This window comes from Pararobbsia alpina (assembly GCF_902859895.1).
Classification (GTDB): domain Bacteria; phylum Pseudomonadota; class Gammaproteobacteria; order Burkholderiales; family Burkholderiaceae; genus Pararobbsia; species Pararobbsia alpina.
On the sequence record NZ_CADIKM010000004.1, the window covers coordinates 168,763 to 284,105 of the forward strand.

General features: G+C 62.7%; 95 protein-coding genes, 1 tRNA gene and 7 pseudogenes (1 of these 103 running past the window's edge). 64 read left to right on the plus strand and 39 right to left on the minus strand.

The features are described 5' to 3' along the window. Positions 1-180 carry the 3' portion of a hypothetical protein gene (locus HV670_RS06555; RefSeq protein WP_175103911.1) on the plus strand. The gene continues 168 nt to the left of window position 1, outside the view, so 180 of the gene's 348 nt are visible here — the last part of the coding sequence; the start codon falls outside the window, past its left edge; its stop codon occupies positions 178-180. A gap of 3 nt (positions 181-183) precedes the next feature. Next, on the plus strand, positions 184-705 hold the full coding sequence (locus HV670_RS06560; protein WP_175103913.1) for a hypothetical protein: 522 nt from the start codon (positions 184-186) through the stop codon (positions 703-705). Positions 706-1,626: 921 nt separating this feature from the next. Here the strand turns inward: HV670_RS06560 and HV670_RS30530 are convergent. From HV670_RS30530 to HV670_RS06580, 4 genes are all read right to left on the minus strand, one after another. Beyond that, positions 1,627-1,833: a hypothetical protein gene (locus HV670_RS30530; RefSeq protein WP_217478373.1), complete on the minus strand. Its 207-nt coding sequence runs from the start codon at positions 1,831-1,833 to the stop codon at positions 1,627-1,629. Between the two features lie 132 nt (positions 1,834-1,965). Further along, complete coding sequence (locus HV670_RS31840; protein WP_281362368.1) at positions 1,966-2,133, minus strand: SDR family oxidoreductase; 168 nt, start codon at positions 2,131-2,133, stop codon at positions 1,966-1,968. After that, positions 2,120-2,464: an SDR family oxidoreductase gene (locus HV670_RS31845; RefSeq protein WP_281362369.1), complete on the minus strand. Its 345-nt coding sequence runs from the start codon at positions 2,462-2,464 to the stop codon at positions 2,120-2,122. Before HV670_RS31845 ends, HV670_RS31840 begins: the two co-directional genes overlap by 14 nt. Positions 2,465-2,596: 132 nt before the next feature. Further along, a complete protein-coding gene (locus HV670_RS06580; RefSeq protein WP_175103919.1) occupies positions 2,597-3,928 on the minus strand; it encodes an epoxide hydrolase family protein in 1,332 nt (443 codons plus the stop codon). A 1,205-nt stretch (positions 3,929-5,133) separates the two neighbouring features. Here HV670_RS06580 and ribBA point away from each other — a divergent pair. From ribBA to HV670_RS06600, 4 genes are all read left to right on the plus strand, one after another. Further along, a complete protein-coding gene (ribBA, locus tag HV670_RS06585; protein WP_175103921.1) occupies positions 5,134-6,294 on the plus strand; it encodes a bifunctional 3,4-dihydroxy-2-butanone-4-phosphate synthase/GTP cyclohydrolase II in 1,161 nt (386 codons plus the stop codon). Between the two features lie 72 nt (positions 6,295-6,366). Further along, positions 6,367-6,870, plus strand: a complete 504-nt coding sequence (gene ribH / locus HV670_RS06590) for a 6,7-dimethyl-8-ribityllumazine synthase (protein WP_175103923.1) — start codon at positions 6,367-6,369, stop codon at positions 6,868-6,870. Continuing rightward, on the plus strand, positions 6,867-7,301 hold the full coding sequence (gene nusB, locus HV670_RS06595) for a transcription antitermination factor NusB (protein WP_175103925.1): 435 nt from the start codon (positions 6,867-6,869) through the stop codon (positions 7,299-7,301). The genes ribH and nusB overlap by 4 nt, the downstream gene beginning before the upstream one ends. A gap of 4 nt (positions 7,302-7,305) precedes the next feature. Further along, the gene (locus HV670_RS06600) at positions 7,306-8,487 is read left to right on the plus strand and encodes a pyridoxal phosphate-dependent aminotransferase (RefSeq protein ID WP_175103927.1); all 1,182 of its coding nucleotides are present in this window, start codon (positions 7,306-7,308) and stop codon (positions 8,485-8,487) included. Positions 8,488-8,706: 219 nt separating this feature from the next. Here the strand turns inward: HV670_RS06600 and HV670_RS06605 are convergent, their stop codons facing one another. Continuing rightward, positions 8,707-9,837: a transglycosylase SLT domain-containing protein gene (locus HV670_RS06605; protein ID WP_175103929.1), complete on the minus strand. Its 1,131-nt coding sequence runs from the start codon at positions 9,835-9,837 to the stop codon at positions 8,707-8,709. A gap of 726 nt (positions 9,838-10,563) precedes the next feature. On the opposite strand from HV670_RS06605, the gene HV670_RS06610 reads away from it, so the two are divergent. Beyond that, a complete protein-coding gene (locus tag HV670_RS06610) occupies positions 10,564-12,123 on the plus strand; it encodes a UbiD family decarboxylase (RefSeq protein ID WP_175104088.1) in 1,560 nt (519 codons plus the stop codon). Positions 12,124-12,237: 114 nt separating this feature from the next. Here the strand turns inward: HV670_RS06610 and HV670_RS06615 are convergent, their stop codons facing one another. Beyond that, positions 12,238-12,555, minus strand: a complete 318-nt coding sequence (locus HV670_RS06615) for a hypothetical protein (protein WP_175103931.1) — start codon at positions 12,553-12,555, stop codon at positions 12,238-12,240. A gap of 454 nt (positions 12,556-13,009) precedes the next feature. Between HV670_RS06615 and HV670_RS06620 the strand changes: the two genes are divergently transcribed. After that, the gene (locus HV670_RS06620; RefSeq protein ID WP_175103932.1) at positions 13,010-13,924 is read left to right on the plus strand and encodes a flagellar brake protein; all 915 of its coding nucleotides are present in this window, start codon (positions 13,010-13,012) and stop codon (positions 13,922-13,924) included. Between the two features lie 283 nt (positions 13,925-14,207). On the opposite strand, the gene infA is transcribed toward HV670_RS06620, so the two are convergent. Continuing rightward, on the minus strand, positions 14,208-14,480 hold the full coding sequence (infA, locus tag HV670_RS06625) for a translation initiation factor IF-1 (RefSeq protein WP_175103934.1): 273 nt from the start codon (positions 14,478-14,480) through the stop codon (positions 14,208-14,210). 589 nt (positions 14,481-15,069) lie between these two features. Then, complete coding sequence (locus tag HV670_RS06630) at positions 15,070-16,443, minus strand: undecaprenyl-phosphate glucose phosphotransferase (protein ID WP_175103941.1); 1,374 nt, start codon at positions 16,441-16,443, stop codon at positions 15,070-15,072. 770 nt (positions 16,444-17,213) lie between these two features. Here HV670_RS06630 and HV670_RS06635 point away from each other — a divergent pair. The 14 genes from HV670_RS06635 to HV670_RS06700 all read left to right on the plus strand — a co-directional run bounded on the left by HV670_RS06635 (position 17,214) and on the right by HV670_RS06700 (position 34,947). Next, positions 17,214-18,233 carry a helix-turn-helix domain-containing protein gene (locus HV670_RS06635; protein ID WP_175103943.1) on the plus strand — a complete coding sequence of 340 codons (1,020 nt, stop codon included), beginning with the start codon at positions 17,214-17,216 and terminating at the stop codon, positions 18,231-18,233. A 162-nt stretch (positions 18,234-18,395) separates the two neighbouring features. Continuing rightward, positions 18,396-19,586, plus strand: coding sequence for a polysaccharide biosynthesis/export family protein (locus HV670_RS06640; protein WP_246257070.1), 1,191 nt, complete (start codon positions 18,396-18,398; stop codon positions 19,584-19,586). Then, entirely contained in the window at positions 19,586-20,047 is a 462-nt protein-coding gene (locus tag HV670_RS06645; protein ID WP_175103944.1) for a low molecular weight protein-tyrosine-phosphatase, read from the plus strand. Before HV670_RS06640 ends, HV670_RS06645 begins: the two co-directional genes overlap by 1 nt. A 2-nt stretch (positions 20,048-20,049) precedes the next feature. Next, on the plus strand, positions 20,050-22,281 hold the full coding sequence (locus tag HV670_RS06650) for a polysaccharide biosynthesis tyrosine autokinase (RefSeq protein WP_217478374.1): 2,232 nt from the start codon (positions 20,050-20,052) through the stop codon (positions 22,279-22,281). Between the two features lie 2 nt (positions 22,282-22,283). Further along, positions 22,284-24,356 (plus strand): right-handed parallel beta-helix repeat-containing protein, encoded by a 2,073-nt coding sequence (locus HV670_RS06655; RefSeq protein WP_175103948.1) that lies wholly within the window; start codon positions 22,284-22,286, stop codon positions 24,354-24,356. Positions 24,357-24,440: 84 nt separating this feature from the next. Continuing rightward, the gene (locus tag HV670_RS06660; RefSeq protein WP_175103950.1) at positions 24,441-26,411 is read left to right on the plus strand and encodes an acyltransferase family protein; all 1,971 of its coding nucleotides are present in this window, start codon (positions 24,441-24,443) and stop codon (positions 26,409-26,411) included. Positions 26,412-26,418: 7 nt separating this feature from the next. Next, complete coding sequence (locus HV670_RS06665; protein ID WP_175103952.1) at positions 26,419-27,861, plus strand: lipopolysaccharide biosynthesis protein; 1,443 nt, start codon at positions 26,419-26,421, stop codon at positions 27,859-27,861. Positions 27,862-27,878: 17 nt separating this feature from the next. Continuing rightward, entirely contained in the window at positions 27,879-28,835 is a 957-nt protein-coding gene (locus HV670_RS06670; RefSeq protein ID WP_175103954.1) for a glycosyltransferase family 2 protein, read from the plus strand. Positions 28,836-28,869: 34 nt separating this feature from the next. Further along, complete coding sequence (locus HV670_RS06675) at positions 28,870-30,093, plus strand: hypothetical protein (RefSeq protein WP_217478375.1); 1,224 nt, start codon at positions 28,870-28,872, stop codon at positions 30,091-30,093. Positions 30,094-30,143: 50 nt separating this feature from the next. Beyond that, positions 30,144-31,340 (plus strand): glycosyltransferase family protein, encoded by a 1,197-nt coding sequence (locus tag HV670_RS06680; protein ID WP_175103957.1) that lies wholly within the window; start codon positions 30,144-30,146, stop codon positions 31,338-31,340. Then, on the plus strand, positions 31,337-31,849 hold the full coding sequence (locus HV670_RS06685; protein WP_175103959.1) for an acyltransferase: 513 nt from the start codon (positions 31,337-31,339) through the stop codon (positions 31,847-31,849). The genes HV670_RS06680 and HV670_RS06685 overlap by 4 nt, the downstream gene beginning before the upstream one ends. Continuing rightward, complete coding sequence (locus HV670_RS06690; protein ID WP_175103961.1) at positions 31,849-32,982, plus strand: glycosyltransferase; 1,134 nt, start codon at positions 31,849-31,851, stop codon at positions 32,980-32,982. Before HV670_RS06685 ends, HV670_RS06690 begins: the two co-directional genes overlap by 1 nt. Further along, a complete protein-coding gene (locus HV670_RS06695; protein ID WP_175103963.1) occupies positions 32,979-34,373 on the plus strand; it encodes a glycosyltransferase in 1,395 nt (464 codons plus the stop codon). Before HV670_RS06690 ends, HV670_RS06695 begins: the two co-directional genes overlap by 4 nt. Before the next feature lie 4 nt (positions 34,374-34,377). Next, positions 34,378-34,947, plus strand: coding sequence for a hypothetical protein (locus tag HV670_RS06700; protein ID WP_175103965.1), 570 nt, complete (start codon positions 34,378-34,380; stop codon positions 34,945-34,947). Between the two features lie 126 nt (positions 34,948-35,073). Here HV670_RS06700 and HV670_RS06705 read toward each other — a convergent pair whose 3' ends face one another. From HV670_RS06705 to gmd, 3 genes are read right to left on the minus strand one after another with little or no spacing between them, the layout of a single operon-like run. Next, positions 35,074-35,724: a putative colanic acid biosynthesis acetyltransferase gene (locus HV670_RS06705; protein ID WP_343054344.1), complete on the minus strand. Its 651-nt coding sequence runs from the start codon at positions 35,722-35,724 to the stop codon at positions 35,074-35,076. A 35-nt stretch (positions 35,725-35,759) separates the two neighbouring features. Beyond that, on the minus strand, positions 35,760-36,737 hold the full coding sequence (locus HV670_RS06710; RefSeq protein ID WP_175103967.1) for a GDP-L-fucose synthase family protein: 978 nt from the start codon (positions 36,735-36,737) through the stop codon (positions 35,760-35,762). 3 nt (positions 36,738-36,740) lie between these two features. Continuing rightward, entirely contained in the window at positions 36,741-37,853 is a 1,113-nt protein-coding gene (gene gmd / locus HV670_RS06715; RefSeq protein ID WP_175103969.1) for a GDP-mannose 4,6-dehydratase, read from the minus strand. Between the two features lie 244 nt (positions 37,854-38,097). Between gmd and HV670_RS06720 the strand changes: the two genes are divergently transcribed. The 5 genes from HV670_RS06720 (at position 38,098) to HV670_RS06740 (ending at position 43,084) form a co-directional block, all read left to right on the plus strand. Next, positions 38,098-39,378, plus strand: a complete 1,281-nt coding sequence (locus HV670_RS06720; protein ID WP_175103971.1) for a glycosyltransferase WbuB — start codon at positions 38,098-38,100, stop codon at positions 39,376-39,378. Between the two features lie 34 nt (positions 39,379-39,412). Next, entirely contained in the window at positions 39,413-40,816 is a 1,404-nt protein-coding gene (locus HV670_RS06725) for a UDP-glucose dehydrogenase family protein (protein WP_175103973.1), read from the plus strand. Between the two features lie 62 nt (positions 40,817-40,878). Continuing rightward, positions 40,879-41,061: a hypothetical protein gene (locus tag HV670_RS06730; RefSeq protein WP_175103975.1), complete on the plus strand. Its 183-nt coding sequence runs from the start codon at positions 40,879-40,881 to the stop codon at positions 41,059-41,061. 1 nt (position 41,062) lies between these two features. After that, positions 41,063-42,559 (plus strand): mannose-1-phosphate guanylyltransferase/mannose-6-phosphate isomerase, encoded by a 1,497-nt coding sequence (locus tag HV670_RS06735; protein WP_175103977.1) that lies wholly within the window; start codon positions 41,063-41,065, stop codon positions 42,557-42,559. A gap of 48 nt (positions 42,560-42,607) precedes the next feature. After that, a complete protein-coding gene (locus HV670_RS06740) occupies positions 42,608-43,084 on the plus strand; it encodes a GDP-mannose mannosyl hydrolase (protein ID WP_175103978.1) in 477 nt (158 codons plus the stop codon). A gap of 38 nt (positions 43,085-43,122) precedes the next feature. Here HV670_RS06740 and HV670_RS06745 read toward each other — a convergent pair whose 3' ends face one another. The 5 genes from HV670_RS06745 to HV670_RS06765 form a co-directional block, all read right to left on the minus strand. After that, positions 43,123-44,484, minus strand: coding sequence for an NAD-dependent succinate-semialdehyde dehydrogenase (locus HV670_RS06745; protein WP_175103979.1), 1,362 nt, complete (start codon positions 44,482-44,484; stop codon positions 43,123-43,125). Positions 44,485-44,509: 25 nt separating this feature from the next. After that, positions 44,510-45,334, minus strand: coding sequence for a sugar phosphate isomerase/epimerase family protein (locus HV670_RS06750; protein WP_175103980.1), 825 nt, complete (start codon positions 45,332-45,334; stop codon positions 44,510-44,512). 27 nt (positions 45,335-45,361) lie between these two features. Further along, on the minus strand, positions 45,362-46,591 hold the full coding sequence (locus HV670_RS06755; protein WP_175103981.1) for a dihydrodipicolinate synthase family protein: 1,230 nt from the start codon (positions 46,589-46,591) through the stop codon (positions 45,362-45,364). Next, on the minus strand, positions 46,588-47,763 hold the full coding sequence (locus HV670_RS06760) for a Gfo/Idh/MocA family protein (RefSeq protein ID WP_175103982.1): 1,176 nt from the start codon (positions 47,761-47,763) through the stop codon (positions 46,588-46,590). The genes HV670_RS06755 and HV670_RS06760 overlap by 4 nt, the downstream gene beginning before the upstream one ends. Before the next feature lie 217 nt (positions 47,764-47,980). Further along, positions 47,981-48,829 carry a TetR/AcrR family transcriptional regulator gene (locus HV670_RS06765; protein WP_175103983.1) on the minus strand — a complete coding sequence of 283 codons (849 nt, stop codon included), beginning with the start codon at positions 48,827-48,829 and terminating at the stop codon, positions 47,981-47,983. Between the two features lie 209 nt (positions 48,830-49,038). Here HV670_RS06765 and HV670_RS06770 point away from each other — a divergent pair, with 209 nt between their 5' ends. The 6 genes from HV670_RS06770 to HV670_RS06795 all read left to right on the plus strand — a co-directional run bounded on the left by HV670_RS06770 (position 49,039) and on the right by HV670_RS06795 (position 57,529). Further along, entirely contained in the window at positions 49,039-50,595 is a 1,557-nt protein-coding gene (locus HV670_RS06770; RefSeq protein WP_217478376.1) for a sugar ABC transporter ATP-binding protein, read from the plus strand. Between the two features lie 168 nt (positions 50,596-50,763). Further along, positions 50,764-51,765, plus strand: coding sequence for an ABC transporter permease (locus HV670_RS06775; RefSeq protein ID WP_217478377.1), 1,002 nt, complete (start codon positions 50,764-50,766; stop codon positions 51,763-51,765). Further along, positions 51,762-52,751 (plus strand): ABC transporter permease, encoded by a 990-nt coding sequence (locus HV670_RS06780; RefSeq protein WP_175103984.1) that lies wholly within the window; start codon positions 51,762-51,764, stop codon positions 52,749-52,751. Before HV670_RS06775 ends, HV670_RS06780 begins: the two co-directional genes overlap by 4 nt. A gap of 59 nt (positions 52,752-52,810) precedes the next feature. After that, entirely contained in the window at positions 52,811-53,962 is a 1,152-nt protein-coding gene (locus HV670_RS06785) for an ABC transporter substrate-binding protein (protein ID WP_175103985.1), read from the plus strand. A gap of 64 nt (positions 53,963-54,026) precedes the next feature. Further along, positions 54,027-55,784 carry a GMC family oxidoreductase gene (locus HV670_RS06790; RefSeq protein WP_175104093.1) on the plus strand — a complete coding sequence of 586 codons (1,758 nt, stop codon included), beginning with the start codon at positions 54,027-54,029 and terminating at the stop codon, positions 55,782-55,784. Between the two features lie 311 nt (positions 55,785-56,095). Then, on the plus strand, positions 56,096-57,529 hold the full coding sequence (locus tag HV670_RS06795; protein ID WP_175103986.1) for an FAD-binding oxidoreductase: 1,434 nt from the start codon (positions 56,096-56,098) through the stop codon (positions 57,527-57,529). 75 nt (positions 57,530-57,604) lie between these two features. On the opposite strand, the gene HV670_RS06800 is transcribed toward HV670_RS06795, so the two are convergent. Beyond that, positions 57,605-57,958: a DMT family transporter gene (locus HV670_RS06800; protein ID WP_175103987.1), complete on the minus strand. Its 354-nt coding sequence runs from the start codon at positions 57,956-57,958 to the stop codon at positions 57,605-57,607. Positions 57,959-57,970: 12 nt separating this feature from the next. Then, a complete protein-coding gene (locus tag HV670_RS06805) occupies positions 57,971-59,395 on the minus strand; it encodes a UbiA family prenyltransferase (RefSeq protein ID WP_175104094.1) in 1,425 nt (474 codons plus the stop codon). Between the two features lie 629 nt (positions 59,396-60,024). Between HV670_RS06805 and HV670_RS06810 the strand changes: the two genes are divergently transcribed. Continuing rightward, complete coding sequence (locus HV670_RS06810) at positions 60,025-61,575, plus strand: carboxylesterase/lipase family protein (RefSeq protein WP_246257087.1); 1,551 nt, start codon at positions 60,025-60,027, stop codon at positions 61,573-61,575. A 52-nt stretch (positions 61,576-61,627) separates the two neighbouring features. Here the strand turns inward: HV670_RS06810 and HV670_RS06815 are convergent, their stop codons facing one another. Then, positions 61,628-62,545, minus strand: coding sequence for a hypothetical protein (locus HV670_RS06815; protein WP_175103989.1), 918 nt, complete (start codon positions 62,543-62,545; stop codon positions 61,628-61,630). A gap of 710 nt (positions 62,546-63,255) precedes the next feature. Between HV670_RS06815 and HV670_RS06820 the strand changes: the two genes are divergently transcribed. Genes HV670_RS06820 through HV670_RS32015 form a run of 3 tightly spaced genes read left to right on the plus strand, consistent with a single transcriptional unit; the run spans position 63,256 to position 66,132 of the window. Further along, the gene (locus tag HV670_RS06820) at positions 63,256-63,801 is read left to right on the plus strand and encodes a hypothetical protein (protein ID WP_175103990.1); all 546 of its coding nucleotides are present in this window, start codon (positions 63,256-63,258) and stop codon (positions 63,799-63,801) included. Next, on the plus strand, positions 63,791-64,711 hold the full coding sequence (locus tag HV670_RS32010) for a TOTE conflict system archaeo-eukaryotic primase domain-containing protein (RefSeq protein WP_343054345.1): 921 nt from the start codon (positions 63,791-63,793) through the stop codon (positions 64,709-64,711). Before HV670_RS06820 ends, HV670_RS32010 begins: the two co-directional genes overlap by 11 nt. After that, on the plus strand, positions 64,693-66,132 hold the full coding sequence (locus HV670_RS32015; RefSeq protein WP_343054346.1) for a DEAD/DEAH box helicase: 1,440 nt from the start codon (positions 64,693-64,695) through the stop codon (positions 66,130-66,132). Before HV670_RS32010 ends, HV670_RS32015 begins: the two co-directional genes overlap by 19 nt. Before the next feature lie 115 nt (positions 66,133-66,247). Here HV670_RS32015 and HV670_RS06830 read toward each other — a convergent pair whose 3' ends face one another. Further along, a complete protein-coding gene (locus tag HV670_RS06830; protein ID WP_175103991.1) occupies positions 66,248-66,541 on the minus strand; it encodes a hypothetical protein in 294 nt (97 codons plus the stop codon). Positions 66,542-66,675: 134 nt separating this feature from the next. Here HV670_RS06830 and HV670_RS06835 point away from each other — a divergent pair. The 3 genes from HV670_RS06835 to trmB all read left to right on the plus strand — a co-directional run bounded on the left by HV670_RS06835 (position 66,676) and on the right by trmB (position 70,022). Then, a tRNA-Gly gene (locus tag HV670_RS06835) sits at positions 66,676-66,749 on the plus strand. Between the two features lie 1,256 nt (positions 66,750-68,005). After that, complete coding sequence (locus tag HV670_RS06840) at positions 68,006-69,001, plus strand: glycosyltransferase (RefSeq protein WP_175103992.1); 996 nt, start codon at positions 68,006-68,008, stop codon at positions 68,999-69,001. Positions 69,002-69,209: 208 nt separating this feature from the next. Beyond that, positions 69,210-70,022 (plus strand): tRNA (guanosine(46)-N7)-methyltransferase TrmB, encoded by an 813-nt coding sequence (gene trmB / locus HV670_RS06845; protein ID WP_425511391.1) that lies wholly within the window; start codon positions 69,210-69,212, stop codon positions 70,020-70,022. A 185-nt stretch (positions 70,023-70,207) separates the two neighbouring features. Here trmB and HV670_RS06850 read toward each other — a convergent pair whose 3' ends face one another. Both HV670_RS06850 and HV670_RS06855 read right to left on the minus strand, forming a co-directional pair. Continuing rightward, positions 70,208-71,065, minus strand: coding sequence for an undecaprenyl-diphosphate phosphatase (locus HV670_RS06850; RefSeq protein ID WP_175103994.1), 858 nt, complete (start codon positions 71,063-71,065; stop codon positions 70,208-70,210). A gap of 32 nt (positions 71,066-71,097) precedes the next feature. Then, a complete protein-coding gene (locus tag HV670_RS06855) occupies positions 71,098-71,733 on the minus strand; it encodes a DUF1439 domain-containing protein (RefSeq protein WP_175103995.1) in 636 nt (211 codons plus the stop codon). 153 nt (positions 71,734-71,886) lie between these two features. Here HV670_RS06855 and HV670_RS06860 point away from each other — a divergent pair, with 153 nt between their 5' ends. Both HV670_RS06860 and HV670_RS06865 read left to right on the plus strand, forming a co-directional pair. After that, positions 71,887-72,540 (plus strand): protein-L-isoaspartate O-methyltransferase family protein, encoded by a 654-nt coding sequence (locus HV670_RS06860; protein WP_175103996.1) that lies wholly within the window; start codon positions 71,887-71,889, stop codon positions 72,538-72,540. A 2-nt stretch (positions 72,541-72,542) separates the two neighbouring features. Continuing rightward, entirely contained in the window at positions 72,543-72,878 is a 336-nt protein-coding gene (locus HV670_RS06865) for a rhodanese-like domain-containing protein (RefSeq protein ID WP_175103997.1), read from the plus strand. Between the two features lie 56 nt (positions 72,879-72,934). On the opposite strand, the pseudogene HV670_RS06870 reads toward HV670_RS06865, so the two are convergent. Next, positions 72,935-73,728, minus strand: a pseudogene (locus HV670_RS06870) (tetratricopeptide repeat protein); the annotation flags it as partial. A 159-nt stretch (positions 73,729-73,887) separates the two neighbouring features. Between HV670_RS06870 and HV670_RS06875 the strand changes: the two are divergent. Next, positions 73,888-75,084: a helix-turn-helix transcriptional regulator gene (locus HV670_RS06875; RefSeq protein ID WP_246257092.1), complete on the plus strand. Its 1,197-nt coding sequence runs from the start codon at positions 73,888-73,890 to the stop codon at positions 75,082-75,084. Between the two features lie 191 nt (positions 75,085-75,275). On the opposite strand, the gene HV670_RS06880 is transcribed toward HV670_RS06875, so the two are convergent. Continuing rightward, positions 75,276-75,566, minus strand: coding sequence for a nucleotidyltransferase family protein (locus HV670_RS06880; protein ID WP_175103999.1), 291 nt, complete (start codon positions 75,564-75,566; stop codon positions 75,276-75,278). 9 nt (positions 75,567-75,575) lie between these two features. Continuing rightward, on the minus strand, positions 75,576-76,907 hold the full coding sequence (gene aptA, locus HV670_RS06885; protein ID WP_425511392.1) for an omega-aminotransferase AptA: 1,332 nt from the start codon (positions 76,905-76,907) through the stop codon (positions 75,576-75,578). A 462-nt stretch (positions 76,908-77,369) separates the two neighbouring features. Here aptA and urtA point away from each other — a divergent pair. From urtA to HV670_RS06945, 12 genes and pseudogenes are all read left to right on the plus strand, one after another. Beyond that, positions 77,370-78,540, plus strand: a pseudogene (urtA, locus tag HV670_RS06890) (urea ABC transporter substrate-binding protein); the annotation flags it as partial. Between the two features lie 183 nt (positions 78,541-78,723). After that, positions 78,724-79,391, plus strand: a pseudogene (locus HV670_RS06895) (ABC transporter permease subunit); the annotation flags it as partial. Positions 79,392-79,441: 50 nt separating this feature from the next. Then, positions 79,442-80,270, plus strand: a pseudogene (urtD, locus tag HV670_RS06900) (urea ABC transporter ATP-binding protein UrtD). Positions 80,271-80,315: 45 nt separating this feature from the next. Beyond that, positions 80,316-80,951, plus strand: a pseudogene (locus tag HV670_RS06905) (ATP-binding cassette domain-containing protein). Between the two features lie 226 nt (positions 80,952-81,177). After that, entirely contained in the window at positions 81,178-82,011 is an 834-nt protein-coding gene (locus HV670_RS06910) for an urease accessory protein UreD (RefSeq protein WP_175104097.1), read from the plus strand. Between the two features lie 155 nt (positions 82,012-82,166). Next, entirely contained in the window at positions 82,167-82,469 is a 303-nt protein-coding gene (locus HV670_RS06915) for an urease subunit gamma (RefSeq protein WP_175104000.1), read from the plus strand. 75 nt (positions 82,470-82,544) lie between these two features. Next, positions 82,545-82,850, plus strand: coding sequence for an urease subunit beta (locus HV670_RS06920; protein WP_175104001.1), 306 nt, complete (start codon positions 82,545-82,547; stop codon positions 82,848-82,850). Positions 82,851-82,863: 13 nt separating this feature from the next. Then, positions 82,864-84,570: an urease subunit alpha gene (gene ureC / locus HV670_RS06925; RefSeq protein WP_175104002.1), complete on the plus strand. Its 1,707-nt coding sequence runs from the start codon at positions 82,864-82,866 to the stop codon at positions 84,568-84,570. A 129-nt stretch (positions 84,571-84,699) separates the two neighbouring features. Then, positions 84,700-85,353: pseudogene (gene ureE / locus HV670_RS06930) on the plus strand (urease accessory protein UreE); the annotation flags it as partial. A 150-nt stretch (positions 85,354-85,503) separates the two neighbouring features. Then, positions 85,504-86,193, plus strand: coding sequence for an urease accessory protein UreF (locus HV670_RS06935; protein WP_175104004.1), 690 nt, complete (start codon positions 85,504-85,506; stop codon positions 86,191-86,193). Positions 86,194-86,354: 161 nt separating this feature from the next. Beyond that, a complete protein-coding gene (ureG, locus tag HV670_RS06940; RefSeq protein ID WP_175104005.1) occupies positions 86,355-86,990 on the plus strand; it encodes an urease accessory protein UreG in 636 nt (211 codons plus the stop codon). Positions 86,991-87,100: 110 nt separating this feature from the next. Beyond that, positions 87,101-87,913 (plus strand): glycosyltransferase family 25 protein, encoded by an 813-nt coding sequence (locus tag HV670_RS06945; RefSeq protein WP_281362371.1) that lies wholly within the window; start codon positions 87,101-87,103, stop codon positions 87,911-87,913. 156 nt (positions 87,914-88,069) lie between these two features. On the opposite strand, the gene HV670_RS06950 is transcribed toward HV670_RS06945, so the two are convergent. The 5 genes from HV670_RS06950 to HV670_RS06970 all read right to left on the minus strand — a co-directional run bounded on the left by HV670_RS06950 (position 88,070) and on the right by HV670_RS06970 (position 94,856). After that, a complete protein-coding gene (locus HV670_RS06950) occupies positions 88,070-89,917 on the minus strand; it encodes a glycoside hydrolase family 2 protein (protein WP_175104007.1) in 1,848 nt (615 codons plus the stop codon). 83 nt (positions 89,918-90,000) lie between these two features. Further along, complete coding sequence (gene waaA / locus HV670_RS06955; RefSeq protein ID WP_175104008.1) at positions 90,001-91,287, minus strand: lipid IV(A) 3-deoxy-D-manno-octulosonic acid transferase; 1,287 nt, start codon at positions 91,285-91,287, stop codon at positions 90,001-90,003. Between the two features lie 118 nt (positions 91,288-91,405). Further along, positions 91,406-92,299, minus strand: a complete 894-nt coding sequence (kdoO, locus tag HV670_RS06960; protein ID WP_175104009.1) for a Kdo hydroxylase KdoO — start codon at positions 92,297-92,299, stop codon at positions 91,406-91,408. A gap of 38 nt (positions 92,300-92,337) precedes the next feature. Beyond that, on the minus strand, positions 92,338-93,369 hold the full coding sequence (gene waaC, locus HV670_RS06965) for a lipopolysaccharide heptosyltransferase I (RefSeq protein ID WP_175104010.1): 1,032 nt from the start codon (positions 93,367-93,369) through the stop codon (positions 92,338-92,340). A gap of 95 nt (positions 93,370-93,464) precedes the next feature. Beyond that, positions 93,465-94,856 carry a phosphomannomutase/phosphoglucomutase gene (locus tag HV670_RS06970; RefSeq protein ID WP_175104011.1) on the minus strand — a complete coding sequence of 464 codons (1,392 nt, stop codon included), beginning with the start codon at positions 94,854-94,856 and terminating at the stop codon, positions 93,465-93,467. A gap of 142 nt (positions 94,857-94,998) precedes the next feature. Here HV670_RS06970 and HV670_RS30915 point away from each other — a divergent pair, with 142 nt between their 5' ends. The 6 genes from HV670_RS30915 to HV670_RS07000 all read left to right on the plus strand — a co-directional run bounded on the left by HV670_RS30915 (position 94,999) and on the right by HV670_RS07000 (position 101,496). Next, the gene (locus tag HV670_RS30915; RefSeq protein ID WP_343054350.1) at positions 94,999-96,429 is read left to right on the plus strand and encodes a lipopolysaccharide biosynthesis protein; all 1,431 of its coding nucleotides are present in this window, start codon (positions 94,999-95,001) and stop codon (positions 96,427-96,429) included. A 134-nt stretch (positions 96,430-96,563) separates the two neighbouring features. Beyond that, on the plus strand, positions 96,564-97,424 hold the full coding sequence (locus tag HV670_RS06980; RefSeq protein WP_175104098.1) for a glycosyltransferase: 861 nt from the start codon (positions 96,564-96,566) through the stop codon (positions 97,422-97,424). 26 nt (positions 97,425-97,450) lie between these two features. Next, complete coding sequence (locus tag HV670_RS06985) at positions 97,451-98,614, plus strand: glycosyltransferase family 4 protein (protein WP_175104012.1); 1,164 nt, start codon at positions 97,451-97,453, stop codon at positions 98,612-98,614. A gap of 140 nt (positions 98,615-98,754) precedes the next feature. Beyond that, the gene (galE, locus tag HV670_RS06990; protein WP_175104099.1) at positions 98,755-99,792 is read left to right on the plus strand and encodes a UDP-glucose 4-epimerase GalE; all 1,038 of its coding nucleotides are present in this window, start codon (positions 98,755-98,757) and stop codon (positions 99,790-99,792) included. Between the two features lie 49 nt (positions 99,793-99,841). After that, complete coding sequence (locus HV670_RS06995) at positions 99,842-100,948, plus strand: MraY family glycosyltransferase (RefSeq protein ID WP_175104013.1); 1,107 nt, start codon at positions 99,842-99,844, stop codon at positions 100,946-100,948. Positions 100,949-101,088: 140 nt separating this feature from the next. Then, positions 101,089-101,496 carry a DUF3175 domain-containing protein gene (locus HV670_RS07000; RefSeq protein ID WP_175104014.1) on the plus strand — a complete coding sequence of 136 codons (408 nt, stop codon included), beginning with the start codon at positions 101,089-101,091 and terminating at the stop codon, positions 101,494-101,496. 174 nt (positions 101,497-101,670) lie between these two features. On the opposite strand, the gene HV670_RS30540 is transcribed toward HV670_RS07000, so the two are convergent. Beyond that, entirely contained in the window at positions 101,671-101,880 is a 210-nt protein-coding gene (locus HV670_RS30540; protein ID WP_217478379.1) for a hypothetical protein, read from the minus strand. 303 nt (positions 101,881-102,183) lie between these two features. Between HV670_RS30540 and HV670_RS07005 the strand changes: the two genes are divergently transcribed. Then, complete coding sequence (locus HV670_RS07005) at positions 102,184-102,516, plus strand: hypothetical protein (protein ID WP_175104015.1); 333 nt, start codon at positions 102,184-102,186, stop codon at positions 102,514-102,516. 87 nt (positions 102,517-102,603) lie between these two features. On the opposite strand, the gene HV670_RS07010 is transcribed toward HV670_RS07005, so the two are convergent. Continuing rightward, a complete protein-coding gene (locus tag HV670_RS07010; RefSeq protein WP_175104016.1) occupies positions 102,604-104,781 on the minus strand; it encodes a hybrid sensor histidine kinase/response regulator in 2,178 nt (725 codons plus the stop codon). Positions 104,782-105,299: 518 nt separating this feature from the next. On the opposite strand from HV670_RS07010, the gene HV670_RS07015 reads away from it, so the two are divergent. Next, positions 105,300-107,822, plus strand: a complete 2,523-nt coding sequence (locus HV670_RS07015) for an adenosylcobalamin-dependent ribonucleoside-diphosphate reductase (protein ID WP_246257096.1) — start codon at positions 105,300-105,302, stop codon at positions 107,820-107,822. A gap of 123 nt (positions 107,823-107,945) precedes the next feature. On the opposite strand, the gene ggt is transcribed toward HV670_RS07015, so the two are convergent. From ggt to HV670_RS07030, 3 genes are all read right to left on the minus strand, one after another. Beyond that, positions 107,946-109,676 (minus strand): gamma-glutamyltransferase, encoded by a 1,731-nt coding sequence (gene ggt / locus HV670_RS07020; RefSeq protein ID WP_175104018.1) that lies wholly within the window; start codon positions 109,674-109,676, stop codon positions 107,946-107,948. Between the two features lie 151 nt (positions 109,677-109,827). After that, positions 109,828-110,019, minus strand: a complete 192-nt coding sequence (locus tag HV670_RS07025; RefSeq protein WP_175104019.1) for a hypothetical protein — start codon at positions 110,017-110,019, stop codon at positions 109,828-109,830. A 178-nt stretch (positions 110,020-110,197) separates the two neighbouring features. Continuing rightward, positions 110,198-110,488: a hypothetical protein gene (locus HV670_RS07030; RefSeq protein WP_175104020.1), complete on the minus strand. Its 291-nt coding sequence runs from the start codon at positions 110,486-110,488 to the stop codon at positions 110,198-110,200. 433 nt (positions 110,489-110,921) lie between these two features. Here HV670_RS07030 and HV670_RS07035 point away from each other — a divergent pair, with 433 nt between their 5' ends. Then, positions 110,922-111,821 (plus strand): LysR family transcriptional regulator, encoded by a 900-nt coding sequence (locus HV670_RS07035; RefSeq protein WP_175104021.1) that lies wholly within the window; start codon positions 110,922-110,924, stop codon positions 111,819-111,821. 40 nt (positions 111,822-111,861) lie between these two features. Here the strand turns inward: HV670_RS07035 and HV670_RS07040 are convergent. The 4 genes and pseudogenes from HV670_RS07040 to HV670_RS07055 all read right to left on the minus strand — a co-directional run. Continuing rightward, positions 111,862-112,764 (minus strand): annotated as a pseudogene (locus tag HV670_RS07040) (LysR substrate-binding domain-containing protein); the annotation flags it as partial. An 85-nt stretch (positions 112,765-112,849) separates the two neighbouring features. Beyond that, the gene (locus HV670_RS07045) at positions 112,850-113,827 is read right to left on the minus strand and encodes a substrate-binding domain-containing protein (protein ID WP_425511396.1); all 978 of its coding nucleotides are present in this window, start codon (positions 113,825-113,827) and stop codon (positions 112,850-112,852) included. A gap of 119 nt (positions 113,828-113,946) precedes the next feature. Next, positions 113,947-114,507 (minus strand): DsrE family protein, encoded by a 561-nt coding sequence (locus HV670_RS07050; protein WP_175104023.1) that lies wholly within the window; start codon positions 114,505-114,507, stop codon positions 113,947-113,949. A 59-nt stretch (positions 114,508-114,566) separates the two neighbouring features. Beyond that, entirely contained in the window at positions 114,567-115,337 is a 771-nt protein-coding gene (locus HV670_RS07055; protein ID WP_175104024.1) for a ferredoxin--NADP reductase, read from the minus strand. Between the last annotated feature and the right edge of the window lie 6 nt (positions 115,338-115,343).

A 115,343-nucleotide genomic window follows, 5' to 3' on the forward strand; every position in this document is an offset into this window, starting at 1 on the left:
CGCACCCTGCTTGACTTCTCGCTCGGCCGAGTTGACGACAGCCAGGCGATGATGGCACTCGGTATCGACAGCGACGAGGATCTGTTCCTGCTGATGGCTCAGGCCCACTTGCCGATGCCGCGCTTGCCGGAGTCGAGCACGCGTCGCATGGTTGACGACCTCAACGCACTGCGCGGCTAACTCATGACGGCCAACGCGACCGTTACTCTGCTTCCCGATGCTGGTCCCCTCATTACGCTCGCCTACGCTGATGCACTCGATTTGCTCTTGAAATCTGGCTGGACAGTGGCGCTGGTCGACATGGTGCTGCACGAGGTCACCCGCAATGAAACACCGACTAGCGCACGTATTGGCGAATGGGTACGCGACAACCGTATCCCTGTTCTCGAAACGAACGTCTACCATCGATACACGCAGGTGCGGGCCGTCTCACCCTCGCGAAAGGCCAATCTTGGCGAACTCGCAATACAAGAAGAAATGAGCGGGTTCGGCCTTGCTGCCGAACAAACCGGCATCTTTCTGTTCGAGGACCACAAAATCGCTCGCGCGAGCTTTCTGTTACCGGATAACTGTCGCAAGGTCTCGACCCGCGCGTTCCTACTGTTTCTCGAACAGCAGGGCCTGATTGAATCGGCCACCGACGTCGAGCGCCGGGCGATTCTGGCCGGGAGGCAGTTCTCGCAGATTCGTTTTCCGCCGGAATAGCCCACAGTCGAAGAGGAGATCGAAGAACGACGACAAAAACTCCGTCGATGGCTTTGAAAGATGCAAGGACTGCACGTTTCGGGGCGCCCAGAGAAGCTCAAGGTTCATCTGTCAGCGTGAAAGTTTTGGGGCTGCTTCGGGTTTCCGGAATCGGGCCACGAACGGCCCTTCGCACTCGGTTTGCGAACGGCTGCTAATGAGCGAGGAATCGTCATTTGGCGAAGCGACGGCGACCGGGACGATTCGTCGGGCCCGCGGCATGAATGTTCACGCTGATGCCGTGGCCGAACCCCAGTTCGCAGGCGTTTCATACGGCTGGAAACTCGAGCCCGGCATTGAGGAATGAAAGTTTGGCGCGTAACGGATTCAGCTCGTCGCAACACCCAATGTGTAAGAAGCGATTTCATTCGCGTTATCGTGTTGAGGTTGCGCCATTCTTCAAATATGCGTTTGGGACGGAAGCTGATCTTTCACTTTCAGCCGACGGCGGAAGGGCTAGCACCTGCTGGATAATATTTAATTAAAGAACCCCGGGTATTCGGCTGTATCTTGTGGCTCCCGGTAAGAGGGCTCGCAAGTGCACCGATGGACGTAAGGGTGTTGCGGGTCGAGCTCCGGTTCGACACGAACGTCCACTGAGTGAGGGGACCGTCACTGCAACTATCCCATTCAAGAAAGGTTGGGGGACGCGCTTCTGCTCGAGTACACGGTTGTTCCTACCATCCTGCTTCGCGAGCAACACACGCTTCGCATGAACGACGGCGAGATGCTGGTGGCGATGAACCTGCTGTTGGCCTGGTGGGAAAAGAATCGCTTGCCTTACACCAAGCCGGCAACGATCGTGAGACGAATGGGCGTGACGGCCCGCACCGTTCAGCGACACATGAAAGGGCTTGAAGAGAAGAATTTATTGCTTAGAGATCATCGATCTAGAAGACAGCGAGAAGACCTGCGGTCATCGCGCGTCGTCAGGAGGTCAACCACGCCGATCATGCGGTCGCACCACGCCAGGAGCTGCTGCTGGAAGGGCAGCGCGCAAACGTCGAAATGCTGATGCTCGATTTCCAGGCGCTGGGCCGCGTCGAAAGTGAGGGGCAGATCATGAAAGTGCGTCTCGACAGCAGGCATGAGGAGGATTCGGTGGGTCAACCAGAAGGCGTTGTTGCGAAATACCTAGTTGGATAACGGCACATGACCCGTTTCGCTGAATACCACTCGCGCGGATAACGATGGGTTGCCGAGGACGAGCTAACAGCGCATTCAGATCGACTTGACCTCGCCCCCGTCCATCCTCAGCGTCGAGCCCGTCATCCAGTGCGCGGCGGGCGACACGAGGAAGGCCATCAGTTCGGCGATCTCCTCGGGCCGGCCGTAGCGTGCGATGCCGGCTTCGGCGGGAAACTTCGCCGTCGCCTCATCGACGCTCATGTCGTGCAGAGGCGCCCAATGTTCCAGATAGGATTGCCGATGCCCCGTCATCACCGGCCCGGGCAACACTGTTGACCTGCACGCCGTCGGCGATGCCGCGATCCGAAAACGCTTTCGCCAGCGCGACGATCGCCGCGTTGATCGTGCCGACCGCCGCATAGGGCGCCTTCGGGAACAAGGCCGAATTGCCCGACATCAGCACGACCGAACCCGACGCTTCCTTCAGCGACGGCCTGGCCGCGACGGTCAGACGTCGGGCGCCATGCAGCTTCAATGCGAGGCCGCCATCCCTTTGCTCATCTGTCATCTCGAACACGTCGATCTGCGGCACCGCCCCCGCGATGTTCAGCAGCGCGTCGAGATGCGGCCGAACGCAGCGAGCGTGCGGTCGACGAGCTGCTCACAAGCCATGCGTATCCGCCGTTGCAACACATACCGGACCCCTTGCCTGACAAATGCCGATTCAGGTTCCGCGCAGCGACCGGAAGCTCACCCGAACCTCTTCCGAGAAAGTTTGCGGCTGCTCCCAGGCTGCAAAGTGCCCCCCTTTGGGGAGACGGTTGTAATGAATCAGATTGGGATACGCTTTCTCTGCCCAACTCCGCGGGGCGGCGTAGAGCTCATCTGGAAAGACGCTGACGGCAACCGGGATGGTGACGTGCTTCGGCGCAAAAAAGTTGAGCTTGTTTTCCCAATACAGACGAGCCGACGAGACCCCCGTATTCGTCAGCCAATAGAGCGTGATGTTGTCGAGGATGTCGTCCCGCGTAAGGCCCTCGGACTGACCGGCAATCACGCGTGCCATGAGCGCCTCACTGCTGGCGTCGTGGTCGAGCATCCAGGCGGCGAGGCCGACAGGTGAATCTTCAATCGCGTACAGCGTTTGCGGGCGGTTCGCCATCTCCTGGGCGTAGCCAAGGCCGTGCTTGTAGAAAAATTCGAGTTGATCGTACGCGTGCCTCTCGTCGGCTGAGAGGCCCGCCGGCGCCGGCTCGCCGAGCTTGAGTGCCTCCGCAATGTTCTCCGGTACGGTGGCCGGCATGTTGGTGTGAATCCCGAGCAGTTCCGGCGGCGCCAGCAGGGCCATCTGCTCAGTGACAGCATTCCCCCAATCGCCGCCTTGCGCCACATATCGCGTGTATCTGAGGCGCTGCATCAGGACGACCCAAGCGCGTGCGATACGAGGAGGATCCCAGCCGGTCGTGGTCGGCTTGCCTGAAAACCCGTAGCCTGGGAGCGACGGAATCACGACGTCGAAAGCGTCCGACGCATTCCCGCCATGGGCCGTCGGATTGGTCAACGGATCGATGATCTTCAACTGCTCGATGATCGAGCCGGGCCACCCGTGCGTGACGATGATCGGCAACGCATTCTTCTGCTTCGAACGAACGTGGATGAAATGAATGTCGAGCCCATCGATCTCGATCACGAACTGCGGTAGTGCGATCAGTTTCGCCTCGCACTTGCGCCAGTCGTAATCTGTGCCCCAATATCGCGCGAGTCTCTGCATCGTCGCGAGCTGCACGCCTTGCGACGCATCCGCTACCGTTTCCCGCTCAGGCCACCTTGTCGCTTTGATGCGCCTTCGCAATTCGATAAGTTGCGATTCCGGCACATGCACACGAAGTGGACGAATAGCGGTCTTGTCACTGCCCATCGGTTGGGCAACGTCAGTGGCAGCTTGATTCGCTTCCGCAAAAGCGAGCCGACTCAATGCACCCGCTGCAACGCTCGCCGCTGCGACGCCAAAAAGACGACGGCGCGACGAGGTCTGGGGAAGGACATCATTTGTCATACAAGCTCCTATTGGCAATAAGCGTACATAGGGGAGCGATGAGTGCCGCAGCAATGCAAATTCCTGTGCAAACACTTGCATGATTGCCCACCTGAACCGTTCGTACATGCAGCAAGTAGGCGAAGCCATTGTGTGTAGGTAAGCACCTAGCGTAAACACAGTGCAACACTTTGTGTCAGTCACGAACAACTCCGCATCCGACGACGTGCACAGCTAGCCGCTCCTTGACCATGCGCATGCTGAGCGTTAAAACGGTACTACTACTAAAGCACATAGCCGATCACGTTGGGCGGGTATACGACGCTCGAGCAGCTTTAGATTTTTAATCTGGACTTCGCTAAAACCCCTTTGGCACTAATCGAGAGCGCGCGTCAGTCGGAACTTGCTAGAGCTGCCGCGCCTTTTCTGGCATTTCTTTCAAACTGATCTATAACAAATTCCGCAACGCCATCCAAATGTCATTGCGGACTCAACAGGTCGCTACGTGCAGACTTCTGTGCTGACTCTTGAGCACTTACCGGCCTGGGCTACGCGCCTGTCTATGTAGTTAGCGCCAAAGCACTCTCATTACTAAGGTCGGACACGGTCGCGGCAATCTCGAGTCGAATCGCCGACGGCATCTTCTCATTCTTAAAAAGACCACCGATTCCTGGGGCCCGTTCCCTTCCACCGACGTCGGAGGGGTCCTATGTTCGGCTAGCGAGAAGAGAATCCGCGAATCCCAAAATGGTCGTTCGGGTATTCGCTCACCAATGTGGGAGTCGAGATGAAAGTCCTATTGATGGCTATAGCTAGTGCACTCGTGATGTTGACGGCAGCCGGTACTGCGTATGCCGAGGATGCACAACAACTTCAGCCTTCCAAATTAGTCCAACACCAGGGATTGGTGCCGCCGACGGAGTCCATACTGGACACATCGGAGGGGGGCGTGCCGGGGCCTGGAACAAAAACGGGCGAGAGTGCGCAAAATGCGATCTCTTGTGCGGGGTCGCGCTGCGACACTAAATCCGGAAATTAAGCGGCGGTGTACCCGTGGCTTGTCGGCACGGCTGCATGCGGGACAATGCTGTTCCGACTGAATCAATATCATTGCCCGCTACGTCGGGCGGATGCTGGGCGGCGGCACTTGTCACGCTGCCGGGCTCCGCATTGGCGTAAAATGCCGGGTCCGACGTCGTTCTGGCGTCACCCTCCGAGCTTGCCCCATGACGACCATCGCCCCGACACAAGACATCATCGCCGAGCTCAAGGCGGGCCGCATGGTCGTGCTCGTCGATGAGGAAGACCGCGAGAACGAGGGTGACCTCGTTCTCGCCGCCGAATTCGTCACGCCCGAAGCCATCAACTTCATGGCGCGCTTCGGCCGCGGACTCATCTGCCTGACCCTCACCCAGGAACGCTGCCGCACCCTGAACCTGCCGCTCATGACGTACAAGAATGGTACGCAGTACGGCACGGCGTTCACAGTCAGCATCGAAGCGGCCGAGGGCGTCACGACCGGCATCTCGGCCGCGGACCGCGCCCGCACCGTGCAGATCGCCGTTGCGCCGCATGCGCGCGCCGAGGATATCGTCCAGCCCGGCCACGTGTTTCCGATCATGGCCCAGCCCGGCGGCGTGCTCGTGCGCGCCGGCCATACCGAGGCAGGCTGCGACCTGACCACGCTCGCGGGCCTCACGCCGGCCGCGGTGATCTGCGAGATCATCAACGACGACGGCACGATGGCCCGACTGCCCGATCTCACTGTCTTCGCCAAGGAACACGGCCTCAAGATCGGCACGATCGCCGACCTGATTCACTACCGGAGCCGGACCGAATCGATCATCGAACGCGTGGCCGAACGGACCATGCAGACGATCTACGGCCCGTTCCGCTCGATCATGTACCGCGACAAGCCGAGCGGCTCGCCGCATCTGGCGCTCGTGCGGGGCACGCCGTCGCCCGAAACGGATACGACGGTCCGCGTGCACGAGCCGCTGTCGCTGCTCGACCTGCTCGATACTTCATGCTCGACGCACTCGTGGTCGCTGCACGCGGCGCTGCGCGAGATCGCCGAACGCGACAAGGGCGTGGTCGTGCTGCTCAATTGCGGCGACTCGCATGAGCACCTGCTCGAAGTCTTCGAGGCACTCGACCGAACCGACAAGGCGCAGCAGATGAAACGCCGCCCCATCGACTTCAAGACTTTCGGGATCGGCGCCCAGATCCTGCGCGACCTCGGCGTCGGCCGCATGCAGGTCCTCTCGAACCCGCGCAAGATCAGCAGTATGTCGGGCTACGGCCTCGAAATCAGTGGCTTCGTGCCGATGCCCGGTGTCACACAGCCCACGCCTGTACCGACGGAGCTGCGCAGCACGGGCGCCTGAGAACCGCCCGACTGTCGCGACTCGACGCGTCACCCGCTACCCGAACGACACACCCGAACACGGAAACTGCAAATGGAAATCGGACAATACCAACCTAACCTCGACGGTGACGGCCTGCGCGTCGGCATCGTCCAGTCGCGCTTTAACGAACCGGTTTGCAACGGCTTGGTCGACGCCTGCGTCGAAGAACTCGAACGCCTCGGCGTGGTGGGTGAAGACGTCCTGCTCGTGACCGTGCCCGGCGCACTTGAAATTCCGCTCGCGCTGCAAAAACTCGCCGAGAGCGGCCAGTTCGACGGACTCATCGCGCTCGGCGCCGTGATCCGTGGTGAGACGTATCACTTCGAACTCGTATCGAACGAAAGCGGCGCGGGCATTTCGCGCGTCGCACTCGACTTCGGCCTGCCGGTCGCGAATGCCGTGCTGACGACGGAAACCGACGAGCAAGCTGTCGCACGTATGAACGAGAAAGGCCGCGACGCTGCCCGTGTCGTCGTCGAGATGGCGAACCTCGCCGCCGCACTCGACCAGCTCGCGCAGGACAGTGCCGAAGACGACGAAGGAGCCGCTGAATGAAGAGTGCTCGCCGCCGCTCGCGCGAATTCGCCACGCAGGGCTTGTATCAATGGTTGTTATCGGGCGCGAGCCACAGCGAAATCGAAGCGCAGCTGAGCAGCGCGGAGGGGTTCGACAAGGCCGACAAGCCGCTTTTCGACACCCTCGTTAAGGGTGTGATCCGCGACGCCGAGGCGCTCGGCACGCAGCTTCAGCCGCTGCTCGACCGGCCGATCGGCGAGCTGTCGCCCGTCGAGCGCTCGGTGCTGATGGTTGGCGCGTTCGAGCTGATCAATCAGGTGGACGTGCCCTATCGCGTCGTAATCAACGAAGCGGTCGAACTGACCAAGACCTTCGGCGGCTCGGACGGCTACAAGTACGTGAACGGCGTGCTCGACAAGCTCGCCGCACAGGTTCGCCCGAACGAAGCCAAGCCGCGCTCAAGGTCGTAATCCGATGGTGATGCCCGCACTCGCGGCACGGGTCGATGCGATCGAGCCGTTCTATGTGATGGAGTTGATGAAAGAGGCGCACGCGCTCGAACGTGCGGGCCGCGACATCATCCATATGTCGGTCGGACAGCCGGACTTCACCGCGCCGCCCTCGGTCGTCGAGGCGGCGGTCGCCGCGATGCAGTCGGGCCGCACGCAATACACCGCGGCACTCGGCATCGAACCGCTGCGCGCCGCAATCGCGCGTTTTTATCGGGACACCCAGCAGCTCGAGATCGACCCGTCGCGCGTGATCGTCACCGCCGGCGCCTCGGCTGCCCTGCTACTCGCGTGTACGGCGCTGGTCGACCGTGACGACGAAGTGCTGATGCCGGACCCCTGCTATCCCTGCAACCGGCACTTTGTCACGGCGGCCGACGGCCATCCCGTGATGATTCCGAGCGGCCCGGCCGAACGCTTCCAGCTGACCGCCGCACAAGTCGAGCAACATTGGGGACCGCATACGCGTGGCGTCCTGCTCGCTTCGCCGTCGAATCCGACCGGCACTTCAATCGAACCGGCCGAGCTTGCGCGGCTCGTCGACGTCGTGCGCCGACATGGTGGTTTCACCGTGGTCGACGAGATCTACCAGGGCCTCAGCTACGAGGCTCATCCGGTGTCGGCGCTGACGCTCGGCGAAGACATCGTCACGGTCAACAGCTTCTCGAAGTACTTCAACATGACCGGCTGGCGTCTCGGCTGGCTCGTCGTGCCACCGCAGTTCGTGCCGGTGTTCGAGAAGCTCGCGCAGAACTTGTTCATCTGCGCATCGGCGCTCGCGCAGTACGCGGCACTCGCCTGCTTCGAGCCCGCCACGCTCGCGATCTTCGAGACGCGCCGCCGCGAATTCCAGCGGCGTCGCGACTACATCGTGCCGGCCTTGCGTGAACTCGGATTTGGCGTGCCGGTGGTGCCGGACGGGGCCTTCTATGTCTACGCGGATTGCCGCGAGGTCCCGCACACGGCGCATGGCGACAGTGCCGCGCTGACGCGGGCGATCCTCCATGACGCGGGTGTCGGCCTGGTACCCGGGATGGACTTCGGCACGGCATCCCCGCAGTCTTACCTCCGGCTGTCGTACGCCACTGCCTACGAAAAAATCGAGGAAGCCGTTGCCCGGATCGGCAAACTCTTTGGCACTGCCTAGAGACGGGCGGAGATGCCGTAGAAACAAAAAAAGCTGAGTCCCGTGCAAGACAGGACCCAGCTGACTACAGCCTACTTGCCACCCCCTGACCTACTTTAGGGGGCAGTCACATCTGTTCTTTTTCTTATCCGGTGCGGCCAGCCGCCGTGCGGCGGGATCCCGCTTGACTCCGCGAAGTATTCCTCGGACGACCGGCCACACGAAGCTGAGCGGCTTGCGTCACCAGGTCGCGACGGCCAGATGCTCTGCCGCGGGGACGCTTGCACGCGGCGCCGATGTATCGTCTTTGCCTTCAGGCGATTCGAGCGCCTCATCGTCCGCCGACGCCTTAGCCACCGGGTGGGCCGGGACTTTCGCTGTCGTGATCGGCACGGCCTGCACCGGTGCCTGCGGAGCATTGAGCGGCACGTAGCGGCCGTGCGAGACGTCGCGCAGACGCATCCGTTCGGCAAGGACCTTCGCGCCATAGCCGCCGTCGCTGTTCGGCGTGGTCGAACCGACATAGAGCCGCAGCCCTGCGCTCAGCGAACCACCGCGCGCAATACAGTCCTTGAGCACGAGCGCGCCCACCTTGATGTTCGCGAGCGGCTGCAATGCCGCCGTGGGGCCGCCGAAGTAGTCGAACTTGTCCGAATGCACCTTCGACATGACCTGCATGAGCCCCTGGGCACCCACTCCGCTCTCCGCGTAGGGATTGAAGCCCGATTCGATCGCCATCACCGACAGCAGCAGCAGCGGATCGAGGCCGACCTCGCGGCCGGTGTCGAACGAGGCATGCACCAGGCGGGACATTGGCGTCTCCGCCACGCGGTAGCGGCGCGACAGGAAGGTCGCGACGCGGCTCTGCTCGTCGAGCGTGAGCACCACGCGGTCGTCGCGCGCATCGGCCACCACGCGCGAGTCGGGAATCATGTTTGCAAACGGCTCGATCGATGGCAGGCCGCGAGGATCGAGCGCATTGTCGCTCGTCAGCTGAAGCGGCATCGAATCCGTGTTCACAGCGGCCGGCTGCGCATAGGCGTAGGGAGCTGGCTGCGAATAGGCATAGGGTATCCGCGGCAGGCTCGAGGCTCGCGCATCGGTGCTCGGCACGAGCACCTGAATGGCCCCGCTGGACAGCAGCCGACCGACCGCCGGGCCGGTCTGTTCAGCCGCGGCGAGCAAAGGCATCAGCCGGGCTGCGGCGATCGCGCGCCACTGCGGCTGAAGCCAGAGCGTGACGGCGCCGACAAAGGCGACCACGCCCAGCGCGTTGAAAAAATAGTGGCTGAACCTCGTGCCACGCCGCACAGCGGCGCGGACAACCTGCAAACTTCGCGAATCGGCCAGCCAAGGTAAACGAGCAAACATGCTGCGAATCTCCCTGGTGCGCGGTGCGCTCCAGGAACCGGGGACAGGTTCCTCGAGCTACCAAGGCGCCGCCTGCAACCCCGGAGGGATCGAGGCGAGTCGCCGGGAATGAACGGCTTCGTTGCCGCTGTGGACCGCGCCCGGTTCAGAATCGGAACCGGTGGACGAGCCCACACAAAAAACCGACAACGTGCGGTAGGCCCGCGATGTCGGCTAGCCAAATCTTCGAGCCGGGCGGGGAGGCGGCCGACGCCGAAGCGTCTTGGACATTCAGTCCGAAATGGGAAACAGTTGATTAGAAAGCCCCGCGACTAGTGGGAGCGGATTCTAGCAGGCTTTAATGTGACGTCAACGCTATGCGAACCGTTTTTAATAACCAAAAGGCATATAGAAGCGAGTCGGTAGGTTTGGCTGCACGAAGGTCCTGCGGGGTCACGGTCTCCAAGTTAATGGGCACTTCGAACGGAATTGTTACTATCAGTAAATTTACGTGGGGTGCCGCACTCTTTACATATCGCCTTACGCGCGAGGCGGTTTTCTCTTACAAGCCTCCCTTGCACGCACGCTGTCCCTCCCAATCGGCAACGCCGCTAGTCAAAGCTTCGTCGAGCACGGACAATGCGGAAGACCTCCGCCGCGGGCTCCGGTGCGCGGCCGGTGGGCACGCTCCTGCCCGAGCTCCGCTTGCCCGCGCGCGCCTCGCGCGCGCTTCCCCAGACTCTCGAAATGAAATACAAAGACCTGCGCGACTTCACCAGCCAGCTCGAAACGATTGGCGAACTGCGGCGCGTGAGCGCACCGGTATCCCCCGTGCTCGAAATGACCGAAATCTGCGATCGCGTGCTACGCGCGGGCGGCCCCGCGCTGCTGTTCGAACAGCCCGCGGGCGCGAACATGCCGGTGCTCGGCAATCTGTTCGGCACACCGCGGCGCGTCGCGCTCGGCATGGGTGTCGATGCGAATGGTAACGACGGTGCGCTCACTTCACTGCGTGACATCGGGCGACTCCTCTCAGCCCTCAAGGAGCCTGAGCCACCCAAGGGGCTCAAGGACGCCGGCAAACTGCTCTCGCTTGCCAAAGCCGTCTGGGACATGTCGCCAAAAACCGTCTCGTCACCCCCTTGCCAGGAAATTGTCAGGGAAGGCAACGATGTCGATCTGCACCAGTTGCCGATACAGACGTGCTGGCCCGGCGATGCCGCGCCACTCCTTACCTGGGGCCTCACCATCACGCGCGGTCCGCACAAGCCGAGGCAAAACCTCGGCATCTATCGGCAACAACTGATCGGACGCAACAAACTGATCATGCGATGGCTTGCACACCGCGGCGGTGCACTCGATTTCCGCGAATTCGCCGCCCAACATCCGGGCCAGCCGTATCCCGTCGCCGTGGCGCTCGGCGCGGACCCCGCGACGATTCTCGGTGCGGTCACGCCGGTGCCCGATACCTTGTCCGAATACCAGTTCGCCGGGCTGTTGCGCGGCGGCAAGACCGAACTCGCCAAATGCCTGACGCCCGGGCTTGAAGCGCTGCGTGTCCCGGCCCGCGCCGAGATCGTGCTAGAGGGCTTCATTTATCCTCAGCAAGGTGTGCCACAGCCGGCGCCCCCGGGGGCTCCGCCGCGTCCGTCGAGCGGCCCCGCCCAAGACTATGAACATGCGCTCGAAGGTCCCTATGGCGACCACACGGGCTATTACAACGAGCAGGAATGGTTTCCTGTCTTCACCGTCGAGCGCATGACCCTGCGCCGCGACGCGATCTATCATTCGACCTATACCGGGAAACCGCCCGACGAACCCGCGGTGCTGGGCGTTGCGTTAAACGAAGTGTTCGTTCCGCTGTTACAAAAACAGTTTCCCGAGATCACCGATTTCTATCTGCCGCCCGAAGGATGCAGCTATCGGATGGCGATCGTGCAAATTCGCAAGAGCTATCCAGGGCATGCCAAGCGGGTGATGTTCGGTGTCTGGAGCTTCCTGCGGCAATTCATGTACACGAAGTTCATCGTGGTCGTCGACGAGGATGTCGACATCCGCGACTGGAAGGAAGTGATCTGGGCGATCACGACGCGAATCGATCCGGTCCGCGACACGCTGCTCGTCGAGCACACGCCGATCGACTATCTCGACTTCGCCTCGCCGGTCGCCGGCCTCGGCTCGAAAATGGGTCTCGACGCCACGAACAAGTGGCCCGGCGAAACCCAGCGCGAATGGGGACGCGCGATCTCCATGGATCCAGCCGTCAAGGCGCGCGTCGACGATCTCATGACGCGAATAGGGCTTTGAGGACGAAGCATACAGCGAGCGTCGATCGCCAGCACACCGCTCCAAATGGAAAAGGCGCCTCGTCAATCGACGAGGCGCCTTGTGTCTGGTGCTGCCTGGCCTATCCAGCCATCACTAACGACGATAGTAACCGGGGTGGCCGTAGTAACCACGACCGTGACCGTAGTAGCCACGACCGTAGTAGCGGGGTCCGTAATAGCCACCCTGGGGTCCATAGTAGACGGGCCCGCCATAGACAACCGGTCCCGGTCCATACACCGGCGGCGCGTAGACGACAGGCGGCGGGGCCACATAGACCGGCGCCACATACGGCGGTGGAGGCGCCACGAACGGAATGCCGATTCCGATGCCCACCGATACGTGAGCTTCGGCCACGCTTGCGGCGCCCATTGCAAGCCCCGCTGCGGCGATCAAAGGAATGATTTTTTTCACTGCGCTCTCCTGACGGCGTCGGCCCGAGTGGGCCCTCTGAATGTATTCAATTTAGCGAATACCGTCGTGACCCGCTGACGCGTTTTGTACCAAATTGCAATCCCCCTGTCCGCGCAGGCCCGTTGCATCGAACCCCGGCGCGCCTGGCATGGCACGCCGGTGAAAATTAATTCCTATGAAAATCAAGCTACAGGGCAGCACCGGGGGTGGGCACGTGGCAAAATTTGCTCAATTGAATGAATACTCTTTCAGTGAGACGGTAATCTTTCTTTACAAAGTGCCGATATAAGGTGCAAGAGCGGCTCGGACAGCGCTGATGCCTTTGCAGCGGCACTTGACGCTGATGGGCACTTGAGCACGCTGAGTGCCCCGAACATGGGCAACTCAGCCGGCCATCCACAAAACCACGACGGCGTCATGCGCGACGACCGACGAGCATACGGGGCACCCGACAATGGAATTCAAGAGACTCGATCGCGGCGCGGCGCTGCAGCCGCTCATGCCAAGCGAAGTGCTTCCCGAGACTCAACTCGAATGGCCGGTCTTCGATGCGGACGGCACGCTGATCGCGGAGCGCGGCCAGGTACTGCCGAGCCTCGAGGACCGCGACTTCATGTTCATCCACTTCGAGCCGCACCGCTCGAGGACAGCCGCGGATGTCGCACTCGACATGGCGGATTCGGCAGGAGCGGGGAGCGCCGAAACGCCTGAGCTCGACCTCGCCGACTTGGTGCTGCAGACCGGTCACGTGCTGCGTATCAAGACTCCAAAGGGCGTGCGCGAAAGCCATGCGCTGAGCCGCGTGATCGGCCAGACGCCCAACCAGACGACGTTCATCTCACCGCCGGTCGTCGACGGCAAACCCCTGCGCCTGCTGACCGGCGAGAACATCCAGATCATGGCGTTCTCCGGCAAGAGCATTTTCGAATACCGTTGCACGGTCGAAACGGTCTGCAGGACGCCATTCGAATACCTGATCCTGTCCAAGCCCTTCGACGTCCGCCGCGTGAAGCTGCGGCGCACGGTCCGGGTGTCGACGCGCATTGCGTGCTGGCTGTCGGTCGGCGAGCGCTTTCAAGGCACCTACGACATGCTCGGCGCAATCCGCGACATGAGCGTGCTCGGCGCCTCGCTGAGCGCGCGCGGGCAATTTGCGCAGGCCGGCTCGCGGCTGCACCTTCGCTTCTCGGTGCGCACGCAGGACTACGACATCGAAATCCGCACGCCATCGATCATCCGCAATGTGACGCCCGTCACCAACGATCCGAACCTCTTCCTCTACGGTCTCGAATTCGAGTCGCTCGCACCGGTCGAGCACCTTGCCCTTCAGTGCTTCGTCACCGAGCATTCGCTGGGCAACGGCCGCTGACGCACGCGCTGGGCAGGTCGTTGCGCGCATCGCCGCGAATCTGCGCGCACATGCCGGGGCGCGTGACCCCCTTCCCTTCGCGCCACAGGGGTCACGCCATGAAAAAGGGCGATCCAAAGATCGCCCTTTCTGTCCTGCCTTCGACATTCCTGATTGCACGTCAGCGGTGCATTTCAACGGTGCCCGTCAGCGAGATGCCGGTTCGCCCACGCGGCCCCATCACCCCTGTCTTGCGGCAATCGCACGCGGCGGCCGCCCTGCGGCGGCTGTCCCGCGTCCACCATCAACGACGGCGGAATTGTGCCGGACGTGCAGCACCGCCGGTCGGCGCGCGTTCGTCCTTATGGCGAAAATTGATGCGCCCTTTCGTCAAGTCGTAGACCGACAGTTCGAGCGTCACGCGGTCACCCGCCAGAATGCGGATATGGTGCTTGCGCATGCGGCCCGCCGCATAGGCGCCGACCACCACGCCGTTGTCCAGCGTCACACGGTACCGGCTATCCGGCAGGACTTCGTCAACGATGCCATCGAGTTCGATCAGTTCTTCTTTCGCCATAGAGGGCTCCAAAGGTAAGGATGAAGCCGGCAACCACGAACGCGTGTACCGGCGCTACCGCTCTGCGGGCCATGCGGGCCCGTGGCGGATGACTGACGCTGATGTCGGGACGAACCCGGCCGCATTCTGCGGCGCACATGGCGTCAGTTGAGGATGAAGGGACACGCGCAACGCGCGCGCGGCGAACCGGGACAAGCCCGGTGACAGCGTCGTACCGGCCAGGGCATGCCGAGGCGGGGGACTAGTCGGTGTAGAGAGAGCCTGTGGCAAATCGATCGGTTGGGATCGATCTCAATCGGTCTATGCGGGGGAAATCCGCACAATCAAGCACTTGGCCAAGCCGTGTCCCGGACATGCCTTCGCGCGCCGACTTTCTGCAACAAGTGACATGATGCCCTGTAAACGGCCTCACGAACAGCAGAAACTTCCGCGCGACAACGCGACGCCCGGCGAGCCGGGCATGAGGGATCATTGGAAAGGTGCGCCACGTGGCGCGCAGACGGCTATCGGCAAGGAGGTCACAAGACCATCCTGCCCCTTGACCGAAGCTTATTGACTCAGATGAAACACCCTGCTCGCGACGGATCCATTAATAGGCGTTCGCACCCGCGAAGCCCTTGAACAGGGTCATCAACACGATCTTCACATCGAACCAGAAGGTCCAGTTGACCATGTAGTAGAGATCGCAGGCGACACGGTCGGCCATCTTCTCGACCCGGTCGGTCTCGCCGCGAAAGCCGTTGACCTGGGCCCAGCCCGTGATGCCGGGCTTGATCCGGTAACGGTACATGTAATTCTGCACAAGATTCTTGTACTGCTCGTCATGCTCGACCGCATGGGGCCGCGGACCGACCACCGACATATCGCCCTTGAGCACGTTGAAGAACTGCGGCAGCTCGTCGATGCTGGTCCGACGCAGGATCGCCCCGACCCGCGTGATGCGCGGATCGCTCTTGGTCGCCTGCGCGATCTTGCCTGCCTCGGCTCGATGCATGCGCATCGAACGGAATTTGTAGATCCAGAACTCGTTGCCATCGACGCCCTTGCGCTTCTGCTTGAACAGCACGGGTCCCGGCGACGACATCTTGACCGCGATCGCCACGGCGATCAGCAAGGGGGCGAGCGCAAGCAACACGGCTGCGGCGAACAGCCGGTCGAAGATCTCCTTGGGCATCACGCGCCAGCCCGATTTGGGCGAGGCGACGAGATTGATCGACGGCAAGCCGAGCACATCGACGGTGCCAAGGTTGGCGAGCGCGAGATTGTCGAGATCGGGCAGCAGGCGGATATTGACGAAGTCATGCTTGAACTCGCCGACAAACCGGTCGCAAGGGTGCGGCTCCGAAGGCCGGCCCGTGAGCCAGAGTTCGGTAATACCGGACTGGCGGATCAGCGAGGTCAGCGCGTCCCAGCGCCTGAGCACGGGAACCCCCGCGGCCATGCCATCCGCGGCCGATGCCTCGTCGTAGATCGCGACAGGCAGATACCCCGCATTGGGCGAGCCCTCGATGCGCTGCACAAGCCGGAAGGCATCCGACGTGGTCCCGACGATCGCCACGCGCTTCTGGTTGAAGCCCGCGCGGCGCAGCCGGCCGAGCACCGACGCGATCAGCTGACGCGATACCGCGAGCAGCACCGCGGTGATAGCCGTCCACTGCACGAACCATGGATGGGGAAGGTGAGACACATGATGAAGTGCCGCATAGGTCAGCACACTGAGCGACTGCACGAGAACCCAGCCGATCAGCACGCTCACCACCAGCGAGCGCACGCTCTTGCCGCGCCACGACTGATAGATGTTGAGCATCGGAAACACGAGCAAGACAAGGGCCATGTCGAGGGCGATGAACATCCCTCGGGCGTCGAACAAGCGGTGGTCGAGGTCGGGGACCAAGGCGTAAGCAATCATTGCGCCAACTACGACGCATATCAGATCGAGCAACTGGCGCACGGCGTCGAACATGACTCACTCTCCAGAATGCCGGCAGTTACCTTCAGCGCCCCGCCGTGACACGGGCGGCACCCCATCGTCGACAGCGCCGCGCAGGTGCGCGGAGACTGTCACCGCGCGCCTGGAGACTGCTCCGGGAGCCGGTTATCTGCCGTATGCGCCGAATCATAACGACACTCTTCTTATGCAAATTAGGAGTGACTGAAAATGCCGATATGTTGGCGGAATGCGCTGTCGGGATAATCAGTACACATGCGTGCAGTGCATCAATTTCAGATCACGGTTTCAAAATTCTCACGACAGCGTCTGAAAGACGCCGACTGGCCGCCATGGCGTAATAGCACGAGCCAATGGCAATTACATTTCGAGATATCTTTTGCAGTTTATCTGGTAAGCGCTGGTCGCGCCGGCAAGCATACTCCCTGGGCATTCCCGGGCACACCGATGTCTTATAAACCCTTTGAAACGCCATATTCGAAGTCGGGATCCGGAAATTTTTTCCGCATTCTCACCATATGGCAATCATGAGTAGGAAAAAGCTTCATAGCTGCCTTTCAATAAGTATGCGTTTCCCGTTGGGGCTTCTTTCTAGTAGTTTTTTCGAATTTAACCGAACGGACTTTTTGATGTGGTAACACTGAATCAGCTGTCCCTTTTCATCCGCCAACATCTCGCCTTAATCGGTCAGATGGCGTGCAAAGGCGACTCTGCTATGTATGATGCAGTGCAACCTATAAGAAAAATCTCACGACATTCCGGGGAAACGTTTCTAAGGAAACGACATGCCGTTTGTTGCACACCTTGAACAGTCAGACAGCATCGTTCGCCGCCTCGTAAAAGAAGTGGAAACGATCTCTGCCCATAGTCTCGATCCCTGGACGGCGACGCGATGTCCCGCTCGCCAGATTGGAATCGTCTTATTCGAAGGCTTTTCACTGCTGCGTGCCGGCATCATCGCCGAGGTATTCGACAAGGCGAATCAGTTGGCCGTCGCGGGTACAGCGGTGAATTCCGTCTACACCATCAAGATGCTGTCGTTTACGGGCGGCAGCGTGCCCTGCTCGTCGTCGATACACCTCTGGACCGAGCGCTTCGATGCGCGCCAGTACCAGAATTTCGACGCGCTCTTCATTGGCGGCGGCAAGGGTTCGCTCTATGCGTCGCTCGACGAGATGCTGATGGGCCGGATGCGCTTCGGGTATGCCGACGGACCGTTCCGCGGCACCTCGATCACGCGTTCGGGCTTCGCGTCCTCGGGTCTGACAAATGTGTACGACCGCCCCGGCATGGGCGGTCCGTGCGACACCGACAGCGATGAGGATTGCTTCTCGTCGATGGCAAGCGCCTTGATGCTCGTGAAATGCGACCTCGGTCATGACATCGCGCGTGAAGTCGGCGAACGGCTGCTGCCTGGCGCGGGCACCAAGCTCGCCCCGCTGCTCGCCGAAGCGGGTGTCACGAGCGTGCGCGACAAGGTTCGTGCGTCCGCGCGCTGGCTCAAGGACAACTGCGAGCGGCCGATCTCGGTCGCCGACGCCGCACAGGTCGCCGCCATGAGTGAACGCAACTATCTGCGCCGCTTCAAGGATGAAATCGGCATCACGCCGTCCGAGTACCTGCTGCGCGCACGCCTCGACATGGTGTGCCGCCTGCTGATCGAAACCGATCTGCCAGTCGACAAGATCGCGCGCCGCAACGGCATGGCCAACGGCGACCGCCTTGCGAAGATCTTCCGCAAGCGTCTGCTCATCTCGCCGACCGAATATCGCTTACAGAATCGCCAGGCCAAGGCTGCATCCTGAGCGGTCGTTGACTCCTATACAGGTGACTCATCCGGCGGATTGCTTCCGCCGGCGTTCAGTCGTTCGGCTACGAAATAGATGAATCAAATCGGAAAAACCGCTTTAGCGCAGTCTCCTCGTCCCGTCGTGAGGTCTCGGCTCGAGCGTCATGTCGAGCCTCACGTGGCGCCGCATGCACGTTCTCAAATGCGTGCGGCGCTGAGTGCCGGCTCGCTCGCCCTGCTGCTCGCGCTGGGCGCCTGTGGCATCGATCCCGGCCAGCACTACACGAGCGGCAGCCAGGACCGCTACGGCACGAGCGTGACCGGCGTGCCGGGCGCGGATCGGACCGACGGTGCGCAGCCCAATGACGACCCGCCGCCAGGCGCGCTGACCGAGATCACCCCCGATCTGATCAAACTGGAGCGCGCCGCCATCCCCACTCAGATCCCGCTCGACGTACAGAGCCTATTCGCCACGCCGACTCCATACACCATCGGCCCCGGCGACGTACTCAACATCATGATCTGGGACCACCCCGAACTGAACCTGCCGTCGAACTCGGTGCAGACGGTCGGCATCGACTACACGGGTTCCGCCTCGGTCGCCTCGGGCTACAGCGTCGACGCGAACGGCATGATCCAGTTCGCCTATGCGGGTGCGATCCACGTGCAGGGCCTCACGGAGATGCAGGCACGTGATGTGCTCGCGGCCCGCCTCGCCACCTACGTGCGCAACCCGCAGGTCACACTGCGCGTGCAGTCGTATCGGAGCAAGCGCGTCTATATGGATGGCGAAGTGCGCACGCCAGGCTTGCAGATCTTCAACGACGTGCCGATGACATTGCCCGAGGCGCTCAATCGCGCGGGCGGCTTCACGGCGGTCGGCGACCGCGCGTCGATCGCGGTGATCCGCGGCGGCAAGTCGGTGAGCGTCGATATTCCCTTCCTTGTCGCGAAGGGGATCAACCCCTCGAACATCCTGCTGCGCAATGACGACATCGTGCGCGTATTCGCCCGCGAAGACAGCAAGGTGTTTGTGTTGGGCGAAGTCACCAAGCCGACCACCTTGTTCCTGCGCAACGGCGAACTTTCGCTGAACGAAGCGCTCGGCGACGCCGGCGGCGTGAGCCAGATGACGGGCAATGGCAGACAGGTCTATGTGGTGCGCAACATCACCGCCGACAAACACCAGATCTTCCATCTCGATGCATCGAACCCGAGTGCGCTCGCGCTCGCCGAGAACTTCGAACTCAAGGCCAAGGACGTCGTGTTCGTCGACACCGCCGCAGTCGTGCGCTGGGGCCGGGTGATCAACAACGTGGTGCCCACCGCGCAGGCCGTCTATTTCGGCAAGGCGGCGAGCGCCTACTGATGGACACCCTGCTCGTTCTATGCACCGGCAACCTGTGCCGCAGCCCGATGGCCGCGGCGGTGCTGCAGCGCGCGTTGCCCGCGCTGCACGTGATGTCGGCGGGTTTCAAGGTGCATCCCTTCGAAAGTGCCGATGCGCTCGCGGTACGCCTCATGCGCGAGCGCGGCTATGACCTCGGTACGCACCGCACGCAGCCGCTCAGCAGTTGGATGGTGCGTGCCGCGAATCTCATTCTCGTCATGGAGACGAGCCAGCGGTGCATTGTCGAGACCTTGTACCCGGGCAGCAGGGGCAAAGTGTTCCGCCTCGCCGACACGCAGGGTCTGGATGTTCCCGACCCGTACGGCCGCGGCGAAGCCGCGTTCCGTCATGCGTTGCAACTCATTGAAGCAGGAGCCGTATCGTGGATCGATCGCCTAACCCGTCTCACAAGCAAATCGCTGTCGAAGGACGTAGACTGAGGGTGGCCAGCATCACGCCGGCCATTACACTGGCGGAGCCCGTGGGCTCGCCCGTCGATGCGAGCGCATTTGTCAGCACGCTCTATGACAATCGCTGGCTCATCGCGGGGATCACGGTCCTCACGACCGCGATCGGCGTCGGCTATGCCGTGCTTGCCGCGCCGGTCTACCAGTCGGATATCCTGATCCAGGTCGAAGACAATCCGAACTCGGCGACCGATGCGCTCTCTAGCGTTTCGCAGATGTTCAACATCAAGTCGGAAGCCTCGGACGAAATCGACATCCTGCAGTCGCGACTCGTGCTGTCGCCCACGGTCGAAAATACAGGGCTCGAGGTCTCGGTCGAACCGCGCCGCTTCCCGGTCTTCGGACGGTGGTGGTCGACGATCCACAAAGGCTTGTCGACCCCGGGCCTGTTCGGCCACGGCGGCTACGTGTGGGCACAGGAACAGGCGAGCGTCGCGAGCTTCGATCCGCCGAAGAGCCTCTATGGCAAACCGTTCAACCTCATCGCAGGTCCGAACGGCCAGTACACGCTCGAGAACCAACGCGCCGGCATCCGTCTGATGGGTCAGGTCGGCCAGCCGCTCAACGTCCAGACGGCCGACGGTCCGCTCTCGGTCAACGTGACGAGTCTTGCCTCGCGGCCGGGCGGCATGTTCACGCTCATGCGCGTCTCGCTCGTGAGCGCCGTCGAGTCGCTGCAGAAAGCGATGAAGATCGCGCAGACGAGCAAGGACTCCGACGTCATCCAGGCAAGCCTGCAAGGACGCGATCCGGCCCAGACGAGCCGCGTGCTGACGGAAGTCGGCCAGCAGTACGTGCGCCAGAACGTGGAACGCAAATCGGCCGAAGCCGAAAAATCGATCTCCTTCCTGAACGTCCAGCTGCCGCAACTCAAGCATCAGCTCGAGGAGTCGGAGAACGCCTATAACGCCTTCCGCACCGCCAACGCGACGCTCGACCTCAGCGAGGAAGGTTCAGCCGTCCTCCAGCAAACCGTCGACACGCAGAACAAGCTTGCCGATCTTGAACAGAAACGCAACGAACTCACCGCGCGCTTCACCGAAAATCACCCTGCCGTGATCGCCATCCTCGATCAGGAAGCCGTGCTCAAGCAACGGCTCGCCCAGGTCGATTCGAAGGCGCGCCGCCTTCCCGATCTCGAACAGACCGAACTTCGTTTGCAGCGCGATGTGCAGGTCAACACGGACCTCTACACGGGTCTGCTCAACAGCGCCGAGCAATTGCATCTTGTTCGTGCGGGCAAGACGGGCAATGCGCGCCTCGTCGATAGTGCGGTCGTGTCGGACAACCCGGTCAAACCGAACCGCAAGCTGGTCGTCGTGCTCGGCGCGATGGTCGGTCTGTTCGGCGGCAGCCTGCTCGCCTGGTTTCGCCGGCAGCTTTCGCAAGGCGTCGTCCATGCACGCGAAATCGAGCGCGATACCGGCCTGCCGGTCTATGCGAGCGTGCCGCACAGCAAGCCCCAACGTTCCCGCGATTCGCGCGTGTGGTCGCGCACGAACGCCGGCAAGGTCACGCTGCTCGCCCACCTCGATGGGGACAGCCTGCCGATCGAAGCACTGCGCAGCTTCCGTACCGCGCTGCAATTCGTGTTGCTCGAAGCGAACAACAACATCGTGCTGATCTCCGGCCCCACGCCGGGGGTCGGCAAGTCGTTCACGTCGGCCAACCTTGCCGCGGTCCTGGCCGCCTCGCACCAGCGCGTGCTGCTGATCGATGCCGACTTGCGCGACGGCGATCTGCATCGGCATTTCGGCCAGCGCGAAGGCCCGGGGCTCGCCGACCTCATCGAGCGCGACAAGCGCTTCGATGAACTGGTCCACCGTGCCGTGCTGCCCCGCCTCGATGTGCTCGCCCGCGGCGTGCCGCCGAGCAGTCCGTCAGAAATGCTGATGAGCAAGCGCTTCACGAGCTTTGTCAGCGAGATCGCGACACAGTACGACATCGTGCTGATCGACGCGCCACCGGTACTCGCCGTCGCCGACGTCGGTCCGCTCGGCCAGCTCGCGGGGTCGGCCTTCCTCGTGGTGCGCCAGGGCGAGACGACGGTTGCGCAGATCAAGGAATCGACGAAACGTCTGGCTCATGTCGGGGTCATGCTCAACGGTCTGGTGCTCAACGACGTCAAGCCACGCCCCGGTGACAAGACCTACGGCTATGGCACTTATGCCTATACGGCCAATCGCGCCAGGGTGTCCAGGAGCTGATCATGAGGCTCGACTCTTTACGTCCGGCACGCCGAGGGGCCTGCTGGCTCGGGCTTGGTGCGTCCCTGCTGCCGGCCCTGGCGAGTGCGCTGACCCTCCATGTGAGCGCGGCCGCGACCGATACGGCCGCCGATGCACAGGTCAGCGCGGCCAATGCGCCGACCAGCGCGAACGGTGATATGGGCTTGCACGCAGCCGTCGCCGTGCTCGCTGCCAACAAGGCGCGGTTTGTGGGCGGCAGCGCCGATCGCATCGATATTGTCCTCGATGCAGGGACCTACAGGCTCACGCAACCTCTGCGCCTTCAACTCGATTCGAGCTGGCGCGGCACGCCTGTCACGCTCTCGGGCGCGGGCGAAAGCAAGACCATCATCTCCGGCGCGAAAGTCGTCCAGGGCTTTCGCCCGGTCAGCGCCAACGACGCCGCGGCGGGCCGCCTGCCGGCCACCGCGCGCGGCCACGTGCTCGTTGCAAAACTCGCCGATAGCGCCATCGACGACGCCGGCACCTTCGAGCGCCAGGGTTTCGGCATTCGCGTGACCCCCGCCCCCCTTGAACTCTTTTATCGCGGCGAGCCGCAGACACTCGCGCGCTGGCCGAGCCAGGGCTTTGCGACGATTGCCTCGCTGCCGGCCGGCGAGAAAGGACCGAGTTTCACCGTGACGGGTGCGCCGCTCGACGCGCTCAAAGGCGAGCCCGACTTGCGCGCAATGGGCTACTGGGCGCGCGACTGGGCCGATACGACCTTGCCCGTCGAATCGGTCGACCCCACCTCGGGCGCGGTCACGCTCGCCGCACCCATACCGGCCTTCGGCATGAAGACCGGTCAACGCATGTATTTCGAAAACGCACTCTCGCAACTCGACCATCCCGGCGAGTGGTACATCGACCGCCAGGCCATGCAGGTCTACTTCTGGCCCCCCGCCCCGCTGCATGACGGTGACGTCGAAGCCTCGGTCAGCAATCAACTGCTCGTCGCGACGGCCGTCTCGAACCTCACGGTGCGCGACCTCAGTTTCGAGACCACACGCGGCAATGCGATCGAGATCAATAGCGGCCTGAACGTCGCCATCGAGCACACGAGCGTGCGCAACGCGGGCAGTGTCGGCGTCTGGTCGACCGCGCGCGACAGCCACTATCGCTACATGCATGTCTCGAATACGGGCGAAGGCGGCTTTGTCGTCTACGCGGGAAACCACCAGACACTCGCGAGCGGCAATGTATCGATCGAGGACAGCGTGGTCCACGACTACGCACGACGTTCGCGCGCCTATCGTCCCGCGATCAGCCTCTCGGGCGTCGGCGACCGCGTCGAGCGCAACCACCTCTACGACGGTCCGCATGCGGCGATCATCTTCAACGGCAACGACCTCGTGATCAGCGGCAACGAGATCGACCACGTCGCGCAGGAAGCGAGCGACACGGGCGCGATCTACACGGGACGCGACTGGACGTCGCGCGGTACGGTGATCGAAGGCAACTTCCTGCACGACATCGGCAGCGCCGCGCAACCGATGGCGACGATGGGCATCTATCTCGACGACCAGGGCGGCGGCACGACGATCCGCCGCAACATCTTCTCCAAGGTCAATCAGGCGATCTTCATCGGTGGCGGCCGCGACAACCTCGTCGAAGACAACCTGTTCGTCAACTGCTCTCCGGCGATCTATATCGATTCGCGCGGGCTGTCCTGGCAAAAAGGTCTCGCCGACGACCCGAACGGGCAGTTGCGCCACCAGCTGACACTCGTCAATTTCACCCAGCCGCCCTATTCGACGCGCTACCCGAGTCTCGCGACCTTGCTCAACGATGCACCGGGCGCACCGAAGGGCAATATCGTGCGCCGCAATGCCGTGATCAACGGCAAGCCTGCCTCGATCGATGCGCGTGCAACGCCGTATATCGATGTCGAGCAGACCTTCGGTTCGGGCGATGTGAGCTTCCTCAAGGCGATGCCCGACAGCCAGCGCAATTCGCTCGCCGATCTGCAGATCGCCCCGGGGTCGCCGGCGCTTCGGCAGGGTTTCCAGGTTTCACCGTTTCACGCGATCGATGCCGCAAGCGGCAAGCCATAGAAGACATACACAGCAAGCAACAGATCAAATCAGTTCGGACCGGCAACGGGGCAGCAGGCGATTTCACACGGGACACGCAACATCATGCGCTTCAGAAAAGACATCAATGGCTTGAGAGGGGTGGCCGTCGCGCTCGTCGCGCTGTTCCACTTCCAGACGCCGGGGTTCAACGGCGGGTTTATCGGGGTCGACGTGTTCTTCGTGATCTCGGGCTACCTGATGACGGCAATCGTCGTCAGCCGGCTCGACAAGGACCGCTTCAGCCTCTGGGATTTCTACGTCGCGCGCTTCACGCGGATCGTGCCCGCGCTCGCATCGCTCGCCGCGGTGCTGATGGTGTTCGGCTGGTTCTACCTCGACCCGCATGCGTACAAGATCCTCGCCGAACACTCGGGCGCGGCGCTGACCTTCATCTCGAACTTCGTGTTCTGGCGCGAGGCCGGTTATTTCGATGCCTCCTCGCAGAGCAAATGGCTGCTCCATACCTGGTCGCTGGCCGTCGAGTGGCAGTTCTACATCATCTACCCGATCATCCTGATGCTCGGGGCGCGCCTCTTCGGCAACAAGCGCGGCGTGTTCCAGGTCCTGCTCGTCCTGATGGGGCTCGTCTCGTTTGCGCTCGATCCCATCATCGCGCGCAACCATGCCGAAGCGAACTTCTTTCTGCTGCCGACGCGCGCATGGGAAATGGTCGCCGGCGGCCTCGTCATGCTCAACGCGGAACGTTTCAAGTTCGCGCCGCGCATGGCGAACACCCTACAGGCGATCGGTCTAATCGCGATCCTGGTTTCGGGTCTGTTCTTCACCGAAGCCTTCGACTGGCCCGGCGTCATGACGCTCGTGCCGGTACTCGGTGCCGCGCTCGTGATCCTCAGCGCCGCGAACGACAGCCCCTTCTCGAACTTCGTTCCCGTGCAGGCGCTCGGGCGCTGGTCGTACTCGATCTATCTCTGGCACTGGCCGTTGACGGTCCTGATCCACTATCTCGACCTGCCGAGCCACCATCCGCTCGTGATCGCGGGCGGCCTTGCCCTCTCGATCCTGCTCGGTTTCCTCTCCTACGAACTCATCGAGCGCCGCGCCGCGGGACTGCGCGACCGCTTCGGCCTGCGTGGTGTCGGCACGCTCGCGACCGCGCCGATCGCCGTCGTGCTCGCCTGCACGGCCGTGACGTTCGCCAACGGCGCGGCGGCCCGTTTGCCGAATCAGGTCAAGCTCGTCGCGGCCGCCAGCACGGATGTCGATCCACGCCGCACGGAGTGCCTGACCAATAGCCTGCAGCGCATGGTCGAAGGATCCGGCGACATCGGCTGCAAGTACGGTACCTCGGCCAAGGTCGGCGCGATCGTGTGGGGCGACAGCCACGGCAACGCCGTGATCCCGGGTGTCGTGACCGCCGCAGCCGCAAGCAACGACAGCGTGATGTTCTTCGGTACGTCGGGCTGCCCGCCCTTCCTCGGCGCGAGCCGTTTCGACAAGCACACCGAAGGCCCCTGCCGCTTTTTCGCCCAACGCGTGAACGACGAGATCCGCCAATTCCCCGCGACGGTGCCGGTGATCGTGGTCGCCCGCTTCTCGGCCTACGTCGACGGCAAGACCGACAGTGTCGACCCGACGATCCTGATCGGCTACAACGGCGAGCGTCCCCTGACCGACCTGGCCCAACGCCGCACGCGCTACGCGAGCTTCCTGACCAAGGACCTCTGTGCGCTCGCTCAAAGCCGCCCGGTCTACGTGCTGATGCCGATCCCCGAGATGAACCGGGACGTGCCGAGCTATCTCGCGAAATCGTTGATCCTCGGCAAGCATCCCGACGACGTCTCAATATCCGAATCGGCCTACTACCAGCGCAACGCACTCGCGCGCGCGGCGATCGGCGAAGCCGCGGCGAGCTGCGGCGTCAAGACACTCGACCCCGTGCCCTACCTGTGTCACGACGGACGCTGCTTTGGTTCCGACGCCCTGATGCCGCTCTATATCGACGGCGACCACCTGAGCGAACGAGGCAGCCAGCGCCTGAGCCCCTTGTTCCGTCCGATCTTCGACGCAAGCTAAGCCGCCCATGTCCACCCCTCAACCTTCGGTCGGGCGCAACGCGCGCTGGCTCGCGACGGCGCAGATCGCCAAGAGTGTCGTGCAGCTTGTCGGCCTGTCGATCCTGTCGCGCCTGCTGAGTCCCGCCGATTTCGGCGTGATGGCGCTCGCGACTGTCGTGACCAATTTCGCGGGGCTGCTCCGCGATATGGGCACCGGTCCGGCGTTGATCCGCAGTCGCGACATGTCACCGACGCTCGCGAACTCGGTGTTCTGGGTCAACGTCAGCGCGGGCTCCGCGATCGGGCTCGCGATCATCGCGTTCTCGGTACCGCTCGCCCGGCTGTTCAATTCCGCTTCGCTGAGTCATGTGCTGTGCGGCCTCGCACTGACCTTCCCGATCATGAGCTTCGGTGCGGCCCATCAGGCCCTGCTCGAACGGGCCTCGCAGTTCCGCACGGTCGCGCGCTCGGATGTGCTCTCGTACACGAGCGGCATGTGCGCGGCGATCCTGTCGGCGCACTTCGGCCTCGGGCTCACGAGCCTCGTGATCCAGGCGGTGGTTCACTCGAGCATGTCGTCGATGCAGATGTATCTTGCCTCGCCGTGGCGGCCGAGCTTCCGGTGGGACGGCAAGGAAGTCCGCGGCATTTTCGGCTTCTCGTCGAATCTCACGCTGTCGAATCTCGTGATCTACCTGAACCGCAATGCGGATTCGATGATCGTCGGCAAGGTCCTCGGCGCGATTGCCCTGGGCCCCTACTCGCTCGCCTTCAAGATCATGCTCTACCCCTTGCAGAGCATCGCCTTCGTCGCGTCGAAGGCCTTGTACCCCGTGCTCAGCGCCCATCAGACCGACCCCGACAAGCAACGCGCGAGCTATCTCCAGAGCGTGTCGTTCGTCGCGCTGATCACCGCGCCCCTGATGGGCGGTCTGGTTGCGCTGCGCGAGCCGTTTATCGCGGTCGCGCTCGGTGCCAAGTGGGCGAGCGTCGCGCCGCTCCTCGTCTGGCTCGCGCCGGTCGGTTTCGTGCAGGCCGTGCTGAGCACGGCGCCCGCGGTCTTTATGGTCAAGGGCCGCACCGACTGGTTGCTGATGCTCAATTTCTGCGTCGCCGTGCTCCATATCGCATGCTGGCTCGTCGGCGCGCATTTCGGCCTGCAGGGCATCGCCGCCGGCTATCTTGTCGCCACGCTGCTGAGCGCACCCGTCCACCTCGGCGTGACCGCGCGGCTGCTCGAGTTGCCGTTCAGCGCGCTCTATCGCGCGCTGCGCTGGCAAGTCCTGCTCGGCATCGGCGTGTGCCTCGTCGCGATGCTGGCCAGCCGCGCGATCGACTCGCTCGGCTGGGCCGCCCTGCCGCGCCTGATCGTGCCGGGGCTCGTCGCCCTTGCCTATGGTCTGTGGCACCTGAGCCGTTTCAACCCCGAGCAGATGTTCGTGCTGCGGCGCGCGCTGCGCTTCGCCTGAACCAAGAGGATTCCCCGATGAACTCGCCCCTGGTCACCGCCGTCATCCCGACCTACCGCCGTGCGACGATGGTCCGGCACGCCGTCGAAACGGTCCTCGCGCAGGACTATCCGGCGCTTGAAGTCATCGTCGTCGACGACAACACCGATCCGGACGAACAACGCGGTGTACGCGAGGCCCTCGCCAATCTCGGCGAGAACGTCATCGTGATCCCGAACGCGCGTTCGAAGGGGGCGTGCGGCGCCCGCAATACAGGCATCCTGCGGGCACGCGGCGAATTCATCGCCTTTCTCGACGACGACGATCTGTGGCTGCCGCGCAAGATCCGCGAGCAGGTCGCGCTGCTCGAGCGCACACCGTATGTCGCGGCGCTGTGCCACTACATCGATGTCGACGTCGAGTTCAACCACGCGCGGCGCTGCCGGCCGAGCACTCCGGTGCTGACCCGGACCCAGGCCCTCGGCGGCGAATGCCCGACTTCGACGAGCCTCGCGCTCGTGAAGAAGGCCGTGCTCGTCGAAGCCGGACTGTTCGATGAAACGCTGCCGAGCTTTCAGGATTTCGACATGTGGCTGCGCTGCCTCGCCTTCGGCGATTTCGGCTACGTCGACGAAGCGCACGTGACATTCGTCCAGCATGGCGGGGAGCGCACGAGCGTCAATCTCAAGCGGCGACTCGCGGGGCTCGCGGCGATCGAACAGAAGTGGGGTGCCGAGATGAATGCGCACATCGACTTCGCGGCGTTCAAGCAACGCGTCATCGTCGATGCGCTGATTGCGAACGGCAAGGCTCGCCTCGGTGCCCACTATTTCAAGGCCCTCGACTTCTTCGCGCGCGCGCTGATCGCGGACCGCGGCTCGAAGCGCACCGCGTTCTGGCTCGCGATCGGCCTGCTCGGCGGGCGCGGCGGCAAGGCGCTCTATGGGCGGCTGCTCGGCGTGCGCCACGTCGAGACCGTCGCGGTGAATGCATGAGCAGGATGCCCAAGCGCTCGACGAGGGCCTCGACATGAAACGCATCCTCTTGCGCCCGTTCGCCGATCTGCGCGCGAACCCGTTTGCCCACGGCCTGATCCTGCTGCTGCCGGCGATCCAGTTCGGCCTCAACTATTTTGCTTCGGTCGCCGCCCTGCTCTTCGTCCTGCTCGCCTGGCATATGCGCATGCGCATCACGCCGTTCACGACCGGCGTCATCGTGATCGCCGTTTCGATGAGCTTGTTGTGGACCACGATCTTCCTGCCCGAATTGCCGAACATGCCGCGCGAGGCCCGGCTCGCGGCCGGCATGCTGCTGCTCGCCTGGGGGCTCAACGGGATGCCGCGTCACGACTTCTCGAAGTTCAACGCGATGTGGCCACTCGTGTTGTTGCTGCTGCTCACACTAGCTGCGCTCGCCCAAACGATCGCGGGCCGCAAGGGCATCGCGCTCTATGTGCCGACGAAGTTCTTCATCAATAGCAATGACGTCTCGCTGGCCGCCGCCTGGGCCGAACATGCGCGCGAACACGGTTATGACTTCAAGGTCCGCCCATCGGCGAGCTTCTCCGAGCCCTCATATCTCGGCGGCGTCAGTCTCTTCCTCAATTTCGTCTGCCTGCATACCCTGCGCGGCCGCGCGCGAATCGTCGCGAACCTTTCGGCGCTCACGGCCTGCCTGCTCTCGCAGACGTTCTTCGGGCTGCTCGCGAACCTCGTGCTCATGTTCGCGTTCTACCACCGCCATATCAACAAGAGCGTGATGCTGTGCCTCGCGGCCCTCGGACTCGCGACGATCGCGCTGCCGATCTTCGCAGCCGAGCCGGGCCGGCTCGAGCGAATCCTGTCGGGTAATGACGTGTCGACGGGCCTGCGCGTGTTTCAGCCCTTCGAGCTGGGGGCCCATATTCTTGCGCATGCACCGTTCGGCATTCCGATGACGGCTGCGCTCGAATACTTCATCCAGCACGGCATGGTCGAGCGCTTCGAGGATGCGCCCTTCCAGAACGGTGCGTTCAACACCTTGTTCGCGTTCGGCTGGCTCGGCTTCATCGTGCTCTTGATGTTCGTGCGCGTGGCCGGGGGCGGCATCTGTGCGCTGTTCCTGATCCTGATGATGTGCCAGAACGGCGCGCCGTTCGACTTCGACAAGATCGTCATGGTGGTCTTTGCGATTCATCTCGCCCGCCATGTCCGCGCGACGACGGATCTCCACACGCTCACGCGCCTGACGGCCCCGCGCCGCCTGCGCGCCTGAGCGCGCCGACGGTCCCGCGCCTCCACGCCCCTCTATCCGATCCGAACACCATGACTCCACGCCAATTCTTCTTCGCACCGATCGTGCTGCCGCGCTACAACTGCCGCACCGACCAGAAATTCCTGATCGGCGCCGCTTCGCACAAGGTCAGTGGGATGGCGGCCGGCGTGCGCAGCCAGGCCAGCCCGTCGATCATCGTGAGTTCACCGATCGTCACGGCGAGCCGCGGCCCGCGGCACTTCAACGGCTTCGTCTGCCACGACCAGCGGCTGGCCTGCGCCTATCTGCCCGCGATCAACGTGCGCGGGCTGAACCGTGTCTATGCCGCCCTCGTCTATCTCACGTTCGCGATGCGCCGGATTCGCAGCGGCGATGGTGTGGTGTTCTACAACTATTTCCCTGAATATGTGCCGGTGGCAGCCTTCCTGCGGTGGCGGCTCGGTCGCGAGAAAGTCGTCATGGATCTCGAAGACGGACCACGCGCCGACGAAAGGGACCTGCGCGGCTACGTGAGCCGGCTCAGCCTGCGTCTGATGTCGCGCATCTGCAGCCGGCGTACGATCGTCGTGTCGCGTCAGCTTGCCGATCTGATGAACATCGAGGACGCGTGTGTCGTCAACGGTGTCTCACCTGAGATAGAACCGCAGCGTGCGGAATTCGGCGCGCCTGTCACGTTCCTCTACGGCGGCTCGATCGAGACCTCCACGGGCCTCGATGTCTTTGCCGCGGGGCTGCGTGAGCTCGCGCGCACGCAGCCGGAACTCGCGGCGCGCACGCACTTCGTCGTGACCGGTTTCGGCGGCGCCAAAGAACTCGCGGCGCTGGCCGAGGAGCTCTCGCCGAGCGGTTTCAAGCTCGATGTGCGGCAAGACATCGGCGCCGACGAATACAAGCAGATCCTGGCGCAGGCGGACGTTGGCCTGTCGCTGCGGTTGCCGGGCAGCGAAATCAATGCGACGACCTTTCCGTCGAAGGTCATCGAGCTCGCGAGCCACGGCCTGCTCGTGCTGACCACCGACATCAGCGATATCTCCTTGCTGTTCGATCGCGACACAGCCGCGATCCTGACCGACGCGACCGGCCCCGCCCTCGCCGACCTGCTGACCAAAATCGCCTCCGATCCGCAACGCTACGAACGCGTCGCGGCGGCCGGGCAACGACGCATCGTCGACCAATGCAGCCGGCGCTCGGTGGGCCGGCGGCTTGTCGAATTCCTCGGTGTCACTCCTGCATCCACTACACAATGAACCGCCTGCTCGACCTCGTTCGCAATCCGCTTGCCAATCTTACTTTGGCGATACTGCCCGCCACCCGTGGCTTCGCGCTCAAGCGCGCGCTGCTCAATACGCTCGGCTTCGAAATCGGCGTGGGCGCCAAGCTGACCGGTGGCGTCAAATTCTACGGCCGAGGGCGGATCGCCATCGGCGAGGACAGTTGGATCGGGCTCGGCACGCTCTTTATCGTCGCGCCCGATGCCGCCATCGTGATCGGCGCGCGCTGCGATATCGCGCCGCGTGTGATCTTCCATACGGGCTCGCACCGTGTCGGCGACCATCGCCGGCGTGCGGGCGCCGGCTATTCGCAGCCGATCACGATCGCCGACGGCAGCTGGGTCGGCACGGGTTCGGTCGTGCTCGGCGGCTCGTGCATCGGCAGCGCCTCGATCCTTGCCGCTGGCGCCACGCTGCTGGCCGGCGACTATCCGGCCGATACCCTGCTCGCCGGCTGTCCGGCGACGATCAAACGAGCACTCTGATGGACAAGTCCGCCGCCATGTATGCGCAGATCGTGTTCTGGGAACCGTGCGTCTCGCCGCACAAGTCCGCCTTTATCAACGCCGTCGCCGAACGGCTCGGCCCCGGCGTCCAGGTCAGTTGCGTCGCGCATGAAGGGGTGCCCGAAGCGCGCCAGGCGCTCGGCTGGGGTGACGGGTCGGTCGCGCTGCCGCCGACCGTCGTCGCGCCGAGCGACGAGGAAATCGCGACGATCGTGAACCGCGGCGGCAATTCCTGCCTGCATGTGTTTTCGGGGATCCGCTGGTTTCGCACCCTGACGAGCGCGCTCGCCATCGTCAAACGCGAGCGGCGGCCCTTCGGGATCATGTCGGAGCCGCGCGACAATGCCGGCCTCGCCGGGGCCGTGCGCTTCATCCAGTCCTGGTTCACCGAGACTGCGTTACGGCGGCAGGCACAGTTCGTACTCGCCATCGGGCGTCACGGCCCGCCGTGGTTTCGTTCGGTCGGCTACCGGCGCGAGCGGGTTTTCCCGTTTGCCTATTTCCTGCCGCCACCCGTTGACCTCGACGCGCAGCGGACCACCTCCACGCAGTTGCGTATCGCCTACGTGGGCCGGCTCATCGAGAAGAAGGGCGTACACCTCCTGCTGCCCGCGATCCGGGCGCTCGGGCGCCCCGCTCGCCTCACGCTGATCGGGGATGGCGTGTTGCGCGACCGCCTGATTGCCCAGGCGAGCGACCTCGGCGTCGACACCGAGTTTTGCGGCGTGCTGCCGATCGAAAAGGTTCGGCGCCGGATGCTCGATTTCGATGTGCTCCTGCTGCCGTCGATCAGCAAGGACGACGGCTGGGGCGCAGTGGTCAGCGAAGCCTTGATGGCGGGCGCGGCCGTGGTGGCCTCGAGTCATGCGGGTGCCTCCATCCTGCTCGACAGCCCGCACAACGGCCGCGTCGTGCGCCCCGGCGACAGTCTCGCGATTGCGACCGCGATCAAGGACCTCGAGGGCAGCAGCCTGCTCACGCCTCGCGCAAGAAACACACGGTCCCGATGGGCCCATGACCGGCTGACCGCGCGAGCGGGTGCCTCGTATTTTGAACAGATCCTCAGATATCGAATCGGCACCGCACAACGGCCGAAGGAGTTCTACCTGTGAATCCATTTCATTCGAGTCCGCAGAAGCGCCCACGTGACGCCGGTGACACCGATGGCGCAATGCCCGGGGCATCGAGACCCGATCCGTCCGCCATCTCGTTGCCGCCGGTGGCCGCCGCTTTCGCACTGCAACGCGCAAGCGTGGCCGCCGCAGCGCCGCGCGTCGGCGGTGCGACGCTACCGCTCACAGGCCTGCCGACTGGGGCCGCCGCACACGGTCCGCTGCGCGTGCTGCATATCCTCCCCTCGCTCGACCCCCGCATGGGCGGCGTCGCCGAGGCGGTCGTCCAGTTGGTCCGCCATATGGCACCGCTCGGCTGCACGAGTGAAGTCGTCACGCTCGATGCCCCCGACGGTCCGGGCTTCGATCGCGTCGATGCCACGGTGCACCGCGTCGGCCCGGGCCGGGGCTTCTATGGGCTGAGCCTGCCCCTCGTGCGCTGGCTGCGCGAGAACCGCACGCGTTTCGATGCATTCGTGGTCCACGGTATCTGGCAATTCCACAGTTTTGCGGCCTGGTGCGGCGTGGTCGGCACGCGCACGCCCCTGCTCGTGTTTCCGCATGGCATGCTCGACCCGTGGTTCCAGCATACCTATCCGAAGAAACATCTGAAGAAGCGTGTGTACTGGGCACTGCTCGAACGCTGGGTGTTCGATCGGGCCAACCGTGTGCTGTTCACCTGCGAGACCGAACTCGAACTCGCGCGCCGCCCCTTCCTCACCGATCGCCACCGACTCGCGGTCAACGGCTTCGGAATCGACTCGGTCCCTGCCGATGCCGACCAGCAGGCCGATGCCTTCAGCGAAGCCTTCCCCTCAGTGAGAAACAAGCGCGTGCTGCTGTTCCTGTCGCGCATCCACGAGAAAAAGGGCTGCGACCTGCTGATCGACGCATTCGCGGACGTCGCCCCGCATGATCCGGACCTGTGCCTCGTGATCGCGGGGCCGTCTGAGCCCGCCTTGCTCGGACAACTCAAGAGCATGGCCGCATCGCGCGGGGTCGCCGACCGCATTGTGTGGACCGGCATGCTCGCCGGTGCGCTCAAATGGAGCGCATTGCGTACGGCCGAGGTGTTTGTGCTGCCATCCCACCAGGAAAATTTCGGAATCGCCGTGGTCGAGGCAATGGCTTCGCACACGCCGGTCATCATCACGAACAAGGTCAATATCTGGCGCGAGATCGAGATGGCGGGTGGCGGCTGGGTCTGCGACGATACGCGTGAAAGCGTCGCCGATGCGCTGCGGCGTTGGGCCTTGGAAACCCCACCCGCGGCGCGCTCGACGATGCGCGACACCGCCTTCGCGTGCTACCAGCGCCATTTCAGAATCGAGACCGCCGCGGGCCATCTGGTCGGCAGCGTCAGCCTCGCCTCTTCATCAAGGAGGCGCTAGCAGCATGAAACGCCTGAAGTGCAAGTCTCGACTCCCTGTTCTTCCTGCCTGCTTCGTCTGTGCGGTGCTCGCAGCGGCATGGCTCGTGCCCGGCAGTGCGCTTGCGCAAAGCGCCGGGCTCGGCCAAAGCCGCAATAGCGGCATCTCCGGCTCGTCGCCGCACCGCATGGGCTCATCGAGCGCAATGGAACTGTCGTCGCAGGGAAGCCGGTTCGGCGGCTCGACCGGCATGTCGGGAGGGGGTTCGGGGAATGCCTCGAACTCCATAGGCCTGCGCGGCCTTGGGGGGTCATCGGCGGGAGCCGGCTTGGGGATGGCCGGCGGGACCGGGAGTCATGCCAGTTCATCGCTTGCGGGCACGAGTTCGGGCATGCCGGGTTCACGCCAGACCAAGCCGAAATTCAAGCTCAAGCCCGCGAGCAACGACACGGCGGGATCGTCCTCGACGCACAGTCAATACGCCTATGACTATGGCGCCGCAGACCTCGGGCGCGACGCGAGCTCGATCTACAAATCACGCGACGAGGTCGCGCCGACCGATGACTATCAATTCGGCGCGACGGACACGAGATAGGCATTCTTAGTGGACGTGGTGAAGATAGCTCGACAGGAGCCGGTGCATGGAGCGGCCATCCAGGTCCCATGAGGCGGCCCCATACATCGGACTCGCATGGAGCCGTTCACGATGGAGCTGTCCGGCTCAAGCCGAGCGCAGCTCACCCACGTTGCGCGACTTGACCGGACGCGCCGGATTGCCGACGTAGACGAATCCCTTCTGCAAGGAGCGCAGCACCGTGCTACGCGCGCCGACGACGACACCATCGGCGATCGTCACACCCGGCGCGACGAAGACATCCGAGGCAATCCAGACTTGCGTGCCGATCCGCACGGGCCGCCCGCGAATCGCAAATTCGACCGACTGGTAATCATGGTCTCCCGCGCAGATGTACGACTTCTGCGAGACAACGGAATGCGCGCCGATGTCGATCTCGCCTAGCGAATACAGCGTCACCTCGTCGCCGATCCACGCGTGATCGCCGATCGCAACCTTCCACGGGTAGGTGACCCGCACCGTCGGCCGGATGATCGCGCCGACGCCGACCTGCGCCCCGAACCAGCGCAACAGCATGCGCCGCCAGCCGTAGGCGATCTGCGGCGAAGGCCGGAACAGCAGCGCCTGCACGACCCACCAGAGCTGGACGTACCAGCCCGGCCGGCCGCGAAAGCCCGCCGGCACCTTGAACTGGGACAGGTCCTGGTAGCGGCCGTGCTCGGTCATGGCCTCGACATCGGCGCTCGCCGGCGGCTGCGGCATGGCCGACGCGTCGCGGCACGCGGACAGCTGAGACACCTCGCCTCCGACGCCCACCGCCTGTCCCCGTGGACTCATAGCGCGACGGCCAGCGCTTCGGCCTCGAGAAATGCCTCGTACGCGCCCAGCAGCCCCTCTTCGAGATCGATACGCGGTTCCCAGCCCAGCGAGGCGAGCTTCTCGCTGCTCATGAGCTTGCGCGGCGTACCGTCCGGCTTCGACAGATCGTGCTCGATGCGGCCCGTAAAGCCGACCACGCGCGCAACCATCTGCGCGATTTCGAGTACAGTGAAGTCGGTCGACGAGCCGACGTTCAGATGCGAACATCGCGGCGTGGCCACCGAGTAGTAGACGTCTTTCGGCAGATTCATCGTCAGCACGCAGGCCATCGCCAGATCGTCGACATGCAGGAACTCGCGGCGCACCTGCCCCGTGCCCCACAGTGCCGTGCTTGGCGCACCGCTTTCCTTCGCCTCGTGAAAGCGGCGGATCAGCGCGGGAATCACATGGCTGTTGACCGGGTGATAGTTGTCGCCGGGCCCGTAGAGATTGGTCGGCATCAGGCTCCGGTAGTCGACCCCGTACTGGCGGTTATACGACTCGCACAGCTTGATGCCCGCGATCTTCGCGAGTGCATAGGGCTCGTTGGTCTCCTCGAGCGGGCCCGTCAACAAGGCCTCCTCGACGATCGGCTGGGTCGCATGCTTGGGATAGATGCATGAGGAGCCGAGGAACATCAGGTGTTCGATACCGGTCTGCAGGGCCTGGTGAATCACGTTCGATTCGATCATCAGGTTGCGGTAGATGAACTGGCCCGGATAGGTATCGTTCGCATGAATGCCGCCGACGCGCGCCGCGGCCAGGTACACATGGTCGATACGCTGCACGCTGAAGAACTCGCGGACCGCCGACTGGTTGGTCAGGTCGAGCTCCGACGAACTGCGCTTGACGACGTCCACGTCGCCGTCGGCCTCGAGCCGGCGCACGATCGCCGAGCCGACCATGCCGCGATGGCCCGCGACGAAGACGCGCTTCTTCCTGGATTGAGCCATGGTCTACTCCTGGCGTTCGAAAATGGGAAAGCCATGCTGCTGGACCAGCGTGTCCTTGCGAGCTTCGGTCAGGTCGCTGATGATCATCTCGCGCACGAGTTGTTCGAAGGTCGTGCGCGGGACCCAGCCGAGCTTTTCCTTCGCCTTGGACGGGTCGCCGAGCAGTGTCTCGACTTCGGTCGGGCGGTAGTAGCGCGGATCGACTTCGACGACGACATCACCGACCTTGACGCGCGGGTCGAGACCGACGTCCGAGATGATGCCGCGTTCCTTGTCGCCCTTGCCTTCCCAGCGGATTTCCATGCCGACGTGGCGCGCGGCGAGATCGACGAACTCACGCACGCTGTGCTGTTTGCCGGTCGCGATCACGAAGTCTTCGGCCTTGTCCTGCTGGAGCATCAGCCATTGCATCTCGACATAGTCGCGTGCATGACCCCAGTCGCGCAGTGAATCGAGATTGCCGAGGTAGAGACGGTCCTGCAGGCCGAGTGAGATCCGCGCAAGCGCGCGTGTGATCTTGCGCGTGACGAAGGTCTCGCCACGCAGCGGCGATTCGTGGTTGAACAGGATGCCGTTGCACGCGTAGATGCCGTAAGCCTCGCGATAGTTCACCGTCATCCAGTACGCATACATCTTCGCGACCGCATACGGGCTGCGCGGATAGAACGGCGTGGTTTCCGTCTGCGGAATTTCCTGGACCTTGCCGTACAGCTCTGAGGTCGATGCCTGGTAGAAGCGCGTCTTCTTCGCCAGGCCGAGCAGGCGGATCGCCTCGAGGATGCGCAGCGTGCCGAGGCCGTCGGCATTGCCGGTGTACTCGGGCTCCTCGAACGACACGGCCACGTGGCTTTGCGCGGCGAGATTGTAGATCTCGTCGGGCTGCACGTCCTGGATGATGCGGATCAGGCTCGACGAATCCGTCATATCGCCGTGGTGCAGGATGAAGCGGCGGTCCTGTTCCTGCGGATCCTGGTACAGATGGTCGATGCGTTCCGTATTGAACAGCGAGGTACGCCGCTTGATACCGTGAACGATATAGCCCTTGGACAGGAGAAATTCTGCAAGGTACGAGCCGTCCTGGCCCGTAATACCCGTAATCAACGCGGTCTTCGACATGGGAGATCTCGCAAGTGAAAAGTGAAAGTACGTAGTCACAGTAAAGCCTCCCAGGGAAACACAAGGCAAGCGCATTCAATTTTTTGGCGGATAGCAGCGGTAGTTTGGCGCCGTGAAACTGCTCGAAAACCCACGCTTCGCGATTGGCGGCACACGGCGATATCCTGGCGGGTCCTGGTGATTTCGCGCGTGCAAGATGCAGTTCATACGCAATGCGTCTTGCGTCGACACATCGCGAGGTCCCATGAAGATTCTTGTCTACGGCATCAACTACGCGCCGGAACTCACGGGGATCGGTCGCTACACCGCCGACATGGCCGCGTCGCTTGCTGCTGCCGGCCACGATGTGCGCGTGGTCTGCGCACCGCCCTACTATCCCGCCTGGCAAGTCGCGCCGGGTTTCTCCTCGACCCGCTATGCGAAAGAACGCAGCGAGGGCGTGCATATCTGGCGCGCACCGCTCTGGGTGCCTGCACGCCCGAAGGGTGCACGCCGCCTCGTGCATCTCGCAAGCTTCGCACTCTCAAGTTTTCCGGTGCTGCTGCGCCATCTCGCCTGGCGCCCGAACGCGGTGCTCAGCATCGCCCCGAGTCTTCTCAACGCGCCTGCGGGCTGGCTCGTTGCGCGCCTGAGCGGTGCGCATGCGTGGCTGCACGTACAGGACTATGAAGTCGATGCGGCATTCAAGCTTGGCATGCTCAAAGGCACATGGCGCAAGCGCATGGCCCTCGCGATCGAGCGCAAGCTGCTGCGCCGCTTCGATACGGTGTCGACGATCTCCGCGAAGATGGTCGAACACGCGCTCAAGAAAGGTGTACCGCAGGACAAGGTCGTCCACTTTGCGAACTGGGTCGATACGTCGGCGATTCATCCGCTCGACCTGCGCGGTCAATCGAGGAGTCAGCTCAGGGCCGAACTCGAGATTCCGGCCGAAGCGACCGTGGTGCTCTACTCGGGCAATATGGGCGCCAAGCAGGGGCTCGAAGTGCTCGCGACCGCCGCGGCCGCGCTCGCCGAACGCCGCGACCTCGTCTTCGTGTTCTGCGGCGAAGGCCCGGTCAAGATCGCACTCAACGCCATGTGCGGCGAGTTGCCGAACTGCCGCTTCATCCCGTTGCAGCCGATGGACAAGCTCAACGAACTGCTCAATCTCGCCGACATCCATGTCTTGCCGCAACGCGCCGACGCGGCCGACCTCGTGATGCCATCGAAGCTGACCGGCATGCTCGCGAGCGGCCGCGCCGTGATCGCGATGGCCCATGAGGGCACCGAACTGTTCAATACGGTCGCGCCGCGCGGCGTCGTCGTACCGCCCGAATCGCTCGAACCGCTGATTGCCGCGATCGACGCCCTCGCGGCCGATCCGGCACGACGCGAACGCCTGGGCCGCGCGGGCCGTGAGTATGCCCTCGCGGCGCTGTCGCGCGAGAGCGTGCTCGGTGAATTCGAATCGACCCTGCGCGCACGCTGCGCCGACGCGGAACCGGCGGCCACCGCCCTCGACCTGCAACAGCGCGACCTCTGATTCACGGATTTACAGCTTCCACTCAAGGGATCCCATGAAGATCACGATCGTTGGCACAGGCTATGTCGGACTCGTCACCGGCGCATGTCTCGCGGAAATCGGCAATGATGTGTTTTGCCTCGATGTCGATCCGCGCAAGATCGATGTGCTCAACAGCGGCGGCGTGCCGATCCACGAGCCGGGTCTCAAGGAAATCATCGATCGCAGCCGTGCCGCGGGGCGCCTGACCTTCTCGACCGACGTCGTGGCGAGCATCGCGCACGGCGATGTCCAGTTCATCGCCGTGGGCACGCCGCCGAGCGAAGACGGTTCGGCCGATCTCAACTACGTGCTCGCCGCCGCGCGTGATATCGGCCGGCATATGAACGGCTTCAAGATCATCGTCGACAAGTCGACCGTGCCGGTCGGAACCGCGCAGCACGTACGCGATACGATCAGCCAGGAACTCGGCAGGCGCGGTATGCGTCAGGAGTTCTCGGTGGTCTCGAACCCCGAGTTTCTCAAGGAAGGCGCGGCCGTCGACGACTTCATGCGGCCCGACCGGATCGTGATCGGCAGCGATTCCGACGAAGCGGGCCAGCGCGCGCGCGACATGATGAAGCGCCTCTACGCGCCGTTCAACCGCAATCACGACCGCACGCTGCATATGGATGTACGCTCGGCCGAGTTCACCAAGTACGCGGCCAACGCGATGCTTGCGACGCGGATCTCGTTCATGAACGAACTGGCGAACCTCGCCGACAGCGTCGGTGCCGATATCGAAGCCGTGCGTCGCGGCATCGGCTCGGACCCGCGCATCGGCTACGACTTCCTCTATGCGGGTGCCGGCTACGGTGGCTCGTGTTTCCCGAAAGACGTGCGCGCCCTGATTCAGACCGGTGCCGAATACGGCCGCACACTGCGCATTCTCGATGCGGTCGAAGCGGTCAACGACGCGCAGAAACAGGTGCTGATCGAGAAGATCACCCACCGCTTCGGCGAAGACCTCACGGGACGCTCGTTCGCGGTCTGGGGTCTTGCGTTCAAGCCGAACACCGACGATATGCGCGAAGCGCCGAGCCGCACGCTGATCGCTGCGCTGCTTCAGCGCGGCGCCTCGGTCAAGGCCTATGACCCCGTCGCGATCGATGCGGCGCGCGGCGCGTTCGCCCTCGATCTCAAGGACGACCCGGCCGCGCATTCGCGGCTCGCCTTCGTCAAGAACCAGCACGATGCGTTGCCGGGTGCCGATGCCCTGCTGATCGTCACGGAGTGGAAGGCCTTCAAGAGCCCGGACTTCACGGCGCTCAAGGTTGCGCTCAACGCGCCGATCGTGTTCGACGGCCGCAACCTGTACGAGCCTGCCGTGATGGCGGACCTCGGCTTCGAATATCACACGATCGGCCGCTCGCTTCAGCACGCGAACCGGCGTGCGCAGCTGCGCATCGCACAGGCCTGAGCGCGTCGATCCTGGGCCGCCGCGCTCACGTGAGGCGGCGGGTCCGGACACCCGATATCCCGATGGACACCATGATACTCAACACGCGGGGCATCGCACCGGCAGCACACCGGCGCACTCTGCCCAATACACTGATGACCCTGTTCGCAGGGCCGACCGTGCTGGCCGCATTGCTCATCTCACTGCTTCTGATGGCATTCAATCTGTGGCCGACCTTCAACAGCATGAGCGAATGGGACGACTGAAATGAACATCCGGCATTCGATTTTCGAAGTGGGCAGCGACGCGATCAATATCAATCTGCAGGTCCATGCCGTGATCCCCGCGGGGGGCTCGGGCACGCGTCTGTGGCCGCTGTCGCGTAAGGAATTCCCGAAGCAGTTGATCGGGCTGCTTGGCGACGATTCGCTGCTCCAGCTGACGGGCAAGCGTCTGAACGGCCTGGCCGCGAGTCATCCGCTCGCGGCCGAGAGCATCGTGATCTGCGGTGAAGCGCATCGCTTCATGATCGCCGAACAGATGCGCCAGGCGGGTATCCGCGCGCGCATCCTGCTCGAGCCCGATGCACGTAACACCGCGCCGGCGCTGACCCTGGCCGCCTTGTCGCTGACCGAGAAGGGTGAGGACGCGATCATGGTCGTGATGCCCGCCGACCATGCGATCACCGATCAGTCGGCGTTCCAGGCAAGCGTGTCGACGGCGATCCGTTATGCGGGCGACGGCCGCATCGTCGCGCTCGGGATCGTCCCGACGCGCGCCGAGACCGGCTACGGCTACATCAAGGTCGGCACCGAACTCGACGAACACGGCGGCCATCGGCTCGACGGCTTTGTCGAAAAGCCCGAGCGCGAGCTCGCCGAGCAATATCTCGCTTCGGGCCAGTACTGGTGGAACAGCGGGCTGTTCGTGGTGCGCGCCTCCGTCTGGCTCAGCGCGATTGAAAAGTACGAACCCGCGATCCATGCCGCCTGCCTCGATGCGTTCGACGGCAAGACCGCCGATGCGGACTTCCAGCGTGTCGATGCCCGGCGCTTCGATGCCTGCCCGTCGCAGTCGATCGACTACGCCGTCATGGAGCGTGTCGTGCATGTGGATTCCGGCTTCCCGACGGCGGTCGTGCCGCTCGACGCGGGATGGTCCGATGTCGGCTCGTGGGATGCGGTCTGGGACGTCATGCCCAAGGATGAAAACGGCAACGTCTCGCACGGCCGTGTGATGCTCGAAGGGTCGAGCAACACCTTCGCTCACTCGGAATCCCGCCTGGTCGCCTGCGTGGGCACCGATGACCTGGTGGTCGTCGAGACGCCCGATGCGGTGCTGGTCGCGAAGAAGTCCGCGGTGCAGGACATCAAGACCGTCGTCGCGCGCATCCGCGGCGAGGCCGGCACCGAGGCGACCTACCATCGCAAGGTCTACCGTCCGTGGGGCTACTACGACTCGATCGACAGCGACACGAACTTCCAGGTCAAGCGGATCGTCGTCAAGCCGGGGGGCACGCTGTCGCTCCAGATGCACCATCACCGCGCCGAACACTGGATCGTCGTCAAGGGCACCGCACGCGTGACGCGCGGCACCGAGACGTTCCTGCTGTCGGAGAACCAGTCGACCTATATCCCGCTCGGTGAAGTTCACCGGCTCGAGAACCCGGGCAAGACTCCGCTCGCGATGATCGAGGTGCAGTCGGGGTCCTACCTCGGCGAAGACGATATCGTGCGCTTCGAGGACACCTACGGACGATCGTGACAAGACGGGGACGGGGCGGCCGACGCCCCTCCCCCACAAGGAGCCTCGATGGCAAAGCTCGGCAATACGGAATTCCTGACGGTCGTCTCCAACACGCCACTGATCGCGCTCGACCTGATCCTTCATGACGAGCAGGGCCACTACCTGCTCGGACGGCGCGTCAACCGGCCCGCCCAGGGATCGTGGTTCGTGCCGGGCGGCCGCGTGTGCAAAGACGAGCGTCTCGACGATGCGTTCGCGCGCCTCACACGCGAGGAATTGGGCCTGAACAGCGCGCAGCGTTCCGATGCAGAGCTGATCGGCGTCTATGAGCACTTCTACGGCGACAACTTCAGCGGCAAAGACGGCGTTTCGACGCACTATGTCGTGCTCGGTTATCGCTTCAGCTTGCCCCGGCGCCTCCCGCATCTGCCGCTCGACCAGCATTCGGACTATCGCTGGGCGAGCGCCGAGGACATCCTGCTCGACGAATCGGTCCACGAGAACAGCCGCGCGTACTTCGTGACGGAAGCGGTAGCGGCATAGCGCGGCAGGAGCACCGGAGTGCTCCCGCGCTTTGCCAGCTACGCACCGGTGAACACGAGCTTCGCATTGGTCAGCTCGCGTGCGCCGAGCGCGCCGAGTTCTCGTCCAAAGCCCGAGCCCTTGACGCCACCGAATGGGGCGCGCGGATCGGAACGCACGAAATCGTTAATGAACACGGCGCCCGCCTGGATTGCACCGGCCACGCGATTGGCCCGTTCGGGATCGCTGCTCCATACCGCCGCCCCCAGACCGAATTCCGTTGCATTCGCGAGATCGATCGCTTCCTGTTCGGTCTTGAACGTGAACAACAGCGCGACCGGCCCGAAGATCTCTTCACTCACGATCGGCGCATCGTGCGCGAGACCCGTGATCACCGTCGCCGGATAGAAATTCCCCGCACCACCGGGCATCGTGCCGCCCGCAAGCAAGATGCCGCCCTGCTCGAGCGCCGCCTGCACCTGCGCATGGACCGTGTCGCGCAGGTCCGCACGCGCGAGCGGCCCGAGCTGCGTGTCGGCCTGCAGGGGATCGCCGACGCGCAGTGCCGCCGTGCGCTCGACAAACGCCTTTTCGAACTTCGTTGCAATCGACTCGTCGACAAAGATCCGTTTCGCGGCGATACAGCTCTGCGCATTGTTCGAATAGCGCGACGTCACGGCACACTGGACCGCACGGTCGAAGTCCGCATCGTCGAACACCACGAACGGATCGGATCCGCCGAGTTCGAGCACCGCCTTCTTGCCGTGTTGTCCCGCCGCCTCGGCTACCGCGCGGCCCGCCTGGACACTGCCCGTCACTGTCACGCAGGCCACGCGCGGATCGGCGATGATCGCCGCCACGGCATCGCGCCTCACGGCGAGATTCAGATACAGGCCCTCGGGGCCGCCCGCGTCGAGCACCAGTTGCTCGAGTGCCTGCGCACAGCCCTGCACCGTTTCCGCATGCTTGACGAGCACCGTGTTGCCGGCCAGCGCGGTCGGGATGAAGAACCGCAGCACCTGCCAGAACGGCAGGTTCCACGGCATCACCGCGAACACGGGTCCGAGCGACTGATAGGCGACACGCGCATTGAGGCCCTCGATCGGCATCGGCGCCAGATATTCGGGACCCTTCTCGGCGAAATGCCGTGCACCGGCCGCAGCCTTCTTGACTTCAGCGATGGCTTCGGCGAGCGGCTTGCCCATCTCGAGCGTGATCAGGCGGCCGTATTGCTCCGCGCGCTGCTCGAGCAATCCGGCGAGCCGGACCAGAAAGGCCGAGCGCTGTTCGAGCGAGGTGCGCGACCAGCTCTGCCAGGTCGACCACGACCGGGCCAAGCGCGCCTCGATCGCAGCGACATCATGCCCCGCATAGGTCTCGAGCGCTTCGCCGGTAGCCGGATTGCGTGACTGAAAACTCATGACGTCTCCTTGTCTTATGTATCGATCAACAAACAGTATTGAAGCGTTCGACACATATCGACAGGACTTCGTCGCCCGGACGCTTCCACCAGTTCTGCGAAGAAAAAATCTCGACTTCCTGCGGCCCGCGATACCCTGCGGCTTCGATCGCCGCACGGATCCCGCGCAGGTCGATCACGCCGTCACCCATCATGCCGCGGTCGAACAACAGGTCGCGTGTGGGCACCAGCCAGTCGCAGATGTGATGGGCGAGAATGCGCCCCGCCGCACCCGCACGCGCGATCTGTTGTTCGAGCATCGGATCCCACCACGTGTGATAGACATCGACGGCCACTCCGATCCCGTCGCCGAGCAGTTCGCAGATGTCGAGTGCTTGCTCGAGCGTGTTCACGCAGGCGCGGTCAGCCGCATACATCGGGTGCAGCGGTTCGATCGCGAGCGGCACACCATTCGCTTTCGCATATGGCAACAACTTCGCGATACCTTCGGCGACCATTTCGCGCGCCGCGCGGATGTCGTGCGATCCTTCGGGCAAGCCGCCGACCACGAGCACCAGACAATCCGCATGCAGTGCCGCGGCCTCGTCGACTGCGCGCCGGTTGTCTTCGATCGCCGCTTCGCGGCGCGCCGGATCGCAGGCCGGAAACATACCGCCCCGGCACAGGCCCGTCACGCGCAGCGCATTCGACTCGACAATGCGCGCCGCTTCGGCCAGGCCGATATGCGCAACCTGGTCGCGCCACGGCGCGATCGCGTGAATACCTTGCGCCATGCAGGCATCGACGGCCTGCGCCAGATCGAACTGTTCGCGCACGGTAGCGAGATTAATGGAAAGACCTTCGATAGGCATGGAGTCTTGAAGTCCGGTTTCAGAACGCTATTGGGCCACGCCGCCGACCGTGAGCAGCGCGCGCATGCGTGTCGCGGCAAGCTCGGGGTCACGCAGCACGCGGGCGGTGTCGGCGAGCCGGAACAACTCGGCGAAGTGCGGAAGCGAGCGTGCACTCTGCTGGCCACCGACCATCTGGAAGTGATCCTGAAGTCCGTTCAGATAGGCGAGGAACACGACGCCGGTCTTGTAGAAGCGGGTCGGCGACTTGAAGATGTGGCGCGACAAAGGCACGGTCGGCGCGAGTATCCGGTGGAACGCCGCGACGTCGCCGTTTCCCAGATCCGCAAGCGCTGCCGCCGCCGCCGGTGCGATTGCATCGAAGATGCCGAGCAGCGCATGCGAATAACCTGCCTCGTCCCCGGCAATGAGTTCGGCGTAGTTGAAATCGTCGCCCGTGTACATCTTCACGCTCGCCGGCAGGCGCCGGCGCATCGCGATCTCCTTGTCGCTCGACAGCAGTGAAATTTTGATGCCGTCGATCTTGTCGGTGTGCGCCTCGATGATGTTGAGGCAGACATCCATTGCCCGGTCGTGATCGCCGCCCCCCCAGTACCCTTCAAGCGCGGGGTCGAACATCTCGCCGAGCCAGTGCAGGATCACCGGCTGCCGGACCTGGCCGAGGATATGGCCATAGACGCGCGCATAGTCCTCGGGACCCCGCGCGGCCTGGGCGAGCGCACGACTCGCCATCAGGATGATCTGGCCGCCGAGCGACTCGATCGCCTCGACCTGCTCTTCATAAGCGCGGATCACGTCATCGATCGTTACGTCAGGGCCCGGCTCCAGATGGTCCGTTCCCGCGCCGCAGGCGATCAGCGCCCCGGGGCGCCCTTGTGCCGCTTCGAGCGAATGCCGGATCAGCTCGCGCGCATGCGTCCATCGCAGCCCCATGCCACGCTGCGCGGTATCCATCGCCTCTGCTACGCCGAAACCGAGATCCCACAGGTAGTGACGAAACGCGAGCGTGCGTTCCCAGTCGATTGCGACGTCCAACGCGGGATCGATGTTCGCGAGCGGATCGGTCACGACGTGTGCCGCGGCATAGGCGACGCGGTTGAAGACGGGACCTGGTTTCCCCACCCCCGCCGTCTTGCCTGCGCCTGCCGAGTCCGTCGCGCCGATGCGCGTCGCAGGAATCTCCAGCGGCGCGTTGCGTACCGTATAACGCTCGATCCGGCCATCGTCGAACGGCAGCATCAGCGACTGCGTACTCATGCGGCACTCCGCACCGCAGTCTCGGCTTCGAGGCTCGGCACATCGAGCCAGCGACGTTCGGCCCAGCTCTTGAGACCGAGTTCGGCAAGCTGCACGCCCTTCGCCCCTTCCATGAGATCGAAACGCCACGGCGTGCCTGCCACGACGTGGCGAATAAAGTCTTCCCACTGGATCTTGAAGCCGTTGTCATAGACCTGGTTGTCCGGTACGGGCTCCCACTGCGACGCGAAATCCATGGTCTGCGGCTGGTCGGGATTCCAGACCGGACGCGGCGTGTTCACACGATGCTGGGTATGGCAGCGCGTGAGTCCCGCGACAGCCGAACCGAGCGTGCCGTCGACGTGGAACGTCACGAGGTCCTCGCGCTTGACGCGAGTGGTCCACGACGAATTGATCTGCGCGATCGCACCGCCTTCGAGCTCAAAGGTCGCATAGGCGGCATCGTCGGCGTCGGCCGCATAGGTCTGGCCGTTCTCGTCGACTCGCTGCGCAATATGCGTCGCGCCCAGGCAACTGACCGCCTTGACCTTGCCGAACAGATTGTCGAGCACATAGCGCCAGTGGCACAACATATCGAGGATGATGCCGCCGCCGTCCTTCTTGCGATAGTTCCAGCTCGGCCGCTGCGCAGCCTGCCAGTCGCCTTCGAATACCCAGTATCCGAACTCGATGCGCACCGACAGGATGCGGCCGAAGAACCCCGAGTCGCGCAGCATCTCGATCTTGCGCAGGCCTGGCAAGGCGAGCTTGTCCTGCACGACACCGTTACGCACGCCACGCTCGCGCGCAAGGCGCGCGACCTTGAGTGCATCGTCGAGCGTTTCGGCAATCGGCTTTTCGCAATAGATGTGCTTGCCGGCTTCGATCGCCTGCGTGAGCAAGGCCGTGCGCATCTGCGTCGAGCCCGCATCGAAGAACAGCGTGTCTTCAGGATTCGCGAGCGCTGCCGCGAGCTCGGTCGTAGTGCGTTCGATGCCGTGCTGGCGCGCGATGCGCGCGATCCTCTCGCCGTCGCGGCCAACCAGAATCGGGTCGGGCATCACTCGGTCGCCATTGGGCAGCAAGACGCCGCCTTGCGCGCGAATCGCGCAGATCGAGCGCACCAGATGCTGGTTGTAGCCCATGCGTCCTGTCACGCCGTGCATGATCAGGCCCAGTCGTTGCGTTGCCATCTTGCCGTGTCTCCACTTATGAGTTGCTTGTTGTCTTGTCTGCTCGTGGCAAGCGAGGTCGCCACTGGATTAAGGCATCGTCTTATGTAACCAGACAGTTACTATGAAAGCATACGTGTCGGAGAGCGTCAAGCATGGGACTTTCCAGATCTAGGGTCTAGGACTTTCGTTTCACGCTTGATCCGGCGCCTCGCTGGGACCGCATTCCGGTCTGCTTTCAGGCCTTCAGATAGGCGAGGATCACTTCGGCCACGTGCTCGCCCCAGCGCGCGAGTTCTTCCTTGGCGCCGAGATCGCGGCGGAATGTCGTGGTGAGCGTATAGCGATTGGAGAGGTAGAAGAAATTCATGCCGGCCATGCTCAGATAGACGTCGAGCGCATCCTGGTCCGGCTTGAACTGTCCGGCGGCTTCCCCGCGCCGCAGCAGATCGGACAGCATCGAGAGCAGCGGCGAGTTGAGGTCGAAGATCCGTGCCGAACGCTTGAGGAACTTGGCCTTCAGCAGGTTCTCCGTGCCGAGCAGGCTCAGGAATTCGGGATGTTCCTGGTAGTAGCGCCAAGTGAACAGCACCAGTTGGCGCACCCCTTCGACCGGGTCGAGATCGGCAAGATGCAGCCGTGTCTCGGCCGTGCGGATCTGCATATAGGCGCCTTCGAGAACGGCCAGGTAGAGTGCGTCCTTGTCGCCGAAGTAGTGGTAGAGCATGCGCTTGTTGATGTTCGCGCGCTTGGCGATCGCATCGATGCGTGCACCGCCGTAGCCATGCTCCTTGAACTCCTTGACCGCCGCGGCCAGGATCGCCGCGCTGGTGCGCTCGGGGTCGCGCGTGGCCGCCGTGCGGGGCGCCGGGGTTTGAGTCTTGTCCGTGGTCTTGCCCGCAGTCTTATCCGCGGTCTTGCCCGAGGTCTTACCAACGGTCTTGCGCGGCGCACGCGCGGCGCGCGCTGCGGGGGGCGCGCCTGCCTCTGGAGTTGTCTCCGCATTTGCCTTCGCGCTCACCGCCGGGGTGGTCGTATCGGAGGCTGCGGGTGCGGCGGCGCGGGTCGTTCGCGAACGTGTTGCCATGGTTCCTGGGTCTGGGGAAAAGTATCGAACTGTAATCGGCTACGCCATTCCTGAGAACCAGCATAGCGCGCCGAACCGTTTGCACCGCCTTCTCGCATATCGGGATTTCCGAGCGCTTGACGTTCCGAAAAACGTACGTATAGTATGTAACCAAACGGTTATAAAAACCACAAGATGCGATTCATGACAATCGCAATGGAGACACCCTGATGTTGAGCCTGGAGCGCAGCACGGTCGAGAAGAGCCACCCTCCGCCGCCCCTGCTGGAGATGCGGGGCATCGGCAAGGCGTTTGGCCCGGTCGTCGTGCTCGATGATGTCGCACTGAGTTGCGGCGCGGGCGAAATCCATGCGATCTGCGGCGAGAATGGCGCGGGCAAATCGACCCTGATGAAAGTGCTCAGCGGCGTCTACACCCCCGAGCGCGGTGAAATCCTGATTGACGGCGAGGCCGTGCGTTTCGCGCATCCGGCCGAGGCGCGCGAAGCCGGTATCGGCATCATTCACCAGGAGTTGAGCCTGCTGCCTTACCGGAGCGTCGCCGAGAATATCTTCGTCGGTCGCGAGCCGAGCCGCGGCGGCGTGATCGATCGCGCCGCCCTGCGCGTGCGTACGCTTGACGTGCTGGCGCGCGTGGGCTCGTCGATCGATCCCGATGTCGAGTGCGGCCGCCTCTCGATCGCCGAACAGCAAGTCGTCGAAATCGCCAAGGCGCTCTCGCTGAATGCACGGATCCTCGTGCTCGATGAACCGACCGCGCCGCTCGACAGCGTCGAATCGGCCAAGCTGTTCAAGCTCATCGACGAACTTCGGCGCAAGGGCGTTGCGTTGCTCTATATCTCACACCGGATGGCCGAGGTCTTCGATATCGCCGACCGGATCACCGTGCTCAAGGATGGCCGCCGCATGGCTGTCCTTCCCGCGGCCGAGGCCGATGTCGACACCGTGGTACGGCTGATGGTCGGGCGTGATGTCAGCGACTTCTATCCCCCGCGCGCGCAGACCCCGCCGGGTGAACCCGTGATGGTGCTTGAACAGGCCGGCAACGACGAACTCGACGCGATCGATCTAGGCATTCACGCGGGTGAGATCGTCGGCGTTGCGGGGCTCGAGAGCTCGGGCAAGATCGCGCTCGCCCGCGCGATCTTCGGCGTCGAACCGTTTACACGCGGCACGGTCCGCTTCGTCGATGGCGGCGGCGCACCGCGCAGTGCGCGCGAAGCAACGCGCCGCGGCATTGGCTACCTGCCTGACGACCGCAAGCGCGACGGGCTCGGCCTGCGGCAGTCCTTGCGCGACAACGCCGCCCTGACCTTGCGGGCGATGGCAGGGGTGTTCGCAAGCCCGACCCGCCTCGCACGAAGCCACCGGGCAATCGATGCGATGCTGCAACGTGTCGACGTGCGCGCGGCCAGTTTCGGATTGCCGGTCGAAGCCTTGTCCGGCGGCAACCAGCAGAAGGTTGTGATCGCGCGCTGGCTCGCACGGCAGCCGAGGCTCTGGGTCGTCTGCGAACCCACGCGCGGCATCGACGTCGTCGCGAAGGCCACCGTCTACCGGATCCTGCGCGACTACGCCAACGCCGGCGGTGCCGTGCTCATGGTGTCGTCCGACGTCACCGAGGTCATCGGCCTGAGCGACCGGATCTGCGTCATGGCAGGCGGCCGGCTTGTCGCCCACTTGCCAGCGGGCGCCTCTGAAGAAACCGTGATCGCTCATGCGCTGCAAAGCCACCACAGCCTGGGCGAGCCGGAGGCCATGCAATGAGCTCGCTCGCCCAAAGCCGGCAAGAAAAATACGTCGCCCCTGCGCCACCGAGCTGCCACCGCATGAGCAGCACAACTGGAGGGCGGCAACAACACCCAAACCGCCTCCTCCCCGGCCTGAAGGCAGAGGTTTCTTAGAGACACTGATGAGCACCAACGGAACCCTGTAATGAGCACCCCTGCAAACAGCGCCCCGATGGCCCTCAAGCCCGCCCACGTTCGTCGCGTGCGCGGCTTCTGGATACCCGCCACGCTGATCGGCGTCTCTGCGCTGATCTACGCGGCCGCCGCGCTCTATACCGAACAGTACGCACAGCTATCGTTTGGCGGCGTGATGGGCCTGCTGCAACGCATGGTCGCACTAGGCCTCGTAGCGATCGGCCAGAACTTCGTGATCCTCGCGGGTTCGATCGACCTGTCGGTCGCGAACCTGATCAGCGTCTGCGCGGTGATCGCGTCATATTTGATGCAGGGAGATCCGAACGCGATGGTCTACGGCGTCATCGCGACGCTCGCACTCGCCGCCCTTGTCGGCGTCATCAACGGTCTGCTCGTCACGCGGCTGTCCGTCAGTCCGCTGATCGCAACACTCGGCGTGGGCATGGTGCTGCAGGGCATCTTGTCGGTTGCCTTCACCAAGCTGCGCGGTGCCGTGCCGAAATCGTTCCAGACCATCGCCTACGGCAATATCGCGCAGATCCCGTTTGCGGTGCTGCTGCTCGCGGTTGCGCTGAGCATCGCGGGTTTCGTGCTCACGCGCACCGTCTCGGGCGCGCGACTCTATACGGTCGGCGGCAATGCGAACAGCGCACGCCTCGCCGGCATCCGGACCGAACGTGTGATCGTCGGTGCCCATGTGGTCGCCAGCCTCATGGCCGGTATCGGCGGCCTCTATCTCGCCAGTTGGCTCGGTGCCGGTACGCCATGGGTCGGCCGCGACGGCGGTTACGGCCTCGATTCGATCGCCGTCGTCGTCATCGGCGGCACGCTGCTCGCCGGCGGCCGCGGCGGCGTCGCCGGCACCATCGCGGGCGTCTTCGTGTTCGCCACGCTCGATGCGGTCTTCAATATGCTGCAGATCGATGCTTTCCTCAGTCAGGTGCTGCGTGGCGCGATCGTGATCCTGGCGGTCGGCGCCTATACCTTCCGCAGCAAAGGACATGTCGCATGATCTCGCTTGCCCGCCCGACCCTCGACGGCCACAGGCGTGCCGCCCTGTTGCGGCATATCAGTCCTTCGGCCCTGGTCCTGCTCGCGCTGCTCGTCGCGATCTGCGTGATCAGTCCGCTCTATCGAACCCCCGCCGGCATGATGGCCTTCCTTCAGCGCGCGGCGCCGTTGATCGTGCTGACCTGCGGCCAGGCCTTCGTGCTGATCACGGGCGGTTTCGACCTCTCGATCGGCTCGCTGATCACGCTCGCCGTGATCGGCAGTGCGATGATCGCCAACGGCGACCCCGCGTTGACCTGGCAAGCCATCGCGCTGGTCTATGTCATCGGCATCGCCGTCGGTCTGCTCAACGGCCTTGTCGTCGCTCGGCTCAAGGTGCCCTCGATCATCGCGTCACTCGGCACCCTGCTCTCCGTCAAAGGCGCCGCGATGATGTGGTCGGGCGGTGCACCGTCGGGTTATCTTCCGCCGAACTTTCGTTATCTCGGCCGGGGCGTGCTGCGCGGTTTGCCTGGTATCCAGACGCTGCCCATCGCCGTGATCGTGCTGGCCGTGGTCGTCGCGCTCTGCGGCTGGCTGCTGCACCGGACCAATTTCGGACGCCTGGTCGTCATGATCGGTGACAACCCCAACGCGGCCGAACTTGCCGGTGCGCCGGTCCGCAGCGTGCGCGTCGCCGCCTTTGTGCTGTCCGCCTTGTCGGCGGTGACGGCCGGCATTCTGCTCGGCGGATTCTCGGGCGTGTCCGTCGATGCGGGCACGGGCTTCGAATTGCAGGCAATCGCCGCAGCCGTGGTCGGCGGGGTCGTGCTGCTCGGCGGCAGCGGCTCGATCGCGGGTGCGACGATCGGCGCGTTGACGCTCTATGCCTTGTTCACGCTGCTCAATCTCGTTGGTTTTCCGGAACCCCTGCGCGTCGCCGTGCAGGGCCTGATCCTGATCGGCGCCGCGGCAGTCAGCGCGCGGCGTCATGCACGCCGTATCTGATCATCGCGATCGTCCTTCGGACCGTCGCCGAACACACTGAAGTCAACAAGGAGGAGACTATGAAGTTCCCGACATGGCTCAAACTCGCGATGCAAGGCGGCATGGCCGTCGCCTTCGTCGTCACGCATTCGCTCGTGGCACAGGCTGCCGGTTTCGACGACCAGAAGGAATACGACGCCGAGGCGAAGATGATGACCGAGACCCCGCAGGGTCCGGCGAACCAGCCGTGGCTCCAGCAGATCGGCGGCGGCAAGGTCGACACGACCCACTACAAGAAAGCCGGCCCGGCCCACGTGTGCTTCTCGAACGCGAGCACCAACAATCCGTGGCGTGTGGTCGGCTGGACCACCATGCAAGCTGAACGCGACCTCCACAAGCAGGAGATCGCAAGCTTCGACTACGCCGATGCGCAGGGCAAGGACGACAAGCAGATCTCCGATATCCGCTCCTTCGTCAACAGCGGCAAATGCGACGTGCTGATCGTTTCGCCGAACACGACGGCCGCGCTGACGCCGGTCGTCGAGGAAGCCTGCAAAAAGCTCCCCGTCGTGACCTTCGACCGCTTCGTCGACACGAACTGCCCGGTCACTGCCGTGCGTACCATCGGCGGTTACGCATGGGGCATGGTCGGGGCGAAGTTCGTCGCAGCGAACGTGCCGAAGGACGGCAAGGTGCTCGTATTGCGTACCGCGCCGGGTATCGACGTCTTTGAAACCCGCTGGTCGGCGGCCAAGCGCGTCTTCAACGAGGCCGGCATCACGCCGATCGGCGTCGAATTCACGGGGGCTGATCGCGCCAAGAGCAAAGCCGTGGTCGCCGACTATCTGAGCCGGGTGGGCAAGATCGATGCGGTCTGGGTCGACTTCGGCGCGATGTCCGTTGCCGTCGCCGAGGCCTTCGAGGATGCGGGCCTGCCCTATCCCGTGATCACCGGCGAGGACCAGGAGGACTATCTGCAGGCGTGGAAGAAAGAAGGATTCAAAGGCATCGCGCCGACCTATCCGGCTTACCAGTGGCGTACCGCGTTGATCGCCGCGCTGTCGATCGTCAAGGGCGAACCGGTGCCGGGCCCCGTCTGGACGCTGCCGCAGCCCGCGATCACTGAGAAGAACCTCTCGCAATACGTGAACGACAAGATGCCGCCACTGCACTACGCGACCTGCGGTTGCGAGACGATGCCGGGTTATCCGCAACGCTGGGGCGGTAAGTAATGGGCAGATCCGGCAAACCCGGCACACGCGAATCATCGAGGCCAGCATGCGGCACACGAACACGATGACTGACTATCTGATCCTCGGCGGCGGCACGGCGGGCTGCGCGCTCGCGGCCCGCCTCTCGGAAGACCCGGGCAAGACCGTGGTGCTCGTCGAAGCGGGGCGCGACCTGCGCTCCGACGCGATGGCCGACACGATCCGCACGCGCTATCCGGGTCTTGCTTATCTCGATGCGCAGAATCTCTGGACCGATCTGAGCGTCACCGTCAGCGGCGCACCCACCCGCGAGCCCAACCGGACCCCGCGCCGCTATGAACAGGCGCGTGTACTCGGCGGCGGTTCGGCCATCAATGCGATGGTCGCGAACCGCGGCGCACCCGGCGACTATGACGAATGGGGCACGCTCGGTGCTGAAGGCTGGAACGGGGAAGTCGCGCTCAAGTATTTCCGGAAACTCGAGCGCGACTGCGACTTTGATGATGGCTATCACGGCCGCAGTGGGCCGATTCCCGTGCGGCGCCACCATCCCGAGCGGACCTCGCCGTTCATCGCGGCAGTCTGCAAGTCGCTCGTCACGCGCGGATATCACTTGCACGCCGACCAGAATGGCGAATGGACCGACGGCGTCTTCCCCGCCGCGATCGCGACAACCGACGATGGCGAGCGGATTCCCGCTTCGATCGCCTATCTGACGCCGGAGGTGCGGCGGCGGCCTAACCTGAGGATCATCACCGATACGCAGGCGGGTGTGCTGCTGTTCGAGGGTGCACGCGTAGTCGGGGCTTCGCTGGTGCCGACTGCCGAAAGCATTGCCGATGCGGGAAGCCATGCGGGCGATGGTGTCAATGGAGCAGGCACGCGCCCCGACCGCCAGCTCGCCGCTCAGACCATCGTCTGCTGCGGCGGCATTCATTCGTCGACATTGCTGATGCGCAGCGGCATCGGTCCCGCAGCCGCTCTCGCGAAGCTCGACATCCCGGTTCACGTGAATCTACGTGGTGTCGGGCAGAACCTCATGGAACATCCGCTGACCGCGGTCTCGACCTACCTGCCGCCCGCCTCGCGGATTCGCGATCTGCGCGAGCATCACGACCAGGCATTGCTGCGCTATTCATCGAAGCTCGGAGACGCGCCAGCAGGCGATATGCATATCGCCATGATCGGGCGCACCGCATGGCATGCGGTAGGTCAACGGATGGGGACCTTGTTGATCTGGGTCAACAAGTCGTACTCGCGCGGCAGCGTGTCGCTGCGTTCGTCCGACTATCGCGCGGAGCCGGCAGTCGACTTTCGGCTGCTCTCCGATCCGCGCGATTTCGAGCGGCTGAAGCAGGGTTTCCGCTTGGCGGCCGGCATTCTGCGCGATCCCCTGCTCGACGGCGTTCGCGGGTCGGTATTTCCGACCAGCTATTCGGAGCGCGTACGCAAGGTTTCCGCGCCAGGTGCGTTCAACGCGCTGCAGATGAACCTGTTCGGCAAGATGCTCGACCACGCGGGCGGCTTGCGCGACTCGCTGGTGCATCAGGTGATCACACTCGGACTGCGCGTCGACGAGCTGCTCGCCGATGATGCGAAGCTGCACGAATTCATCGGCAATTCGGTCGCCGGCGTCTGGCATGCGTCCGGCACTTGCAAGATGGGCGCGGCAGGCGATCCGATGGCCGTCACCGACGGCGCCGGTCGCGTGCATGGCGTAGCCGGGCTGCGCGTCTGCGACTCGTCGATCATGCCGAGCATCCCGCGCGCGAACACCAATATGCCCACGCTCATGCTGACCGAACGGATCGCAGATCTGATCAAGGAGGAAGCGGCTCATTGAATGTGTGTGGGGCCGCCTCGGCATATTTTGTCGAAGCGGTCACCGGATCTTGGCAACGTTTTAGCTAGTTCACTCAAACTCGGCGGCCTCGCCGCGTATCAACAATAGTTTGTGTTCCTGGAAGGCTGACCTTTAATGGTCTAAGGTGAGTATCCCGGCGCTTCCTTCCCATCCGAATCTTCCTGTCCATTCGGTATCCTCTGTAGTGTCGATCGATCTTGGCGATGTGGGACAGGCCAACGCATCGATACGAGTCCTGCCGTCCGCCGGATCGTGTCGATACACCATCCCTAGCAATGATGAGGTGTCCCATGGGCAGCGTGACAAACGAGGCAACCGACGCTCTGAAAGCCAAAGCCAGCGTGACAAACGAGGCAATCGACGCTCTGAAGGCGAAAATAAGAGGTGCGGTCTTGAAGCCGAAAGATCCCGGCTTCGACGAGGCGCGCCGCGTATGGAATGCGACGATCGACCGGCGGCCTGCCGTTATCGTGCGCTGCGCGGGTACCGCGGACGTCATCGCAGCAGTCGCATTCGCCCGTGACAACGGTTTGTTGCTGGCAGTGCGCGGTGGCGGTCACAACATCGCGGGCAGCGGGGTATGCAATGACGGCCTGGTGGTCGATCTCTCGCAGATGAAATCCGTGAGGATCAATCCCGCAACGAAGCGCGCCTTTGTCGAGCCCGGTGCGACGCTCGCCGACTTCGATCATGAAGCACAAGCCTTCGGTCTCGCCACGCCGCTCGGCATCAACTCCACGACCGGTGTCGCGGGACTGACCCTCGGCGGCGGCTTCGGGTGGATCAGCCGCAAATTCGGCACGACAGTCGATAATCTCGTTAGCGCGGAAATCATTACAGCAGATGGCAATTGGCTGCGAGTGAGTGCCGCCGGCGAGCACGCGGATCTGTTCTGGGCAATCCGTGGCGGCGGCGGGAATTTCGGCGTCGTCACGCTGTTCGAATTTCAACTTCACTCGGTCGGGCCGGAAATCGTCGGTGGGCTCGTTGTCTACCCGCTCGAGCAGGCCAAGGACGTGCTCGGCAAATATCGCGAACTTACGGCGAATATGTCCGATGACATGACCGTCTGGGTCGTGATGCGTCCCGCGCCGCCACTGCCCTTCCTTCCCGCTGAGGTGCACGGCAAACCTGTCATCGTCCTCGCGGCCTGTTACGTTGGACCCGCAGAAGGTGCTACGCGAGCAATCGAACCGTTGCGCCACTGTGGCACCCCGTATGGCGAGCATCTCGGTCCGATGCCTTTTGTGGCGTGGCAAAAGGCCTTCGATCCGCTGCTCACACCTGGCCAGCGAAACTACTGGAAGTCACACAACTTCATCGATCTGAAGGATGGGCTGTTCGATGTCCTGATCCGCTTTGCCGGCATGCTGCCTTCGCCTCAGACGGAGATTTTCATCGGCCAGATGGGCGGACAGACCAATCGGGTCGCAGCGGATGCGACCGCCTATTCCAATCGCGACTCGAACTTCATCATGAACCTTCATGGGCGCTGGACCGACGCTTCGGATGACGACAAGTGCACGGCGTGGGCCCGCCAACTGTTCGATGCAGCAACACCTTTTGCGCAAGGCAGTGTGTATGTAAATTTTCTTACGCAGGACGAAGGCGATCGCGTCAAGGCCGCATATGGTCCGAACTATGAGCGGCTGGCCCGCGTGAAGACGCAGTACGATCCGCAGAACCTGTTTCGGCACAATCAGAACATCAGGCCGTCGGCTTAGACGAAGAGGGGTTCGGGCGCGGTGGCGTGCCGAACCCCGACAAGAATTCATCGCCCTTCGCCTCACGACATCGAATTACGCGAGTTTCGCCTGTGACGAATAGATCAGCCACACGCCGGCCACCAGCAGCGCCGCGCCGGACGCCGTCTTGAGCGACATTGCGTCGCCGCTCCAGAGGCTGAATAGGAAGAGTTCAAGCACCGTGACGGCCACCATCACGGGATAGGCGACGCTGAGTTCGACCCGCTTCAGCGCAATCGCATAGAGCAGGAAGCCCACGCCATACGCGCCGAGCGCGGCGATGCGCAATAGGGTCGGCGGCATCGCCGCCAGCATGACCGGATTGCCGCCGGCCCGACCCGCGATTCTCAACAGGACGCTCGCAATCGCGCTGCACGAGCCGCTGATCAGCAGAAGAAGTATCGACATGAGGCTAGCCCTTCATATGGCCAGCATGACCGATATGACACACAGGCAGATAACGATCAGGCTCGTGCGGTCCTTGATCGCGAAAACAATCGGGTCGTCATTCATCTGGCCTCGGAACGCAAACATCCAGACGCGGCTGACCCAATAGAGTATCAACCCGAACAACACCCAGAGCGGTTGCTGGTGTTGATAGAGCATTTTGATCTCGGGCGAATTCATGTAGAGCGCCAGCACGAGCACAGCGGCATAGGCCGAGGCCGTGCCGAATGCGCAGAGGATCATCACGTCCTGCGTGAGATAGCCGCGGCCGGCCACCTCGGTCTTGCCGTTGCGCACGAGTCCATCGAGTTCGGTATAGCGTTTGACCATCGCAAGACTCAGGAACAGCAGCCCGGAGAACAGGATGAGCCAGTACGACAGAGGAATAACGTTCGCGGCGCCGCCGGCAACGATCCGCGTGGTGTAGAGCGCGGCCAGCGTGAACACGTCGATCAGGATCTGGCGTTTCAAAGCGAACGAATAAGCAAGGGTCACCACGAAGTAGCCGGCGAGCACGAGCGCGAACTTCGCCGGTAGCAATATCGCTAGGCCTGCGCTTGCGAGAAGGAGAGCCGCCGCCAGACCGAGCCCGAGCGACGCGGGCAGCTGGCCCGATGCAAAAGGTCGATTGCGCTTGCGGGCGTGACGCCGGTCCGCATCGAGATCCAGCAGATCGTTGAGCACATAGACAGCCGAAGCACAGAGGCTGAACGATGCGAACCCGATCACCGCCGCAAGAATCGAACTCACATCGGTAAAGCGATGGGACGTCAGCAGCGGGACGAAAATCAGTAGATTCTTGACCCACTGATAGACGCGCATTTCCTTGACGATCAAGCGCAGCAGCGCGCCTTCCCTCTCGAAAAATTCGACGCTGTCGTTCACCTTGGCCGCCGCCGAGGCCATGCGTTTGTTGCCGACCACGATCGCGCGCCGCGCATGCGTCCAGACCGGCAGATCCGCCTTCGCGTCGCCGCAATAGTCGAATCCGGTCGCGCCGAATTTCTCGATCAGGGCTGCGACCTTGTTGGCCCCCGACAGATTGATCTTGTCGCTACTTGCAAGTACCCCCTTGAACAATCCGCTATGGTCAGCGACTTTTTGGGCGAGAATCCCGTTTGCTGCCGTGCAAAGGTAAAGGTCGCGACCTAGCGATTTCTCCCTGCGCAGATAGTCGAGCAAGGCCTGGTTGTACGGGAGCGTCGAGACATCCATCGAGACGCGGCTGGCGATCTGTGATTTGAGGTACGCCTTTCCTTTCAAGAGCCAGTAGAAGCAGAAAAACACATAAAGCGGGTTTTTCTTGACCAGCATCAGGAACGATTCGACCAGCAGATCCGTGTGCGTGAACGTGCGATCCAGGTCGACACAAAGCGGGACGTGCTCACCCGCCCGCATAGCGGGAGCAACGTCCGCCGTGGCCGGCTCGCCGGCTCCCCAGCGGTAGTACGGTTGCGCCACATCGAGTGACATCGGGCTCTTCGCCATTTCTCCACCCTGGACTGATAGGCAGAGAATAGAGAGGATGGCTAGCGAAATCTGTGCGTTACCCGACGCTTGAGAACGGCGGCCGGACCTTGGGCGCCGAGTTTCCGACCCGCAGGCACGCGAAATGGGGATTTGTCCGCCCAATCACGTCCGCGCGGACGGGGCAATGCGCTCGGGGCGGTGTCTGCGGAATCGGGAGCAACTCGAACCAGTCCGAGTTGGTGGCAACCAATCGGTCGATATCGATAGCTCAATGGTTAACAAGCGTCTGGTGGAGATTTATGTGGAGGCGCGACTTTAGAATGTGCGTTGTGCTAGTGAGCTGGTGAACATAAAGACATCGGTTGTGCGATGTCCTAAGCAAGACGTTCACCAATTGGGGTAACGTCTGGAGGAGACAAAACGGCATGTCGAGAAATAAAAAGAGTTCTCGTTCACGGTGTTGCTCGGTTGGGCTCAATCCGTTGGGCAAGGCCTTGCAACAGGGGCCGGCAATCATTGCCAGTGCGCTGGTGCTGGCGGTAACCTCAGCCCATACCATGGAGGGCGCCAAGCCAGCCAACGCCGCAGCGACGGTGAGAACCAGCGATGGCGAGCTACGAGGCGTCGAGCGTGGGGTCGTAGAGGTGTATCAGGGCATCCCATACGCCGCCCCTCCCGTGGGCGATCTGCGCTGGCGGGCGCCGCGACCGGGGGCTGCATGGACCGGCGTTCGCGATGCAACGAAACCCAGAAGCGCGTGCGTGCAGCCTGCCGCCTTCTGGCGGCCCGGGGAAGCCGCGAGCTGGGACGAAGATTGTCTCTATCTGAATGTCTGGAAGCCGCGACACGTCGATGCGCATTTGCCCGTGATCGTCTGGTTCCATGGCGGCGGATGGCTCAACGGTGCAGGTACCGACATGCAGCCGATACAAATTGTCTCGCAAGGCAACATCGTCGTGACGGTCAACTATCGGCTTGGCGCACTCGGCTACCTGTCCTTGCCCGCGCTTGACTCAGAGTCGGCCGACGGCCAGTCGAGCGGCAACTACGGCGATCTCGACAAAGTGCGCGCCCTGCAATGGGTCAAGCAGAACATCGGCGCTTTCGGTGGGGACGCGGACAACGTAACCATCGCCGGTCAATCGGCGGGTGCGGGTTCGGTTTGTTGGATGCTCGGATCGCCCGCTGCTGCCAGCCTTTTCCACCAGGCCATTATCCAAAGCATCGGCGGCTGCCAAATGATCAGTCATGACACCGCCGCGACGCGAGGCAAGTCATTTGCCGAAACGATCGGCTGCACGGACCCGGCAACGGCGATGGCCTGCCTGCGGAAGAAGAGTCCCGCGGAGATTATCGACGCGCAGGCGCAGACCAAACTGATCTGGCGTCCAGTCGTCGGGGGCGCGACGCAGCCCGTGCCGGTGCTCGACGCATTCCGCTCAGGCAAGTTCAATCGTGTGCCCGTGCTGGTTGGCAATGTGCGTCATGAGACTCGCGTCCTCGTCTACGAGGATAATGACCTGACTCGCCAGCCTCTGACCGCCGATCGTTATCAGTCGGCGGTGAGGACACAGCACGGCGACAAGGCGGACCGCGTGCTCGCCGAGTATCCTGTCGACGCCTATCCCACGCCGGGTGTCGCCCTGGCGGCTATGCAGACCGATTCCATGCTTTCGTGCGGTTCGGTTCCCCTCGACGAAGCATTGTCGCAGTGGGTGCCGACCTATACGTATGAGTTCCGCGACGAGACGGCACCGCATACGCCCTATATGGTCGTGCCGCCTTCGTTCGACCTCGGGGCTACGCATTCATTCGAGTTGCAATACATCTGGCGGGGCGACGCAAACACGCCGATCTCCAGTGGTCAGTCGGGCGGCGCGATTCCGCTTACCCCCCCGCAGGCGAAGCTGTCACAGATGATGATGCGTTACTGGGGAAGTTTCGCTCGTGCAGGCGATCCGAATACCCCGTCGCAACCTGTGTGGCCACGATACGACGCGGCGACGACGCAATGGCTCGGACTGCTGGCGGGAGGGGCTACTGAGATCGTGACCGGGGATGCATACGACCAGGAGCATCACTGCAGGTTCTGGGCTTCGATGCAGTAGAAGGTCTTGCGCGGGACGAGACGGCATCGTCCGGCGTCCCGTGCGAACTGCGTCATGTTGCACCCTGCTCGCCCGCAAAGTCCCGAGATGCCAAATCCACCACCGGGGCTATGCTCGCCCCGTCGTCAAGAATAATCTCCAAGGGTGATTTGCCATCGAGCTCGTCGCGCTCGCGCCGCATGAACGAATGGATAACCCAAGAGTTTGCCTTCGCATCGACGAACGGGTGCAGGACACAGACCAGCCTTGCGGGCGTGGCATCAAACTGCCACTTTGGATATCTGAACCCTCTCGTTTTCCCGGGAGGAAGTAGTGCATACAGTTCACCCTTCAGGCGCTGATCGTTGATCGTCCGGTCGTTGCGGCCAGCATAGTCGCGGGCATCCAGAAGCGCGAGATTGTCGGGACTTTCATATTCTTCAAACGCAAACCGCCTTCCTCGGGCACGGGCCGCCGCCAGCGGAACGGCGGTAACTGGGCCACTGTTTTGCGCAGTGACGGAGCCATTTGCGGAAGCCAGAGCAAGGACGTTTCCCGTCGAGACGGTCCGGAAAACTGCCGTCAAGTAGTCGACGGCCTCTTTCACTGGGTCTGCCCCAAGCATCCGAACGGTCTTGATAGCCAGTTCGTGCACTTCACTCGTTGTGCGCACGATCGGTTCGGGCTTGCACGTTGCCCTTTTGTCCACCAGATCGACCACCAGAAAGTTTTTTATCGTGTGGTGCCGGACCCTAGGCAGCTTCATTTTCCGGTTGCGAATCGTCCGAAGACGGCCAGTCTCTTCGATTCCACTGATCAGGGCTACGTCCCCCAAAAACCCTAGCTTTTTCAAACGTTCGGCCAGTGATTCGCAATCGCCCTTGCCCGACGTGAGCACGTCGACGCGCCCGTTGCAAACACTGGCCAGGTCGGTCGTGAGTATCACCGGCTGTATCTTGCCGCCGACGCGAACCCTTCCGTCTTTGTGCACGCTGCTCCAATGACCCGTTGTCGCGCCATGTACCGGAGCAGAGACCGCGGACGAGTGCCGACCGCCCTTACTGATTGGCGCGAAGGAGGTATTTGCCGAGACGGGGCGGCCAAGGGCCGGCAGGGAGGTTCGCTTTTTCATAGGGTTGATGATAGTTCATGAAATTCATGAACTATCATCAACCCACTTCGAAAGATACTCGGACGCCCGCCGCCGGCCTTCGAGACATTTGGTCTGCGCCAATCGGCTGCTCCCCCATAAACCGCGCCCCGACGGAGTTCGCTGCGACAATGCGCCGGGACGTCCTTAGGCGACTCAATGGATGCCAGCGAACACTTTCGGAGCGGATACACTCTTCATCACAGCCGCAAGGGCTCACGATTGCGCGAACCCCTCAAAACCGCGTAGAATCGCGGCCTACGCGGGCGTCGTATAACGGCATTACCCTAGCTTCCCAAGCCGCAACGGCTTGAGGAAACCCGCAGTCTATGTAGGGTTTCGGGGGTGGTTTTACACCGAGCAACACGCTAAACCACTGATCATAGGGTTCGACGGCGACGCCAGTTTCCGCCCCCGCACTTTACTCTAGAAGCTGCTGATCTGGACGCGGCACCGAATCAAGCCAAACTCTTGAGATGCGGACAGGGAGCCATTGCTGGGGCTGACCGTCCGCTAGCGTGCGAACAGCACAATCCGCAATCGTCGCAACCGTGAAAAAGACAGCCAAGCGCTCTTGGGCCGATATTAAGGGACAGCTTTCAACATTCGATCGTGCCGGTTTGCTGGGCCTCGTCCAAGACCTGTACGCTGCGAGCAAGGACAGCCAAGCGTTCCTGCACGCGCGCTTTGGCATTGGTGATGATGTCCTGAAGCCATATAAGAGCATCATAGATAGATGCGTGTGGCCAGATGTTTTCAAAAACCAAGCCATCTCAGTCTCGAAGGCAAAGAAAGCGATCTCGGATTACCGGAAGGCGATCGGGCGGCCAGAGGGTCTGGCGGAACTCATGGTGTTCTATTGCGAGCGGGCCACCGGGTTTTGCAATGACGTCGGGATGGAAAACGACGTCTTTTTTGCGGCGCTGGTGCGCATGTACGAACAGGCGCTCCAGTCGGCGGTTGCCCTGTCCAATGATGCAGGCCATAGTCTTGTCGCGCGGCTCGACGAGGTACGCCGCGCCAGCAGCAACTTCGGTTACGGAGTCAGTGATGACATGAACATCCTGTTTGCAGAGTACGTCCCCGATGACCGTTAATCGCGAACTGAAACTACTTCGCGCGGATAACGCCCGCCTCGTTGCACTGCTCAAGTCTCACGGGATTAACGTGACGCCCCCGGACGCCGGCTCGACCCCGCTTGAGCCGTCTCGATTGACGACGGACGAGAAGATCGCACTTTTCAGACGCCTCTTCCAGGGGCGAACCGATGTATACCCGATACGATGGGAAAGTAAGGTCGGCAAGTCGGGTTATTCGCCTGCGTGCGCGAACGAATGGCGCGCCGGGGTCTGTGAGAAACCGCGCATCAAGTGTTCGGACTGCGGCAACCGCCTGCTAATTCCGCTATCCGACCACGTCATATATGACCATCTCGCGGGCCGACACACCGTCGGTGTCTACCCGTTGATGGCCGATGACACCTGCCACTTTCTCGCCGTGGATTTCGATGACGCAGACTGGCGAGAAGATGCGCGCGCGTTCCTGTCGTCCTGTCAAGAGCTGGACGTGCCGGCTGCGTTGGAAATCTCGCGCTCGGGAAACGGTGCGCATGTGTGGATCTTCTTTCAATCGAGTGTCCCGGCCAGGGATGCGCGCCGCCTCGGCACGGCAATTATCAGTCATACCTGTACGCGGACGCGTCAGCTGAAGCTGACTTCCTACGATCGGCTATTTCCCAACCAGGACTCCATGCCCAAGGGCGGCTTCGGAAATTTGATTGCGTTGCCTCTACAAAAAAAGCCGCGCGAGCAAGGCAATAGCCTCTTCGTGGATGAAGCGCTGCAGCCACACGCGGATCAATGGGCATTCCTTGCAACGATTAAAACTCTCCCTCCTGCGGAGATCGAATCAGCCATTCTCCGTTGTACCGGAGGTACTCACCCTCTCGACGTGTCATTCGTTACCGACGACGACGATCAGGCGCAGCCGTGGCGGACACCGCCCTGATCCGAAACAAGCTACCTGGTCTCATGCCGAAGTCGCTGTCGGTAACCTTGGCGAATCTTGTGTATTTGGAGAAGGAGCGGATCCCGCAGCCGCTGCTCAACCGACTGATTCGATTGGCCGCATTCCCAAATCCGGAGTTCTTCAAGGCGCAGGCGATGCGTTTTCCGGTATGGGACAAGCCGCGCGTAATCGGATGCGCGGAGAACTACCCTAGGCATGTAGGATTGCCACGAGGCTGTCTGGATGCTGTGAAGGACCTGCTTCGCGAAAACGACATAGCCTGCGAGGTTCAAGATGGACGTGCCCCAGGCCAACCACTCGATGTGTCGTTTGCCGGCACGCTTCGGGTCGATCAGGAAACCGCCGTGTCGGCCATGTTGCGCTATGACACCGGCGTGCTATGTGCGCCTACCGCGTTTGGAAAAACGGTTACTGCGGCGGCATTGATTGCTCGACGTGGTGTTAATACGCTAGTTCTAGTCCACCGTACCGAACTGATGAAACAGTGGCAGGAGAGGCTGCAGGCGTTCTTGAACGTTGGAAAGGAGATAGTCGGCACAGTGGGTGGTGGGAAGCCCAGACCGACCGGGAAGATCGACATCGCAGTCATGCAGTCCCTGTCACGCCTGGGCGAGACTAGCGAGCTGGTCGAGAACTATGGGCACGTCATCGTAGACGAGTGTCATCATCTCTCTGCCGTGTCATTCGAAGCGCTCCTGAAACGGGTCAAGGCGAGATACGTGCTCGGACTGACGGCTACACCGATGCGACGAGATGGCCAACATGCGATCATATTCATGCAGTGCGGACCGATTCGACACACCGCAGCCAGACCCGACACAGCGCCTCAAGATCTTGAAGTTATCCCGCAGATTCGAACGGCACAAATAGAACTACCCGACGACGCTGCTATTCAGGATGTCTTCCGGCATATCGCCTGCGATACCCAACGGACAGAGGCGATTGGAAGAGAAGTCGAGGTTGCTTTCGCGGACGGTCGAAAGATTCTCGTGTTGACCGAGCGCACCGACCACCTTGAGGCCGTTGCACAGGCGTTGGCCGGGAAAGTCGATAGAATTTTCGTTCTGCATGGCCGCATGTCGAAAAAGCAGCGTGCGCTGAAGTTTGACGAGCTGAATGCGCTGCCAAGCGATGGTCCGCGAGTGCTTTTGGCGACCGGGAAACTCGTCGGCGAGGGATTTGATCACCCGGCGCTCGACACCCTTATCCTTGCAATGCCAATCTCCTGGAGGGGCACCCTTCAGCAGTATGCGGGGCGTCTACATAGACAGCACTTGACCAAGACGAATGTTCGGATTGTCGACATCGTTGATGTCGGACATCCTGCCTTGCAAAGAATGTGGGAAAAGCGGCAGCGCGGTTACCGCGCCATGGGCTATCGAATCAATAACCAAGGCTAAACTGCCGATCTCTTCCTTTCCATCCTTGCTACAAGGAAATTGAGCCCACTCAGGGGCTAGAAAACAAAACGAAAGGCTCCCACTAGAGCCTTTCATGGAACAAAGTAGCAGCAAGTCACTTCTTGCCCATCGGCTCGTGCTTATCCTTGATCATCTGGTAGTAAGTGCTCGCGCCGGCCTTCGTCAGCTTCACCTCGGCAATGAACTTCTCGATGATGTCCTTCCTCGTCACGTCCTCCACCGCGCGCATGCGCTTATAGATCTCCGTCGCCAGCTCCATCTTCGTCGGCGTAGCTGGTTCAGCCTTCGCTACGGTATTGTTCGTTGTCACGCTCGCGGCCGGAGCAACAGCACTTGCCTTCGGGTCAACAGCAACCGACTTGCCCGATTTCTCGTCCTTGCTCGCCACACCTTGGACGCCGGGCGCCGGAAGGGGCTACTGCGATGCCAGCGAGCACTACTTGAGTGGATACACTTTTCACGCCAGCCTCCAGGATCCCCGATTGCGCGAACCCCTCAAAACCGCGTAGAATCGCGGCCTACGCGGGCGTCGTATAACGGCATTACCCTAGCTTCCCAAGCTAGAGACGTGGGTTCGACTCCCATCGCCCGCTCCACGCATCATTCCGTGGAGCGCGACAAAGGTCTACAAGCCATTGGGCAAAGACTTAGTGCTCACTAACTGCCGGCTCCGTGGACGTCGCCTTAGGCAAATTGCCTCCCGCCCGTTCATCCTCGCGGCTTTATTTTTGAAGTTCGACGAAAGCCTCTCGGACGTATCGATCGAGCCAGATTTCCAGTGGCGAGGCGCCAGCGGCGGCATGCTGCAGCGGTACGATCCACCAGTGGTCAGAACCACGGGATAGCTGAATCAGCCTCCCCCGCTGGTCGACGCAGCGCCTGGCACAAGGCCTCCGCGCTGATGTCGGGTAGCGCGGCGCGAGAATCTTCCGTACGCAGATTCAACTTGCGAGAACGCTCGGCGGCGTCAAGTACGGTCCACAGAGGACGGGGTGCGGTCATGGGTTTGAACCATTCATTTCGCGCAATGTGTCATTAAACGTCACATAACGCGAAGTGAGTGTCGTCGCTGGGGACCGAGTTCAGTTCTCTCCCCTGCACGTCTGCGGCACGAGGGCACCGTCTGTAGTCCGCTCCCTCCGATAGCAGGTCGGACAAACCTTGCAAACGCCGCCGCATAGTCCCAACGAACCTGGTCCCCACACGTCGCGGGAAAACAGGCCCCAGGAACGTCCTTGCCTCCAAAACGCCTCACCTCGTTCGCCCGAGCAACCGTGTCAAGCGCGTCTGAACACTGCGCTCATCTATGGAGCGTGCGCGCGGCGAGTCAGGCGAATGTCTCCAGCCCTTGTTGCCGATTGACCTGTCAATGCCTGCCGATTCTCTCCGCGCCCAGCCCCCTCGAATTCTGCGTGACGCTCTCCCTTGATTAGAATTTGTGCTGTTTTTAAAGCATGGAGCGAAATTCTCACCTTCAAGTAATCAAACGGCTGGACGGAGAGCTGCCCGGGGGTGCCGTTCGATCCCCCTACCTGGCCCGGTTCGGCATGCCCGCCAGCTAGCCTCCCAATATGTCGCAAGGTTGGCTCGTGCCACGCGGCGAGGTGCCGAAGAAGGCGTTCACCTTCGACCTCAATTTCCACAACGTGGGAAGACGCACAGAGCCGAGCTTCTTGTTCAGATAGCCTCTCTATCGTGTGTGAAAGGCGTAGCCTGTCGATCGACCTTGATGAGAATGGCTCTCGCTCGTCCGTTCAAGGTGCTCCGTCCCGCCGTCTCCAATAAGCTTTGGTGACGAGCGTCCAGCTGGGAGCGCGAGCTGCGACTCATTGAGAGCCGCCACGGAGACGCCATGATCGAACCACACAATGCGCTTATTTCCATTTGCATTCCGACATACGACCGGACAGCCCTTCTAAAGGAAGCGGTTCAGTCGTGTTTCGCACAATCCTATCGCCCATTGCAAATCGTCATCGGCGACGATTCAAGCAACGATGATTCATCTAATTTAATAGCTGCACTCGTTGCGCCAGCCGGTATGGAGATTTGTTATAAACGCCATCGGCCTGGACTTGGCCAAGCTGGAAATGTGAACGACTTATTCGAACGCGCGAAAGGCGATCGCCTTGTGCTCTTACATGACGATGATTTGTTGAGTCCAAATGCAGTCAGCGACTTGGCGGCCTGCTGGAACGATCATCCTGACTTGACGGCTGCGTTCGGCAATCAATACGTCATAGAAAACGACGGCACGGTTTTAAAAGACGCATCGCTCAACGTTAACCGCGACTTCCACCGCATCGAAGAGAACGCGGGCCTTATGCCCGTGCCAGCGACCGCGGGAATCATGCGAATGTTTCCCAACGATGCCTATATGGTGCGAACCGCAGATGCACGCGCAACCGCCTTCCGATCTCAAGACCTCGTGGGGGATGCGTGTGATTTTGATTTTGGACTCCGGCTATGCTTGCGAGCCTCGGGCATTTACTTCCTGAATCAGTACGTATCTTCCTATCGACTTACAGCGGTCTCCATTTCAAAAAATTCCCATCCTTCGTCGTGGGCTTACTCTCTTTTGAAAGACTCACCGGTGCCTTCTGAAGCTGAAGTTTTTCGCGAGAAGGCTTTGGGGCTGATTGCGCCCCTTGCCGCGTCAGCGTTCGCACGCGCAGGCAACGCAGATGCGGCCGCTCGCGTGCTGTGTTCGAGACACTACCGCATGCGTGATCGAATGAAACCTCGGTTCGTGCTTCATGTTGGCTTGACCCTTCTGGCAGCCATCCGCCATCGGATAGGGTGGAACAGTCGCGCAGGTTCCCATATTTTTAGGCGGCCTGACTCGCTCTAAGGGCGCACGTGTGCATCTCTCGGCACGCCTTCCCATATGTCGCAGAGGGCTCGTGCACCTGGCAGGGAGTCTGTGCCGTTCAGGGCGATAATGACTGGAATTGAAGTCGGCTCATAACGCGTGAAGTCGAAGCGCGTGCAGCGCTGCGCCAAGCCCACGCCATTCCACCCCGGTATAATGCGGCCCGTCTGATCCCTGGCCTCAACCGATGTCTGCGCACACCCCTCAAAACCCCGGCAGCAAACCACACGACGTGAACGACGACGGTATGCACTCGCCGTCCGACGCCGCTGAAGCACGCGGTACACCGGATAGGCCCGAAAGCGACTATGAGGCCGGCGATGCGCCTGCGCTCCACCTCCGTCGCATCCGCAGCTTCGTCACGCGCGCCGGACGTGTTTCCACCGGACAGCGCCGTGCGCTCGACGAACTAAGTCCGCATTTCGTCTTGCCATTCGCAGCCGCGCCCCTCGACTGGACAGCGACGTTCGGCCGTGCCGCCCCGCGTGTACTGGAGATCGGTTTTGGGATGGGCGCAACCACCGCCGAGATCGCCGCACGTCGTCCAGACGATGATTTTCTCGGCATCGAAGTCCATGAGCCCGGCGTCGGCGCTTTGCTCAAGCTGATCGGCGAGCAGGAGCTTCACAATATCCGGATCATCCAGCACGATGCAGTCGAAGTCGTCGAACAGATGCTGCCCGAGGGTAGCCTCGATGGTGTCCACATCTATTTCCCGGATCCGTGGCACAAGGCGCGCCATCACAAGCGCCGCCTGATCCAGCCGCCGTTCGTCGCGACACTCGCCGCACGTCTCAAGCCGGGTGGCTATCTCCATCTCGCGACAGACTGGGAAAACTACGCGGAGCAGATGCTCGAAGTCTTGTCAGCCGAGCTGACTCTCCAAAACACCGCGACAGGCTACGCCCCCCGCCCCGACTATCGCCCAATCACCAAGTTCGAGCGCCGCGGCCTGCGCCTCGGACACGGTGTCTGGGACATATTGTTCAAGCGGATCTGAGGTCACTCCAGGACCTCTCGCTGATAGACTCATTGGCTGAACGCCGTGACACCTGCCTATAGGCTCGGTGGACACGGCTGCGGCATGCCACCTCACTTCACTTCACCTCGCCTCACCTCACCTCACCTCGCCTCGCCTCGTCTCGTCTCACATCGTCCTAAGGACCCCATCACTCCGCACCCCACCTACCACTCCACCACCCCCGTATAAGCAGTCAACAGGATCACGCCACCAAACGCGATCCGATACCACGCAAACGCGCGGAAATCGTGCGACGACACAAAGCGCATCAACCAGCGCACACAGATCAGACCGCTGACGAACGCCGCCACGAGCCCAATGATCAGCATCACCGCCGAATCACTAGTCAACGCAGCGCGTGCCTTGAGCAGTTCATACAAGGTCGCCGCAAACAGCAACGGAATCGCCACATAGAAAGAAAACTCCGTCGCCACCTTGCGATCGAGCCCGAACATCATCCCGCCGATAATCGTCGCCCCTGAGCGTGATGTGCCCGGAATCAACGCGAAGCATTGCGCGAACCCGACCTTTACCGCATCCAGCCCGCTCATCTGGTTGATCGACGTGACACGCGCCCCCGTCCCGCGCAGATCTTCGCTTTGCCGTGCAAGAACAAGGTTCCTGTTATGCCGCTCGACGATCAGGATCACGATCCCGCCCACAAACAGCGCGATCGCCACCGGCATTGGCGCGAACAGCACCTGCTGGATCGACTTGCCCAGCAGCAAGCCAAGTATCCCCGCGGGCACGCAAGCGATGATGACGTTCAGCGCGAAACGCCGGGCCTCGCCGCTGCTCGGCAGGCCGACCACGGTGCTGATCAGCTTGCGCCGGAATTCCCAGCAGACGGCGAGGATCGCGCCGAGCTGGATCACGATGTCGAACATATTGGCAAGGTCGCCATGCATGCCGAGCAGACTTCCGACGACGATCAGATGGCCGGTGCTCGAAACCGGGATGAATTCTGTCAGCCCCTCGACGATACCGAGGATCAGTGCGTTCGCTGGTTCCGGCAAGAGCATGCGGAGTTTTTCCGTTAAAAGGAGTGAATGGGCTAACCCGAGCGCTGCACGATCTCCACTTTGATACCGTCACGTTGCACGGTGATCGTACCGGGCTCGAACTGCGCGCCGGCGAAAGTCAGCTGCTCGGGCTTAAAGGTATAGATCGGATAATTGTCGAGCAACTGGGTCGCCGCGACCGCTAACGCGGCATTGATCTGCTGCTGGTACTCGGCGGCCGACGCGCCGAACGCCGTGCGTTCGACCTGCGGGCTCTTGAGCCGCACGGAACGCGAGGGCGCGTCGTAGATCAACTCGGTGTTCAACGTCATCGAACCGTTGACGGGCTGCTGCAGAAAAGGACTCACTAGCGCGACATCAGCCGACACGGCAATCCGGTTCACGTCGGGTTCGAAGCCGACCGCCGGGTTGGTCAGCGACAGTTCGAACACCTGCGCCAGGGTGCGCCGGTAAGGAAATTTCCGCGCCACTGCCTCGAACACCTGGGCGTGGGTGAAGGTGTAGTGGTTGGGAATGAACGGAAACAGTGGCGACGCTTCGGCCCGTGGCGGCACGGCCAGGGACGGTGCAAGCCCCGCTGCGGCAAGTCCCGCGAGGCTGAGCAACAGACGACGGCGAGCGCCCGAGGGGCGCCCTTCAAGACGAAAAACTGCGGATTGACGCGCCAAACTCCACTCCTGTCGAAATTCGTGTACAAGATAGCAGGCCCTGATACGACTGGGCGGGGCACGCAAAAGTTGCGCCCGCCCGCCGACCGGTCCCACGTGATTTGCTACAATTACTGTCGGTCTTCCACCGCGAAATCCTCTACAGCCATCATCATGAACACCGAACAAGCGCGCTTCAACATGATCGAGCAGCAAATCCGTCCTTGGGATGTGCTGGACCAGGATGTGTTGAATCTGCTATCGATCGTCAAGCGCGAGAACTTCGTGCCGGCGGCCTATCGGAATATCGCGTTCGCGGACCTGGAAATTCCCTTGCCCGCCAACCAGAAGATGCTGCAGCCACGCATCGAGGCCCGTACGCTTCAGGAACTCGCGGTCAAGAAACATGAAAGCGTACTCGAGATCGGCGCCGGTTCCGGCTATGTGGCAGCGCTGCTCGCGCATCGCGCCCGCCATGTGCTGACGGTCGACATCAAGCCCGAACTCGTGACCCTCGCGCGCGAAAACCTTGTTGCAAACGGCGTGACGAACGCCGAGGTCGTCGAAGGCGACGGGTCGCGCGGCTGGTCCGACGGTGCGCCGTTCGACGTGATCTGCATATCGGGCGGCCTGCCCGTGCTGCCGCAGGAACTGCTTGGCCTGCTCAAGATCGGTGGCCGTCTCGCGGCATATGTCGGCGTGCTGCCGGTGCAGAAGGCGCAGATCATCACACGCATCGGCGAGGCCGAATACCGGGTCGAAGATGTTTTCGAAACGTATATCGAGCCGCTGATCAACGCGGTCGAACCATCGCACTTCAAGTTCTGAGCATGCAGCAAATCACACCGTCGGCACTGGCCGAATGGCTTGCCGAAGCCGAAAGCAGTGCCGCACGCGGCACCCCTGTCCTGCTCGATGTGCGCGAACCGTGGGAATTTGAACTCGCGAAGATTCCGGGCTCGGTGACGATCCCCCTGCGCGAGGTCCCCGGCCGCAGCGCCGAACTCGATGAAGACGCGCCAATTGTCTGCATCTGCCATCATGGCGGCCGCAGTGCCCAGGCCGCCATGTTTCTCGAATCGCGTGGCTTCAAGAACGTCTTCAATCTGCAAACAGGTGTCGATGGCTGGGCACGACAGATTGATCCGGAGATGAAAACGTACTGATCGCTTGAGGCAGACCGGCCCGAGACGCTCTGTCACGCTACCTTGGTGACGATAAGGCGCTCGATGTGCCTGAACGCCTTCACGCGTGCCACAGCCCCGCCGGATGTTGTGGCGCGAAAGCTCGCAGCATGTCGAGCGCACCCAAAGCGGCGGCGCGGAGGTGGCGGGATGTCTCCACTTCGGTCAGGTTCGGATACGCATCGACAACACGCGGACTGAGTTCGATTGCCCGCTGCGCAGCGGTCGCCGCCTCGTCGTAGCGACCCTGGGATGAGAGCAGGGATGCCAAATTCTTGTGCGCCTCGGCGTATGAAGGATTCAGAGCCAGCGCCTGACGGTAGTGCCGTTCGGCGCGATCCATGCGGCCCAGGCGTCTGAACGTATTAGCCAGGTTGTTGTGCGCCTCTGCCCAACCAGGCTGGAGCCCAACCACGCGTTCGAGGCAGGCGAGACTTTCCTTAAGCTTGCCGGTTTCCTGTTGAATGATGCCGAGGTTGTTCCAGCCGGACACGAGCGTCGGGTCCATCGACACGGCCCGCCGCGCCGCCTCCTCGCCTTCAGCGAGCAGCCCTTTCTGGCGATACATTTCGGCAAGATTGCTGGAATAGACGGCCGGCGCGTGCGGTGTCGTGCAGGCCTGGCGCAAGTGTGCGATGGCGACATCGAGATCGCCGTACGCGTGCGCTATCAGTCCAAGCAGATGCAGCGCATCGGCCTGACCAGGCCAGGCGGCTAGCACGTGCTGGCAGAGTCGTTCAGCTTGGTCGGCCCGGCCGGTATTCCAGTGGGCATGGGCGTGACCGAGCGTGTCGGGAATGCTCAGGATTTCCTGGCTGGATAGGAACGACATAAGATCGGCAATCGAAAGTAAGTGCAGAAGCGCAGGTGCCACTGCGTCCATAGGGTGCCCGGCGGGCGGCACACGCTATTGCAAAGACAGACGCGTATCGCCGGCCCGGCGTTTAGATCCGCCGTGGTCGTCTCACAGAATATCCAGATCTTGATCGACATGCTTTACCGTGCGTATCAGTTTTCGAAGAAATCACACGTTTTTTTTGAAAATGGTTCGCCGCCATGCCGATATTCTGGTTTCATGTCACTCAAGTTGAGCCCGCTGACTTTGGGCATATGCCGACACAGGATCTCTCGCATGAGCCGCAGCAGCACAGTTAATTTCGGCGCGCCAGTACAGTCCGGAATTGTTCATAGCCATTTCAACGTGCAGGCAAAAGCACCGCAGCAGCCCTTGCTGGCTTGGCGAGATCGAGTCGGCCATGTGATCGACGTTCTGCCTTCACTCTCTGATCTCGAGAAGCCGTTCCGGGCATCAATTGATCGCTATGGCGTCGGCCAACTTGCTTTTACCGATTGCCGGTCTGACTCGATGTTGCTGGAGCGCTCGCTGACCCGGATCTCGAGGGATAGCATTCGCGACTACGCTTTCCACGTGTTTTTGGAAGGCGATGTCGACGATGTCGCGGTCCGCGCATCGCCACGCAATCGCGCGTCGGGCGCGGCAAGCATCCTCGTGCTCGATATGGGGCAGCCTGTGCGCATGCGGCGCAACACCTGCCGGGTACTCACGTTCTTCGTGCCGGGCATTTTGGCGCAAGAGATGTTTCCCGACCCGGAGGCCCTCCATGGCCGCACCATGCAAAACGAGACACCCCTCACGGGACTGATCGTCGAGCATGTCACGGCGCTCAGCCAGAACATCGCGGGCATGGGTGCCAGCGTTGCGGATAGCGCCATCCGCACGAGCGCCCAACTCCTTCTCGCGGCCTTCGGCAAGCAGGCCGGCCTGAGCGGCAATGCCCGCGCGGCAGCGCGGGCAGCCATGTTCGGCCGGGTGCGACGCTATATTCAGGCGAATCTGAGCAACGAGAGTCTCTCCCCCGAAAGTGTGCTGAATGCGCTGCAACTGCCTCGCCCGACCTTGTATCGGCTGTTTCAGCATGAAGGTGGGCTTGGCGCTTACATCCGGCACCTCCGGTTGCGGCAGGCGGCAGATGAACTCGCCCGTTATCCGCACGTGACGGTGACGGAAATCGCCTACGGACTTGGCTTTAAGAGTTCATCCGATTTCACGCGAGCGTTTCGTCGGGCCTACGACATGGCGCCGCAGGATTTCCGGGCGCTTTCCATGGAGGGGGGTCAGGTGCTGCCACGTGTCCGGCACAACGAGCCAGCTGAAATCAGCGGATGACGCGTTGGTCTCATCGCCCCACCTACCCGACCGCCCCGGCAATGTGACGATGCCGTACGAGGCAGTCCAGGACGACAAACAAAGAGGGGCGCTTCCGCAAGGAGCGCCCCTCTTGTTCATTCATCGTCTAGACCTTCCAATTCTTCTCCTTCGCGTCGGATGATCCAGACACTCGACAAGGCGGTGTTTAGTCATACAGGCATCGCCTCCGCGAGCACGCGAGCGCGGAACTTCACGGGAAGATCGCCAGGTGTCAGGAGATCCACCCGAACACCAAGCAATTCTTCGAGCGCAACCAGCAAGCCTCCGAGATCGAACAAGGTGGTCCCAGGCAGTGGGTCTACCAGGCGATCGAGGTCACTCTCATCACTGTCGTCGCCGCGAACAACCGACCCGAACACACGCGGATTGGCTGTCTTGAAACGTAACACCATTTCACGAACGGCATCGCGGTGAGAAGCTAAAGCAAGCGATGGCCTCACAACGCACCCTCAAGCCGTTTCCTTCAACGCCTCGGCCACGGTTCCGAACAGGTGATCGATCTGCTGTTCGTTGACGATCAACGGTGGCGAGAAGGCGAGGATGTCACCCGTGCAGCGCACGAGCACGCCTTTCTCGAAGCACTTGAGGAACACCTCGTAGCCTCGTGCACCCGGCTTGCCCTCACGCGGCTTCAGTTCAAGGCCGCCGACCAGACCGAGATTGCGGATGTCGAGCACGTTCGGCGCATCGTGCAAGCGATGGATGGCCTGCTCGAAGTACGGCGAGATCTTCGCGGCGCGCTCGAACAGATTGTCCTTCTCGTAGACGTCGATCGTCGCGACTGCCGCTGCCGCGGCGAGCGGATGCCCCGAATAGGTGTAGCCATGGAAGAACTCGATGCCGGCAGCCGCACCGTTCACAATCGTGTCGTGCACGTCGTTGCGCACGGCCACGGCGCCCATCGGCACAGTCGCGTTGTTGGTGCCCTTGGCCATCGTCAGCAAGTCCGGCGTCACGCCAAAATACTGCGATGCGAACGGCGCCCCAAGACGACCCCAGCCCGTGATCACTTCGTCGAAAATCAGCAGGATGCCGTGCTTGTCGCAAATCTCACGCAGTCGCTGCAAATAACCTTGAGGCGGTACCAGCACACCCGCCGAACCAGCAAGCGGCTCGACGATGACCGCGGCGATCGTCGACGCATCGTGCAACGTCACGAGCCTCTCGAGTTGGTCGGCCAGATGCGCACCCCAGGTCGGCTGGCCCTTGCTGAACGCCTGTTCCTTGAGGTTGTAGGTCTGCGGCAGATGATCGACCGAAGGCAGCAGTTGACCCGAATACGCCTTGCGGTTCGGTCCCAGCCCACCGACGGAAATCCCGCCAAAGCCCACGCCGTGATAACCGCGTTCACGACCGATCAGCCGCGTGCGCTGGCCTTCGCCGCGCGCGCGATGATAGGCAAGTGCGATCTTGAGCGCAGAGTCGACTGCTTCGGAACCTGAGTTCGCGAAGAAGATCTTCTTGAGATCGCCCGGCGTATGCGCGGCGATCCGCGTCGCCGCTTCGAACGCCTTCGGATGGCCCATCTGGAAGGTCGGCGCAAATTCCATCTGCTCGACCTGAGCCTTGACCGCCTCGACGATCTCCGTGCGGCAATGTCCGGCATTCACGCACCAGAGCCCCGCCGTGCCGTCGAGGATCTCGCGATCGTCGTCGGTCCGGTAGTACATGCCCTTCGCGGATATCAACAGACGCGGAGCCTCTTTGAACTGGCGGTTGTTTGTAAACGGCATCCAGAAGGCAGAGAGGTCGACTGTGCTGCCCGTTTCACGCATGTTCATGGCGTCTCCTTGTTGATTAGCTAGCCAGAGTCTAGTGATGCAGAGTCAATACAGACAGGGGCATTCGCACGCTTCGACACAAACTGTAGTGGTAGCTGTCGCACAACTGTGCAGAGAGCCATCTTACATCCATGGCGCATCGGTTCGGCAGGCCATCTCTGAAGAGTGATGGAAAAAATTCGGCCGTCAGCCCGCTAGTACCGCAATGGATATCGCGCACAAGGTCGGGCCGGGCAACCTTGCTCAAGGGGGATCTCGATGGGCTCTTCCGGCCTTTGATGGTGCGCACCAAGGAAGCGCACGCGTCGAGACCTCGCCCTCGACGCGCAGCACCAGCAGCGTGCGTCGCCCGCACCAAGTCCGGCCCCTCCGCCAAGTGCCGCTCAGGGCGATCATGAACAATCTCCGCAAACCCCCGCCCGCCTTGGGATCCGGCCAAATGGCATGGCCCTTGCTATTGCATCCCAGACCTCCCTCAAGGACACGGCGCTGATGACCATCGCGCAGATCAACGCCTCAGGCGGCGTGCTGGGTCGCCAGCTCGAGCCAGTGGTGGTCGATCCAACATCGAACTGGCCGCTGTTCGCCGAAAAAGCTCGCCAGCTGATCTCGCAGGACAAAGTCGCGGTCACCCTCGGCTGCTGGACTTCAGTCTCGCGCAAGTCTTCAGTCTCGCGCAAGTCGATGCTGCCGGTGTTCGAGGAGATCAATGGCCTGCTGTTCTATCCCGTCCAGTACGAAGGCGAGGAAATGTCCCGCAACGTGTTCTACGCGGGCGCCGCACCCAACCAGCAAGCGATCCCCCCCACTGGATACCTGATGAGCGCGGAAGGCGGCGGCGCCACGCGCTTTTTCCTGCTCGGCACTGACTACGTGTATCCGCGTACGACGAACAAGATCCGGCGCGCGTTCCTGATGTCGAAGGGCGTCAAGGACGCCGACATCCAGGAGGTCTACACCCCGTTCGGCCATAGCGACTATCAGACCATCGTCGCGAACATCAAAACGTTCTCCCAGGGCGGCAAGACCTGTGTGATCGACGGTGAATGGCGACTCAAACGTACCGTTCTACAAGGAACTCGGCAACGCGAGTCTCAAGGCGACGAATGTACCGGTCGTTGCGTTCTCGGTCGGCGAGGAAGAGCTGCGCGGCATCGATACCAAGCCGCTGGTCGGCAACCTCGCGGCATGGAACTACTTCATGTCGCTGAAGAACCCGGAGAACACGAAGTTCAAGGCGATGTTCGCCGACTGGGTCAAGAAGAACAATCTGCCGGGCGGCGAAAAGCGCGTGACCAACGACCCGATGGAAGCGACTTTCGTCGGCATGCATATGCGGAAACAGGCTGTCGAGAAAGCCAAGAGCACCGACGTCGACAAGGTCCACATCGCGATGATGGGCCAGAAGTTCTCGGCACCCAGCGGCTTCACGCTCGAGATGGACGGCAATCACCATTTGCACAAGCCGGTGATGATCGGCGAAGTCTGCGCGGATGGTCAGTTCAACGTCGTCTGGCGTACCAAGACGACGGTCCGTGCGCAGCCGTGGAGCCCGTATATCCCCGGCGACGACAAGAAGCCGGACACGGTCAGCTCGACGAGCACGCCGCTCGGCAGTCTGCCCGCCGCCTGATCTGCTCGACCGAAGTATGACGCAAGAAGTGTAAAGCGCAGGGTCGTCCCACTGCGCGCCTGCACTGTGCCGAACACCGGTACAGATGCAGGGCGTCCATGTTTTTCTGCCGTGGTCGGAGCACCCCGCCGGTTCCATCGCCGGGCCCTCCGACCATGCCTTACCCGAGCGATGAAACAATTCGCGTGGGTGTTCGGCTACTTCGCTTTCCGTTCGCGCGTCAAAGGCGTCTATCTGTCGATCATCACGCAGGCGATGACGTTTGCCGCGATGCTGCTGTTCTTCCGCAACGAAACGGGCTTTGGCGGTAACAACGGCTTTACCGATTTCAAGCGGATTCTCGGCGCGCCGATCACCCATCCAGGCACGCGCACGATCCTATTCCTGCTGACCTTCGCGCTGCTCGTGCTGACCTACCTCGCGGCGGGCGATCGTCTCGTCGAAGCTCGGCCGCGTCCGTCACGGCGATCGGCGACGGCGAATCGCGCCTGATGTTCCTGGGCTACAGCCCGCTTGCCTACAAGCTTGCGATCTGGACGTTCTCGGCCGTGCTGTGCGGCATCGCGGGCGCGCTCTATGTGCCGCAGGTCGGCATCATCAACCCGTCGGAGATGTCGCCCGGCAACTCGATCGAAATGGCGATCTGGGTCGCCGTCGGCGGCCGCGGCACCTTGATCGGTCCGATCATCGGCGCGTTTGCTGAGAACGGCGCGAAGAGCTACTTCACGGCCAATTTCCCCGAGTACTGGCTGTTCTTCCTCGGCCTGATTTTCGTGCTCGTTCCTCTCCTGCTGCCCAGAGGCATCATGGGCATTTCGGCGCTGCTGAGCCGCAAGCGGGGTGGACGATGACGCTCAAACCCAAGCTCGAAGAATCGTTCGACACGACGCTCGACGATGCGCTGCAAGGTCGTACGAGCGCGACCACAACGGGCCTCGGCCATGTCGTGTCGACTGATTCGATCGATACCTCGCACGGCCCGATCCTTTATCTCGAGGACGTGACGGTCAGCTTCGACGGTTTCCGTGCGCTCAACAAGCTCACCTTGTCGATCGACACAGGCGAGCTGCGCTGCGTAATCGGCCCGAACGGCGCGGGCAAGACCACCATGATGGACGTGATCACCGGCAAGACGCGGCTCGACTCGGGCAGCGTCTTTCTCGGTCAGTCGATCGACCTGACGCGGTTCAACGAGCCGCAGATCGCGATGAGCGGGGTCGGCCGCAATTCCAGAAGCCGACGGTCTTCGAACAGCACCCGGTCTGGGAAAACCTCGAACTCGCCATGCGCTTGCCGAACGAGGACAGCCGCGGCTGGCTCGCCTCGCCGCGCGCGCGTCTCACCACCGATGCGCGCGAACACATCGAGAGCACGCTGGCGCTGCTGCATCTCGAAGCTGAAGCCTATCGCCAGACGGGCGAGTTCTCGCATGGCCAGAAGCAGCGGCTCGAAATCGGCATGCTGCTGATGCAGCGTCCGCAGCTGTTGTTGCTCGACGAGCCTGCCGCCGGCATGACCGACAACGAGACGATGCAGCTTGCGGAACTGCTCGACCGCCTGCGCGGCACGTGTTCGATGATGGTGTCGAACACGATATGGAATTCGTCGCCGCGCTGTCCGGCGAACATGGCCGCGTGACAGTGATGGCCGAAGGCAGCGTGCTCGCCGAAGGCACGCTCGATGCGGTCAAGCGCAACGAGACAGTGATCGAGTCCTATCTGGGCCGATAACCAAGCCGGGTGTCTGGCACCCGCTACCCAGCAAGGACGAAGACGATGTTAGAAATCGACGCATTGAATCAGTACTACGGCGGCAGCCACATCCTGCGCAACGTGACGATGACGGCGCCCGCCGGCAAGCTCACCGTGCTGCTCGGCCGCAACGGCGTAGGGCGAGACCACCTTGTTGCGCTGCCTGATGGGTGTCGTGCAGGCGAAGAATGGCCACGTCAAATGGCGCGACCAGGTGCTGAGCGGCCTGCCTCCGTATGGCCGTGTCGAACGCGGGCTCGCCTACGTGCCGCAAGGGCGCCACATCTTTCCGCGTCTCACGGTCGAGGAGAACCTGCTGGTCGGCGCGGCCAGTCTGCCTAAGCGCGCCAAGACGATTCCGGAGCGGATCTATGAACTCTTTCCTGTGCTCAAGGACACGCGCGCGCGCCGCGGCGGCGATCTGTCGGGCGGCCAGCAGCAGCTCGCGATCGGCCGCGCGCTCATGAGCGAACCGCAGTTGCCCGCGACATCGGGAGGACTTTGCGCCGGCTTGTCAACGAGGACGGCATGACGATCCTGCTGGTCGAGCAGTACTACGATTTTGCACGCGAGCTCGCCGATCACTACTGGGTCATGAGCCGCGGCGAGATCGTCGCGGGTGGCGCGGGCAGCGACATGGATCAGGCGGGGATACGGTAGATGATCGCAGTCTGAAGCCTCGCTGCACCCTCAATTGCCTGATAATGTTCATCCCTCTCCTTTGCCGCGCGCCTGTTGTCCGATGAACGTTCCTGCCGAGTCCGCTGTTTCCCTCACGTCGTCCGGGCGGGACGACCGATTGCGCAACCCTGGTTTTTTTGGAGCACCGGCCGATGCCGATGGCCTCGCAAATACTGGCGGTGCGGGTGCGGGTGCGGGTGCAGGTATGGACCCACGCTGGCACGGCCACCTCTCGCTTGGCTTCGAGCGGCACGGTACACGCACTGTGCTGGCGCACCGCAAGCACGAGGGGCCGCTGCGCGTGCAGAAGCCGCTCTATCCCGAAGGCGAATCGATCTGTCATGCGGTGCTGGTTCACCCGCCCGGCGGCGTTGCGGGAGGCGATGCGCTGGCGATCGACGTGACACTGGGCGCGCACAGCCACGCCCTGCTGACCACCCCGGGTGCGACGAAGTGGTACAAGGCCAATCAGCGTCGTGCCAGCCAGGCAATCGCGCTCAGGCTCGAATCCGGAGCGAAGCTCGACTGGCTGCCACAGAACAATCTGATCTTCGATTCGGCTGATGTTTCGCTCGACTTCACGCTGACCCTCGCCGAAGGCGCGACAGCGCTCGGCTGGGACGTCACCCAACTCGGGCGTCACGCGGCGGGCGAACAATGGACGAATGCCGCACTGCGTGCCGAAAGCCGGATCGTCGGCGCGCAAGGAGAACTGCTCTGGTTTGAACGCGCGGTGCTCGACTCCGCCTCGCCGCTGCGCACGGCCGCGCAGGCGCTCGGCGGGTATCCCGCGTTCGGTACGCTTTGGGCCGTGGGGCCGGCCTGCACGCCCGAGCTCGCCGAAACACTCGGTGCGAGCCTGCCTTACGAAGATGCGCTGCGCGCAGGTGTGAGCTGCCTGCCCGGCAACGTGCTGCTCGTACGGGTCGTCGCCGCGTCGATGCAATCGCTCCAGGCTTTGCTGGTCGATTGCTGGCTTCGGCTGCGCCCGCTGGTTCATGGCGTTCCCGCGCAGCCGCTGCGACTCTGGACCACGTGAACGACAGTCATCACTGATGCCGGCACGACGCGTCATGCTGCTGCGCAACACAAAATGCTAGCGCCATACCCTGAACATATGCGGCCGAATAACTTCCAATCGTGTCCAAATGATACGATCGCCCTTCTCTCACTCTTGCGTTGCGGTCCCCTCCGATGAACCTGACGCCTCGCGAAAAAGACAAGCTGCTGATCTTCACCGCGGCGCTGCTCGCCGAACGGCGTCGCGCGCGCGGGCTTAAGCTCAACCACCCGGAAGCCGTCGCGCTGATCAGCGCGGCACTGATGGAAGCCGCCCGTGACGGAATGACCGTCGCCGAAGTCATGCACTACGGCACGACCCTGCTCACGCGTGACGACGTCATGGACGGCATTCCGGAAATGATCCCGGACGTCCAGGTCGAAGCGACCTTCCCTGACGGCACCAAGCTCGTGACCGTGCATCACCCGATTTCCTGACACTGCCGTGCCCGCGCGACCGCCCGCCACAGGCGCAAGGCGGCCCCCGGCGGCGCCACCGACTGGAGCTTTCACATGATTCCCGGCGAACTGCTCACCGACGACGGCGAGCACGAACTCAACGCAGGCAGGCCGACCACGAGCGTGACGGTTGCCAATACCGGCGACCGCCCCGTTCAGGTGGGCTCGCATTTCCATTTCTATGAAGTGAATCCCGCGCTCACATTCGATCGCGAGCAGGCGCGCGGTTTCCGGCTCAATATCGCGTCGGGCACCGCGGTGCGGTTCGAGCCGGGACAGGAACGCACGGTCGAGCTGGTTGCGCTGTCCGGCGACCGGATCGTCTACGGATTCAATGCCAAGGTGATGGGCAAGCTCTGAGGAATATTTGACCATGGCTCTCAAGATCGGCCGCCGCGCCTATGCGGAAATGTTCGGTCCGACCACCGGCGACCGCCTGCGCCTCGCCGACACCGAGTTGTTCATCGAGATCGAGCGCGACTACACGATCTACGGCGAGGAAGTGAAGTTCGGCGGAGGCAAGGTGATCCGCGACGGCATGGGCCAGTCGCAGCGCGCCTCCGGCGAAGTCGTCGACACGGTCATCACCAATGCGGTGATCATCGATCACTGGGGTATCGTCAAGGCAGATATCGGCCTCAAGAACGGCCGGATCGCCGCGATCGGCAAGGCGGGCAACCCCGACATCCAGCCCGGCGTGACGATTGCGATCGGCGCGGCGACCGAAGTGATCGCCGGCGAGGGCAAGATCGTCACCGCGGGCGGCATCGATTCGCATATCCACTTCATCAGCCCGCAGCAAATCGACGAAGCGCTTGCCTCCGGCATCACGACGATGCTCGGCGGCGGCACGGGTCCCGCGACGGGCACCAATGCGACGACCGTTACGCCGGGTCCGTGGCATCTCGAACGCATGCTTCAGGCGGTCGATGGTTGGCCGATCAATATCGGCCTGCTCGGCAAGGGCAATGTGAGCCGGCCGGAGCCGCTCGTCGAGCAGATCGCCGCGGGTGCAATCGGGCTCAAGCTTCACGAGGACTGGGGCACGACGCCGGCCGCGATCGACTGCTGCCTGTCGGTCGCCGATGAAACGGACACGCAGGTTGCGATCCACACCGACACGCTCAACGAAGCGGGTTTTGTCGAAGCGACGGTCGCCGCGTTCAAGGGACGCACGATCCACACCTATCACACCGAAGGTGCGGGTGGCGGCCATGCGCCCGACATCATCAAGGTCTGCGGCGAATCGAACGTGCTGCCGTCGTCGACCAATCCGACCCGGCCCTACACGGTCAACACGCTCGACGAACACCTCGACATGTTGATGGTCTGCCATCACCTCGACCCGTCGATCGCCGAGGACATTGCATTCGCCGAGTCGCGGATTCGCCGCGAGACGATCGCCGCGGAAGACATCCTTCACGATCTCGGCGCGCTCTCGATGATCTCGTCGGACTCGCAGGCCATGGGCCGCGTCGGCGAAGTCGTGATGCGCACGTGGCAGACCGCGCACAAGATGAAAGTGCAGCGCGGCAGCCTCAGCGGCGATACCGCGCGGCATGACAATGCTCGCGTGAAACGCTACGTGTCGAAGTATACGATCAACCCCGCCATCACGCACGGCATCTCACATGAAGTCGGCTCGATCGAGCCGGGCAAGTGGGCCGACCTCGTGCTCTGGGACCCGGCGTTCTTCGGCGTGAAGCCGACCATGATCCTCAAGGGCGGCATGATCGCGGTCGCGCTGATGGGCGATCCGAATGCGTCGATCCCGACACCGCAGCCGGTTCACTATCGCGACATGTTCGCGACGCGCGGCGGCGCACTCGGGCGCACCTCGCTGACCTTCGTCTCGCAGATGGCGTTCGATGCGCGTATCGCCGATCGCTATGGCCTCGCCAAGCGGACGGTCGCGGTCAAGAATTGCCGCGATGTCACCAAGTCGCAAATGATTCACAATAGCTGGCAGCCGAAGATCACGGTCGACCCGGAGACGTATCAGGTAGTCGCCGACGGTGAGTTGCTGACCTGCGAGCCGGCAAAATCGCTGCCGCTCGCGCAGCGGTATTTCCTGTTTTAAGCGGGGCGCGCAGGCTGGCGTGTGGTGTTGAAATGCAGGTCGGGCGCAAGGACGGTTCCGCTTCATGGCGGTAACGTCGCGGTGGCGCCCGGACAGATCGATTAAGTGCCGCGAGGCAAGGCAGTGACGATGCGAACGCTGAACAGACTCATTCCACCCGGCACGCGGCTCGCGAAGCCGCTGCTTGCACGTGCGGCGGTGCTGACGCTTGCGTTCGACGAACGGCGCAAGAGCCGGCTGGCGACCACGCTCGACACCGGCGAGGAAATCGGCGTGATGCTGCCGCGCGGCACCGTGCTCGCTGACGGCGACATCCTGATCGCGGACGATGGCGGTCTGGTGCGTGTCGTTGCGGCACCGCAGCCCGTGTTGCGCGTGAGCGGCACTACCGCACTCGCGCTGACGCGCGCGGCGTATCACCTCGGCAACCGGCACACGCCCGTCGAGATCGGCGACGGTTATCTCCAGATCGAAGATGATCCCGTGCTCGCCGACATGCTGCTCCGCCTCGGCATGAAGGTCGAACAGGCGAACCGTCCGTTTACGCCGGAGACCGGTGCGTATGGCGGTGGTCACAAGCATGGGCACGACGAGACGTTCGCGGAGGACTATGCGATCGCGCAGCAGGTGTTCGGCGAGCATCATGGGCATGAGCAGGGCCATGAGCATGAGCACGGAGATGCGCATGGGCATGCTCATCAACATGCCGGCGAACATTCGCACGATCATGGGCACGGTCACAAGCATGCCGGTGATCACGCACATGGTCATGGCCACGGCCATCATGCCTGCGACCACTCACATGGTCATGACCACAGCCACTCGCATGATCAAGAGCACAGCCACTCGCATGATCAAGAGCACAAGCATGGGCATGACCACAAGCATGCCGGCGAGCACACGCACAAGCACTCGCACGACTGATTTGCCATCATGCAGACGGGCGAACTGATTGGACTATTGCATCTCGCGTCGCCGGCCCTACCGATCGGTGCATTCAGCTATTCACAAGGGCTGGAGGCCGCCGTCGAAACCGGACAGGTCGTCGACGGCCCGAGCGCGGGCGCGTGGATCGCGAACGGCATCGAGCATATTCTCGCCCATGGCGAGCTGCCTTTCCTCGCTCATCAGTTCCGACGATGGGAACACTTCGACACGCACGCGCGCGAAACACTCGTACAGGCAAACCGTGAGTTTCTAGCGAGCCGTGAATCAGCCGAGCTGCGTCAGGAAACCGAACAGATGGGCTGGTCTCTTGGACAGTTGTGCCAGTCGCTCGAATGGGGCGATCCTGCGCGCCGCGCCGCGCTTGCCGCCATCAAGCCGCTCGCCTTGCCAACCGTGTTTGCATTCGCGGCCTATGCCCATCAAGCGACGATCGAGGGCACGCTGACTGCCTATGCGTTCAGCGTGGCCGAGAACCAGGTTTCCGCCGCGCTCAAGGCCGTGCCGCTCGGCCAGCTCGCCGGCCAGCGCGCGCTGGTCGCCCAGCGCGAGCCGATCGCGCGCGCGGTCGCGATAGCGCTCGCAACGCGCGAGGAAGACATCGTGACGTTCGCACCGCTGCTCGGCATCCTGTCCGCTCGGCACGAGTCGCAGTACTCGCGCTTGTTCCGCTCCTAGCGGTGCATCGCTCGTCTATACGAATACAAGGACGTTTAATGAAGACATCGGCTACCTGCTTATCGGAACATCCCCACATCAACACCCCGGTCACGCCAAGACATCAATAAATCGACACACCGTACGCGCACACTGTACCCCGACGAGAAACCGAGTCCGACATGAACGCACCCTCTCCCACCCGCACCAAGAAACTTCCGCCCCTGCGCGTCGGCATCGGAGGGCCGGTCGGTTCCGGCAAGACCACGCTCGTCGAAATGCTATGCAAGGCGATGCGCGAGCGCTATGACCTCGTCGTCATCACGAACGATATTTACACCAAGGAAGACCAGCGCCTGCTGACCGTCGCGGGCGCCTTGCCCGCTGAACGGATCATGGGTGTCGAGACCGGCGGTTGCCCGCATACCGCGATCCGTGAAGACGCATCGATCAATCTCGAAGCGGTCGACCGGATGCTCACGCGCTTTCCGGACGCCGACATCGTCTTTATCGAATCGGGCGGCGACAATCTGGCGGCGACCTTCAGCCCCGAACTGTCCGACCTGACGATCTATGTGATCGACGTCGCCGGCGGCGAAAAAATTCCGCGCAAGGGCGGCCCCGGCATCACGAAGTCCGATCTGCTCCTTATCAACAAGACCGACCTTGCGCCGATGGTCGGCGCGTCGCTCGAGATCATGGCATCCGATGCGAAGAAGATGCGCGGCGAGCGCCCGTTCGCCATGTCGAACCTCAAGTCGCAGGCCGGACTGCAGGAAGTCATCTCATTTATTGAGACTAAGGGTTTGCTTAAATAATGATAGGATGCTCGCAAATTAAATGAGCTAGTAAAACAAAAAAGACTGTTTGCTTTTGTTCTGCAGTCCAGGCTTTTGAATATTTGAAGACCAAGAATCGGGGTAGCTAGATGGCTGGTGGGGTTTCGTATGTCTGCATTTCGCTGACTCGCGCGCACGAACGCCGGGCCTTGATGGAACGGCAATTCGAGAAGCACAAGATCAAGGTTCGGTTCTTCGATGCAATCGAACCGGCCGGCCCTCTAGATAAAATCGAAAACTACGATCTCGAGCGACGAGTACAGCAATACGGCGTACCCCTCACGCGTGGCGAGGTGGGTTGCTTTCTGAGTCATCGAGAAGTCTGGCGTGAGCTGGTTGCGTCCGGCGATGAAGCCTGTTGCGTGATGGAAGACGACATCGTGCTTCGCGATGGCTTCAGCTCCGCTGTAGACGAAGTGTTCGCCGCGCGATCGCATTGGGATATGGTCCGGCTGATGGGCCTCGTCCATGCACGGCCCAAGATCCCGACTGCCGTGCTGGCAAGCGGCATGAAATTGATGTGGATGAAGCGCCATCCTGACGGCACCCAGTGCTATGTGATCACTCGCGAAGCGGCGATCAGGATGCTGGAGAATACCGATCGATTCTTCAATGCCGTCGACAATGCCATCGACCGGCAATGGGATCATCGGCTTCGCCTGTACATCACCTCGCCTGAGTTCGTCGAACTGGCGGAGACCGAGTCCATGATCGGCGACCGTCCGAGCATCCCGAATATCGCCGTCCGGCTCAGGGTCAAGTTTCACCGACGGATCGATAAGCTGAAGATGACCATTTACCATATGCGCAATCGTCCAAGGCAGCCCTCCATCCACCAGCCTCCCACGTCGCAGCCTGCTTCCGACAAGCGGATCGGTAAGGGCTTGAAACTGACCAGCTAAGCAGGAGGCATTGACGGAACCGGGCTGCGAGGCTTCGGTTTCGCCAATGCCACGTCGAGCATGGCAGCGTTGCCAATGTAGCCTCGCCGCCGACTGCGCCTCAAAAAAACGGGCGTTGTCCGCCGACAAACGCCCGCTGAAGCTACCGCCCTACCGTCAACCCTTGAGTCCCGTGGCTGCCAGCTTCGCCAACCAGCGCTCGTTGTAGCCGAGCGGATTGGCCTTGAAATCCCGCCGCGCCGCGGCCACTGCGCCGAGCGTCGCGCGCGCGAGGCCGACAAGATCGGCTTTCGCTTCGCGGGTGTCAGTCAACAGACCATTTTTTTCAAGGAAGGTGTCGGTGAGCTGCGTATAGCAGAAGCCCGATAGCGCCGACGAGCGATGCAGCGCATCGAGCAATGCGGTATAGCGCTCGAGCAGTTGCTCGCCTGAAGTCGCGACCGAGTAGCCCCACCCCTCGCCTTCCGTGATGCAGGCGATGCCGCCGAACTCCGTGAGCAGCACCGGACGTCCCGCAGCGCTATAGCCGTCGAGCATCAGGCGCCGGCGCGAGGGCCGCACCGAGGCAAGCGTCGCGTCGATCGCCTCGCGGCTACCGTAGCGCGCAAACAGTACCTCGGGCTCGTGGTGATAGTCGTGAATATTCACGAGATCGCCGCAGGGCATTTCCCAGCCGTCGTTGCCAACCACGGGGCGCGTATCGTCCATCGCGTGCGTGATCTCGTAGAGCGCCTTCACGAGTGCAACCTGGCGCTGTGAATGGGGCAGGTCCGGAACACCCCACGATTCATTGATCGGCACCCACGCGACGATGCACGGATGCGAGAAGTCGCGTTCGACGACCTGCTGCCATTCATCGATGAGCGTCGACACCGTACGGTCCGAGAAACCGTAGGCCGAGGGCATCTCGCCCCAGACGGCAAGGCCGAGTACGTCACACCAGTAGAGCCAGCGCGGGTCCTCGACCTTCTGGTGCTTGCGCGCGCCGTTGAAACCGAGAGACTTGATCAGTTCCACATCGCGTTTGAGACGGGCCGAGTCGGCCGTCATCAGTCCGTCGGGCCAATAGCCTTGATCGAGCACCATGCGTAGCGCGTAAGGGCGGCTGTTCAATGTGAAGCGATCGCCATCGACCCAGACGCTGCGTAGCGCGGTATAGCTTTCGACGGTATCGAGCAGGTGGCCGTCCGCATCGCGCAACTCGATATGTGCGTCGATCAGTTGCGGATGCTCAGGGCTCCACAGCCAGTCTTCACGGCCGTTGTCGATCCCATGATCCGATGGTAGCGAGAACACGCGGCCGAACTCGCCGCCCTGGACAAGCGACGTGTCGTCGACCAGCGTGCGGCCATTGATCGAGAGCCGCACGCGCACGCTGCCGCCGAGCGGCGCGGCGAGCAGCCGCAAGTCCGCGCGGATTTCCCAACGGGCCACATCCGCCTGCCACTTGATCCGGTCGATCCGGCTCGCCGCGACGCGCTCGAGCCAGACCGTGCGCCAGATGCCCGTGGTACGCGGATACCAGATCACATGCGGATCGCGCTTCCAGTCCTGCTTGCCGCGCGGCTTGTTCATATCAAAGGGGTCGTCGTCGGCGCGGACCACCACCGTAAAGCGCGACCCCTTTACGAAGCGCGTGACGTCGAACGAGAACGGTACGTGGCCGCCACGATGCGCGCCCACAAGGACGTCGTCGATATAGACCTGCGCCTCGAAATCGACTGCGCCGAAATGAAGCAGCAGGCGTTCATCGCCGCCCCCTTGCGCACCCCCGGCCGGCGACTCGCCCAGGACAACTTCTCGCCGGTACCAGACGCGACGATGGAAATCCGTGACGTGGACACCGGATAGCCTCGCTTCAGGCGGATAGGGCACGAGGATCTCGCGATCGAAATCGACCACCTCGGGCGCGTCGATCAGTGCGTCATTGTCGAATGCGAACTGCCAGGCCCCGTCGAGGTTGGTCCAGGCGGCGCGCCGAAGCTGTGGACGTGGGTGGTCCATTTCTTTTGTCTCCGTATCTTCTTGTTGTGGTCGTCAAAGCCTGACGCCTAAGTCGATACTAGCAAGAAATTCATGACCCCACCCTAACGCAACAGCGCACTCAACACCGCCACCGTCCGGGCCGTCGCTCCACGATGCCGTGCCGCGAACGCGCTTGCCGCGCCGCTCATCGTGATCTGGCGTGACGGGTCGTCGAACAGACCCTTCAGTGCGCTTGCGAGGCCTTCCGTGTCCTGCACCTGTATCGCTGCACCGGCGGCGAGTGCGTCCGTGCTTGCCTGTGTGAAATTGAACATATGCGGACCGAACAGCACCGGCGTCCCCACCACGCACGCTTCGATGAGGTTCTGTCCGCCGAGCGGCAGCAGGCTTCCACCGATGAAGGCGGCATCCGCTGCCGCATAGTAGGCGGCCAACTCGCCCATCGAATCGCCGAGCACGACCTGGACAGGGCCTTCGCCCGAGTGGGGCCGGCCGATCGACTCGATCTCGTTCCACGTCGAGCGCCGTGAATAGCGCCAGCCCTCGCGTTCGAGCAGTGCCGCGACTTCATCGAAGCGCTGCGGATGACGCGGCACGAGAATCAGCAGGACCTCGTCGCCCGCCATGCCACGTGCCGCATCGAGTACGAGCGCTTCCTCCCCTTCCCGCGTGCTCGCGGCCACCCACACATGCTGCCGCTTCAACGCGGTGCGCCACGTGCGGCCGCGCTCGATCAGCGACTCGGGGGCGCTCATATCGAACTTCAGGTTGCCGAGCACAGCGACTTCACGCGCGCCAAGCGCATTGAGCCGAGTGGCATCGGCAGGGCTTTGTGCCAACACACGCGTAAAGCCGCCGAACACCTCGCGCGCGGCGGCGCCGAAGCGATCCGCGCGCCGATAGGAACGCTGCGACATCCGCGCGTTAACCAGCGTGAGCGGCATCGCCATACGCCGACATTCGTCGATCAGCGTCGGCCAGACTTCGGTCTCCATGACGATACCGAGCACGGGTCGGTAGGCGCGCAAAAAACGCCGCACGGCCCACGGCATATCGTAGGGAAGATAGCAACGCAACACGCGCTCGCCGAACAGCGTCTCGCCGGTCGCGCGGCCGCCGGGCGTCATATGGGTCAGGAGAATGCGGGCTTGCGGATGCTCGGCCAGCAGGGCCTCGATCAGCGGCTGCGCGGCACGTGTCTCGCCGACTGAAACCGCATGCAGCCAGATCAGTTTGCTGCGGTCGTCCGCGGGTCGGCCAGCCACGGCGCCGAAGCGCTCACAGATATGTTCGCGATAACCGCGTTCGCGGCGCGAACGCACATAAAGGCGTATCACCGCAACCGGGGCAATCAGCCACCACAACGCGCGATAGATCTGTCTCAGCATGCCGTCAGGCCTGGAATTGCAAAGCGGGGATCATCTCATACGCTCGGCTCATCCAAGCCAGATCCGGCCCGAACTCGACCCTGGCCCGACTCGAACCCAAACCCGACTCCAATTCCGCTCAAACCAGCGCATGCCCCTTCAACCGCTCGAGCACCGCGAGCGGAGAGCACTCGGGTTCGACCATATCGGCGGCGGCGAGAAAGAACGTCTGCTCCATCATGAACTGCCCCGCCATCACCGCATGCGAGGTCTGATCCGAGAAACAGACCCAGCCGCTGCCCGCCGGAAACTGCATGGTCTGCTGGTCCGCATCGCGCTGATAAGCGAGATCGGCCTTCATAGCATCGTGCAGGCTCAGCATCAGGTGATCGTATTCGCTGCGGCGCGACTTGGTGATGTGCAAGGTCTCAAGCCACCATGCCGACCCCGGAAACGCCGGTTTGATCTGCGGGACAAAACGCTGGGCGACCGTCTCGAACGGCTCGCCGACCCGCCAGACCCGTGCCGCGCCCTGAGGATTGACATTGACGAAGACGCGCAGGATCCGTTCGCCGTGGTTCGGCCGTGACGGAAACGCATCGATATGCAGCCGGCTGTCGTCCTTGCGCCATGAAGTATCGCGCGTCTCGACCCGATGGAGCCGCAGGCTCGTGGGCGCGCTGCGCAGCTTGCCGATGTACTCGGGCATCAAGCCTTCGATCAGGGAATGAGCCTGATCCTGGAAGCGCGTGACCATCGCGCGGACCGCGGCCTGCGTACCCGCATCGCCGGCCACGCCGAGTAGCGCCGCAGTTCCCGCGCCACGCGGCGCGAGGGAGATGTTCTTGCGCTTGGGATCGGCAATCGCCGGATCGAAAAGCCGGCGCTCGTCCTCCGACACCTTGAACTTCAGCGTTGGGAAATACAAAACCTTGCCGCGCTCGAGTTCGGCGCGCAACACGTCGCGCGGCACGTGGAGGTTGTGCCCTTGCCAATCGCCGTCGGGGACTTCGATGATCTGTGAATCGCTCATGGGACGTCGTCCAGTAAAACGCGGCGCCGCGAAGCGCCTTACAACAACCCGAACACCGTCAGCGCCTGCCTGACCTGGTCGAGCGAAGGCGCGACCCGACCGCCAAGATTGACAACCTGGGGAGACCAATAGCCGCCGGTGCGCCACGAAGTATTGAAATTGTACAACTCGACCGTGGGCCGCTTCAGCGCTGCGGCGATATGGATCACGCCGGTATCGACGCCGACCACGGCCGCCGCGCCGCCGAGCAGCCCCGTGACCGCGGACACCGAAAGCCGGGGCGGCACCAGCGCAGCCCCGCCGAATTCGCGTGCGAGCCTTTCGCTCGTCACGCGTTCGGCCTCGCTGCCCCACGGAAGCACGAGCGAGGCGCCCCGCCGTACGAGGGCCTGACCCAGCGCGCTCCAGTTCGCCTCGGGCCACTGCTTGTCGGCACGAGAGGTCGCATGCGCGAACACGACGTAAGGCACGGGAAGATTGAGCTCATAGCCCGCCAGCGCCGCCGCGGCGGCACCCTCGTCGAAGCCGAAGTCGATATCGGGCGAAAGCGGCACGGGAGGCGCATAACCGAGTGCCGCCGCGGCAAGCTGGCGCGATCGGTCGACTACGTGGGTGCGCGGCTCGATCGGCACGCGCTGATCGTAGAAAAATCGCACGGGCCACTCGAAACCCGCCCCGTCGGTCCGGTTCGCCAGGCCCGTGAGCGGACCGTGGGCCCAGCTCGCGGTCCATGCGGTCTTGATCAAGCCCTGGAAGTCGATCACGGTGTCGTACTGCTCCGCGACGAGCTCGCGCCGGAAGCGGCGGATGTCGGCCCAGGTCGCCGCTTTGAGCAGCCCTTTGCGCCAGCGCCGCAGCGAATATGGGATCGCCCGCCGCACGCCCTTGACCATGCGCACGAGATCGACGAACCCTTCTTCAACCAGCCAGTCGATCTGGGCGCCCGGCGCATGGGCCAGGATGTCCGCGACGACTGGCGTCGTATGCACGACATCGCCGAGCGACGAGACCTTGACGATCAGGATCTTGCGCGGCGGTGCGGTCGTCGTGGCGGTCGCGGGAGTGGGCATGGTGGGGTAATCCGGGACAAACCAGAAAGCAAAGCGAAAAAAATTCGCGCCCGCAGCCAGAACGGCTGCGGGCGCGTCAATCTAGCGAAACTCGCCTAGAACGGCAACTGGGCGTCGGCCTTTTCGGCGAGAAACACGCGCCGGAAGTCGTTCTGGATACGTTCGAGCGCGGCATCGCTATCGGCCTCGAAACGGAAGACGACGACCGGTGTCGTATTCGACGAACGCGCAAGACCGAAGCCGTCCGGATATTCGACGCGCAGGCCATCGATCGTGACGACGTCGTCCGCGCCTTCGAATCGGGCGGACGCTTGCAGGCGACCGATCAGCTCGAAATTCTCGCCTTCGTTGAGCTTGAGCTGAAGCTCGGGTGTCGATACCGAATTGGGCAGGTCGTTGAGCAGCTTGCTCGGATCGGCAACGCGCGAGAGGATCTCGAGCAGCCGTGCGCCCGTATACAGGCCATCATCGAAGCCGTACCAGCGGTCCTTGAAAAACACGTGGCCGCTCATCTCGCCGGCAAGCGGCGCACCGGTTTCGCGGAGCTTGGCCTTCACAAGCGAATGGCCGGTCTTCCACATGACCGGTTCGCCGCCCTTCGCGCGGACCCAGCTCGCGAGATTGCGCGTGCACTTGACGTCGTAGATGATCTGCGCGCCTGCATTGCGCGACAACACTTCCTCGGCGAACAGCATCAGTTGCCGGTCCGGATAGATGATCTGGCCATCCTTCGTTACGACGCCCAGCCGGTCACCGTCACCGTCGAACGCGAAGCCGATCTCGGCGTCGGTCTCCCGCAGCGCGCGGATCACGTCCTGGAGGTTCTCGGGGTGCGCGGGATCCGGATGGTGGTTCGGGAAATTGCCGTCGATCTCGCAGAAGAGCTCGGTGACTTCACAGCCGAGCGCCTTGAAAAGCTTGGGCGCCAGTTCGCCAGCCACACCGTTGCCGCAGTCGACGACGATCTTGAGCGGACGCGCGGGCTTGATGTCGGATACGATCCGTTCGAGATACGCATCGGCAATGTCATAGGTCTGGTACGAGCCATCGCCGCTCGTGAAGTCTTTTGCGACGATGCGCTTGTAGAGCGCCTGAATCTGCTCGCCATAGATCGCCGCGCCACGCAGCACCATCTTGAAACCGTTGTAATCGGGCGGGTTGTGACTGCCCGTGATCACGATGCACGAGTCGACGCGCCGACCGCCGAGGCCCTCGAGCGGCACGCTGGCCGCAAAGTATCCGACCGGCGTCGGTACCATCCCGATATCGACCACATCGACGCCCGAGGCGCGCAGGCCCTCGGCAAGCGCCTTCGACAATTCCGGCCCCGACAGCCGGCCATCGCGCGCGATCACGACCGCATCGCCGCCCTGGGAACGAACCTCGCTGCCGAATGCCTGGCCGAGCTGCCTGGCGACTTCGGCGTCGAGCGTCTTGCCGATCACACCACGTATGTCGTAAGCCTTGAAAATCGATTGAGAAATCATGTGTCGAGATGCCTTTGAGAGGAAGAAGCCTGTCTTTGCAAATTCGCGGGGCGCGCTCACTTGCAATTTATAATCGCAGCTTTTGTGCCTGCACGGGATGCATGCTCCCCATGCAGACCAGCCGATCCCGGGCCACCCACTGATGCGGGCTATTGTAATGCCTAAGGTATTGCCGATTGTATTGCCCAAGGTAAGCGACGATGTGGCGCGCGCACTCGGCAACCTCGTCTGGCTCGGTTGCGAGCGGCTCACGCAAATCGTCGTCGCGATCGTGATCAGCGGCGTGCTGGCCCGTTATTTCGGGCCGGACGTATTCGGCAAGTGGCAGTACGCCAATACGCTGCTGCTCGTGCTCGCGCCGATCACCTGGGTCTGCGGCGCGGAAATCCTCGTGCCGACCATCGTTCATGAACCGCCGAGCCGGCTCGGCACCATTCTCGGCAGTGCGTTCGTGCTGCGCTTCGGCGTCTCGCTGGCGGCCTTGCTGCTGACCTGGATCGTGCTCGCGGCGGGTAGCGGATACGGCCGTGTCGACCCGATGGTCGCGGCGATGCTCGCGGGGCTCGCGACCACGATGATCTTTCGCGAGCCGTTCGCCGTCGTGAGCACCTGGCTGCAAAGCCGCACCTACAGCAAGCCCGCCTTGCTCGCGGCGATCGTTAGCGCAATCGGCAAGGCCCTGCTCGTCTGGCTCTTCGTCAGGCTCGCGATCGATCCCGCGCGTTTCGGCTGGCTCTGGGCGCTCGAGGCCGCGGCCATCGCGGCGATGCTGATCGCCTACTACGCTGCGCAGCATGGCCAGGCGCAAGATGAAGGACAGGAAGGAAAGGAAGAACGCGACCGACTTGATGCACTCGACGGACGGCCGGGACAAGCCGCACGGAGTGGACAAGCCGCACGAAGCGGGCGAAGCGACCCAAGCGCACGCCGCTGGAGACTCGACTGGCAACTCGAAGTCGCGTTGTTTCGCCGATTTGTCTCGGCGGGCTCGGTGTTCTGGATCGGACTGGTCTGCATGTACTTGTTCCTGAAACTCGACCGTCTGATGCTCGAGCGCGTAGTCGACTACGCGGACCTCGGCCGCTACTCGGCGGCCCAGCAACTCAATGAAAACTGGATCACGCTTGCCCTGATGCTCGCGCAGACACTCGCGCCCGCCTTCGTCTACCGCGTGCACGAGCGCGCCCGGCTGCTGCGCAATATGCTCCGTCTGCTCGCCATGACGGCCGTGCTGATGATCTGCGGCGCCCTGGTGCTCGATGCGCTCGGCGGCACGATCATCCGGCTCGTGTTCGGCCCCGGCTTCGAAGGCGCGGTCGATATCTTCCGCTGGGCCGTCTGGCTATCGGTACCGGCTGGCATCGAAGCCATCGCCAATCTCATTGTGCTCAAATACCAGGCGAAGTTCGTGCTGCTCGCCAAATGGCTGCTTGCGCTCGCGGTCGCCTTCGCGGTCAATCTCGTCGCCATTCCGCGCTTTGGCGGCCACGGCGCGCTGATGGGACTCGCGGCGGGCTATCTGGCCGCGATCGCAGTCGACCTCTATTACCTCCGCCTGCGCCTCGCCCAATGACGAACGATAACTTCAGCAAAGAGAACGGCCCGGCGAGCAACGTTGCATCGAGCGGACTCTGCGCAAACACGACACCCGATTCTTCCGGTGCGGGCGCTGCGTCCAATAGGCTGCCGAGCGGCGCGCACGATGCCATGACCCACAATGCACTCTCCGACGTAGCCGTCCTGCTGCCCGCCTACAACTGCCAGGAAGACCTTGAGCGCACCCTCGCCTCGTTCGCCGAACAGGCCTCGGTGTCGGTCCTGATCGTCGATGACGGCAGCACCCCGCCCGTCGCCGCGCCCGAACTGCCCGGCATGCGAATCGACGTGCTGAGGTTAACGCCGAATGGCGGGATCGAACGCGCCTTGGCGGCTGGCGTCGAGGTTTTGGCGGCGCGAGGCGTGCGCTATATCGCGCGCATCGATGCGGGCGACCTGACCGTGCCGGCGCGCCTCGAGACCCAGCGTGCCTGGCTCGAGGCTCACCCCCGCGTCGGTGCGCTGGGCATGCGCGCGCAAGTCGTGACGCGCCAAGGAGAGCCGGTCTTCCTGCTCAGCGTGCCGACTGAACCGGCACAGATCCGGCGGCTGCGCTTCGCCCGCAATTGCTTCGTGCATCCAGCCATGATGTTGCGCACGGAAGCGGTCGTCGCGGCGGGCAACTATCGCGCGCGCTACCGCGCCGCCGAGGACCTCGACCTGTTCCTGCGCATCATGAAGACATACGACTGTGCGAACCTGCCGCAGACCGGCCTCTACTACGAGCTCAACGAAGGCGGCATCAGCGCGACACGGCGCCGCACACAGATTCTCTCGACGCTGCGGCTCCAGCTCGACTACTTTGAACCGGGCAATCCCTACTACTGGGCCGGGCTCGCCAAGAACCTGCTGCATTTCGTCATGCCTGCCGGGCTGCAGCGGGGAATCAAGAAGCGCTTCTATCACAGTGCCGATCGCGACAGTGAGAACCACGGCGATCGCCGCGGTGATCACCATCAGCCGCGGCCCTAGCCATGACGGCACGACTGACTTCACCGATGAATCCGAAACCTCCGCTGCATGTCTGTATGGTGTCGAATACAGCGTGGTCAATCTACAACTACCGTCACGGCGTGCTCAAGGCATTTCGTGCGCGTGGCATCGACATCACCGTAATCGCGCCGCGCGACCGGACCTTCGAGCCCCTTGCTGCACTCGGCGTACGTTGCATCGAATTGCCGGTCGCGTCGAAGGGCACCAATCCGGTCCAGGACTTGCGCACGCTTGTCGCGCTGTACCGCCTCTATCGTGAACTTCGGCCCGACCTCGTCTTCCACTACACCATCAAGCCGAACATCTACGGATCGATTGCGGCCGCGCTCGCGCGCGTCAAGTCGATCGCCGTCACGACCGGGCTCGGTTATGTCTTTATCCAGCAGAGCACCGCCGCGCGTGTCGCCAAACGGCTCTACCGGTTCGCGTTTCGATTTCCGCGCGAGGTCTGGTTCCTGAACCGCGACGATCTCGAGGCATTCCGGACCGAAGCGCTGCTCGTCCATCCCGAACGCGCCCGGCTGCTAAACGGCGAGGGCATCGATCTCACGATGTATGCTCCGCACGAGTCCGCACCCGGCAAGGCCACGGTCGATTTCATCCTGATCGGCCGGCTGCTTTGGGACAAGGGCGTCGGCGAGTATGTCGAGGCCGCGGCGGCGCTGCGAACACGGTATCCTCACGGGAGGTTCAAACTGCTCGGGCCGGTCGGCGTGGCCAATCCGAGCGCGATTACACAAACCGACATAGAGGCATGGCAAGCTGACGGCCGGGTCGAGTATCTCGGCGAAGCGCACGATGTGCGGCCTTATATCGCGGCGGCCGACTGCGTGGTGCTGCCCTCGTACCGGGAAGGTGTGCCGCGCACCCTGCTCGAAGCCTCGTCGATGGCGCGGCCGATCGTCGCAACCGATGTGCCGGGCTGTCGCGAGGTGGTCGACGACGGCGCAAGCGGCCTGCTGTGCCGCGTGCGTGACGCAGGCGATCTCGCCGCTAAGATGGCGGAGATCCTTGAGATGGACGCGGCGACGCGCCACGCGATGGGTCAGTCCGGCCGGCGCAAGATGATGGTGGAGTTCGACGAACGTCATGTCGTCGAGCGGTATTTCCGGACACTGAGTACGCTGACCGGTACATCGGACGGCGATGAAACCGGCACGAAGCGGTAGGCGGGGCAGACGCTATCGCGGCGGCGGAGTCAGTAATGGAATCGCCTGCGGATCTCCAGATGGACGGGCATCCATCAGGACGACAGGTCAGTCAGGCAGTCAGCCAGTCAACGAATCAACACATCAAACAGGGGCTACAGATGAGCGAAAAAAAGAAAACGATCCTGGTCACGGGCGGTGCCGGCTATATCGGCTCGCATACCTGTGTTGAACTGCTCGGCGCAGGCTATGACGTCGTCATCGTCGACAACTTCGTGAACAGCAAGCCCGAGTCCGTGCGCCGCATCGAAAAGATCGCGAACCGCAAGGTCGCACTGCACGGGGTCGATGCCTGCGATCCGATCGCGATGGCCAAGGTGTTCGATGCGCATTCGATCGATGCCGCGATCCATTTCGCGGCGCTCAAGTCCGTCGGCGAATCCGTGAGCAAGCCGCTCGAGTACTACCGCAACAACGTCGACAGCCTGCTCGTCGTGCTCGAGACCATGCGCGCGCGCGGCGTGCGCCACTTTGTGTTCAGCTCGTCGGCCACCGTCTATGGCAATCCGCATTCGGTGCCGATCGACGAAAGCTTTCCGCTCTCGGCGACCAATCCCTACGGCCAGTCGAAGCTGATCGCCGAACAGGTCTTGCGCGACGTGCTGCTCGCCGAACCCGACTGGAAAATCGCGACCCTGCGATATTTCAACCCGGTCGGCGCCCACGAAAGCGGCCTGATCGGCGAAGACCCGAACGGCATCCCGAACAACCTGATGCCTTACGTCGCCCAGGTCGCGGTCGGCAAGCTGCCCAAGCTGCGCGTGTTCGGTGGCGACTACGCGACCCCCGACGGCACCGGCGTACGCGACTTCATCCACGTAGTCGATCTCGCACGCGGACATCTCGCGGCACTCGACACCCTGTTCAAGCAGGGCCGCAGCGTCACCGTCAATCTCGGCACGGGCAACGGCTACAGCGTGCTCGATGCGATTCGTGCCTTCGAGGCGGCGAGCGGCCGCCCGATCGCCTACGAGATCGTCGCGCGCCGGCCGGGCGATATCGGCTCGTGCTATGCGAATCCGGCTGCCGCCGAACGCGAGCTCGGCTGGCGTGCCGAGTTCGGCATCGAACGCATGTGCGCGGACCAGTGGCGCTGGCAATCGGGAAATCCCGACGGATATCCCGCCGACGCGGCATAAGATGGGAGGGGGCGCCGTATAATCCGCCATCCTTCGCCCGCCCCCTGTCATGCTCAGCTTTGCGATCGCCTTTATTGTCTCGTTGCTGGTTACGTTGTTGATCGTTCGCTACGACCATCTGCACGAGCACATCTCGTCGGACACCGACCTCGGCGGTGTCCAGAAATTCCATGTCAAGCCGGTGCCTCGCATCGGCGGCGTCGGCATCCTGATCGGACTCGCCGTTTCGACCACACAGCTGATGAGCAGCTATCCGAAGGTGTCGGCCGGGATCTTCCTGGTTGCCGCCTGTGGCATGCCGGCCTTCCTGGCGGGCATGCTCGAGGACCTGACCAAACGCGTTTCTCCGCTTGCGCGGCTTGTCTGCACGATGGCCGCGGCGCTTGCGACCTACGCGATCGTCGGCGTCGCCGTCACGCGCATCAGCGTGCCGTGGTTCGACAACGCACTCGCGATTCCCGTTGTTTCGTGTGTGGTCACCGTGCTCGCGGTCGCGGCGCTCGCGAACGCCATTAATATCATCGACGGCTTCAACGGGCTCGCGTCGATGGTCGCGATGATGATGTTCACCTCGCTCGCGTATGTGGCCTTCCAAGTGGGCGACCCGATCGTGCTCTCGGGTTCGCTGATTATGATCGGCGCGATCGCCGGCTTCTTCCTGTGGAATTTTCCGGCCGGCCTGATTTTTCTCGGCGATGGGGGGGCCTATTTCGTCGGCTTCATGCTCGGCGAGCTCGCGATCATGCTCGTGATGCGCAATCCGGGCGTGTCGGCCTGGTATCCGGTGCTGCTGTTCATGTACCCCATCTTCGAGACCTGTTTCTCGATCTATAGGAAAAAATTCGTCCGCGGCATTTCGCCGGGCGTGCCCGACGGAGTGCATCTGCATATGCTCGTCTACAAGCGCCTGATGCGCTGGGTCGTCGGCTCGCGCGCGGCACGGGAACTCACGCGCCGCAATTCGCTGACCTCTCCCTATCTCTGGCTGCTCTGTCTCGTCGCGGTGGTACCCGCCACGTTGTTCTGGCGCCACACACTGCATCTATTCATTTTCGTGGTGGTGTTCATCGTCGCCTATGTCTGGCTCTACATGAGCATCGTGCGCTTTCGCGTGCCGCGCTGGATGGTGATAAGACGGCGCCGGAAAACACGCTGAAAGCGCGAGTTGAAGCCAGATCAAAGCATCAACTTCAGCAGGTTTATTTCGGATGGGCGTTCCAGGACGTGCTGTGAGGTCACGTGGCACGCCGGATGCGCAGTAGAGGCTCCAGTCACCCGTAATCGGGAGAGCCCATCATGGCAAAAAAGGCCACACGCGCGTCATCACGACGCCATCGTGCAGCGCCGAAACACATCGGCAGACAGCGCCACGAGCGCGCCCAGGCCAGCAGGAAGAGTGCTCCGAAAGCCGCGGGGAGTCCGCGCCGCTGGTCGCACGAGGTCATGGAGCATAGCGATGCGCTCGATCTCGAAGGAGGCATCTTCAAGACAGGATCGCCACACGAGATTGCCGAATCGTTGAAGAGATCGGCACTCGCCAGTCACCGGCGCAAGGGCTCGCCATTTCAGTCGGCCATGTCGATGTTGAACTTCTACTCGAACCGCGCGGGGCGCAACTTGCCCAAAGCGCGCCGGGATGCCTTGCAAAAAGCGAAGCAGGAACTGCGCAAGGCCTTCGGCCGCGACCCGCAACCCCGGCATTGAGGCGAGCGCCCTGATCTAAGTCCGTCACCGCGGCCAATATCGTCTCGACATCGCGAGCCGTCGCGGGCTCGGCGGCTTTGCCTTGTAATTGGCGGCATAAACGAAGTACTCGATGCAAGAACTGCACGGCACAGACCTCATACAGCCTTCCTGTAGATCTTGCTTGGGGTTCATTTACTTGCCTTCGCTGGCATTGCTCAATACACCGCTCGCGGGACTGCTCTGAAGGCCGCTCGCCGGACTGCCCAATAGTCCGCTCGCTTCCGACGGCGCCGCGCTGCCTGAGGTTGCGCCACTGTCTCCAGGCTTCTGGCACGCCGTCATGCAAAGCGCGAATGTCAAACCCATCACCATTGCGATGGCATCTCGTGAACTGACTCGCATCGCATGCACTCCTTCGACAAAGAGGGCTCAGTGCCCATCAGGCGTGAACGCAATCCGCATGCCCACGTCGCGCGCCGATGACCGTCCGTCTTGCGAGAGCCCATACCGGCAAAGACGAACGCCGGTGACATGAGGCGCGGGATGGTTTTATCGCTCGCGCGAGCGATGGCGTGCTCGAACATATTCTGGAGAACTGACGACATTCGGCCATCAACACCGGAGCGATCAAGCAGATGCGTGGACAGGCATGGGAACAGCAGTTGCTCCAAGCCTCATATGGTTAACTTTTCAAGGGAGAGGACCATGCAGACGAACAGCAAAATGACCTGTGCACTCGGCTCAGGACTAATGGTTAGCGTGCTTGCCACCGCCCCGCTCATCGCGTCCGCGCAGACCACGAGCGGCGCGCAGAACAATGGCACGGGCATGGCCAACCCGTCAGGCACGATGTCTTCGGATAGTGGGGGCACCGGGGCGGCGTATAGGAAGCCGTTTTCGCCTGCGACGGGCAACAAAACGGCCAATCCCAATGATCCGAAAACCGGTAACATCGGCAACGCTGGCGGTAGTACCCAGGGCGCCAACAGCGGTGGCGTTGGCAGCGGCGGAACGGGTGGCGGTACGAGCGGCAAGTAAGGCTGCCCACATCTGGGTCGTGGTCGGAACCTGCTTGAGATCGGGTGCCCCACATGAGCACCCCAAGCCCGCCTTGACGGCGGACTGTCAGAGGCCCGGGTGCGCGCGCAAATCGGCAACGATCGCGCCGAGCACGTTGAGATCGAACGGTTTTGACAGCACGTCGAAGCGTCCGTTGACGCGGTCGAGTTCCTGCGCATACCCAGTCATCAACACGATGCGCAGGTTCGGCGTATCACGACGCACGCGCTCCGCGAGATCGATGCCGTTCATGCTGCCGGGCATATGTATGTCCGACAGTATCAGATCGAAGAGCTCGCCTTCGGCCAGCAGCCGCAGCGCCTCGTCCGCATCGACGGCATGCGTGACATCGCAATCCATGAGATCGAGGACCGCCCCCATGCCCGCGGCCACCTCGACGTTGTCTTCGACGAGCAGGACCCGGCGCCGATCGCCAGGCGCGGCAGCCGGGACTTCCTCGCCCGCCAGCAGTTCGACGACAGTCGCGACGGCACCGGTCGAGCCCGGCAGGTAGAGTCGAACCGCGGTCCCGACGCCTTCCGAGCTTTCAATCCGCGCGGTGCCGCCCGCCTGCTTGCAAAACGCGAGCACGTGCGCAAGGCCGAGGCCCGCGCCCGTACCCACCGGCTTCGTCGAGAACATCGGTTCGAGCGCACGGTTGAGCACGGCCGGCGACATGCCTCGACCATTGTCCGAGAGCGACAGAACGACATAGCGGCCCGGCGTCAGTTCGCTCTGTCCATCGGGCAAGCGCAGGTTGCGCGTCGCGATGCGCAACTGCCCGCCGACGGGCATCGCCTCGCTGGCATTGAGCACGACGTTGACAATGGCCAGCTCGAGTTCGCGCGGATCGACGAAGACCGGCCAAGTGTTGTCACGCACATCGTAGAGCACCTGTGTGGCCGGCCCCGCGGCCTCTTGGACGATCGCTTTCGAATTGCATATCCACACCGGTAGCACGATATTCTCGCGGTTCAGCGGCTGCTTGCCCGCGATGCCGAGCAGGCGCCGCGTAATCGACTGCCCCGCATCGATCGCGCGTGCGATCGATGCGGTCTCGGTATGGATACCGGTATATCGCTTGGTCCGCGCGACATCGAGATTCGACGACAACACCATCAGCATATTGTTGAAATCATGCGCGATGCTTGCCGCCAGATTACCGAACCCTTCCATGCGACTCGCCTGCGCGACTGCCTGCTCGGACGCCACGCGCATCGAGAATCCGGCTCGCCAGTTGTCCCAGGCTGCCTCCTCCGCGGCGAGCCGGCGCAGCACGAACAGCACGAGCCCGCAGATCACCCCGCTCGGCACGACCATCATCGCGATCACGACGAGCATATGCGAGAGCCACGCATCGGTGATCGACTGCGCATCGACCGAAGCCGACACATAGAGCGGGTAGTCGTCGACGCGGCGGAAAGCGAGAATCCGGTCGGGCTGGTCGACACCACTGCCCGTGACAATCTGGCCGACCAGCGTGTTGTCGCGCAGCGCCTGGGCAAAATACGGGTCGACAGGCGCTTGCTCGGTACCCAGCGCGACGCGCGGATAGCGCACGAGCAGCGCGCCGTCGCGCCGGTAGAGACTCAGGTTGATCGACTTGTTCGAGCCAGTCAGCTCGCGATAGAAATCCACGAAGTAGTCGCGCTTGAGCGCGACCGAGACGACCCCGAGAAAAGCCTGCTGCGCATCGAGCCGTGCAATGCTGGTCGTGAAGATGTCGAGACCGCTCACGCTGCCGCGCATCGGCACCGAGAAATAGTCCACCGGCCACACTTCGCGCGCGCCCTGGAAATCTTCCCGCTTGCCGATCGATACCGCGGGCGCGGGGTAGACGCGGCTCGTCGCGAGCAGCATGCCACTGTTGTCGAACACCGACAGCGACGAAACCTGCGGATACGTGCCCGCAAGCCGCGAGAGCCAGCGGTAGACACGGCGCTGGTCGCGCGCGATGTCCGGCCCCGACCGGCTGTCGAGCGCCTCGACGATGCGCGCCTGCAGTTCGGCGTTCATGTCGATGATCTTGAGCGCATGCTCCTGCGCCACCCGTGCGAGCCGGTCGACGCCCTCACTCGCCTGGACTTCTCGGCGGTGCAGATCGGTCACGCCATAGAAGGTGAGATAACCGAACGGCAGCACGATCGCGAGCACGAGCACCGCCCGGAGCGCACGCCGGATCGTGTCCAGATCGCGGGGAGGTGCGGCAAAGTCTGTTTCGATATTCCGCGTGGTACCCGTCATGTCCTGAGTGAGTTGCCGCCTGTCCCAAGTCTACCTTGCGGAGACTGCCTGATCTCCACCTATTGCTGCATTCGGCAACGCCGTCAGCACGAGCTTGCGATACTGTAAGACCACTGGCCTGCTCAGACATAGACAGCCGCGGGCTTGCCCCTCGCGCTCCGGGCAACGAAATTCTGATCTAAAAGAATAAAACAGTCTCGATCAGTGTGCCAGTTCGCGCGCATGTTCGACAGGCGAACGATCTCATCTGTCGATGAGATATGCGGCAGAGCCGCGATTCAACCTCCTTTGCAGGGCGGGTTTTCCCCGCCTTCGCGCGAGCGGTATAAGCTAGATCACGCTCGCCGTTTTGAGGACTCGCCATGGCCGAAGATATCCAGCACGATACGATCGCCCCGCCCGAGCGCCACGCAGGCGGCCAGACGGCCTCCGCCGCCCGCTCCCCCCAATCCGGATCGCCTCCTGCTGCCCGTGCTGCCGCCGCTGCCGTGGCGCCGCAAGCGTTTTCGCTCGAAGTCATGCTCGAGAAATATGCAAAAGGCGACGAAACGCACGTGGATGAAATCTACCGCCGGGTCGCACGCGGCGTGGCCCTCGCCGAACCCGAGGCGCGCCGTGCCGAAGTCGAAGCTGAGTTCGCGCGCAATTTCCAACGCGGTGCGCTCGGTGCCGGCCGGATCATGAGCGCCGCCGGCGCGGGCATCGACGCGACGCTGATCAACTGCTTCGTTCAGCCCGTCGGCGATTCGATCCAGGGCGTCGATGAGAACGGACTGCCGGGCATCTATGTCGCACTGCTCCAGGCCGCCGAGACCATGCGACGCGGCGGCGGTGTCGGCTACAACTTCTCCGCGATCCGGCCCAAGGGCGCGCGTGTCCATTCGACCGGCTCGGCCGCATCGGGTCCTTGCAGCTATCTCGACGTCTTCGATGCCTCGTGCCGGACCGTCGAGAGTGCGGGCTCTCGGCGCGGCGCGCAGATGGGCATCCTCGACTGCGATCACCCCGACCTGCTCGAATTCATCGCCGCCAAACATACGAAGGGACGCTGGAATAATTTCAACGTATCGGTCGCCGTCACCGATGAGTTCATGCAGGCCGTCGCCGACGATGCGAACTGGCAGCTCATTCATCGTGCCGAGCCCTCGCCCTCACTGCGCGCCTCAGCCGACCTGCAGCGCCGTGAGGACGGGAGATGGGTCTATGGCGAGCTTCGCGCGCGCGAAATCTGGGACCTCATCATGCGTTCGACCTACGATATCGCCGAACCCGGCGTCGTGTTCGTCTCGCGGATGAACGAGGACAACAACCTTCGCGCCGTCGAGACCATCCGCGCCACCAATCCGTGCGGAGAACAGCCGCTGCCCGCCTATGGTTGCTGCAATCTCGGACCGCTAAACCTCACGCGATTCGTGGTCGATCCGTTCGCACAGATGCACGGCGGTGTCGCGTCGTTCGACTGGGATGGGCTCGCGCAGAGCACGCGCACCCAGGTCCGCTTTCTCGACGATGTGCTCGACGTCACCCTCTGGCCCCTGCCCGAGCAGCGGACCGAAGCCCACGCGAAGCGCCGCATAGGCGTCGGCTTCACAGGCCTCGGCGACACGCTCGTGATGCTCGGCCTGCGCTATGACACCGAACAAGGGCGTACCTTCGCCCAGCGTGTCGCCCGGCATATGCGAGACGAAGCGTATGCCGCATCGGTCGAACTCGCACGCGAGCGTGGACCCTTCCCCCTGTTCAATGCGCAGCAGTACCTCGCCGAAGGCACCTTCGCCTCGCGCCTGCCCGATGAGCTCAAGGAAGCGATCCGGCGCGACGGCATTCGCAACAGCCATCTGCTGTCGATCGCACCGACCGGCACCGTGAGCCTCGCGTTTGCCGACAATGCCTCGAACGGCATCGAGCCCGCGTTCTCGTGGGTCTATCAGCGCACCAAGCGCATGGCCGACGGCAGCCGCCAGTCCTTCCCCGTCGAGGACCATGCGTACCGTCTCTATCGCGAACTCGGCGGCAATGTGAATACGCTGCCCGACTACTTCGTCAACGCACTTGAGATGTCCGCGCACGACCATCTCGAGATGATGGCCGCCGTACAGCCTTTCGTCGACACCTCGATCTCGAAGACCGTCAATGTGCCGGCCGACTATCCGTTCGACGCGTTCAAGGATCTCTACTTCAATGCGTGGGGACGCGGACTCAAGGGTCTCGCGACCTATCGTCCGAACGAGACGCTCGGCGCGGTGCTGTCGGTCACCCCTGCTGACACGCCAAGCGACGCACCGGATGTGCGGGACCTGCCCGATACCGAACTCGACCCCTTGCGGATCGCCATCGAACATCGGCCGCGCGGCGAGTTACCCGCGATCATCGAGAAAGTCGAGTATCTGACCCAGCTCGGCAAGAAATCGCTTTACGTGTCCGTTTCGTTTATTGAAATCACGGGCCGGCTCGGCGGCGAAGACGTCACCATCGAGCGGCCGATCGAATTCTTCGTGCCGGCCGGACAACGCGATGAATCCCAGCAATGGATTACCGCGACCATGCGATCGCTGTCGCTTGCGGCACGTGGGGGGTTTGTCGCGCGCAATCTGCAGGATCTCCGCAAAGTATCGTGGGATCGGGGGCAGGTGCGGCTCGGCGACGTCAAGCGGCTCGACGGGCATCGTGTGCCGCGCTGGCACGATTCCGAAGTTGCCGCGCTCGCGTATGCGATCCAGCAGATTCTCTTCCGACGTGGCTTCCTCGACGAGGAAGGCGGCCAGGTGCCCTCGCGCACGCTCGCCAATCTCCGGTACCTGCGCGCGGCGCCCGGGGGCGTCCCTGTATCGGCGCCGGCTTCATCCGATGATGATCGGATCGGACCGGGCACCGACGATATGCTCACCGTCCTCGTCGAAAAGAGCGCAGCCGGCAGCGGCCCGCACACTTTGCTTCCGATACATGGCCGGCCTTGCCCGACATGTGGCGCGAACGCGGTCATCCGCAAGGATGGGTGTGACTTCTGCACGGCCTGCGGGGAAGTGGGCGCGTGCGGGTAGGCAGCGTCGACGCTATTCTGCATGCCCTTTGCGCCATGCCCTTTGCGCGCGCCGCCCGCCGCCCGCTGCCGGGCGGCATGTGAGGAGTGACACAGCCGGCTGTCCTGCGCGATCCCGAGACGACTACGGGATCACGCGCGTCACACCGCGGCCACGCGGATCGGCGACCGGCTCCGGCGTATTGCCGTTGACCTTGATCACCTGGATATCGCCGTTGAAATCCTGCCCCTTCAGCACGTAACCCTTCGCTTCGATCTGCTCCGCGAGTCGGCCTTCGATCGGCTTGTACGGCTCCCAGAAGATCGTGTTCGGCGGCAGCAACTGGTGATGAAAGCGCATCGCGGCGACCGCATCGGGCAACGGCATCTTGAAGTCGTACACGTTGGTGATCACCTGGAAGATCGACGTAAAGATACGCGAGCCGCCCGGCGTACCGATCACGAGCGATACCTTGCCATCTTTGGTCAGAATGGTTGGGCTCATCGAGGACAGCGGCCGCTTCTTCGGTTCGATCGCATTCGCATCGCTGCCCACCACGCCAAACACGTTCGCCACACCCGGCTTGGCGGAGAAGTCGTCCATCTCGTCGTTCAGCAAGATGCCGGTACCCTCCACCACCACACCCGAACCGAAGTATCCGTTGATCGTATAAGTGTTCGAAACCGCGTTACCCCACTTGTCGATCACCGAGAAGTGCGTGGTCTCGGCCTTCTCCGGCATCGACGTGCCGAGTCCCGGCTGCACGCTCTTCGTATCTGACGGCCCGGCCGGATTGACCTCTGCCGCACGCTTGGCGAGATACGCGTCGTCGGTCAACTGCGCAACCGGCACCTTGTAGAAGTCCGGGTCGCCCAGATACTGCGCGCGGTCCGCGAACACACGCTTTTCGATTTCCGCAACCAGGTGCACGTACTGCGGCGAATTAAGCGTTATGTAGTTGAAGTCAGGTGCGAGATCCGCTTTGATCTTCAGCAACTGGACGAGGCCAATGCCGCCTGAACTCGGCGGCGGCGCGGTAATCACCTCATAGCCATTCCACTTCGCCTCGATCGGCTGACGCCATATGGCCTTGTATTCCTGCAGATCGCGCTTCGTGATCAGGCCGTGACCGCGCATCGCCGCGGCGATCAGGTCGGCCGTCTTGCCGTCGTAGAAGTCTTTCGCGCCATCGTTAGCGATACGCGTCAGCACAGCGGCCAGATCGGGTTGCCTGAAGGTGAGACCCGCTTTGAGGTTGCTGAAATAAGTTTCGAAATTGGTCTTGCCAACGAACTCTTGCTCCTCAAATTCACGGCGGCGCTGCTCCAACTGGTTGCTGACGAAGAAGCCGTCACGCGCGTACTCGATGGACGGCGCCAACACCTGTTTCCATTTCAGCTTGCCGAAGCGTCGGTGCGCTTCCCACATGCCATCGACAGTGCCCGGCACGCCGACCGCGCGGTAACCGAAAAGGCTCATGCCCTTGATGACATTGCCCTGATCGTCGAGATACATATTCTTCGTCGCAGCGAGCGGCGCACGTTCGCGGTAGTCGAGGAAATACGGTTTGCCGTCCATATACAGCGTCATGAAGCCGCCACCGCCGATGTTGCCGGCTTCCGGATACGTCACCGCAAGCGTGAAGGCGATGGCCACAGCGGCATCGACGGCATTGCCGCCTTCCTTGAAGATCTGCTCGGCAGCTTCAGCGCTGAACTGGTCGGCAACAGCGATGGCCGAGGCGTTGAGTACGGCCGGCTGCGGGGGTGCCTTCGCGTGGGCGGGTGCGGTTTCGAGAAAACTGCCTGAAACCGCGACGAATGCGACGAGGGCAAAGCCGGTCGCGGAGATTCTTGCCTTGTTGATCAACTTCATCGGACGTCTCCCATGACAGTTCCTCTGTCGGCGATGAAATCATACTTCGGGTTCGTAAGCACGCAGGAATCGAGACGGTACCGATAGTTTGCGATTCGCATGACGAAACCTCAGTACCGCGCGCGGTGATGCCACGGCGGCGCCAGGAAGATCAGTTTCCGGATTTTCTGCAGCGGCGATACCATCTGCCTGAAAGCCTCGCCAGCCGGAACGTTGAGCCGACTGCCAACACCATGAGGGCGCTAAGCAAGCTGTTGTCGACGTTGCACATCAGATTGGTCAGATAGAACGATGGCAGCGCGACGAGCGGGTGGTAAATCGCGCGACTAATCAGGTCTTCCATGGGTTTCTCACAGGAGCTTGGCTAAACAAGCTGGCAAGTCGCTGCAAACGAGCCCGTTGGCAAGAGCGGATCGCAGTATCAGACTTGCCGCATCGGGTTGGTCGCTCGCCATGCGGAGATTGAATGCTTGATGGATGTCGCTGGGGCCACTCGGTGGCTCCAGCGACCCGAGGTCGCATCAGCCGCCGAAGTACAGCGAGCAAAAGCTGACCGGTCCGACGCAGGCAGGCGTGGCCGGATGACTTTGACCGATGCCTGGTTTGCCTACCACTCCGCGCTGGCCGGTGGTGCTCGAACCCGACGCGCTGGCAACCGTGCCGCTTTCGCTTTGCTGCTTGAGCTGGGCTGGCTGTTGCGCAGAGATCGGGTTGACCTCGGAGTACGACTTCTCCTGGGCAGACGCGTTAGAAACGATGCCTGCCGAAGCGAGCAGGATCACGGAAAGGCCCAATACATATCGCGTGTTCATTTCGAGTTCCTAAATTGAGGATAAGGAAATTGATGCGGACTACCTCATGGGGACCACAGAGACCCTGGCTTTATTCCCAGCAGGGACTGCCAGGGTGATGCGGGTCGGTCGCGTTCGTGGCGCAAATCTGCAGGAGCCTGGGACTGGTACTGGGACTGGATGTGCAGATTCTGTTTAACGCCTCCATGTCCACATCGTATTCACCCGTAAGACGGAAATAAAATATATTGTTGGGATACGATCCATATCTTCAACGTATGCCACTGGTGAACGTGGGCTCATACGCGCAAACGCGATGCAGGGTGACACCACCTGCGTGTGCAGACCTGACTGCATCGCATTGCGACCTGTGTCGAGCGGGAAAGCTTCACGACGAGTGCAACCGTTGTTGCGTGGTCCCGCTCATGTGCTGTTTCCGGGAATAGCGGTTCCAATGAACTTTACTCACCTACTGGCATTTTTCGAGGTTGCGCGCGCGGGCAGCGTCAGCGCGGGGGCGGCGCATCTGCGCGTCAGCCAGCCGGCGGTCACGCGCGAAATCAGGGATCTGGAGGAGCGGCTTGGACTTGTGTTGTTCGACCGACTGCCGCGAGGCGTCGCGCTGACCGACGCGGGGTCGATGCTGTTCCGCTATGCCGAGCAGATCTTCTCGCTCGCCGACGCGGCGCAATGGGAACTGCGGGAACTGGCTGGTCTCAGCGCCGGACATGTGAAGATCGGCGCCAGCGCGACGGTCGGTGTGTATCTCGTGCCGGAGATGATCGCGCAATTCAACGCGAGCCATCCTCAGGTCGCCATCGACCTGACCGTGACCAATACCGAGCAGGTCGAAACCGGTTTGCGCGACCATGCATTTTCGCTCGGCTTCATCGAGGGGCCATTCGACAACACGATCCTGCATTCCCGCCCGATCGGGGCCGACGAAATCGCCGCGGTCGCCGCGGCCGGGCATCCGCACGCCGGGCAGAAGCTACTGGCGCCCGATCTGACTACGAATACCGTCATTCTGCGCGAACCCGGTTCGGGCACGCGTGCGGTTGTCGAGGAGGCTTATGGGCATATCGGGCTGCAGATCAACCCACTGATGTCCGTCAGCGACACTGAAGCCATCAAGCGGATGCTGCTCGCGCAGCACGCCATCGCTTACGTTTCCCTGCTCAGCGTGAAGGATGAGTTGCGCCGCGGCGAGCTGACGGTGATCGAAGTGGACGGTCTTCGCATCGAACGCCCACTGCACATGGTGTGGCTCAAAAGGCGGTCGCTGTCACCGAGTACACAGGCTTTTTTCGACCTGGTGCTGGCACGGGTCGCAGCGGACGCCGCAGCGGGGTGACGTTGTTCGCCGCGAGATCTGTCACGTTGGCAGCAGTGTTCCGCATGGCCTGCTCGACGTGTTCCAGCGAAGACGTCGGCGACAGCAGTTCTACTAGCGTGTGCACGCAACTTCGCACGAAAGCATCGCGCCTGAACGCGACATAGGCGGTGCGTGAGTCGCTCACATGATCGAAGGGCAGCACGCACAGACCGCGATCGCGTTCCGTGTCGAAAGCCATCTCCTCGACGATACCTATGCCCAGCCCCAGTGCGACGTAGGTCTTTACCATTTCCGCATCGGCAGCACGCAACGCGACGTTGTGCATACGGTTGCCCTGCCTGAACATCTCCTGCTGCCCGAAAGTGTCGTCATCGACGATCAATGGGAAACGTGCGAGATCGTCAGATTCCAGCCGCGCCCGTCCCGCAAGAGGGTGATCGACAGGCACGACAGCGACCGGACGCGAGTTCGCGCAAGGGAGTGTCAACAGCGTGTCGTCGCCGGACAGATCCCCAGGTGTGAGCACGAGATCGGCTTCGCCGCTGCTGATCATCGCGGATACCTGGCTGGACGAGCCTTGCAGGATCGAAACCAGGACCTTTGGAAAGCGTGGTCTAAACCGAGCGATTGCGCTGGGGAGCAGATAGCGGGCGTACGTAGGCGTGGCAGCGATGATCAGTTCCCCCTGATCCTGAGTCACATAGTCCGCTCCGACGCGTTTCAGGGCTTCGACCTCGCGAAGAATGCGCTCGGCTGCCGCAACGACCACTTTGCCCTGCTCGGTGATGTCTTTCAGCCGCTTGCCGTGGCGCGTAAAGATGAGGATGCCGAGTTCCTCCTCGAGTTCGATGATCGACTTCGAGATGCCGGGCTGTGAGGTGTAGAGGGCTTTGGCGGCGGCAGTCAGATTGAGGTTCTGGCGAACCGCCTCGCGTACGAAACGGAATTGATGCAGGTTCATTGAAGCGCTTCCCCACTGGAAGATGGGCGGATGCCGGGTTGCCAAAGGCAACCCAGCACGAGATGCAAGCGGGTGGCCGGCGGATTTAGCCGGCCTTTGCCTGGTAGGGCTTGAACCCGTACCGTTCGAAAATCGCGAGCCCCGCGGGCGAGCGGATGAAGCCCAACCAACGTCGGGCCGCCTCGGCATGAGGCGCATGCGCTGTCACGGCGCCCGCATAGATCGCCGTCGTATTGTCGGCCGCCGGAATGTCGACATGGCTGATGGGATGGCCGGCCTGCTCCTGGAACATCGCCTCGGACTGCCAGGTGACGCCCGCCTGCGCCTTGCCTTGCATGATCCACAGAGGCGTTTGCCGGTGATGAATGTGCGTCAGCACGGTCGACCCATCGGCCACCTTGGTGCCGTACACGTCGTTGAACAGCGCATCGCCCCCCGCATGTTCGAGCGACGCCTTGATCTGCCGCGCGATCCCTTCGAATTCGGGATTGGGCATCGCCAGCCGGACCTCGGGTCGGCCGAGATCGGCAAGCCCGGTGATATGGGCAGGGTTGCCCGCCCGCACCATGATGGTCAGCGTGTTCGTCACATACGGCTGCGCTGGCGCCTGCAGAAGTCCGGTGTCGATCTGCTTCTGCACGGCCTTCAGCCCAGCGAGGTACACGTCAGCTGGGACAGTCCAGGTCATGTTGCCGACCGTGACGGTGCCACCGTTTTCGATCTGCTTCACCAGCAGGCCCGGGGGAATCGTCTCCCAGTAGACATGTCCCTTGTACTGCGGGTAGCGCGCCTCGAACGCCTGCACGAGTGGCGCCATCGCAAAGAAGTAGTTGCCGCCGACATAGAGCACGAGCGAAGGGTGAATCGGGTCACCATGGAAATCGGCGAGATTGTCCGCATCGGGCTCGGTAAACGACAGGCCGCGTGCCGGGCTGTCATTGTTCGCGCCATGTTGCCACGGTGGATAGACGCCCTGCCCCTGCGCGTGAGCGGCAGCGCTGGCAGCCGGCGCGCCCTCGTCGGCATGGGCGGCCCCGATGATGAAGGCACCGATGGCGCTCATCATGCATGCGGCCAGGGCTTTGCGGTGAATCGAAAACATGCTGCAGACTCCGAATGATAAAAAATGGCGCGTACACCGCGTGACAGTTCGCACTGCCCGCGCAGGTGTTGAACGGATGTTTACAGCGGCATCAGTGCATAGCCCTGCTGCTCGAGGGTTGTGACAGTGGTCAGGCCGGACAGCGAGAGCGTGACATCCGAATCGATCCAGTCATACTGGAAATGATGCTCGGCCACCGCCTGCCCGCATATCGCGATCGTCACGCCGGCCTTCTTGAGTTCGGCGATCAGCGGGAGATTGGGGTTGGGCACGCCGAACGCTGCCCGGTAGTGCGCATCGTCGAGAGCGAGCGGCGTTGCCGCGCCATAGGCAACCGCAACGAACTTGAGTTTGTCCAAGGGCACGCCTGAAGCGACATAGAGATTGACCGTGCGCGCCACATGATCGAGTGCCGGGTTGACCTTGTCAGGCTGTGCGGCGGCCTGAGTCAACGCAAAGACCACCTTGTAGGTATGACCAGGCTGCGGTTTGAACGCACTGTCGGGCAGGTAGTGCATGTTCCCGTAGCCCTGAATCGTAGGTGTCGTCCAGAAGCCGGCGGGATCCGTCGGCGTCGCGTGAACTGATGCAGAGGCAAACGCAACTAGCGCGGTAGCGACAAGAGTTTTGATTTTATTCATAGTGGATTCGTTTAGTGCAGATGTATCAAAGGTGAATGACCCGACCCGACCCGGCCTGGTCAAGAAACGAAGGCCCGCTCGACCACGTAGTGTCCTGGGGCCGACTGATTACCCTCCTCGAATCCCCGTGCATCGAGCAAGGCGCGCGTGTCGCGCAGCATCGCGGAGCTGCCGCAAAGCATGATGCGGTCGCGTTCGGGCGAGAATGGTGGCAGCCCGGTGTCGGCAAACAGCGTTCCGGTTTCGATCAGATCGGTAATCCGACCGCGGTTCGGAAATGGCTCGCGAGTGATCGTCGGATAGTAAATCAGTTGCTCGCGTACCTGCTCACCAAGGAATTCGTGTTGAGGCAACTCCGTCATGATGTAGTCGCGATAGGCGAGTTCACGGACGTACCGGCATGTATGGGTGAGCACGATGCGATCGTAACGCTCGTAGACCGCCGGATCGCGAATCACACTCATGAATGGGGCGAGGCCTGTGCCGGTGGACAGCAGCCACAACACACGACCGGGCAGCAGGTTGTCGACGATCAGTGTGCCGGTCGGCTTGCGGCCAATCAGCAGCGGGTCCCCACGCTTCAAGTGCTGTAGCCGTGAGGTGAGCGGGCCATCCGGAACCTTGATGCTGAAGAATTCCAGCTCTTCGTGGTAGTTCGCGCTTGCAATGCTGTAAGCGCGCATCAACGGCCTGCCGTCGACTTCAAGACCCACCATGATGAACTGGCCATTCTCGAAGCGGAACGACGAATCGCGTGTGCAGGTAAAGCTGAAAAGCGTGTCCGTCCAGTGATGAACAGACAGTATGGTTTGCGGATTCAGGTTGCTCATGACTGC

What these genes read in the sequence shown, in the direction of transcription:
- HV670_RS06560 (WP_175103913.1), top strand. Translation starts at nt 184, where the DNA reads ATGACGGCCAACGCGACCGTTACTCTGCTTCCCGATGCTGGTCCCCTC.
- HV670_RS06765 (WP_175103983.1), bottom strand. Translation starts at nt 48,829, where the DNA reads ATGGCAACACGTTCGCGAACGACCCGCGCCGCCGCACCCGCAGCCTCC.
- HV670_RS06740 (WP_175103978.1), top strand. Translation starts at nt 42,608, where the DNA reads ATGGCAAAGCTCGGCAATACGGAATTCCTGACGGTCGTCTCCAACACG.
- kdoO (WP_175104009.1), bottom strand. Translation starts at nt 92,299, where the DNA reads ATGAGCGATTCACAGATCATCGAAGTCCCCGACGGCGATTGGCAAGGG.
- HV670_RS06750 (WP_175103980.1), bottom strand. Translation starts at nt 45,334, where the DNA reads ATGCCTATCGAAGGTCTTTCCATTAATCTCGCTACCGTGCGCGAACAG.
- HV670_RS06635 (WP_175103943.1), top strand. Translation starts at nt 17,214, where the DNA reads ATGCCGTTTGTTGCACACCTTGAACAGTCAGACAGCATCGTTCGCCGC.
- HV670_RS06795 (WP_175103986.1), top strand. Translation starts at nt 56,096, where the DNA reads ATGGGCAGCGTGACAAACGAGGCAACCGACGCTCTGAAAGCCAAAGCC.
- gmd (WP_175103969.1), bottom strand. Translation starts at nt 37,853, where the DNA reads ATGTCGAAGACCGCGTTGATTACGGGTATTACGGGCCAGGACGGCTCG.
- HV670_RS07030 (WP_175104020.1), bottom strand. Translation starts at nt 110,488, where the DNA reads ATGAACACGCGATATGTATTGGGCCTTTCCGTGATCCTGCTCGCTTCG.
- HV670_RS06810 (WP_246257087.1), top strand. Translation starts at nt 60,025, where the DNA reads ATGGAGGGCGCCAAGCCAGCCAACGCCGCAGCGACGGTGAGAACCAGC.
- HV670_RS06985 (WP_175104012.1), top strand. Translation starts at nt 97,451, where the DNA reads ATGAATCCGAAACCTCCGCTGCATGTCTGTATGGTGTCGAATACAGCG.
- HV670_RS06685 (WP_175103959.1), top strand. Translation starts at nt 31,337, where the DNA reads ATGAACCGCCTGCTCGACCTCGTTCGCAATCCGCTTGCCAATCTTACT.
- HV670_RS06700 (WP_175103965.1), top strand. Translation starts at nt 34,378, where the DNA reads ATGAAACGCCTGAAGTGCAAGTCTCGACTCCCTGTTCTTCCTGCCTGC.
- HV670_RS07010 (WP_175104016.1), bottom strand. Translation starts at nt 104,781, where the DNA reads ATGACGGGTACCACGCGGAATATCGAAACAGACTTTGCCGCACCTCCC.
- HV670_RS06725 (WP_175103973.1), top strand. Translation starts at nt 39,413, where the DNA reads ATGAAGATCACGATCGTTGGCACAGGCTATGTCGGACTCGTCACCGGC.
- HV670_RS06580 (WP_175103919.1), bottom strand. Translation starts at nt 3,928, where the DNA reads ATGACAAATGATGTCCTTCCCCAGACCTCGTCGCGCCGTCGTCTTTTT.
- HV670_RS06600 (WP_175103927.1), top strand. Translation starts at nt 7,306, where the DNA reads ATGGTGATGCCCGCACTCGCGGCACGGGTCGATGCGATCGAGCCGTTC.
- aptA (WP_425511392.1), bottom strand. Translation starts at nt 76,907, where the DNA reads ATGAACATGCGTGAAACGGGCAGCACAGTCGACCTCTCTGCCTTCTGG.
- HV670_RS06755 (WP_175103981.1), bottom strand. Translation starts at nt 46,591, where the DNA reads ATGAGTACGCAGTCGCTGATGCTGCCGTTCGACGATGGCCGGATCGAG.
- HV670_RS06770 (WP_217478376.1), top strand. Translation starts at nt 49,039, where the DNA reads ATGTTGAGCCTGGAGCGCAGCACGGTCGAGAAGAGCCACCCTCCGCCG.
- HV670_RS30915 (WP_343054350.1), top strand. Translation starts at nt 94,999, where the DNA reads ATGCGGGCTATTGTAATGCCTAAGGTATTGCCGATTGTATTGCCCAAG.
- HV670_RS32010 (WP_343054345.1), top strand. Translation starts at nt 63,791, where the DNA reads ATGACCGTTAATCGCGAACTGAAACTACTTCGCGCGGATAACGCCCGC.
- HV670_RS06935 (WP_175104004.1), top strand. Translation starts at nt 85,504, where the DNA reads ATGCAGACGGGCGAACTGATTGGACTATTGCATCTCGCGTCGCCGGCC.
- HV670_RS06775 (WP_217478377.1), top strand. Translation starts at nt 50,764, where the DNA reads ATGAGCACCCCTGCAAACAGCGCCCCGATGGCCCTCAAGCCCGCCCAC.
- HV670_RS06675 (WP_217478375.1), top strand. Translation starts at nt 28,870, where the DNA reads ATGAAACGCATCCTCTTGCGCCCGTTCGCCGATCTGCGCGCGAACCCG.
- HV670_RS07025 (WP_175104019.1), bottom strand. Translation starts at nt 110,019, where the DNA reads ATGGAAGACCTGATTAGTCGCGCGATTTACCACCCGCTCGTCGCGCTG.
- HV670_RS07035 (WP_175104021.1), top strand. Translation starts at nt 110,922, where the DNA reads ATGAACTTTACTCACCTACTGGCATTTTTCGAGGTTGCGCGCGCGGGC.
- HV670_RS06850 (WP_175103994.1), bottom strand. Translation starts at nt 71,065, where the DNA reads ATGCTCTTGCCGGAACCAGCGAACGCACTGATCCTCGGTATCGTCGAG.
- HV670_RS06995 (WP_175104013.1), top strand. Translation starts at nt 99,842, where the DNA reads ATGCTCAGCTTTGCGATCGCCTTTATTGTCTCGTTGCTGGTTACGTTG.
- HV670_RS06790 (WP_175104093.1), top strand. Translation starts at nt 54,027, where the DNA reads ATGACTGACTATCTGATCCTCGGCGGCGGCACGGCGGGCTGCGCGCTC.
- waaC (WP_175104010.1), bottom strand. Translation starts at nt 93,369, where the DNA reads ATGCCCACTCCCGCGACCGCCACGACGACCGCACCGCCGCGCAAGATC.
- ureC (WP_175104002.1), top strand. Translation starts at nt 82,864, where the DNA reads ATGGCTCTCAAGATCGGCCGCCGCGCCTATGCGGAAATGTTCGGTCCG.
- waaA (WP_175104008.1), bottom strand. Translation starts at nt 91,287, where the DNA reads ATGCTGAGACAGATCTATCGCGCGTTGTGGTGGCTGATTGCCCCGGTT.
- HV670_RS06805 (WP_175104094.1), bottom strand. Translation starts at nt 59,395, where the DNA reads ATGCGGGCGGGTGAGCACGTCCCGCTTTGTGTCGACCTGGATCGCACG.
- HV670_RS06670 (WP_175103954.1), top strand. Translation starts at nt 27,879, where the DNA reads ATGAACTCGCCCCTGGTCACCGCCGTCATCCCGACCTACCGCCGTGCG.
- HV670_RS06980 (WP_175104098.1), top strand. Translation starts at nt 96,564, where the DNA reads ATGACCCACAATGCACTCTCCGACGTAGCCGTCCTGCTGCCCGCCTAC.
- HV670_RS06840 (WP_175103992.1), top strand. Translation starts at nt 68,006, where the DNA reads ATGATCGAACCACACAATGCGCTTATTTCCATTTGCATTCCGACATAC.
- HV670_RS06605 (WP_175103929.1), bottom strand. Translation starts at nt 9,837, where the DNA reads ATGTTTGCTCGTTTACCTTGGCTGGCCGATTCGCGAAGTTTGCAGGTT.
- HV670_RS06665 (WP_175103952.1), top strand. Translation starts at nt 26,419, where the DNA reads ATGTCCACCCCTCAACCTTCGGTCGGGCGCAACGCGCGCTGGCTCGCG.
- nusB (WP_175103925.1), top strand. Translation starts at nt 6,867, where the DNA reads ATGAAGAGTGCTCGCCGCCGCTCGCGCGAATTCGCCACGCAGGGCTTG.
- ribBA (WP_175103921.1), top strand. Translation starts at nt 5,134, where the DNA reads ATGACGACCATCGCCCCGACACAAGACATCATCGCCGAGCTCAAGGCG.
- trmB (WP_425511391.1), top strand. Translation starts at nt 69,210, where the DNA reads ATGTCTGCGCACACCCCTCAAAACCCCGGCAGCAAACCACACGACGTG.
- HV670_RS06920 (WP_175104001.1), top strand. Translation starts at nt 82,545, where the DNA reads ATGATTCCCGGCGAACTGCTCACCGACGACGGCGAGCACGAACTCAAC.
- HV670_RS06645 (WP_175103944.1), top strand. Translation starts at nt 19,586, where the DNA reads ATGGACACCCTGCTCGTTCTATGCACCGGCAACCTGTGCCGCAGCCCG.
- ribH (WP_175103923.1), top strand. Translation starts at nt 6,367, where the DNA reads ATGGAAATCGGACAATACCAACCTAACCTCGACGGTGACGGCCTGCGC.
- HV670_RS06680 (WP_175103957.1), top strand. Translation starts at nt 30,144, where the DNA reads ATGACTCCACGCCAATTCTTCTTCGCACCGATCGTGCTGCCGCGCTAC.
- HV670_RS06865 (WP_175103997.1), top strand. Translation starts at nt 72,543, where the DNA reads ATGCAGCAAATCACACCGTCGGCACTGGCCGAATGGCTTGCCGAAGCC.
- HV670_RS07045 (WP_425511396.1), bottom strand. Translation starts at nt 113,827, where the DNA reads ATGAGCGCCATCGGTGCCTTCATCATCGGGGCCGCCCATGCCGACGAG.
- HV670_RS06690 (WP_175103961.1), top strand. Translation starts at nt 31,849, where the DNA reads ATGGACAAGTCCGCCGCCATGTATGCGCAGATCGTGTTCTGGGAACCG.
- ureG (WP_175104005.1), top strand. Translation starts at nt 86,355, where the DNA reads ATGAACGCACCCTCTCCCACCCGCACCAAGAAACTTCCGCCCCTGCGC.
- HV670_RS06780 (WP_175103984.1), top strand. Translation starts at nt 51,762, where the DNA reads ATGATCTCGCTTGCCCGCCCGACCCTCGACGGCCACAGGCGTGCCGCC.
- HV670_RS06610 (WP_175104088.1), top strand. Translation starts at nt 10,564, where the DNA reads ATGAAATACAAAGACCTGCGCGACTTCACCAGCCAGCTCGAAACGATT.
- HV670_RS06860 (WP_175103996.1), top strand. Translation starts at nt 71,887, where the DNA reads ATGAACACCGAACAAGCGCGCTTCAACATGATCGAGCAGCAAATCCGT.
- HV670_RS06785 (WP_175103985.1), top strand. Translation starts at nt 52,811, where the DNA reads ATGAAGTTCCCGACATGGCTCAAACTCGCGATGCAAGGCGGCATGGCC.
- HV670_RS06655 (WP_175103948.1), top strand. Translation starts at nt 22,284, where the DNA reads ATGAGGCTCGACTCTTTACGTCCGGCACGCCGAGGGGCCTGCTGGCTC.
- HV670_RS31840 (WP_281362368.1), bottom strand. Translation starts at nt 2,133, where the DNA reads ATGAGCGTCGATGAGGCGACGGCGAAGTTTCCCGCCGAAGCCGGCATC.
- HV670_RS06660 (WP_175103950.1), top strand. Translation starts at nt 24,441, where the DNA reads ATGCGCTTCAGAAAAGACATCAATGGCTTGAGAGGGGTGGCCGTCGCG.
- HV670_RS07050 (WP_175104023.1), bottom strand. Translation starts at nt 114,507, where the DNA reads ATGAATAAAATCAAAACTCTTGTCGCTACCGCGCTAGTTGCGTTTGCC.
- HV670_RS06730 (WP_175103975.1), top strand. Translation starts at nt 40,879, where the DNA reads ATGGACACCATGATACTCAACACGCGGGGCATCGCACCGGCAGCACAC.
- HV670_RS06970 (WP_175104011.1), bottom strand. Translation starts at nt 94,856, where the DNA reads ATGATTTCTCAATCGATTTTCAAGGCTTACGACATACGTGGTGTGATC.
- HV670_RS06950 (WP_175104007.1), bottom strand. Translation starts at nt 89,917, where the DNA reads ATGGACCACCCACGTCCACAGCTTCGGCGCGCCGCCTGGACCAACCTC.
- HV670_RS06710 (WP_175103967.1), bottom strand. Translation starts at nt 36,737, where the DNA reads ATGGCTCAATCCAGGAAGAAGCGCGTCTTCGTCGCGGGCCATCGCGGC.
- HV670_RS06915 (WP_175104000.1), top strand. Translation starts at nt 82,167, where the DNA reads ATGAACCTGACGCCTCGCGAAAAAGACAAGCTGCTGATCTTCACCGCG.
- HV670_RS06720 (WP_175103971.1), top strand. Translation starts at nt 38,098, where the DNA reads ATGAAGATTCTTGTCTACGGCATCAACTACGCGCCGGAACTCACGGGG.
- ggt (WP_175104018.1), bottom strand. Translation starts at nt 109,676, where the DNA reads ATGAAGTTGATCAACAAGGCAAGAATCTCCGCGACCGGCTTTGCCCTC.
- HV670_RS06760 (WP_175103982.1), bottom strand. Translation starts at nt 47,763, where the DNA reads ATGGCAACGCAACGACTGGGCCTGATCATGCACGGCGTGACAGGACGC.
- infA (WP_175103934.1), bottom strand. Translation starts at nt 14,480, where the DNA reads ATGGCGAAAGAAGAACTGATCGAACTCGATGGCATCGTTGACGAAGTC.
- HV670_RS06945 (WP_281362371.1), top strand. Translation starts at nt 87,101, where the DNA reads ATGGCTGGTGGGGTTTCGTATGTCTGCATTTCGCTGACTCGCGCGCAC.
- galE (WP_175104099.1), top strand. Translation starts at nt 98,755, where the DNA reads ATGAGCGAAAAAAAGAAAACGATCCTGGTCACGGGCGGTGCCGGCTAT.
- HV670_RS30540 (WP_217478379.1), bottom strand. Translation starts at nt 101,880, where the DNA reads ATGCGAGTCAGTTCACGAGATGCCATCGCAATGGTGATGGGTTTGACA.
- HV670_RS06620 (WP_175103932.1), top strand. Translation starts at nt 13,010, where the DNA reads ATGGAATTCAAGAGACTCGATCGCGGCGCGGCGCTGCAGCCGCTCATG.
- HV670_RS06735 (WP_175103977.1), top strand. Translation starts at nt 41,063, where the DNA reads ATGAACATCCGGCATTCGATTTTCGAAGTGGGCAGCGACGCGATCAAT.
- HV670_RS06800 (WP_175103987.1), bottom strand. Translation starts at nt 57,958, where the DNA reads ATGTCGATACTTCTTCTGCTGATCAGCGGCTCGTGCAGCGCGATTGCG.
- HV670_RS07015 (WP_246257096.1), top strand. Translation starts at nt 105,300, where the DNA reads ATGCTCGAGAAATATGCAAAAGGCGACGAAACGCACGTGGATGAAATC.
- HV670_RS07000 (WP_175104014.1), top strand. Translation starts at nt 101,089, where the DNA reads ATGGCAAAAAAGGCCACACGCGCGTCATCACGACGCCATCGTGCAGCG.
- HV670_RS07055 (WP_175104024.1), bottom strand. Translation starts at nt 115,337, where the DNA reads ATGAGCAACCTGAATCCGCAAACCATACTGTCTGTTCATCACTGGACG.
- HV670_RS30530 (WP_217478373.1), bottom strand. Translation starts at nt 1,833, where the DNA reads ATGCCTGCTGTCGAGACGCACTTTCATGATCTGCCCCTCACTTTCGAC.
- HV670_RS06875 (WP_246257092.1), top strand. Translation starts at nt 73,888, where the DNA reads ATGCTTTACCGTGCGTATCAGTTTTCGAAGAAATCACACGTTTTTTTT.
- HV670_RS07005 (WP_175104015.1), top strand. Translation starts at nt 102,184, where the DNA reads ATGCAGACGAACAGCAAAATGACCTGTGCACTCGGCTCAGGACTAATG.
- HV670_RS06910 (WP_175104097.1), top strand. Translation starts at nt 81,178, where the DNA reads ATGGACCCACGCTGGCACGGCCACCTCTCGCTTGGCTTCGAGCGGCAC.
- HV670_RS06745 (WP_175103979.1), bottom strand. Translation starts at nt 44,484, where the DNA reads ATGAGTTTTCAGTCACGCAATCCGGCTACCGGCGAAGCGCTCGAGACC.
- HV670_RS06630 (WP_175103941.1), bottom strand. Translation starts at nt 16,443, where the DNA reads ATGTTCGACGCCGTGCGCCAGTTGCTCGATCTGATATGCGTCGTAGTT.